The sequence below is a fragment of the Nonlabens ulvanivorans genome (genome assembly GCF_032922765.1).
Lineage (GTDB): Bacteria > Bacteroidota > Bacteroidia > Flavobacteriales > Flavobacteriaceae > Nonlabens > Nonlabens ulvanivorans.
Genome location: NZ_CP136694.1, coordinates 1,746,029 through 1,861,371 on the forward strand (window position 1 = coordinate 1,746,029; position 115,343 = coordinate 1,861,371).

At 34.6% G+C, this 115,343-nt stretch carries 94 protein-coding genes and 1 other RNA gene (1 of these 95 cut by a window edge); 41 read left to right on the top strand and 54 right to left on the bottom strand.

The genetic code is table 11. The features are described 5' to 3' along the window. The first annotated feature begins 115 nt into the window (after positions 1 to 115). Positions 116 to 1,444, top strand: coding sequence for a signal recognition particle protein (gene ffh, locus R1T42_RS07810; RefSeq protein WP_317289937.1), 1,329 nt, complete (start codon positions 116 to 118; stop codon positions 1,442 to 1,444). A 179-nt stretch (positions 1,445 to 1,623) separates the two neighbouring features. Beyond that, positions 1,624 to 2,511, top strand: a complete 888-nt coding sequence (locus tag R1T42_RS07815; RefSeq protein ID WP_317289938.1) for a bifunctional 5,10-methylenetetrahydrofolate dehydrogenase/5,10-methenyltetrahydrofolate cyclohydrolase — start codon at positions 1,624 to 1,626, stop codon at positions 2,509 to 2,511. 74 nt (positions 2,512 to 2,585) lie between these two features. Here R1T42_RS07815 and R1T42_RS07820 read toward each other — a convergent pair whose 3' ends face one another. Then, on the bottom strand, positions 2,586 to 3,365 hold the full coding sequence (locus tag R1T42_RS07820; RefSeq protein WP_317289939.1) for a membrane metalloprotease: 780 nt from the start codon (positions 3,363 to 3,365) through the stop codon (positions 2,586 to 2,588). Positions 3,366 to 3,399: 34 nt separating this feature from the next. On the opposite strand from R1T42_RS07820, the gene R1T42_RS07825 reads away from it, so the two are divergent. The 10 genes from R1T42_RS07825 to R1T42_RS07870 all read left to right on the top strand — a co-directional run bounded on the left by R1T42_RS07825 (position 3,400) and on the right by R1T42_RS07870 (position 10,762). After that, positions 3,400 to 3,963: a DUF2059 domain-containing protein gene (locus R1T42_RS07825; protein WP_317289940.1), complete on the top strand. Its 564-nt coding sequence runs from the start codon at positions 3,400 to 3,402 to the stop codon at positions 3,961 to 3,963. Then, entirely contained in the window at positions 3,963 to 4,460 is a 498-nt protein-coding gene (locus R1T42_RS07830; protein WP_042249429.1) for a YkgJ family cysteine cluster protein, read from the top strand. Before R1T42_RS07825 ends, R1T42_RS07830 begins: the two co-directional genes overlap by 1 nt. 106 nt (positions 4,461 to 4,566) lie before the next feature. After that, the gene (locus R1T42_RS07835; RefSeq protein WP_036579504.1) at positions 4,567 to 5,049 is read left to right on the top strand and encodes a TlpA disulfide reductase family protein; all 483 of its coding nucleotides are present in this window, start codon (positions 4,567 to 4,569) and stop codon (positions 5,047 to 5,049) included. 8 nt (positions 5,050 to 5,057) lie between these two features. After that, on the top strand, positions 5,058 to 5,750 hold the full coding sequence (locus R1T42_RS07840) for a thioredoxin family protein (protein WP_317289941.1): 693 nt from the start codon (positions 5,058 to 5,060) through the stop codon (positions 5,748 to 5,750). Positions 5,751 to 5,853: 103 nt separating this feature from the next. Next, positions 5,854 to 7,266 carry an MBL fold metallo-hydrolase gene (locus tag R1T42_RS07845; RefSeq protein WP_317289942.1) on the top strand — a complete coding sequence of 471 codons (1,413 nt, stop codon included), beginning with the start codon at positions 5,854 to 5,856 and terminating at the stop codon, positions 7,264 to 7,266. Between the two features lies 1 nt (position 7,267). Further along, complete coding sequence (locus R1T42_RS07850; protein WP_317289943.1) at positions 7,268 to 7,576, top strand: rhodanese-like domain-containing protein; 309 nt, start codon at positions 7,268 to 7,270, stop codon at positions 7,574 to 7,576. Positions 7,577 to 7,588: 12 nt separating this feature from the next. Further along, positions 7,589 to 7,996 (top strand): rhodanese-like domain-containing protein, encoded by a 408-nt coding sequence (locus R1T42_RS07855; protein ID WP_317289944.1) that lies wholly within the window; start codon positions 7,589 to 7,591, stop codon positions 7,994 to 7,996. 3 nt (positions 7,997 to 7,999) lie between these two features. Then, the gene (gene kdsA, locus R1T42_RS07860; RefSeq protein ID WP_317289945.1) at positions 8,000 to 8,818 is read left to right on the top strand and encodes a 3-deoxy-8-phosphooctulonate synthase; all 819 of its coding nucleotides are present in this window, start codon (positions 8,000 to 8,002) and stop codon (positions 8,816 to 8,818) included. Between the two features lie 167 nt (positions 8,819 to 8,985). Beyond that, positions 8,986 to 9,477, top strand: a complete 492-nt coding sequence (locus R1T42_RS07865; protein ID WP_317289946.1) for a GIN domain-containing protein — start codon at positions 8,986 to 8,988, stop codon at positions 9,475 to 9,477. A 115-nt stretch (positions 9,478 to 9,592) separates the two neighbouring features. Next, complete coding sequence (locus tag R1T42_RS07870; protein WP_317289947.1) at positions 9,593 to 10,762, top strand: cytochrome-c peroxidase; 1,170 nt, start codon at positions 9,593 to 9,595, stop codon at positions 10,760 to 10,762. A 3-nt stretch (positions 10,763 to 10,765) separates the two neighbouring features. Here the strand turns inward: R1T42_RS07870 and R1T42_RS07875 are convergent, their stop codons facing one another. Beyond that, the gene (locus tag R1T42_RS07875) at positions 10,766 to 11,527 is read right to left on the bottom strand and encodes a glycoside hydrolase family 25 protein (protein WP_317289948.1); all 762 of its coding nucleotides are present in this window, start codon (positions 11,525 to 11,527) and stop codon (positions 10,766 to 10,768) included. Next, positions 11,524 to 11,892 (bottom strand): DUF1801 domain-containing protein, encoded by a 369-nt coding sequence (locus tag R1T42_RS07880; RefSeq protein WP_317289949.1) that lies wholly within the window; start codon positions 11,890 to 11,892, stop codon positions 11,524 to 11,526. Before R1T42_RS07880 ends, R1T42_RS07875 begins: the two co-directional genes overlap by 4 nt. Before the next feature lie 84 nt (positions 11,893 to 11,976). Between R1T42_RS07880 and R1T42_RS07885 the strand changes: the two genes are divergently transcribed. The 7 genes from R1T42_RS07885 to R1T42_RS07915 all read left to right on the top strand — a co-directional run bounded on the left by R1T42_RS07885 (position 11,977) and on the right by R1T42_RS07915 (position 17,517). Further along, on the top strand, positions 11,977 to 12,663 hold the full coding sequence (locus R1T42_RS07885) for a hypothetical protein (RefSeq protein WP_081908479.1): 687 nt from the start codon (positions 11,977 to 11,979) through the stop codon (positions 12,661 to 12,663). Positions 12,664 to 12,762: 99 nt separating this feature from the next. After that, complete coding sequence (locus R1T42_RS07890) at positions 12,763 to 13,515, top strand: hypothetical protein (RefSeq protein WP_317289950.1); 753 nt, start codon at positions 12,763 to 12,765, stop codon at positions 13,513 to 13,515. A gap of 22 nt (positions 13,516 to 13,537) precedes the next feature. Continuing rightward, the gene (locus R1T42_RS07895) at positions 13,538 to 13,828 is read left to right on the top strand and encodes a winged helix-turn-helix domain-containing protein (protein WP_036579481.1); all 291 of its coding nucleotides are present in this window, start codon (positions 13,538 to 13,540) and stop codon (positions 13,826 to 13,828) included. A gap of 99 nt (positions 13,829 to 13,927) precedes the next feature. Then, the gene (locus tag R1T42_RS07900; protein ID WP_317289951.1) at positions 13,928 to 14,440 is read left to right on the top strand and encodes a Coq4 family protein; all 513 of its coding nucleotides are present in this window, start codon (positions 13,928 to 13,930) and stop codon (positions 14,438 to 14,440) included. Then, positions 14,437 to 15,852 (top strand): DUF4153 domain-containing protein, encoded by a 1,416-nt coding sequence (locus R1T42_RS07905; protein WP_036579474.1) that lies wholly within the window; start codon positions 14,437 to 14,439, stop codon positions 15,850 to 15,852. Before R1T42_RS07900 ends, R1T42_RS07905 begins: the two co-directional genes overlap by 4 nt. 617 nt (positions 15,853 to 16,469) lie before the next feature. Then, positions 16,470 to 17,147, top strand: a complete 678-nt coding sequence (locus R1T42_RS07910; protein WP_317289952.1) for a DUF1361 domain-containing protein — start codon at positions 16,470 to 16,472, stop codon at positions 17,145 to 17,147. Then, the gene (locus R1T42_RS07915; protein WP_317289953.1) at positions 17,131 to 17,517 is read left to right on the top strand and encodes a ribosomal maturation YjgA family protein; all 387 of its coding nucleotides are present in this window, start codon (positions 17,131 to 17,133) and stop codon (positions 17,515 to 17,517) included. The genes R1T42_RS07910 and R1T42_RS07915 overlap by 17 nt, the downstream gene beginning before the upstream one ends. Before the next feature lie 84 nt (positions 17,518 to 17,601). On the opposite strand, the gene R1T42_RS07920 is transcribed toward R1T42_RS07915, so the two are convergent. Together R1T42_RS07920 and R1T42_RS07925 are read right to left on the bottom strand one after the other, a co-directional pair. Then, positions 17,602 to 21,276 (bottom strand): lectin-like domain-containing protein, encoded by a 3,675-nt coding sequence (locus R1T42_RS07920; RefSeq protein WP_317289954.1) that lies wholly within the window; start codon positions 21,274 to 21,276, stop codon positions 17,602 to 17,604. A 14-nt stretch (positions 21,277 to 21,290) separates the two neighbouring features. Continuing rightward, entirely contained in the window at positions 21,291 to 22,514 is a 1,224-nt protein-coding gene (locus R1T42_RS07925) for an NAD(P)-dependent oxidoreductase (RefSeq protein WP_317289955.1), read from the bottom strand. A gap of 169 nt (positions 22,515 to 22,683) precedes the next feature. On the opposite strand from R1T42_RS07925, the gene R1T42_RS07930 reads away from it, so the two are divergent. Continuing rightward, complete coding sequence (locus tag R1T42_RS07930) at positions 22,684 to 23,088, top strand: plastocyanin/azurin family copper-binding protein (protein ID WP_036579730.1); 405 nt, start codon at positions 22,684 to 22,686, stop codon at positions 23,086 to 23,088. A 175-nt stretch (positions 23,089 to 23,263) separates the two neighbouring features. Beyond that, positions 23,264 to 23,662: a transfer-messenger RNA gene (gene ssrA, locus R1T42_RS07935) on the top strand. Positions 23,663 to 23,700: 38 nt separating this feature from the next. Here ssrA and R1T42_RS07940 read toward each other — a convergent pair. The 8 genes from R1T42_RS07940 to R1T42_RS07975 form a co-directional block, all read right to left on the bottom strand. Next, complete coding sequence (locus R1T42_RS07940; RefSeq protein ID WP_317289956.1) at positions 23,701 to 23,970, bottom strand: RHS repeat domain-containing protein; 270 nt, start codon at positions 23,968 to 23,970, stop codon at positions 23,701 to 23,703. 148 nt (positions 23,971 to 24,118) lie between these two features. Further along, the gene (locus tag R1T42_RS07945; protein ID WP_317289957.1) at positions 24,119 to 24,667 is read right to left on the bottom strand and encodes a hypothetical protein; all 549 of its coding nucleotides are present in this window, start codon (positions 24,665 to 24,667) and stop codon (positions 24,119 to 24,121) included. Further along, positions 24,664 to 25,569 (bottom strand): RHS repeat-associated core domain-containing protein, encoded by a 906-nt coding sequence (locus R1T42_RS07950; RefSeq protein ID WP_317289958.1) that lies wholly within the window; start codon positions 25,567 to 25,569, stop codon positions 24,664 to 24,666. Before R1T42_RS07950 ends, R1T42_RS07945 begins: the two co-directional genes overlap by 4 nt. 90 nt (positions 25,570 to 25,659) lie before the next feature. After that, positions 25,660 to 26,013: a hypothetical protein gene (locus tag R1T42_RS07955; RefSeq protein WP_317289959.1), complete on the bottom strand. Its 354-nt coding sequence runs from the start codon at positions 26,011 to 26,013 to the stop codon at positions 25,660 to 25,662. A 76-nt stretch (positions 26,014 to 26,089) separates the two neighbouring features. Further along, positions 26,090 to 26,872 (bottom strand): RHS repeat-associated core domain-containing protein, encoded by a 783-nt coding sequence (locus R1T42_RS07960; RefSeq protein ID WP_317289960.1) that lies wholly within the window; start codon positions 26,870 to 26,872, stop codon positions 26,090 to 26,092. Between the two features lie 214 nt (positions 26,873 to 27,086). After that, positions 27,087 to 27,506: a hypothetical protein gene (locus R1T42_RS07965; protein WP_317289961.1), complete on the bottom strand. Its 420-nt coding sequence runs from the start codon at positions 27,504 to 27,506 to the stop codon at positions 27,087 to 27,089. Beyond that, complete coding sequence (locus R1T42_RS07970) at positions 27,499 to 28,488, bottom strand: T6SS effector amidase Tae4 family protein (RefSeq protein WP_317289962.1); 990 nt, start codon at positions 28,486 to 28,488, stop codon at positions 27,499 to 27,501. The genes R1T42_RS07965 and R1T42_RS07970 overlap by 8 nt, the downstream gene beginning before the upstream one ends. 870 nt (positions 28,489 to 29,358) lie before the next feature. Further along, positions 29,359 to 29,832 carry a hypothetical protein gene (locus R1T42_RS07975; RefSeq protein ID WP_317289963.1) on the bottom strand — a complete coding sequence of 158 codons (474 nt, stop codon included), beginning with the start codon at positions 29,830 to 29,832 and terminating at the stop codon, positions 29,359 to 29,361. A 145-nt stretch (positions 29,833 to 29,977) separates the two neighbouring features. Between R1T42_RS07975 and R1T42_RS07980 the strand changes: the two genes are divergently transcribed. Next, positions 29,978 to 30,271: a helix-turn-helix domain-containing protein gene (locus R1T42_RS07980; RefSeq protein ID WP_317289964.1), complete on the top strand. Its 294-nt coding sequence runs from the start codon at positions 29,978 to 29,980 to the stop codon at positions 30,269 to 30,271. 108 nt (positions 30,272 to 30,379) lie between these two features. Here R1T42_RS07980 and R1T42_RS07985 read toward each other — a convergent pair whose 3' ends face one another. From R1T42_RS07985 to hsdR, 11 genes are all read right to left on the bottom strand, one after another. Beyond that, positions 30,380 to 30,847: a hypothetical protein gene (locus R1T42_RS07985; protein ID WP_317289965.1), complete on the bottom strand. Its 468-nt coding sequence runs from the start codon at positions 30,845 to 30,847 to the stop codon at positions 30,380 to 30,382. Beyond that, positions 30,837 to 41,228: a SpvB/TcaC N-terminal domain-containing protein gene (locus R1T42_RS07990; protein ID WP_317289966.1), complete on the bottom strand. Its 10,392-nt coding sequence runs from the start codon at positions 41,226 to 41,228 to the stop codon at positions 30,837 to 30,839. The genes R1T42_RS07985 and R1T42_RS07990 overlap by 11 nt, the downstream gene beginning before the upstream one ends. 12 nt (positions 41,229 to 41,240) lie before the next feature. Beyond that, positions 41,241 to 43,937, bottom strand: coding sequence for a T9SS type A sorting domain-containing protein (locus tag R1T42_RS07995; protein ID WP_317289967.1), 2,697 nt, complete (start codon positions 43,935 to 43,937; stop codon positions 41,241 to 41,243). Positions 43,938 to 44,450: 513 nt separating this feature from the next. After that, positions 44,451 to 45,722: a 5-methylcytosine restriction system specificity protein McrC gene (locus R1T42_RS08000; RefSeq protein ID WP_317289968.1), complete on the bottom strand. Its 1,272-nt coding sequence runs from the start codon at positions 45,720 to 45,722 to the stop codon at positions 44,451 to 44,453. Between the two features lie 3 nt (positions 45,723 to 45,725). After that, positions 45,726 to 47,387, bottom strand: coding sequence for an McrB family protein (locus tag R1T42_RS08005; protein ID WP_317289969.1), 1,662 nt, complete (start codon positions 47,385 to 47,387; stop codon positions 45,726 to 45,728). 230 nt (positions 47,388 to 47,617) lie between these two features. Beyond that, on the bottom strand, positions 47,618 to 48,463 hold the full coding sequence (locus tag R1T42_RS08010; protein ID WP_317289970.1) for a hypothetical protein: 846 nt from the start codon (positions 48,461 to 48,463) through the stop codon (positions 47,618 to 47,620). 3 nt (positions 48,464 to 48,466) lie between these two features. Beyond that, complete coding sequence (locus R1T42_RS08015) at positions 48,467 to 49,978, bottom strand: AAA family ATPase (protein ID WP_317289971.1); 1,512 nt, start codon at positions 49,976 to 49,978, stop codon at positions 48,467 to 48,469. Positions 49,979 to 50,106: 128 nt separating this feature from the next. Next, entirely contained in the window at positions 50,107 to 51,456 is a 1,350-nt protein-coding gene (locus R1T42_RS08020; RefSeq protein WP_317289972.1) for a restriction endonuclease subunit S, read from the bottom strand. Continuing rightward, positions 51,456 to 52,961 carry a class I SAM-dependent DNA methyltransferase gene (locus R1T42_RS08025; protein WP_317289973.1) on the bottom strand — a complete coding sequence of 502 codons (1,506 nt, stop codon included), beginning with the start codon at positions 52,959 to 52,961 and terminating at the stop codon, positions 51,456 to 51,458. The genes R1T42_RS08020 and R1T42_RS08025 overlap by 1 nt, the downstream gene beginning before the upstream one ends. A 104-nt stretch (positions 52,962 to 53,065) precedes the next feature. Beyond that, on the bottom strand, positions 53,066 to 54,340 hold the full coding sequence (locus R1T42_RS08030) for an AbiH family protein (RefSeq protein ID WP_317289974.1): 1,275 nt from the start codon (positions 54,338 to 54,340) through the stop codon (positions 53,066 to 53,068). A 4-nt stretch (positions 54,341 to 54,344) separates the two neighbouring features. Then, positions 54,345 to 57,557 (bottom strand): type I restriction-modification system endonuclease, encoded by a 3,213-nt coding sequence (gene hsdR / locus R1T42_RS08035; RefSeq protein ID WP_317289975.1) that lies wholly within the window; start codon positions 57,555 to 57,557, stop codon positions 54,345 to 54,347. 482 nt (positions 57,558 to 58,039) lie between these two features. On the opposite strand from hsdR, the gene R1T42_RS08040 reads away from it, so the two are divergent. Beyond that, positions 58,040 to 58,804 carry a hypothetical protein gene (locus R1T42_RS08040; protein ID WP_317289976.1) on the top strand — a complete coding sequence of 255 codons (765 nt, stop codon included), beginning with the start codon at positions 58,040 to 58,042 and terminating at the stop codon, positions 58,802 to 58,804. 409 nt (positions 58,805 to 59,213) lie between these two features. On the opposite strand, the gene R1T42_RS08045 is transcribed toward R1T42_RS08040, so the two are convergent. Then, positions 59,214 to 60,476 (bottom strand): DUF3987 domain-containing protein, encoded by a 1,263-nt coding sequence (locus tag R1T42_RS08045; protein WP_317289977.1) that lies wholly within the window; start codon positions 60,474 to 60,476, stop codon positions 59,214 to 59,216. Positions 60,477 to 60,683: 207 nt separating this feature from the next. Here R1T42_RS08045 and R1T42_RS08050 point away from each other — a divergent pair, with 207 nt between their 5' ends. Further along, positions 60,684 to 61,502 carry a universal stress protein gene (locus R1T42_RS08050; RefSeq protein ID WP_317289978.1) on the top strand — a complete coding sequence of 273 codons (819 nt, stop codon included), beginning with the start codon at positions 60,684 to 60,686 and terminating at the stop codon, positions 61,500 to 61,502. Positions 61,503 to 61,714: 212 nt separating this feature from the next. On the opposite strand, the gene R1T42_RS08055 is transcribed toward R1T42_RS08050, so the two are convergent. Beyond that, positions 61,715 to 61,975: a BLUF domain-containing protein gene (locus tag R1T42_RS08055; protein ID WP_317289979.1), complete on the bottom strand. Its 261-nt coding sequence runs from the start codon at positions 61,973 to 61,975 to the stop codon at positions 61,715 to 61,717. 186 nt (positions 61,976 to 62,161) lie between these two features. Between R1T42_RS08055 and R1T42_RS08060 the strand changes: the two genes are divergently transcribed. After that, positions 62,162 to 63,874: an FAD/NAD(P)-binding protein gene (locus R1T42_RS08060; protein WP_317289980.1), complete on the top strand. Its 1,713-nt coding sequence runs from the start codon at positions 62,162 to 62,164 to the stop codon at positions 63,872 to 63,874. 70 nt (positions 63,875 to 63,944) lie between these two features. Here R1T42_RS08060 and R1T42_RS08065 read toward each other — a convergent pair whose 3' ends face one another. From R1T42_RS08065 to R1T42_RS08110, 10 genes are all read right to left on the bottom strand, one after another. Continuing rightward, complete coding sequence (locus R1T42_RS08065) at positions 63,945 to 64,421, bottom strand: ferritin-like domain-containing protein (protein ID WP_317289981.1); 477 nt, start codon at positions 64,419 to 64,421, stop codon at positions 63,945 to 63,947. A 276-nt stretch (positions 64,422 to 64,697) separates the two neighbouring features. Continuing rightward, positions 64,698 to 65,975: an argininosuccinate lyase gene (gene argH, locus R1T42_RS08070; protein ID WP_317289982.1), complete on the bottom strand. Its 1,278-nt coding sequence runs from the start codon at positions 65,973 to 65,975 to the stop codon at positions 64,698 to 64,700. Positions 65,976 to 65,985: 10 nt separating this feature from the next. Further along, positions 65,986 to 67,050 carry a M20 family metallo-hydrolase gene (locus tag R1T42_RS08075; RefSeq protein ID WP_317289983.1) on the bottom strand — a complete coding sequence of 355 codons (1,065 nt, stop codon included), beginning with the start codon at positions 67,048 to 67,050 and terminating at the stop codon, positions 65,986 to 65,988. Further along, entirely contained in the window at positions 67,050 to 67,826 is a 777-nt protein-coding gene (gene argB, locus R1T42_RS08080; protein WP_317289984.1) for an acetylglutamate kinase, read from the bottom strand. The genes R1T42_RS08075 and argB overlap by 1 nt, the downstream gene beginning before the upstream one ends. Beyond that, the gene (locus R1T42_RS08085; RefSeq protein WP_317289985.1) at positions 67,826 to 68,764 is read right to left on the bottom strand and encodes an N-acetylornithine carbamoyltransferase; all 939 of its coding nucleotides are present in this window, start codon (positions 68,762 to 68,764) and stop codon (positions 67,826 to 67,828) included. Before R1T42_RS08085 ends, argB begins: the two co-directional genes overlap by 1 nt. Then, positions 68,761 to 69,885, bottom strand: coding sequence for an aspartate aminotransferase family protein (locus tag R1T42_RS08090; protein ID WP_317289986.1), 1,125 nt, complete (start codon positions 69,883 to 69,885; stop codon positions 68,761 to 68,763). Before R1T42_RS08090 ends, R1T42_RS08085 begins: the two co-directional genes overlap by 4 nt. Next, complete coding sequence (gene proC / locus R1T42_RS08095; RefSeq protein WP_317289987.1) at positions 69,882 to 70,682, bottom strand: pyrroline-5-carboxylate reductase; 801 nt, start codon at positions 70,680 to 70,682, stop codon at positions 69,882 to 69,884. Before proC ends, R1T42_RS08090 begins: the two co-directional genes overlap by 4 nt. Before the next feature lie 10 nt (positions 70,683 to 70,692). After that, positions 70,693 to 71,670, bottom strand: coding sequence for an N-acetyl-gamma-glutamyl-phosphate reductase (argC, locus tag R1T42_RS08100; RefSeq protein ID WP_317289988.1), 978 nt, complete (start codon positions 71,668 to 71,670; stop codon positions 70,693 to 70,695). Next, a complete protein-coding gene (locus R1T42_RS08105; protein WP_042247992.1) occupies positions 71,667 to 72,863 on the bottom strand; it encodes an argininosuccinate synthase in 1,197 nt (398 codons plus the stop codon). The genes argC and R1T42_RS08105 overlap by 4 nt, the downstream gene beginning before the upstream one ends. Beyond that, positions 72,853 to 73,476 carry a GNAT family N-acetyltransferase gene (locus tag R1T42_RS08110; RefSeq protein ID WP_036580426.1) on the bottom strand — a complete coding sequence of 208 codons (624 nt, stop codon included), beginning with the start codon at positions 73,474 to 73,476 and terminating at the stop codon, positions 72,853 to 72,855. The genes R1T42_RS08105 and R1T42_RS08110 overlap by 11 nt, the downstream gene beginning before the upstream one ends. A 518-nt stretch (positions 73,477 to 73,994) precedes the next feature. Between R1T42_RS08110 and R1T42_RS08115 the strand changes: the two genes are divergently transcribed. After that, positions 73,995 to 74,894 carry an EamA family transporter gene (locus R1T42_RS08115; RefSeq protein WP_317289989.1) on the top strand — a complete coding sequence of 300 codons (900 nt, stop codon included), beginning with the start codon at positions 73,995 to 73,997 and terminating at the stop codon, positions 74,892 to 74,894. Positions 74,895 to 74,900: 6 nt separating this feature from the next. Here R1T42_RS08115 and R1T42_RS08120 read toward each other — a convergent pair whose 3' ends face one another. Continuing rightward, positions 74,901 to 75,749 (bottom strand): phosphatase PAP2 family protein, encoded by an 849-nt coding sequence (locus tag R1T42_RS08120; RefSeq protein ID WP_317289990.1) that lies wholly within the window; start codon positions 75,747 to 75,749, stop codon positions 74,901 to 74,903. A 64-nt stretch (positions 75,750 to 75,813) separates the two neighbouring features. Between R1T42_RS08120 and R1T42_RS08125 the strand changes: the two genes are divergently transcribed. The 6 genes from R1T42_RS08125 to R1T42_RS08150 all read left to right on the top strand — a co-directional run bounded on the left by R1T42_RS08125 (position 75,814) and on the right by R1T42_RS08150 (position 80,078). After that, complete coding sequence (locus R1T42_RS08125; protein WP_449589543.1) at positions 75,814 to 76,230, top strand: HYC_CC_PP family protein; 417 nt, start codon at positions 75,814 to 75,816, stop codon at positions 76,228 to 76,230. A 65-nt stretch (positions 76,231 to 76,295) separates the two neighbouring features. Next, positions 76,296 to 77,060 (top strand): hypothetical protein, encoded by a 765-nt coding sequence (locus tag R1T42_RS08130; RefSeq protein ID WP_317289992.1) that lies wholly within the window; start codon positions 76,296 to 76,298, stop codon positions 77,058 to 77,060. A 73-nt stretch (positions 77,061 to 77,133) separates the two neighbouring features. Beyond that, complete coding sequence (locus R1T42_RS08135) at positions 77,134 to 77,763, top strand: heavy-metal-associated domain-containing protein (protein WP_317289993.1); 630 nt, start codon at positions 77,134 to 77,136, stop codon at positions 77,761 to 77,763. Then, complete coding sequence (locus R1T42_RS08140) at positions 77,763 to 78,641, top strand: NHL repeat-containing protein (protein ID WP_317289994.1); 879 nt, start codon at positions 77,763 to 77,765, stop codon at positions 78,639 to 78,641. Before R1T42_RS08135 ends, R1T42_RS08140 begins: the two co-directional genes overlap by 1 nt. Continuing rightward, positions 78,634 to 79,353: a decarboxylase gene (locus tag R1T42_RS08145; RefSeq protein WP_317289995.1), complete on the top strand. Its 720-nt coding sequence runs from the start codon at positions 78,634 to 78,636 to the stop codon at positions 79,351 to 79,353. Before R1T42_RS08140 ends, R1T42_RS08145 begins: the two co-directional genes overlap by 8 nt. Further along, positions 79,353 to 80,078 carry a heavy-metal-associated domain-containing protein gene (locus R1T42_RS08150; protein WP_317289996.1) on the top strand — a complete coding sequence of 242 codons (726 nt, stop codon included), beginning with the start codon at positions 79,353 to 79,355 and terminating at the stop codon, positions 80,076 to 80,078. The genes R1T42_RS08145 and R1T42_RS08150 overlap by 1 nt, the downstream gene beginning before the upstream one ends. Before the next feature lie 69 nt (positions 80,079 to 80,147). Here the strand turns inward: R1T42_RS08150 and hppD are convergent, their stop codons facing one another. The 3 genes from hppD to R1T42_RS08165 form a co-directional block, all read right to left on the bottom strand. Continuing rightward, positions 80,148 to 81,311, bottom strand: a complete 1,164-nt coding sequence (hppD, locus tag R1T42_RS08155) for a 4-hydroxyphenylpyruvate dioxygenase (RefSeq protein ID WP_036580409.1) — start codon at positions 81,309 to 81,311, stop codon at positions 80,148 to 80,150. A gap of 278 nt (positions 81,312 to 81,589) precedes the next feature. Beyond that, the gene (locus tag R1T42_RS08160; protein WP_317289997.1) at positions 81,590 to 82,078 is read right to left on the bottom strand and encodes an OmpH family outer membrane protein; all 489 of its coding nucleotides are present in this window, start codon (positions 82,076 to 82,078) and stop codon (positions 81,590 to 81,592) included. Positions 82,079 to 82,170: 92 nt separating this feature from the next. Further along, the gene (locus R1T42_RS08165) at positions 82,171 to 84,786 is read right to left on the bottom strand and encodes a T9SS type B sorting domain-containing protein (RefSeq protein WP_317289998.1); all 2,616 of its coding nucleotides are present in this window, start codon (positions 84,784 to 84,786) and stop codon (positions 82,171 to 82,173) included. 136 nt (positions 84,787 to 84,922) lie between these two features. Between R1T42_RS08165 and R1T42_RS08170 the strand changes: the two genes are divergently transcribed. Beyond that, the gene (locus tag R1T42_RS08170) at positions 84,923 to 85,819 is read left to right on the top strand and encodes a DUF6263 family protein (RefSeq protein WP_317289999.1); all 897 of its coding nucleotides are present in this window, start codon (positions 84,923 to 84,925) and stop codon (positions 85,817 to 85,819) included. A gap of 62 nt (positions 85,820 to 85,881) precedes the next feature. Here the strand turns inward: R1T42_RS08170 and R1T42_RS08175 are convergent, their stop codons facing one another. Further along, a complete protein-coding gene (locus R1T42_RS08175) occupies positions 85,882 to 87,231 on the bottom strand; it encodes a DEAD/DEAH box helicase (protein WP_036580403.1) in 1,350 nt (449 codons plus the stop codon). A gap of 179 nt (positions 87,232 to 87,410) precedes the next feature. Here R1T42_RS08175 and rlmF point away from each other — a divergent pair, with 179 nt between their 5' ends. Beyond that, positions 87,411 to 88,268 (top strand): 23S rRNA (adenine(1618)-N(6))-methyltransferase RlmF, encoded by an 858-nt coding sequence (rlmF, locus tag R1T42_RS08180; RefSeq protein ID WP_036580401.1) that lies wholly within the window; start codon positions 87,411 to 87,413, stop codon positions 88,266 to 88,268. 141 nt (positions 88,269 to 88,409) lie between these two features. On the opposite strand, the gene R1T42_RS08185 is transcribed toward rlmF, so the two are convergent. Both R1T42_RS08185 and R1T42_RS08190 read right to left on the bottom strand, forming a co-directional pair. Beyond that, on the bottom strand, positions 88,410 to 89,078 hold the full coding sequence (locus R1T42_RS08185; protein WP_317290000.1) for a rhodanese-like domain-containing protein: 669 nt from the start codon (positions 89,076 to 89,078) through the stop codon (positions 88,410 to 88,412). A 68-nt stretch (positions 89,079 to 89,146) separates the two neighbouring features. Then, on the bottom strand, positions 89,147 to 90,421 hold the full coding sequence (locus R1T42_RS08190; RefSeq protein WP_317290001.1) for a pyridoxal-dependent decarboxylase: 1,275 nt from the start codon (positions 90,419 to 90,421) through the stop codon (positions 89,147 to 89,149). A gap of 105 nt (positions 90,422 to 90,526) precedes the next feature. Here R1T42_RS08190 and R1T42_RS08195 point away from each other — a divergent pair, with 105 nt between their 5' ends. Next, on the top strand, positions 90,527 to 90,898 hold the full coding sequence (locus R1T42_RS08195) for a VOC family protein (RefSeq protein ID WP_317290002.1): 372 nt from the start codon (positions 90,527 to 90,529) through the stop codon (positions 90,896 to 90,898). Between the two features lie 38 nt (positions 90,899 to 90,936). Continuing rightward, entirely contained in the window at positions 90,937 to 91,101 is a 165-nt protein-coding gene (locus tag R1T42_RS08200) for a Lacal_2735 family protein (RefSeq protein ID WP_036580395.1), read from the top strand. Positions 91,102 to 91,334: 233 nt separating this feature from the next. On the opposite strand, the gene argS is transcribed toward R1T42_RS08200, so the two are convergent. Then, the gene (gene argS, locus R1T42_RS08205; protein ID WP_317290003.1) at positions 91,335 to 93,116 is read right to left on the bottom strand and encodes an arginine--tRNA ligase; all 1,782 of its coding nucleotides are present in this window, start codon (positions 93,114 to 93,116) and stop codon (positions 91,335 to 91,337) included. 69 nt (positions 93,117 to 93,185) lie between these two features. On the opposite strand from argS, the gene R1T42_RS08210 reads away from it, so the two are divergent. Beyond that, positions 93,186 to 93,611: a hypothetical protein gene (locus R1T42_RS08210; protein ID WP_317290004.1), complete on the top strand. Its 426-nt coding sequence runs from the start codon at positions 93,186 to 93,188 to the stop codon at positions 93,609 to 93,611. Positions 93,612 to 93,627: 16 nt separating this feature from the next. Continuing rightward, positions 93,628 to 94,749, top strand: a complete 1,122-nt coding sequence (locus tag R1T42_RS08215) for a glycoside hydrolase family 53 protein (protein WP_317290005.1) — start codon at positions 93,628 to 93,630, stop codon at positions 94,747 to 94,749. Here the strand turns inward: R1T42_RS08215 and R1T42_RS08220 are convergent. Together R1T42_RS08220 and R1T42_RS08225 are read right to left on the bottom strand one after the other, a co-directional pair. Next, positions 94,746 to 95,873 carry an LIC_10190 family membrane protein gene (locus R1T42_RS08220; RefSeq protein ID WP_394805704.1) on the bottom strand — a complete coding sequence of 376 codons (1,128 nt, stop codon included), beginning with the start codon at positions 95,871 to 95,873 and terminating at the stop codon, positions 94,746 to 94,748. The two genes, R1T42_RS08215 and R1T42_RS08220, sit on opposite strands and share 4 nt — an antisense overlap. Further along, positions 95,840 to 96,424 (bottom strand): LIC_10190 family membrane protein, encoded by a 585-nt coding sequence (locus R1T42_RS08225; RefSeq protein ID WP_394805705.1) that lies wholly within the window; start codon positions 96,422 to 96,424, stop codon positions 95,840 to 95,842. The genes R1T42_RS08220 and R1T42_RS08225 overlap by 34 nt, the downstream gene beginning before the upstream one ends. Before the next feature lie 135 nt (positions 96,425 to 96,559). Here R1T42_RS08225 and R1T42_RS08230 point away from each other — a divergent pair, with 135 nt between their 5' ends. From R1T42_RS08230 to R1T42_RS08240, 3 genes are all read left to right on the top strand, one after another. Further along, positions 96,560 to 97,459, top strand: a complete 900-nt coding sequence (locus tag R1T42_RS08230) for an ABC transporter ATP-binding protein (RefSeq protein WP_036580384.1) — start codon at positions 96,560 to 96,562, stop codon at positions 97,457 to 97,459. 2 nt (positions 97,460 to 97,461) lie between these two features. Next, entirely contained in the window at positions 97,462 to 101,151 is a 3,690-nt protein-coding gene (locus R1T42_RS08235; RefSeq protein ID WP_317290008.1) for an ABC transporter permease/M1 family aminopeptidase, read from the top strand. A 142-nt stretch (positions 101,152 to 101,293) separates the two neighbouring features. Beyond that, positions 101,294 to 102,718 carry an SDR family oxidoreductase gene (locus R1T42_RS08240; protein ID WP_317290009.1) on the top strand — a complete coding sequence of 475 codons (1,425 nt, stop codon included), beginning with the start codon at positions 101,294 to 101,296 and terminating at the stop codon, positions 102,716 to 102,718. A gap of 54 nt (positions 102,719 to 102,772) precedes the next feature. On the opposite strand, the gene ctlX is transcribed toward R1T42_RS08240, so the two are convergent. The 8 genes from ctlX to R1T42_RS08280 form a co-directional block, all read right to left on the bottom strand. Next, positions 102,773 to 103,714, bottom strand: a complete 942-nt coding sequence (gene ctlX / locus R1T42_RS08245; RefSeq protein WP_317290010.1) for a citrulline utilization hydrolase CtlX — start codon at positions 103,712 to 103,714, stop codon at positions 102,773 to 102,775. Continuing rightward, positions 103,714 to 104,634, bottom strand: a complete 921-nt coding sequence (locus R1T42_RS08250) for a dimethylarginine dimethylaminohydrolase family protein (RefSeq protein WP_036580372.1) — start codon at positions 104,632 to 104,634, stop codon at positions 103,714 to 103,716. Before R1T42_RS08250 ends, ctlX begins: the two co-directional genes overlap by 1 nt. Positions 104,635 to 104,763: 129 nt before the next feature. Continuing rightward, positions 104,764 to 106,050, bottom strand: coding sequence for a citrate synthase (locus tag R1T42_RS08255; RefSeq protein ID WP_036580371.1), 1,287 nt, complete (start codon positions 106,048 to 106,050; stop codon positions 104,764 to 104,766). A gap of 270 nt (positions 106,051 to 106,320) precedes the next feature. Continuing rightward, positions 106,321 to 111,546, bottom strand: coding sequence for a reprolysin-like metallopeptidase (locus R1T42_RS08260; RefSeq protein ID WP_317290011.1), 5,226 nt, complete (start codon positions 111,544 to 111,546; stop codon positions 106,321 to 106,323). Positions 111,547 to 111,725: 179 nt separating this feature from the next. Continuing rightward, positions 111,726 to 113,006, bottom strand: coding sequence for a phosphopyruvate hydratase (gene eno, locus R1T42_RS08265; RefSeq protein ID WP_036580366.1), 1,281 nt, complete (start codon positions 113,004 to 113,006; stop codon positions 111,726 to 111,728). After that, a complete protein-coding gene (gene carA / locus R1T42_RS08270; RefSeq protein ID WP_317290012.1) occupies positions 113,003 to 114,121 on the bottom strand; it encodes a glutamine-hydrolyzing carbamoyl-phosphate synthase small subunit in 1,119 nt (372 codons plus the stop codon). The genes eno and carA overlap by 4 nt, the downstream gene beginning before the upstream one ends. A gap of 86 nt (positions 114,122 to 114,207) precedes the next feature. Next, positions 114,208 to 114,681 carry a 50S ribosomal protein L17 gene (gene rplQ, locus R1T42_RS08275; RefSeq protein WP_036580362.1) on the bottom strand — a complete coding sequence of 158 codons (474 nt, stop codon included), beginning with the start codon at positions 114,679 to 114,681 and terminating at the stop codon, positions 114,208 to 114,210. Positions 114,682 to 114,709: 28 nt separating this feature from the next. After that, positions 114,710 to 115,343, bottom strand: partial view of a DNA-directed RNA polymerase subunit alpha gene (locus R1T42_RS08280; protein WP_006795793.1) — the 3' portion only. 359 nt of this gene lie beyond the right edge of the window; only the last 634 of its 993 coding nucleotides appear in the window; the start codon falls outside the window, past its right edge; it ends in the stop codon at positions 114,710 to 114,712.

Below are 115,343 nucleotides of genomic sequence, written 5' to 3' on the forward strand. Positions count from 1 at the left end.
AAATGAACAAATCTTATTTAATAAGGTAGAACATTGAGAACAAAAGCATTATAATAACTTGAACTTAAAGCGCCTAAATGGTATCTTTGCAAACTTCAAAAAATGAGTCAATAATATGTTTGATAATTTAACTGACAAACTCGATAAAGCCATGCACGTCCTTAAAGGACATGGAAGCATTACCGAAGTAAACGTTGCAGATACTCTCAAAGAAATACGTCGCGCCCTTGTGGATGCCGATGTAAACTATAAAATAGCCAAAGAATTTACCTCTCGCGCTAAAGAAAAAGCGTTAGGTCAAGGCGTACTTACAACTCTTAAACCAGGGCAACTTCTTACTAAAATTGTAAAAGATGAACTTACAGAGTTAATGGGTGGTGATGTTACTGGACTTAACTTAACCGGTAACCCTACTGTTATTTTAATGTCAGGTTTACAAGGTTCTGGTAAAACAACTTTTTCAGGTAAACTTGCCAACTTTTTAAAGAGTAAAAAGAGTAAAAAACCTCTTTTAGTGGCTTGTGATATTTATCGTCCGGCAGCAATTGACCAATTGCATGTTGTCGGTGAAAGTGTCGGTGTTGAAGTATACTCTAATCGAGAGGAAAAAGATCCTGTAAAGATTTCTGAAGCCGCTATTTCTCATGCCAAACAAAATGGCTTTAATGTGGTTATCATTGATACAGCAGGTCGTCTTGCGGTTGATGAACAAATGATGACTGAGATTGCAAATGTGCATGCTGCAGTTAAACCTCAAGAAACACTTTTTGTAGTTGACTCTATGACAGGTCAGGATGCTGTTAATACTGCCAAAGCATTTAATGAACGATTAAACTTTGATGGTGTTATACTTACTAAACTAGATGGTGACACACGTGGTGGTGCTGCATTATCTATTAAATCTGTTGTTGATAAACCTATTAAATTCATAGGTACTGGTGAGAAGATGGAAGCTATTGATGTTTTCTACCCATCTCGTATGGCAGATCGTATTCTGGGAATGGGTGATGTTGTTTCTCTTGTAGAGCGCGCTCAAGAACAGTTTGATGAAGAGCAAGCTCGTAAATTGAGTAAAAAAATTGCTAAAAATCAATTTGGCTTTGATGATTTCTTATCACAGATACAGCAAATCAAGAAGATGGGTAACATGAAAGATTTAATGGGTATGATTCCAGGTGCTGGAAAAATGCTTAAAGATGTTGATATAGATGATGATGCTTTTAAAGGTATAGAAGCTATAATTCATTCTATGACTATAGAAGAAAGAACACGTCCACAAGTGATTAACGGATCTCGTAAAAAAAGAATCGCAAAAGGTAGTGGTACTACCGTTACTGAAGTCAACCAACTGCTTAAGCAGTTTGACCAGATGAGCAAAATGATGAAAATGATGCAAGGCGGTAAAGGTAAAGCCATGATGAATGCTCTAGGAAAAATGAGATAACCATTTTATATTTTAGATATTTGAAAGTCCTAGGTTCACACTTAGGACTTTTTTTGTGACACAAATATTCCTACGCAATCCTTATCGTTAACAAGTAGATAATAAGTGTATCGATTAAAATTTTAAAATTCGATTCTTATGATTGAATTTTACAACATCATAAACCAGCACACATAACTATGATTATTCTCGACGGAAAAAAAACAAGTAATGATATCAAGAACGAGATTACAGAAATCGTTCAAGAAATGAAGAATAATGGCGAGAAAGTACCTCATCTAGCTGCAGTAATCGTAGGAAATGATGGAGCCAGTCTTACCTACGTAGGTTCTAAAGTACGTGCATGTGAACGAGTAGGATTTGAAAGCACAATGGTACGTATGCCTAATACAACTAGCGAAACCGAACTGCTTAAAGAAATAGAAAAACTTAATAGCAACCCAGATATTGATGGCTTTATAGTTCAGTTACCTCTTCCAAAACAAATTGATACTCAAAAAGTATTAATGGCTGTAGATCCTGATAAGGATGTAGATGGCTTCCACCCTACAAACTTTGGTAGAATGGCATTGGACATGAGCACCTTTATCCCAGCAACACCATTTGGAATTCTTGAATTACTAGACCGTTACAATGTAGATACACAAGGAAAACACACTGTTGTGATAGGCCGTTCTCATATCGTAGGTAGACCTATGAGTATACTAATGGGAAGAAAAGGTTTTCCTGGTAACTCAACTGTAACATTAACACACAGCCACACAAAAAATATTACTCAAATCACATCACAAGCTGATATCATCATTACCGCATTGGGCGTACCTGGATTTTTAAAAGCAGAAATGGTAAAAGATGATGTAGTCATAATTGATGTAGGTATTACACGTGTTCCCGATGAATCTCGTGAACGAGGTTACTACATAACTGGTGATGTGGACTATGAAAATGTCTCTAAAAAAGCAAGTCACATAACACCTGTACCTGGTGGTGTGGGACCCATGACTATTGCTATGCTACTTAAAAACACATTACTAGCAAGAGAAAGACACAGAGCTGCTAACAGGTAAGCTTCCAGCTCCAATTAAAAAGTCCTACATATGTAAATATGTAGGACTTTATTTTTAATAATTAATAATAGTTTTTATTTCCCGCCATTTGCTTGCAAGTCTGCGATACATTGAGCATCTAACTGCGCTATTCCCGATCCCATGATATTCATCATATCTAATGGATTAAAAGTTTCTAATTGTGCACTCATTAAACAACCATCGACATCACAATGTGCGCTATTTGATTGGTCTTCATGATCAGATTGTAATGGAGTACCTATGTTCACTAATCCCATAATGTGGGCAAACTCATGTTCATATACTGCTGTTTCTACATTGACTCTACTAGGCTCATTAAAGCCACCGCTCAACTCTTCAATAGTTTTTTGAAACATCACTAAGGATGTATTTCTGTATGCTGTACCTAAAATGACACTATTACCTGAGTCATTTTCACTTGATTGATCAGCAAATAAGACAAAAATAGTAAGAGTGTCATCTAAACTAAACTGTGTTCTTATATCATCTTCTAATTGACGAACTTCTGCCATCGAATAAGTCCCCAAACTTTGTGCAGGAATCTCTCTTTCTACAATAGAGATTCCACCAGGTTTATGTAAGCGATTATTTAAAAAAGACAATAAATTATTGAGAGACGCTTGTTCTGGTCTAAAACCATCAACATACACTGCTTCAATAACGATCTTTGTAAATCGAGTATCACTTAATAGTTCATTTGCACTTGCACCTGTATTAAGCGTGTAAGAAAATTGACTACTATCTCCATTATTATCCTGATCTTTGTCTGAACTACACGCATTTAAACCGGCAAGGATGATTAAAAGGCATAATAATTGAAATATCTTTTTCATATTGTATATTTTCACCTCAAATTAAAATTAAATAATGAAACATTCTATTAAATTGCTCCTAACACTTCTTGTTTTTTCCGCTTTCGCGAAAGCGCAATCTGGAGAATCCTACCAATCCTTAATGATGAAGTATTTTGAAGTAAGCGGTATAGATACTGAGTACAATGCAGCCTATGATGGTATGATGCAAATGTTTAAAGATGCTTATCAAACTCAAGATGTGCCTGCATCTGTTTGGCAAAAGTATGATGCAAACAAAACAGCTTCTGTAGCAAAGCTTAAAGGAATTCTAGCTAGTGAGTATCGCAGTATTTTTGATGACAAACAAGATTTAGTCAATTTGATTAACTTTTATACTTCTAAAGCTGGTAAGCAATTAAAGGCTAATCCTAACGCTATGAGTGAAGAGGACAAACTCGCATATGAGGCTTTTAGGGTATCTAATACAGGTACTAAACTATTCGGTCGCATGGACCGTATTAATAAAGCTAAAGAAACAGCAAGTGTTTACTGGTCTCGTGAGCTTTTTTGTCAGGTAACAGGCGAATTAAAGGAAATGGGATATTCTAGTTCAATGCCTATGGGAAGTTGTAATTAATGGAAGATTTTTTAAAATCGCTCCCACAACTTGCTGCTCAAAAGAAAAAGGAGAATCAAGCTTATTTCAAAAAGCTTAAAAAAAAGGCTCCCAAAAATTTAGATAATCGCATGCAAGAACTGCATGATGAAACTTTTGAAGAAGTCGATTGTCTATCATGCGCAAACTGCTGTAAAACAACCGGCCCTTTATTCACACATAAAGACATTGATAGAATAGCAAAGCATTTTAGAATGAAGCCTAGCGATTTTATCGACCAATTTTTGCGTATTGATGAAGATAAAGATTACGTATTGCAACAGGTGCCTTGCCATTTTCTAGGAGCAGATAATTACTGTTCTATCTATGATGTACGTCCTAAAGCATGTCGTGAATATCCACATACAGACCGACGTAAAATATACCAAATAGGTAATCTGACAGTAAAGAATACTGCTATATGTCCCGCCACATATAAAATAGTAGAAAAAATGAAAGCCTCAATTCCCATGAATTGAGGCTTTTATTTTCTATAGAACATTACGTTGGCAGATTTTAACAGGCAAATGCTAATCATAGTTAAAATAAATCGAGAATTCATACACCTTATATATATTTGAAATGATGAAAAAATATTTCCCATTTATATTATTGCTTATTATAACTGCATGCAGCAAGCCCGAACCACAGAAAGCCGCAGTAATTGGCATTGAAGATATTGCATCTTTAACAAGTAATTATCCTGATAAGATACAAGTCATTAATTTTTGGGCAACCTGGTGCAAGCCATGTGTTGATGAATTACCAGCTTTTGAAAAATTAAAAGCTACCTATGGTGATCAAATAGAAGTTATCTTAATATCACTAGATGATGTTGAAAATTTAGAATCTAAAGTAAATCCATTCCTAGAAAAGCATAATATACAATCTCAAGTAAGATTACTAGATTACCCATATGCGGCAGAATATATACCTATGGTAGATCCACACTGGGATGGAGCTATACCTGTAACATTAATAAAATATAAGAAAGAGCACAAATTTTATAACCAAAGTTTTGAATTCAAAGAATTAGATTTTGAAGTCGCTGCTCTATTAGAAAAATAATAAATAAAATGAAAACACTTAAAGTATTAACTGTTGTAGCCATCGTGGCACTAGTGGGCATTTTGGTTAGTGGCGTACTTAACTTTGGATCCACATCCATGGAAGATAATGAAATAGAAAGTGCTGTTAACAAATCTAATGTGATAGATCAGGCACCAGTTAGAAAAGGTTATGACATCGGTGATAAGGCGACTGATTTTAACCTGCAAAATATTGATGAAAAAATAGTCTCACTTAAAGACTTCAATGATGCAGAAGGTTTTATCGTGATTTTCACTTGCAATCACTGCCCATACTCAGTAGCTTATGAAGATAGAATTATAGCACTCGATAAAGAGTTTAAAGGACAAGGCTATCCTGTCATCGCTATTAACCCTAATAACCCAGAATCATACCCAGAGGACAGTTTTGACAACATGAAAATAAGAGCTAGAGAAAAAGGTTTCACATTCCCGTATCTTTTTGATGCTGGTCAAAAAATATATCCTCAATATGGGGCAACTAAAACACCTCATGTCTTTTTACTACAAAAGGAAGGTGCCGATAACATTGTAAAATACATAGGCGCAATCGACGATAATCACAAAGATGCAAAGGCTATTAAAAATGACTATTTGCGCAATGCCGTCACTGATTTAATCAATGGTCAAGAAATCAAAATGACTAAGACAGTGGCTATAGGCTGTTCTATTAAAAGTTAGTCACCATAAATTTTATTGATACAGAACCCGTGTTTATACATGGGTTTTCTTATTTGGTAAACTGTCAAAATTGTATTTTTGCAAAAAGAATAGATTACCCAACATGATTTTAGAACAACATTATACTAAATGTCTAGCTCAAGGTGCTTACTACATTGCATCAGCTGGCGAGGCTGTAATTATAGATCCATTAAGAGAAGTACAACAATACATCGATCGTGCGGCAAAAGATAACGTGACCATAAAATACGTGTTTCTTACTCACTTTCATGCAGACTTTGTTTCTGGTCATGTAGATTTAGCAGATAAAACTGGTGCAACGATTGTTTTAGGACCCAATGCCGAGACTAGTTACGCTTTCGCGAAAGCGGAACACGGAGAAGCCTTTAAAGTAGGTGATGTTACTTTTACTCTTCTACACACTCCTGGACATACCATGGAATCTTCTTGTTACTTATTAAAAGATGAAGAAGGAACGGCTAAAGCTATTTTTACTGGTGACACCTTATTTATAGGTGATGTAGGCCGACCAGATCTTGCTGCAAAATCAGATTTGAGCACAGAAGATCTAGCTGGTCATCTTTATGATTCTTTACGTACTGAAATCATGCCGCTACCTGATGATATTATTGTTTATCCGGCGCATGGTGCAGGAAGTGCTTGTGGTAAAAGTATGAGTAAAGAAACTTTTGATACGCTAGGTAATCAAAAGAAAACAAATTATGCCCTTGCTAAAGATTTAAGTAAAGACGATTTTATTAAAGAATTAACGACTGGTATTGCTCCACCACCAGCATATTTCCCAAAGAATGTATGGATGAATAAAGGAGTCAATTCTAGTATCGATGAGATTATTGCTAGAGGAAATACACCTATGAATGCCGTGTCGTTTAAGGCACTTGTCGATGATAATGAATACTTAGTTCTAGATGTAAGATCGCCACAAGAGTATACTGCATCTAGCATTCCAGGATCTTGGTTTATAGGTTTGGATGGACAGTTTGCCCCATGGATTGGTGCTTTAATTGAAGACATAGATCAGAAAATTATTTTTATTGCACCTAAAGGACGAGAAGAAGAAACTGTTACCAGACTTGCGCGCGTTGGTTATGATAATGCCCTAGGTTATTTAGATGGTGGTTTAGATGCATGGAAGGAAGCTGGATTTGAGACGCAGCAAATCGAAAATATTACAGCCCAGCAATTTATTGATGGCTTATCTAATAACATCTCAAATCCTATAGATGCTCGTAAGCAAGGAGAATATAATACTGCTCATGTAGAAGGTGTCCCACTATATACCTTAGACAATATTCATTCAGACGTTAATTTACTAGATACCAATAAAACATATCATGTATATTGTGGTGGTGGATATCGCTCTGTGATTTTTGCTAGCATTGCGGCCGCAAATGGCATAAAAAATGTGGTAAACGTGGAAGGTGGCTTTGGAGCCATAAAAAAGACTAATTTAGGAACTCAAAAAATTACTGAACCAACAAGTTGTTCACTTTAATATGAAAGACATTACAAAACAAGAATGGAAGGAACTTACTGCATCAGATGATAATGCGGTAATTATAGATGTACGAACTGCAGATGAAGTTGCAGAAGGTATGATTCCTAAGGCATTACACCACGATATTTTCCAACCACAAGAACTCATGGCAGCACTTGAAGAAATGGATAAGTCTAAAAATTACTATATCTACTGCCGTAGCGGTGGACGCAGTGGTCAGGCTTGTCAAATTATGAATCAAATGGGCTTTGAAACAACTTATAATCTTTTAGGCGGTTTTAGTGAGTGGGATGGCGATGTTGCTTAACCTATATTTGAAATGAAAAAATTAATTCTTTTATTAAGCTTAATCTGTATAATTGCTTTAACTCAAAGCTGCTTTGAAGCTAAAGCTGGTGCGGTTGAACTAGTAAGCTCTGAAGAGGCTGCAGATATCATAAAATCGCAATCAGCACAATTAGTTGATGTACGTAGTAAGGTTGAGTACGATGCTAGTCATATCGCTGGCGCTATTAACATTCCTGTAGACAGTGAAAATCTAAATGAAATCATCGCCGGACTTAATGACAAAGAACCTATTCTGGTTTATTGTAACGGTGGACGACAAAGTGCTCAATGTGCTAAGATTTTAGAAGATAAAGGATTTATTAAAATATTTGATCTCGATGGTGGTTTAAGTAAATGGACCACTAGCGGTAGAGAGATCGTTTTAAAAACTAACGAATAACAAATGCAATTATCTGACATTCCACAAATCAAGCATGTAGATGCTGACAATTTCTTTTTACTTGCTGGCCCATGTGCCATTGAAGGAGAAGACATGGCACTGCGCATCGCAGAAAAAGTGGTCAAAATCACTGATAAGCTCAATATCCCTTATGTATTTAAAGGAAGTTTTAAGAAAGCTAATCGCAGCCGTATAGATAGCTTTACTGGTATAGGTGATGAGAAAGCGCTTAAGATATTGCGCAAGGTTTCTGAGACTTTTAAAGTACCTACTGTTACAGATATCCATGAGGTTTCTGATGCTGCTATGGCTGCAGAATATGTAGACATTCTACAAATCCCGGCTTTTTTAGTAAGGCAAACAGATCTAGTAGTTGCTGCTGCACAAACTGGTAAAGTCGTGAATCTTAAGAAGGGACAATTTATGTCACCAGAAGCTATGAAACATGCCGTTCAAAAAGTGAAAGATTCTGGTAGCGATAAAGCTTGGATTACAGATCGTGGGACTATGTTTGGTTATCAAGATATGATTGTAGACTTTAGAGGTATACCGACCATGCGCGAGTTTGCGCCTACGGTATTAGATGTGACACATAGTTTACAACAGCCCAATCAAACGAGTGGTGTTACTGGTGGACGACCAGATATGATAGAAACTATTGCACGCGCAGGAATAGTAAACCATGTAGATGGTTTATTCATTGAAACTCATTTTGATCCTGCAAATGCTAAAAGTGACGGAGCCAACATGTTAGATCTTCAATATTTAGAAGGTCTATTAACTAGACTGGTAGCTATCAGAAAAATCGTTAATTCTTTTTAAAACAAAATTTTAAATAAAAAAAAAGCCTGCAAATTAATTATTTGCAGGCTTTTTTTTTATTTAATTATCATTTGTGAAGCAATAGTGTTAAACATTTCCCATTCTGTAACAATGCAAAAAATGTGGAGTCCTATTTTATATACATCTAACAACAAAAACTTTACATTATGAAAAATTACATTTTTATTGCAACGTTCTTTATGGCATTTATAGGATTTGCACAGACCAGTATGGAAGTAGAATCCTTTTCAAAAATTAAAATTGAAGCTGACGCACAAATTGAAATTGTTTACTCACCAAAAGATCAAGTGATGTTTAATGTGGATGAAGATCTACTCAAAGACTTTACAATCTCATCAGATAATGGTTCCTTAACCATTAAACAAAACGGAGCTTCTATAGCAGGATTAAAAATACGTATTTACACCAACCAACTTAAAGGTATAGCTGTAAATGGAAACGGTAATGTAACCTTAACAAAGTTTGCTTCTATGAATAATTTATACTTATCCATGAAAGGTTCTTATACGGTTGATACTGGCGATGCTAAGATTAAAAACTTTATAATATCAAGAGATGCTAACAGTAAAGCCATTCATGAAAATGCAGTAGAAGTTAAAGAAAGCGTCAACGGATCCTTACTTGTAGTAAATGGCTAACATTTATTTGCTCTAATTATTAACTAAAAGCCCTTTCTTTAAAAGAAAGGGCTTTTTATTTTCAATCGATTTATTTTAAACTTTGTAATACATTAGTAGTCATAAAGAAAAAATCATGAAGATCAAATTTTACTTACTACTCTCTGTTTTTGTAATCATGGTTTCTTGTCAAAACGAAAAAGATGATTATATTCCTACAGACCAGGTAATATTGTCTAACGTATTTGGAAGTAAAATTGATTTAAATAACCTGGAAAGCTATCAAAATAATAACATTCCATCTTATATAAGATTTTCTAATCGAGGAAATGCCATAGAGAATGATAAGGCAACATTAGGTAGAATTCTTTTCTATGATACAAAACTATCTACTAATAATAGTATCTCTTGTGCCAGCTGTCACCAGCAAGAACACGCGTTTAGCGATACTAATGTAGCTAGCACTGGTGTAAATGGGATGACATCGCGCCACAGTATGAGATTAGTTAATGTTGGATTCCAACCTGGAACTAACTTCTTCTGGAATGAAAGAGTTAACTCTCTAGAAAGCCAAGTTACAGAACCCATAAAAGACCATGCTGAAATGGGTTTTAGTGGTGAGAACGGCGCACCTACATTTAACGATTTATTACTTAAATTATCAGATACAGATTACTATCAAGTATTATTCAATCATATTTATGGAGATCCATTAATAACAGAAGGACGATTACAGGAGTGTTTATCCCAGTTTGTTTTGAGCATACAATCATTTGATTCTAGATATGATGATGGATTACTAGCAACGGGAAATCCAGGACCAGCTTTCCCTAATTATAACATGTCAGAGAATCGCGGTAAATTTCTATTCACGACGACACCAGTTAATGGTGGCGCTGGTTGTGTAAGTTGTCATGTGCCGCCAGAATTTGCAATAAAAAATAACATTCACAATAATGGTGTTATTGCGACTATTGCAGATCCTAACGTTTTTGATCACGATAATACCAGGTCGCCCAGTTTAAGAGATCTTGAAAATCCAGAAGGCTTTATCAATGGACCACTTATGCATAATGGATCCTTTAATACCTTACTAGAAATGGTGGAGCATTACAACTCAATAGATATGACTAATCAGCAATTGTTAGATCCTCTTTTATTTGATAGCGTTGGACCTAATGGCCCAATAGGTCAACAATTACAACTATCAGAAAGCGATAAAACAGCACTCATCAATTTTCTTAAAACGCTGACTGGAAATGATATTTATACTAATCCTAAATGGAGTGATCCTTTTGTAAATTAAATTTTAAGGAACAAGTAAGGCTTCAAAATCATGTTGTGAACCTTGAAATACATTTCCATCCACTAAGGTTTTAATGCCATCTACTGGAAAACGATCGCTGTACTGCCAGAAATCCCACGATATACGTGGTGCATTAACTCGATTGTAATTTGCAATCCACACTCTAGGATATTCTTCAAAATAAGAATCTGGTTTAAGGATATCCCTGTAGAAAGCCTCACCACTATATATAATGGGTTTCACACCATAATGATCCTCGATAATTGCAATCCAGTTCTTAAGACCTTTTCTTAAAGAAGCTTTATTCTGCACATTAGACATATCCTCGATATCTAATACAGGTGGTAAATCACCTTTATTTAACACCACTTGATTTTTAAAAACAGCAGCTTGCTTAGCACTATTTACATCACTCCAGTAATAATGATAAGCTCCTTTTTTAATTTGGGATTTTGTCGCACCAGTCCAGTTTTCTTTAAATCTTTTATCCTTTTCGGTTCCTACAACAGCTCTTATAAAAACAAAATCAATTTGCTTTGTACTATCTGGATGTTTAATATTATTCCATTTAATAGCACCTTGATGATGAGAAACATCTATACCATGTATTGCATATTTTTTGATGTGATCACTCTTATAAACCATTGAGGCATCGTACTTATTCAAATTATAATACCAGCGATATATAGGCCTTTTATATTGGAATAATAGAATAGATATAATGCCAATTATTAAGAATATGAACCACCATTTTTTATAATTCATTTCTTCTTTTTATGGTTAATACGTATCTCTTTGAGTTCTAATAATGTTTCAATAACCATCTGATCATCGATTTCTTCTAAGGTTTCAAATCGCAATGATCGCAACATTTTTCTTCCTTCACCGGCGATTAATTTACCATGTTGATTAGTCAATTCATTACCATAGGACATTCCTAGATCAACAAATATTTTCCTGAAATTAAAGAAACAAAACATCGTTTTATCGTCAAGATAATAAAATGGTAAATGCCATTTATATTTCAGTTGTACCTCAGGAATAGTCGACTCTACCAGTAATTGGAGATGCAGCATTATCGAGCGATAAGGCTCTGGAGAACGGTTAATATAATCGTGTGCGGGATTCATGCTATAAAGCTATTTCTTTTTACGCTTTCGCGAAAGCGTAATCAACACCACTTCTCTACTCTAATAAAATAATCAATAAAAAATATGATTAATTCAGTAAAATACATTTACTTTGTATTTCAAAGTACTTTTATTATGACTAAAGATAAAGTTCTAGACGACTTAAAAGAAATCAGATCCATCATGGACAAGTCGACACGTTTTATATCGCTTTCTGGTATGAGTGGTGTTATGGCTGGTATTTATGCGCTGATAGGTAGTATTGTCGGTTATTTTGTGATAGAAGATGCACGTGAACGTGGTTATACAGATACGTTAGACAGTTTATTAAGTACACCATGGGAACGTAACCCATCACTTCAAATACTAGTTATTGCCGGTATTGTTTTATTTATGGCTGTTGTAACGGCCTTTTTCTTAACTAAGATTAAAGCAGCCAAATACAAACAAAAAATATGGAATAAACAATCTATAAGACTGGTAGTTAACTTTCTAGCACCACTAACAATAGGTGGTTTATTTACTCTGGCGTTATTACAATATGGATTGTTATTTTTAGTAGCACCTGCCATGCTAGTCTTTTATGGAATAGCCTGTATGAATGCAGCAAAATATACTTTAGGAACTGTCAAATATCTAGGATTAAGTTGTGCTATTCTGGGTCTAATTAATACACAGTTTATAGGTTATGGATTGTACTTTTGGGCTGCTGGATTTGGATTGTGTCACATCATTTATGGCGCTGTGATGTATTATAAATATGATCGATAGGTTGAGTGGGCAGTAGGCAAAAAACGCAGTCTAATCCTGCACAATCGAGAACAGGTTACAAAACAAAAAAGTCATTAAAATATAATTCCATTTAGAATTATGAAAAAAGTTTTTAAAATTACATTACTAATAGTTACATTAACTCTAATAGCAACTTCATGTAATACCGAGAGCAAACCACAAGTTGTTATCGATGAGAATACCGTTGCAGAGGATTTTGTGATACAAGAAGATACCACGATGGTTAAAGTTTTAAGTCTTCCCGTTTATATCGATAGTACTCAATACATTTATCACCCTACAAAGTTATTAAGCAATCGAACCAAAAATGATAGCCGAAGATTTTCAATAAGTAAAAACTCTTACGAATCAGGGAATAGTAATAGTAAATACTCTCATTATAGATTCAATGGTCAGTATGCTGGTTTTGCAGTTGAAAATATAAAAACAGGTGAAATTATTAAAATTACTGATCAAGAAATTAACTTTTCTAACGTTAAGATATATAACAAGCTAGAATACAATCCTAGAGTAGAATTTGTACTCTACGAAGGTCACGATCTGGATACAAACAAAGATGAAAGATTAAATCACCGTGACGTTTCAGCTTTGTTCATTAGTAATTTAGATGGAAGTAAATTCAAGAAACTAAGTGTTGACTTTGAAGAATATTTATCCTATTCCTTTCTCGTCGCAAACGATAAACTTTATTTTCAAACTGTAAAAGATTTGAATGGAGATGGAAAGTATGAAAATGATGATGAATACCTTAATTACGTAGTGGACCTGATTAAAGAGGACAAACAAGCGATACGTTATGACACTGAACCAGCATTCAAACAGAACCAATAACTAAAAAACGATAACTCTCTCAATGAGTCTTATTAATAAATTAAATAAAGCATTTGATCATCGCATTAGACTAGGCATTATGTCTGTTCTAGTGGTGAACGATCATGCCGATTTTAAAGAGCTTAAAGAGTTGTTAGATGTTACAGATGGTAACCTTGCTAGTCATGCCAAAGCTCTTGAAAAAGAGGAATATATAAGAGTAGAAAAAAGTTTCATAGGCCGTAAGCCTAATACTAAATATATCGCTACAGATGTAGGCAAACTAGAGTTTAAAAAGCATATCGCTGCCCTAGAAAAATTATTAGGTGGATAACATACTTGCCTAAAATCCTATCAACGCTGTAACACAACTAAGAATGAAAAAAATGAAAATCACACTGTCAATTTATTGCTCGCTCTAAGCCTATATATTATGAAATCTATTTTTTTATCTTTTTACTTTGAAATACAAAGTACTTTAAAATACCTAAGAGAACTTTTAGTGAGTTTAGGATTTACCATATCTAGCAAAATGTATGTCTTTTTTAAAAAGGGAACATCATGGCATCTTCAGACAACTCAACTACTGTCCTACCCTAAGCATAGTTTAGGATTTCATCTAGGTTGCTTTTTATTAAAACACAAATTTGAACCTCAACCACGTTGTGAGGATCATGACGTTTTTCATGTTCTAACGGGTTATAAAGTAGACACTGCACAGGAAATCGCAATGCAGTTTTGGTTATGGGGCAACGGTAAGCGTAGTCCATTTGTAGCTCTTGCCATGCTTATTGGTCTACTACTTTATCTGGACTGTTATGACAGCTTTACTAGAGCATATTTAAAAGGTCAATATTCTAAAGCTATACATCATATTGATTTCAGCCAACATCTGTCATCACCTATATCAAATTTTAAAACTAACAATAATATTATCTCATCATGAAAAAGACCATCGTCATTATCTTAGGCGGCATCACATTTGCCACTCTATTTTACAACCACTTTCTAGGGTTAAATACAGCAGTTTATGCTCTATTTCTTATCATAGCGCTTGCTGTAATGAATACTAGATCACTTCTTAAGCCTACCATTATTGCCAGTGCGGCTGGAATGATTGCCTCTTCCATTGCTATTATAATGCATGGATCTGGCATGGCTGTAATGTGTTACTTCTTATCTGTGTTTTTATTTATAGGAATGGTTGCTAGCTCTCAAGCGAGTATTTACACGAGCTGGTTTAATGGATTATACAATCTGTTTTTTGGAATGTTCCATGACTTTATTTTCAATATCCAAAAAATTAAAGAAGAGCCTACATCTACTTATGCAGTAAGTCAGATTATTAAAATCACCGTCATTCCTATTCTATTGATTATTTTATTTTCTTACCTATATAGTCTTGCTAATCCAGTTTTTGCAGAGTGGCTCGCATTTATAGATCTCAGCTTTATAGATGGATTATGGTTTTTTACAGCTATACTAGGCGGTTTTATCATGGGGAATATTGCACAGCCTAATGCGATTGATCCTTTAACTGAGAATGATATCAAAACTGACAACTTTTTAAAATCTAAAGAACTAGAAAATCCAGAAATTGAAAAAGCTAAAAATGAATTACAACTAGGTACGTTCTCCATTAGTGCTCTTAATATCCTACTGGTCATTGTATTGATTACAGAGCTGATGTTTATTTTAAATATCAAGGATTTTGCAGCATCAGAATTAAGCGATGCGGTTCACTCTGGTGTTTATGCCAGCATTGTAAGCATCATTCTAGCCGTGGTGATTATTGCTATATTTTTTCGCGGAAGCATCAACTTTATAAGAGAAAACGGAACTCTTAAAACACTCACTTTTATATGGATAGGGCTTAATTCCCTATTAATCGCCAGCATATTTACAAAGACTTATTTATACATAGATCAATATGGGTTATCCATGAAGCGCATAGGTGTAGTGGTGTATCTTACCTTATGTTTAATAGGACTATTTACTACTTTTTTAAAGGTACAACACCAACTAAACTTTGTGTATTTATGGCGCCGTAATCTAGCGGTAAGCTTTGTGATTATCTCCATATTTTCATTATTCAATTGGTCTGCTATTGTTACAGATTACAATCTCAATAATGATTTTGTAGATCATAAACAGTTAGAAAGATTATTACCACAAAATGCTTTGATCCTTAAAAAGCATGGATTATATGACGATGCACAACAGCTCAATAATAGTTTAGGATATAGTTCTGCACGATACTGGGAAGAACATTTTACAAATCGTCAATGGCAAGATTTTAATTATATCGCTTATCAAATTAAGAAAGAAAATAATCAAGATGCTCAAAGCAATCCATAATAGGCTAGCCTTATGTGAAAGAATAAACTCTTATGGAATTAAGACTGCCTTACTAACCTTTATTTATATGATGGTAATAGGTACTGGTTATATCTTAACCCATTTGGACTTTTTTATCGCTTTTATTTTATTGGGAATATTTATTGGTATAATCATCAATGGAATCATGATGATAGCTGTTTTAATTCAACTATTAAGAAATGTGAATCGGACGGTTGAAACTCTATTTACCATTTACATTTTACTACTTAATATACCGATGGCGTTCCTTCTCATATTTCTCAACGACTTTTTAAACCAACATTTTTATTCATGAACTATTTAAAAGAATTAACTCCTGTCAATCGATTTGCACATTGGACAGCTATCGTCAGTTTTTGTTTAGGCACTCTATCATTCCTATCGTATTTAATATTTAAACAAAGTGATTTAATAGAGATAGGCCTAGGATACATCGTCATAGCTGTGGTATGCAATATCATTGTTCTCGTAATGATTATGATAGCAGCTTTAAGCCAGAAAACATCATTTAAAGAAACTGCTTATACGATAGGCGTATTGCTAGCTAATATACCTATAGCCTTTCTCTACTTTATAATAATAGTTGAATTTGCAATATGAAAACACTAATCATTAATCGCTTTAAAGAACTAAGCATTTTATTAATGCTTAGTTTAACTAGTATCGTACTTCTTGCCATGCGCATAAAAATCACACACGACTTTTATATGCTATTTCTAGTCTGGAATCTTTTTCTAGCAATACTACCCTATGTTATTAGTTTATGGTTAGAAACAAGCATAGCTAGTACGTACTATAAAAGAACTCATAAATGGTTGACCATACCTATTTTTACCATATGGCTTCTCATTTTGCCTAATGCTCCTTACATCATTACTGATTTAATACACATTAGAAACGCAAGCGGTGCTTTTCTTATATATGACAGTATTCTTATCGCTAGTTTTGCTATTACCGGTTGCTGGGCTGGCTTTACGAGTTTACACCAAATGATAAACAGCCTAAGCTCTATGCATATTATTAAAAGAGAGGCACACAAAACTGTACTGCCATATCTTATCCTATTTCTAAGCGCCATTGGCATATATTTAGGTCGTGATTTAAGGTGGAATAGTTGGGATATCATCCAGCAACCAGCTAAGCTTTTTATAGACACTTTATCTATTTTTATGCATCCGTTAACACACCAGACAGCTTGGTTACAAATCATACCTATGAGTCTATTTTTAATGGTCCTCTATAAACTATTTCTTCAACATGAGACGAAGTACTAAAAGACATTATGCTATTCTAGCGATAGTTATCTTTTTAATAGAAGTCTTTATAGCGCTTTATATTAATGATTCTTTCATACGACCATTTCTAGGAGATGTGCTAGTTGTTGGATTGATTTATTGCGCAGTAATGACCATTACATCATATCGAGTGGTAATAGTAGCTATCGGCACATTAATTTTTAGCTATATGGTAGAGTTAGCACAATATGCACAAGTAGTTGATCTACTAGGATTAAGTGACAACAAATGGGCTAGAATTATCATAGGCACTAGTTTCTCATGGTGGGATATGGTGTGTTATACTATAGGGTTTATAATCATTTTACTAATTGAGAAGAATAAAAGAATTATGAAAATTAGTCAATAACGCTTTCGCGAAAGCGTTATTAGAAATTAGACTCATAAAAAAAGCGAGCCTAAGCTCGCTTTTATATATATATAGATTATTGGGTTATCTCTTCAGGGCAAAGTGTCCTTTAAAGCTACGTCCATCGCTTAGTTCTACTAAATACCAGTAGTCACTAGATGGCATTGGGTTACCATTATATGTTCCATCCCAACCAATTCCTTGTGCATCGATTTGCTTGATCAGTTTTCCATAACGGTCAAAGATGTAAATATTTGCATCTGGAACGGTTTCTATGGCAATTACTTGCCATGTATCGTGGTAACCATCTTGGTTAGGAGTAAAGTATGGTGGTCCACCTATTATTACAGCATCCATAGATACGGTTCCACAACCGTTTTTATCTTTTACATAAATCGTGTAGTATCCAGGATACAGATTGTTGAATCTAGGACTGTCTTGGTATACAAAATCGTCTAGTGAATATTCATAATCACCGCTACCTGTTACGATAGCTGTAAGTTGATTTGTATTTACTTCAAACTGTCCGATGTCGATACGTTCTATCACGGCTACATCAGATTCGATTACCGTGATCGTTGCTGTAGAATCACAACCGTCTGCATTGAAAACAGTCACGTCATAATCACCACCTTGATTAACGGTTATGGTTTGTGTCATTTCTCCTGTAGACCATAAGTAGCTGCTGTATCCTGCACCTGCATCTAGCACTTCATCAATTCCTGCACATATAGTGATAGGTCCTTGATTTGCGATGACTGGTCTAGCAAATACTTCAATTCCAAAAGTAGAAGTATCATAACAATCGGTATTCACATTGTTCTCAATTCTTGCATAAATAGTTTGCGATTGAGATACATTAGTGTATGGGAAAGTAAGTGCATTTGCACCACTGTCTGCATTTGCTTGAGAGGTGTGATAAGTAACTGTAAAGTCTGCCGCAGACTGTCCATTTAAAATATCTACATCTACATTACTGAAATCAAATTCCTCAATTCCGTCATTGCTTACATCATCACAACCACGTTGATCTAATGCTACTCCAGCGGTAGGTTGCTCACTTACTGTAAGAGTAAAGCTAGTGGTATCATAACATTGCGTATTAGTATTACTTTCTATTCTTACATAAACAGTTTCTGGTGTCGTCGTACTACTTGGGTAAGAAGCAGGTAGTGCTGCTGTATTAGCATCAGCATCTGCTTGAGATGGGTGATAAGTAATATTAAAGCTAGCAGCATTTTGTCCGTTAAGTACTTGAGCATCTGCATTGGATAGGTCAAAAATTTCTGAACCATCGTTACCAGCATCATCACAGGCAATCATGTTTTGAACAGCATTTGCTGTAGGTGTAGGACTTACCACAAACTGGAATGTTGTTGTGGTATAACAATCGTTATTATCTCCATTATCTATTCTTGCAAACAGGTTAGGTGTCGTTGTACTCACTGTGAATGGACTTGCTAGTGGCGAAGCGTCATTATCAGCATCTGCTTGTGATGCGTGATAAGAAACAACAAAACTAGGATTAGTCTGTCCATTTAGAATTTCAGCATCAAATTGTGAAAGGTTTACATCTTCCACACCATCATTTGATGGATCATCACAAACTACCACATCTGCTGGAGTACCTGCAATAGGTAAGTCATCTACAAAGATGTCAAAGCTTGTGGTGTTATAACAGTCTGCATTTGCAATAGTTTCAATTCTTACAAAGATGGTATTGTCTCCACTGTTGTAAGGAATAGCTAATGGTGTCGCACCACCTACAGAACCTAAGTCAGCATCTGCTTGAGAGGTGAAGTATTCTATATTAAAGTTAGCTGCTGTTTGAGCTCCTAGAACTTCTACATCTTTAGTAGAAAGATCAAAGTCTTCTAACCCATCATTTGAAGCGTCATCACAGATTCTATATTCAGTTACTGTATTTGCAATCGCTTGTTCATTCAATATTATATCAAAGGACACTACTGATGCACAAGTCTCATTGTCTGAGTTGTCAATACGAGTATAAACGGTTGTAGTACCTAAGCTTACTTGATAAACAGCTGGTAGTGGACTCGCGTCATTATCAGCATCTGCTTGAGAAGCGTGATAGCTAATTACAAAAGTAGTTTGTGTCTGACCATTTAACACATCTGCATCAAATTGAGATAAGGTGATATCTTCTATTCCGTCATTGGTAGTATCGTCACATACGACTAAAGTCATCGGTGCTGCGGCAACTGGGATATCATCTACTACTAAATCAAAAGTTGTTGTTTCATAACAAGAAGCATTAGTTGCATTCTCAATACGTACATACATGGTTTGTCCTGCACTACTATAACTAGGCATTACCGGTGAAGCTCCACCAGCGATACCAGCATCAGCATCGGCTTGTGATACAAAATATAAGACATTAAAATCTGCTGGGTTTTGAGCACCTAATACTTCAATATCTTTTGTAGATAAATCAAATACCTCTGAACCATTATTGGAAACATCATCACATAAACGATATTCGGTTACCGGATTGGCAACTGGTTGAACACTTACACAAATTTCAAAATCTGTTGTATTGTAGCAAGTATTACTATTAATAGATTCTACACGAGCGTATATACGTTCACATATAGCTGTATTCATATAACTACTCGCTGTAAAGGCATTCATTCTAGCGTCAGCATCAACTTGCGTAGGATAATAGGATACAGCAAATAAAGTTGGATCTTGACTTCCCAATACAGTAAGATCTAGTTGACTTAAATCATAACTAATAACACCATCATTTGAGACATCATCACATACTTCGATATCTGTCACTGAGTTTGCTACAGGTGCAGATCCTACGGTAATGGTAAAATCTTCTTGAATAGCATTTCCACAACTATTTGTAATATTTACGGTATAGGTAGTGGTAGCAGTAGGAGTAAATGTAGGGTTTGCTACAGTTGGATTACTCACACCGGTAACTGGTGTCCAGCTGTATGCGGTTGCATTATTTACAGTAGCATCTACGCCAGTTACTGTATCACCTAAACAGATCGATGTATCATTAATATCTACAATTCCATCAACGAATGATATGTAATCAAAACAAACACGTTGTAAATTTGAGAATCCTCCAGTAGAGCTTGTAAACCCAAAATAATTCAAATTTCTTCCTTGGAAAACCTGATTAATTAAATCACCCGTATAAGTCAATCGCAACACACAGTCAAAAAACACACTCATCGTTTGAGTGGTCGCATTCCACTCAATACGTACATCATGTTCAAGTCCATCCTCTACATCTAATGCCGTTGGTGAGGCCATTATAGGACCAGCTAGATTTTGTGAAAAACCATGATTATTTACACCACCAGATACCATAGCGATATGGTCAAAGGTTGGGTCATTTAGATTTGGATTTTGCCATGTATCAAATTCTACCGCAAAAGAATTAGGGATTCCTTCATAACCCATTCCTTGTCCAACAGTTCCTATTAAAGGATCCACTCGATTTTTGAGAACAAAGGTTATTCCATCTGCTCCGTTTCCATTTTTAGTTCCTAGATAGATTCTAAATTCTATAATAAAATTATTAAGCATATCTATTTGATCAGACGACCATATAGCTCCAGATCGATTGGTTAAATCTGGTGTAATTTGAAAACAATCATTTCCTATAGCCGTAGCATCTCCCAATAGAGTAGGATTGAATTGCGCGTTAACATGGCTTGCTGTAAACAGCATTACAGCAATAAATAGCCACTTATAGGGCTTTAAACAATCCTTCATAATTAAGTATTTAGTTAATCATCGCCGTCCACAAAATCTTGTAAATAAGAAAATCTTTCTGTTAAAGTACCTTCGCTAGTGGTCATTTGTGCTCGTTCTAATATTCCATTCTTATCACCATTAAAAAATGCAGGAATCACGTGCTTCTCAAACATCTCACCAAAACCTTCACTCGCATCCTTAGGCAATTCACAAGGCAGGTTATCTACAGCCATAACGGTTATAGCGCCGGCTGTTTTAAATGGCACCTCTTTTTCGGTAGAAGCATCATAGGCATATATAGGATCTGCAATCGTGCTAGGTTTTATGGTACATGCAATAGGACCGTCAATATCACAACTCACGTCTGCAACAAGATTTATTTTAAAATCAGCAGCCCTCATATCTTCTCTCGTAAAAAAGTATGGCGCTTCATTACCATAAAAATGACCAGTAATCAACATATCTGTAACTTTGGCATATCTCATAAAGTCACTCTTCAACAACTCTGGATTATTATAGCACTCTGTTTTTGTAGGCTTATAACCATCTTTACGCGTGTAATAATCTATTACGTCTAACTGCGTATACACAGTTTGCACATTATTAAACTGCCCTAATTGTAAATATTCTTTAGGTTTTAAAGCATGTATATGTAATTCTTCCAGCACTTCTATAATACCACCGGCAACTTTTCCCACTCCAGTCATTGCGATGTTAATAGGTGGTAAATCACATTTAATGCGATGCAACTCTGCTTTAAGCGATTTATAATCTGGCAAGTTTTCTACCTTAGGTAATTCAAACAGTCCATCGCGCAAACCTAGTGCACGGAAACCATTATAAGCTCCTACAATACCGGCATATCTACCAAAACCTATTAATCTTGCTCCGTTCTTTTTTACAATCGTCTCATGATCATAAAGCTCAATTTTTTTATTTAAGATTGCTCTTAACAACTCTCTATTGTAGGGTTGCTTTTTAATGGTGTGCGAAAAGAAAAAATATTTTTTATTTGGAATCAAAGCATCCATAGGTACTTCTTTCACTCCTATCATTACATCGGCATTGCTCACATCTTCTTGAACTGTTATACCACTAGCCGCATATTGTGCGTCACTGAAAATTCTAATGGGAGAGGACTCTACTGTGAATTCCGCTTTCGCGAAAGCATGATTCAAACGACCTAACTGCTCTGGAGTAAACACTACTCTCCTATCTGGCGGACTCTTTCTCTCTCTAATTATGGCAAATTTCATAGCGGTATTTTAATGTAGCAATATAAGGAAATCAAGTAAAACCTTTCTATGGGGAATTATAGTCAATGAGTCGGGAAATATGATACAAATTTGAAGAGTAGCATCGATGCATCTTTGCCATGTAATTAAAGATAACCGCCTAGTAATAAGGCATAAAAAAAACAATATCATGAAAAAAGTAATCGCATTTTTAACCATCGCACTAGCATTAACAGCAACTTCTCAAGCGCAACACAGCATGAAGAAAGATAAGATGATGGATGCTCCTGTAAAAACAATTGCATTAGAACAAGTAGCTGGCGAATTTGTACAAAAAGAAATTAAAGTAAATCCTGGAACTTATGTATTTACAGTAACCAATAATGAGGTGGGACACGATGTAGGTTTTGTACTTGTGAAAAAAGGAGATGATATCTCTAACCCAAAGAATCATATTCAAACCGCATATGTAACGCAAGCTGTAGCCACTGGTCAGACGCAATCATCACAGGCAACAACATTGAGCGCAGGTTCTTACTATTACTTTTGCCCATTAAACCCTACGGCAACAGATAATTTATTAATTGTTGAGTAACTCTATGTAGTTCCCCATAGATATAGAGTATACTCTTGATCCCAACTCGCTGCTGAGTTGGGATTTTTTTTATTTCTTTTGGCATAGTTTTTACTACTGTTACAGTGGCTAATAATTATATTTGCAATCGCTTTGGTTTTGAGTCCTGGACTTAAAAAAGAAGTATAGACAATTTGGGGTCGACTGGTTTTGACAGCGAGACCGAGTTAATTGTAAGCATGTAGAGCGCTGGGAAACAGCTCTTAAATCTCATTTTTCATCTTTTTTAAACGGCGAGAATAACTACGCCCTAGCTGCATAATCCGAATTACAGTAGGATAGTGCCTCGGTCTACAAGGTAGACAAGCAGGAAATCTCTCAGCAGCCTTGATTTACGGCGACTGATTATGAGATTTCGTAAAAGTAAATCTATCCTCATCAGGGCTTTGATGTTGAGGAGAAACTCGATTGAAGACAAGCGTTACTTTGGTAGTTTCTAACCGGTGTAACGACTGAAATTAAATGGAAACTAAACATGTAGAAGGCCGTTAAATCGCTCGTTTGGACGAGAGTTCGATTCTCTCCGACTCCACAAAAAGCCTCTTAATCAATTGATTTTGAGGCTTTTATTTTTTAAGTTGACATTTTAGTTGACAATTTGTAAATCTTGTTGATATTTTTTTTGCAATGAGCCCCATAATAGTAATTCCCAGTCTCACCATCTAGCTCTTTACCATTGAATTTATAAGGTACATTGTAGCTGTTCTGATGTTCCTCTACTAGAGTTTCGCCAAAAGGAAGGTATTCCATATGTTGAGTCACTACTCCATTCATATTTGTAATATACGAAGAACTCCCCAAATGATCTGGATGGTACCAGTTAGTATCAAATCCCTGCAGCATTGTGTGTTTCACAACTGACAATCTTCGAAATTAAGCACCATCATAGAATAACACCATTTATAGTTACTTAGTGAATATATATAAGAATTATCTATTGAGTTTACAAAATTAAGCCTAAACCAATCTGAAAAATATGAGAAACATTATCTTAAGAATTAAATTTTTCAAAATGAATTACTAAGTCCTTTTGCTTTGAATTATTCCTTACAGTAGATAATACAATCCTTAGAAGCTCTTTTTGTTTATCAGTTGATTTATTTACCAAAGTTATTTCTTTATAAGTGTTGTTAGAAAAAAACAGAGTGTATTTTAACGCAAATCCATCCAAGGAAACATCATTGAAACTTTCGTAATCATCTGCTTTAAAATGGTCTAACAATTCTTTTAATTTTTCTGAAACGTTTTGATTTAATAATAAAATTTCAGAGGAATAGTAAAAATTACGACTATTATTCTCTTTCCATTCCCCTAATTTTTGATTTGGTGGCTTAACCGAAAGCACATTGATCTCAGAATAGTAAACAATAAGTTGATTTTTGTTCAAATCAAACATTAAATTTAGCGGAACTCCGTTAGATTTTGAACTATACAGAGTAATGTAAAGCTTATCTAATTCAGTTTCTCGAATATCTAATTTATTCTGACAAGAAATAAAAACAACAACTGCTGCTAGAAGGTAAAAAAATCTAAACATCATAATCCTCTATATGTTTTAACATTTCGCTCATTGAATTTAACTTGCCAAGGATTATAGTCAAATTTCTTATTAAGATCTGGTCTATAAATATGAAAAGTAGGGTGACGATTATAGTCTATCTTGGCATCTAGAAATTTATAAATAATATTGGTTGCGACTCCTTGGTCTCCGTATTCATTAGAGGCTACGTCGTCTGCTGTCGATGTCCCAGGATGACTGTGATAGAATCTTTTCAAGTGTAATATATTATAGCCACTGACACTATTAAATCTAGCAACCGTTTCTGAAAAGTGACTATTCCCTATGATGAATCTATTTCCCGAATACTCTTCTAATGCCCATTCGACACCACTATTATCAGCACCGAACTTAAAAACTTTGTACGCATCAGAACGATTTGATGTTTTTGCCCATACACCTGTTTTAATACCCCAAAGAGATTGACCTCCTGTATTATAGTTTATATCTTCCCACTGCAAATCAGATATTATAGTGCCGTCTGTAGATTTTGACTTATTAACTTGAACATAATTATCTTGATCTTTTATTTCACCACATTCATTTACAGCATACAATCGATCATACTTGTCGTCCGTCTTTTGTATCAATCTTACGTAGCCGTTATCATCTAGACCATAATCATCTTGAACACTTTCACCAGACATACCAGTAGGGTCAGTATAATTTAAAGGGTTGTTCCAAACATATCCATAAGAATCCATAGTCTGCTCCGCCAGCGGATCCACACTCAACCACTGACTAAACTTAGGATTATAATACCTCGCTCCGTAGTAGTAATTCCCAGTTTCTCCATCTAATTCCTTACCATTAAATTTATAAGGCACATTATAACTGTTCTGATGTTCCTCTACCAGAGTTTCACCAAAAGGAAGGTATTCCATGTGTTGATTAATTACCCCATTCATATTTGTAATGTACGAAGAACTGCCAAAAACTTGAAAGGAATATAGGTAACAAATTGAAGACTTTATCTAATTTCTATATTTGATTTGTAAAGTGTCAATATAGGGACTACGAAATTCATTCAACCTTATATTATTATTTTCTAAGAAGTAAGATGTCGAATACATTACGTTAAACGGTTCTCTTGTTTTATCATAACAACCTAATTGTATTCGAATTTTGCCATCGTTATTCCTATATTCTTCAATTCTTATATAACGTTTAGAAATTATTAACGTATCTAATAAAAGATTCTGATTATCAAGACAACTTTCAAATCTTAAAAATGTGGATTTATGATTAAATACAATGTGTAGTTTTTCATTTTCACGATAATTTTTAAAAAAATCATTTTCTAAAGTTTCACCAATAACTTTATTCATTATGTCACATTCATCAATCTTATTCTGATTTACACATGATAAACCAATAAAAAAAATAAAGGCGAAATATAATTCCTTATTTACCATTTTCAATTTGATTAATTAAATTAGTAGCCTCAATTCTATCAGCCTCTGTACTTTCTATATTCGTCATTTGACCGTAACCTCTAAAAGTATATGAATGATAATCTGCTTGCCATTCACCATTTTCTTGTTGAGTAAAAGTAAATTGTCTACTACCGTAACCTCCTTCAGAATCAGATTCCGAACTGATTGTTAAAGCCTTGAAATACATTGTGTTAACTTCTATTCCGTCTATCTCTGTGCAACCATAAACAACTTCACTTGCTAACAAAACTGCATGACCTTGCATGTCTCCAACTTCACCCATAAATACAATATCACCTAACTCACCTTTCGCTATATTGGATACAAATTGGCGATCAGTTCCATCTCCTTTTTTAAACCAGTTCATACCTCCTGTATCATGAGATCGTCCTTTAAATGCACCATTATTTGCTGAAAAACCTGATTTCAGAACATTCATCGTTGAGGAATTTGCTCCATTCATATATGAAGTCCAACAACTTTCGTAACATACGGTTTCAGTAGGAACCACACCTTTTTGATATTTCCAGCCTCCATTAAATCCATACCATTCGCTAAATGGTATGTTTTTATTTGCCATATTTCTTGCAGCCCATAATAAGGCAGGAATATTTTCTCTACCGTCAGGATCAACGTAGTTAATAGGATTATTTAATGTGTAGGTGTACGCACTAACATCATAATATTTCTCCGCTAGCGGATCAACAGAAAGCCATATTGAAAACTTAGGGTTGTAATAATACAATTTCATACCATCATAAATATAATTAAGCTATGACAATATTACACCCTACGACTATGATGAATATCAACAAAAAGTACAAGGACTTCTTTAATAAAAATGTCGCTGCGCTATAAAACAAAAAAGGAAAGCCGTTTCTGGCTTTCCTTATTATTAACTCTTAGCGTGTAGATCATTTGCATGACACTTAAGCCAGCTGGAAAAGATTTTAAAACAAACCTTTCTAAGTCTCAATAACAACTTTAATTGTCTTAAAATCTGATGATTCATTTATTTCAAGATGAACTTTAGACTTAATTAATTTCTCAGAATTGATAATTATTGACTCTTTAGATATTTCAATTTCATTTGGATATTCAATCAATATGTATTTCCCCTTTAAGTTTTCTTTATCTACGTTAATGTAATCAATTATAGCTTTTTTAAAAGAATCTAAGAACAGATCGGCAGAAAAATCCTCACAATTACCTGACGTTGAGATTTTAAATAGAATGTCTTCATCAGGTTTAAACTTCATTAAATAAACAGAACATTTATCATTCTTTTTCAATTCAATAATATCAAAAGAATTGACATAAGATTCTTTATCTGAACAATTAATAAAAATGAATGAAGTAATAAAAAGTATTAATAATCTAATCATCATCATCAGTTTTTACTGCCCAAATTCTTATGGACAAATTAGAACTCTTATTATATTGTAAGTAATCGTCTACGTCTGCTCCACCACCCATAACACCACTACTATATAAACTCATATCTCCCCAAAAATCTTCATAAAGAAGATCAACGTGACCCGTTGCACCGTACTCAGATCTATCTCCTGCTGATAAAACAATAATTCCTTTAAAGTCATCGCCTAAAGAATTTATTTGTTTCATTGCATCTTCTATTTTTTCGTCTGAATTTAGATTAGTCAAAGACAATGTTGGAGCTTCGATATCTTCAAGATAATTGCCCATACTAACAGCGTCTAATATAAAATTACCACTGTCATTATCGTTACCAGTTTGAATCCTAACATCAGCAGGCGTATCTTTTGAACTTGGTATAGAATATCCAGCACCATTAAGAGCATCAGACATTCTTATTGCACAAGTATTAGTATCCTTATTAGCGAGATACGATAAGGCAGAACCCTTTTTCTCTAATATACTTTGACCATCCTTGTTGTAATTATTTTTTATTGCTTCATAAAAGTAATTAGTTATTTTATCAGGTGGATCAACTATCTCTGGAGCCATCCCAGTAGGATCAGTATAACGTATGGGATTGTTAAAAGTGTAATTGTAAGGTGACCAACTGGGCATTTTCTCTGCCAGTGGATCCACACTCAACCACTGACTAAATTTAGGATTATAATACCTAGCCCCATAGTAGTAATTCCCAGTTTCACCATCAAGTTCCTTACCATTAAATTTATATGGCACGTTATAGCTGTTCTGATGTTCCTCTACTAAAGTTTCACCAAAAGGAAGGTATTCCATATGTTGAGTTACAACTCCATTCATATTTGTAATATACGAAGAACTTCCCAAATGATCTGGATGGTACCAGTAAGCATCTATCCACTCTGCATTATGAGAATATACGTTTACTTCTCCTTCTACTACTGGCGCAGACATCGTAAATGGTTGTTCTAAACTTGCATAGGTATCTGATAGTGCCGTATGTTGCTCTTGAGCAATAATATTAGCACCATTTGTATTTAATTTTTATTATTCCAAAATGTTCTAATTTGAAGGTCTATCCTTTCTTTTCAATCGAATTTATCCAAAATCTTCTTTTTAATCTTTTTCTTTTTGAATATTCCAATTCGTTACATATAAATAAATCAAAACACCTGTCTTTACAATCATCAAAAAATCGAACTGTATAAAATTCCCCTTTGTCAAAAAAATTATCGCCATACCATTCTGGACATGGAACTAATAAATTAATTGTTTTAGAATTGTAATTTGGAAGATTTAAACTAGTGATTTTAAACTCCATCATTACAGAGCTGACAATCAAAGATTGACATTCACAATGAGGATTTATTTCACTATTTAGAGTTGCTTCTAATTTAAAAAGTTCTTGATAGTTCTTTGCATCATTTGAAATAATTGCTGAAAAAATAATGATACAAATAAGATTATTTGAAAAGAGTTATTCATTATTTAAATTTTAGGGACTACATTTCCATTAACAACACGCCATCTTACATTCTTAGTTTCACCATTTTTGATATAAGGAGTTTTAAATGTTGCATTCATAACTGGGAAAGTTTTAGTCAGTTCAGAAGAAGTTTGTCTTTAATCAATGTATCCATAAACGATAAAAACCAGTAATCAAATTATATTTTGATTACTGGTTTTCAATGATTTAATTTCTCAAAATTGTTTATGACCTAGTTTACTACATTGCCAGCCATAGATAAATAGTAAAAACTTTAAAAGACATTTTTTAAAGAATTTTCAATCATTAGATGACTCGTAAAAATACTTAGAAACCAGTCAAATACAATTTTCTTTTGAACCTTTAAAATACAAGCTTTTATTAAACTCTGACTTGTTAAAAACTTTTATTGAATCTTTATCATATTCTATGAGAAAATTGCGGTATTCCCCATTCTGATTACGATATTCCACGAAAGGCTCTTTGATTTTCTTATCTCTACCAGTACCAGCATTCATTTTAATAAAAATAATCTTCTCAACACCTTCAATAAAATCAATTGAGTGAATAATCAATTTAGTTTGATTTACTTCATTTAAATAAATATTTTTTGTAAAAGTAAATTTTGTTTCATTTACTTTCCTATTCCTCAAATTATCAATATTGATGTTTGAATTCGCTATCTCATACTCTAAATGAAAATCATTGTTCCCAACAGTAGGGTTTTGATAAAGTATTATAAATAAAACTACCCCTGTTAATATCATTAGAGTTAATATAATTATAGATTTGAATTTGATAAAAGTTTTCATTATTAAATTTTTAATGGTCCTTGAAAATCTCTAAATGCATCATATCTGTCAAATTTAATTGGTGTGATGGTATGGGTTGGTCTTATCTCTGTAAGTATTGCCTTTTTACCATGAATCGCTTTATCATCTATAAATAAATTACTAGTTGAATCGTAATAAAACCTATTTGCCTGATTATCAGTTCCAGCGTTATGAAAATAAAGGCGTACAGCCACCAGCTGACACGCTTAAAAAGCTATCCGAAGTTTTTAATGTTTCTATTGATTTTCTAGTCTATGGTGGTACTGAAGAAAAGGCTAATCAACTCTTAGGCGATAATGAACTCCTAACACAGTTTAAAGCGGTATCTGAACTTGAACCTAAAGATCGTTCTACTATCAAAGAAGTTATCGATGCGATGATTAAAAGGGCTCGATTAAGGAATATAGCGGCGTTATAAATCAAAAAAAGGAAAGCCATTGCTGACTTTCCTTTTTCTTTACTCCGATGATATAGATCTAATTATTTGCGAGACGTTTTCACCACAGATATGGAAATTGTTTTCTATCTATGGACATAAACCTAAGCGATATTTATTTTTTGATTTGATAGAATAAATGAAAACCATGTTTTTATCTATTCTTTCTTTATGTCTTAATTCTATCGGTGTTAACCATTCTGGACATTGATCTAATTTAGTGTATTCAGTATTACTGAAAAGACCTTCAATTTCAAATTTTGATACAATCAGATCCTTTGTTTCAAGAGTTCTTTTTAAATCTTCTAATTTGTTAGAATCCATATTTAGACAATTCGTATCGTCAATAACGTCGCACAATGATTCTATCTGTTCATATTTCGTAATTAGCCTCGTAAATTTACTGCGATATGTTACGCCATTCAGCTCTTTCGCTAGATTTCCTGAAAAAGAAGATTTAGCCACAAAATCAAATTCGATTTCCTTTTCATTCACACAGCTTGTAATTAATAGTAATTGACATAAAATGAATAAAAAGTAAAATTTTCTAGTTGCCATAATAAATCCATTTTGATGAATCATTATTGAATGGATTCCAATCACCATCAGCAGGATAAGCCATTCTATTTCCAAATCTCTCAAAACTTACTTTTGTAGTAGAAGCTCTTACACTTCCTACTGGTGTATTCCAGAAAAATGATTCTGCAATATTTTGACCATTAGTGTCAAAATTTGAAGATGGTCTAGTAGAATTACAAGTATTCATCAATAAAGTCGAACAACTAATATCACCATTGGGTTTTGGTAAATCACTCACGCTTGTACCTTGGGTTCCACTAATATTTGTTTTACCAGTACTAGTACTTACAATGTATTGTCCGTCTAAGGTAGATGAATCTCCATCGGGATCAGTATCTAAATGTAAAGCCTGATCACTACCATGCATATTAAAAACAATCAAATTAGGCGCACCTTCCATATCACCCCAGTCTTCAGCGAAATCAGATTCTGTTTTGGCATCGCTTAATGCTACGCTTCCTTCACCATATTTTTTCACATATGCATCATATTGTGCTTTAGCTTGTTCATTAAAACCTCCATCATCACCGCCACTTGCATTTGAATCATAAAACATATAAACTTTGACGTTTTTACGTTGATCCTCCGTTAATAAATTTCCTTCTTTATCACGCCAATCTTCGACTTGACGTCCATCAGGATCAATATAATTTATTGGATTATTAAGCGTGTAGGCATACGACGAGTAGCTATAATATTTCTCCGCTAATGGATCAACACTCAACCACTGACTAAACTTAGGATTATAATACCTCGCTCCATAGTAGTAATTCCCAGTTTCTCCATCTAGTTCCTTACCATTAAATTTATAAGGCACATTATAGCTATTTTGATGTTCCTCTACTAAAGTTTCACCAAAAGGAAGGTATTCCATATGTTGAGTTACAACTCCATTCATATTTGTAATATACGAAGAACTTCCCAAATGATCTGGATGGTACCAGTAAGCATCTATCCACTCTGCATTATGAGCATAAGAATTAACAATTCCTTCCACAACTGGGCTTACCAAATTAAAAGGCTGTCCCAGTTCTGTATAAGTATTATTTAACGCTGTTTGTTGTTCTTGAACTGTTGCATCAGCCATATTTCTGACCACAGTACCATTACCTCCAAACCAGTCTCTCTCATCAGGATACAAGCCTAAATCTTTAGCTGTACCAATGGTACTATTAATACGCTGTGCATCGAGGTAATAATGTTTGGTATATCTCACAACGGTATTACCACTTTGCGGTCCACTACCTTCTTCATAATTAACCGTACGAGCCGTAAGTAATGCACTAGGATAAATTACATCTCTATGTGTTTCATTTTTAGAAAGACTCTCTGCATTATTAGTGACATCTAATCGCACTGGAATATGTCTTACTACACGTTCCCCACCAGCATCATAGGTATAAACAGAGAGTTGATTTGCACCACCTTCTTCTGGATTTAAGTTTACAGCTCTCAATCTATTCTCTTCATCCCAATGATATGTCCTTAGAGTTGTATTCTCTTGAGCTACTTCACCTTCTAAGGCATCTGGTTGATCGTCGTGATTAATAACTACATCTACGGTAGTTTGATTACCGTTAGCGTCATAATTAAATACCGTTTTCTTATATCTCGGATCCTCTTGAGTATAAGTATTATCATCTGGTGTTTCAATAATCTCTCTTACCGCATGTGGTTGTACATAACCTACATCTCCAGCAATCCCAGGAGTGATATTAGTAGCCTCAGCATACTTTTGATATTCCAAGTGATAACTAGTAGGTTGAACCACTTGTGGATTACTAAGTGGACTTGTATGATCTGGTGCTGTTCCTTGAGTATGCATTTGCGTTTTACTAGTAATATTATGAGCTACATCATAAGTCATATCAAGTTGATAAGTATTCCCCAAATAAGGAGTCGTCAAATCATTTGCTCCTGTATATCTACCAGATGCTGTTGTCAATCTATTAAAATTATCATAAGTATACGTATGTGAAATAGCGCCGCCTATCTCTCCTGTAGCTGGAAGTGAGGAGTTAGGACTTAAGGTGTTGATTCCTGTAACATTACTTAACACGTCATACTGATATTCATTTGTGATAGAACTATTGGCAAATGAATGAGATAGCGTTTCCATTCTGCGACGATTATCATAGGTATAAAGTGTGCTTGTTCCATTACCATAGGTGACTTCAGTACGTTCTCCGAGATCATTGTATTTAATACTGGTTAGTAAATCCTGATCTGTAGTATGAACTCCAGGTACTTGTCTTGTGATTCGGTTTAATTTACCACCTATGTTATATCTGTATTGCACCACTTCATCATCTGGGTATTTAATACTCTGCACTCTATTGAAATTATCATACTCCCATTCCGTATTGAACCAGTAGGTATGTCTTCCCGGTACACTTACCCCACGTAAATGTCTATCCATGTTACCGAGAGCATCATAATTAAACAATTGAACTCCACTGGCATCTTTTTGCATAAACAGCTTTCCAATGACATTCTCACCATCGGTGGTATTATCTCCATAAGTATAAGTCACATTATTTGAAGGGTTTTGCGGATATTCAATTTCAGTCAACCTATTAAAATCATAAGTGTATTTGATAGGCTGTGCTGCTTGCTCTATAAGATTTGAGGTAGTACGTTCTGTCATGTTACTCAACTCATCATAAGTGAACTGTTGAACTCCACGATCTGGATGACTTTGTTGGATGGTACGACCTGCAAGATCATACCAGTACTTCGTCTCATAACCTTGTTGATTCTTAACTCTCGTTTGTTGATTTAAGTGATCATAGAAAAACTCGGTAGCTATAGTGTTGTTTTGAACAATCTTGCGCTGTCTACCTCTTATATCTGTAAAGGTTTTCATAGTCTGCCCTTTCTCATTGATAGTCTCAACGGTAAACATGTTGTTTTCAATACCGAAGCTATTGGTAGCTGTTTGAGCTTCACCAGGCTGATTTGAAGTAATCACACGATCCCTTACATCATAGGAGCTTAAGGCAGCTGGAAAAGTCGTATTGGCTAGGTTATTATAAGTAAAACTAGCACTAGGAATGTTATTAGACTGCCCAGCTGAAGGATAACCAGTTTGAATAGTTGGCAAGTAACTTTCAATTACGCGTCCATAAGTATCCATTTTCTTTTTTCCATCGATGAGCCATACCAGTCCATTAGTACTCTCATTAGTATAATGAGATTTTTTTAATTGAATGGCACTTCCTAATCCATCGACTATACTCACGGTGAGCAGTTGATTGTCTTGAGCATCTGGCACTCTATGTCTTGTAACCGCCCAGTGAGAAGAATTATTACCAGACGTAGGAGGCACAAAACTATTAGATGCATCTATAATATAATTCTGACCAGAAAAATTTGATGGCAGACTCTCATTTTCATATTGCATGCGTAAGGTCCAAGTATCTTCTGGAGCAATTACTTCAAGGACACGACCACGATCATCATATCGAGTATGCATGGTGTTCCCATTCATATCAGTCATGGACAGTGGTAAACCATATCTATAGTTATAAGTCGTTGAAGACACCTCATTAAAGTGATTAGTCACTAATGTTGGATAGCTATGAACTACAGGGTCATATTCAACATTTGTGGTGTATTGGTTCCCATCGGCAATAAGTCTGAATTTAAGCATGTTTCCATAGGTATCATATAGAAAATTACTTACTAAGGCATCTGTATCATTAAGATGAGAAGTAAACCAGTTGGCTTTATTTAAGCTGTAGGATGCTTCACGCTTACGCGAAAGCGAATTATCACTTAATTTACGCACCTCTATTTTACTAGGAGCATTGAAGTGAAGATTAGAATCATAATGGTAAGTGATGAAGGTAATGAACCCATCTGCATTTGGTCCATGATTATAAGTATCTCCATAATCAACATACTGGGTTAAATTCCCATACTGGTCATAGGTTTTAAATTCAGTAATATGACTCAAACTTTGACCATTTTCAAAAACCGTATTAGTAGATTTCTTAAGTAGTGGTAAATATCTTTGATTAAACTTAGCTAAAAAGTCATCGCTTGGTATCGTTTGATTCACGCTTGGTGATGAAGCAACGCTTAAAACATATTCGTTTAGAGTTTCAGAAAGTATATTATCGTTGCCATCATAAGATGCCTGACGTTTCATTTTTCCTTGAATGTAAACATTTGAATTATGGTATTCCATAACGGTGTATCTGAATACACTGTTAGTTGTAGTAGGGTCTTCTTGATGTACGGTCACTTTTCCAAATCCTAAGAAACTACGTTCTCTACGATGATACATAGGGTCTTCATAAGAAACGGTTGTTTTAGTTTCGTTCAGTTTCCAAGTACTATCTCCATTAAATCCATCATTAGTTACAATTTCAGAAAGCGCCCACTTGTTAGATGAAAGATTAAATTCGTTTCCTGTTCTCGTATAGTCAACTGTCCAAGATCCTCCCATAGGAACTTTTACTTTTTTAAGTAAATGAGTTTTACCTACATTATTTAATCTTGCCGTAAGGTCATCATTAGCATCAGAACTTATAATATCTACATAACCATCTCCATTTATATCTTGAAATGTTCTCGCGGTTGTATTAATCCCACCGTTAGTAGATAATGAAGGTGTAGTTGTAACCTTAACCGGAACACCCAAAATATTGAATCCAAATCCAAAAGTTACAGAACCAAATAAGTTACCTGAAATCGTTTCATTTATTTGAATATCATTAGTTGCAAATCTTCTTGAAATATTCGAAAACTCATCACCTTGATTAACGTAGTAGTATGTATGATTTCCACTTTTTACTACCAAATCTGGTAGCCCGTCTCCATTAACATCAAGTAAAGTAGAGCCTAATAAAGATTCTCCCTCTGAGCCACCTAATCCTACTGCAAAAGAGGCAGTAGTCTTACCTGAAAGCGTGGAAGAACCTCCAGCGCTTGTGCTCATAGACGTTGAACTACGAGTAGAGGCTCTTAATGTGGATGAACTTGTAGCCCAAACTTGATCAGAATCAAATCGATATCCTAAATTCAAACGCACTTTAACTTCATCAGTCTTAATTAATACTTGATCTGCAAGGCCATCTGCATTGATGTCTATGTACAATTTTACATTTTCACTATTACCAGTTCCGCTATTTAGTCCTGAATTAATGTTGGTAGTAGGTTCATTTGCTCTCGGCGAAGCATCTCCATTGGCACTGTCTTTTGTTGTAGAATTTGGAAATATTCCAGAAATACTTGCCCCTACAGTATCATCATTACTATCTGATCCTGTCGGGAAAGGAACATTAAAACTCAATGGGTCAGTTAAAGCTCCTTTAGAATTAGTATACTGAGCTCTATTAGGAGTAACTAAATCTGGATAACGATCTCCATTGATATCTACATATTGTAGTAAGGTTGTAGATGAGGACTTACTGTCCGTTCCAGAAAAACTTGCTGCGCCAGCTCCAATATTGCCAGAGACAGCACTACCTTTAGATTTCGTTCTTACAGGAAGAGCCCGAAGAAAAGATGTACTTCCAGAAAGTAAATCTAGCGGATCAATCCAAACATCATGTAAATCTGGCTCTCCAAATCTTCCTATTTTGGCAGTTAATAGTTGATTCTGATTGAACCCATAACTGGCATGTTCTGTTAAAGCTGTTGTCTGTTTATTAAAAATTAGCTCGTTAAGATATCTTTGATTACTGTTATCTGCTCCATACGTAGTATATCTAATAGCAGTTTCATTAGGATCGTCCGGATTGTTATTTTGATTGTTGGTGTCAAAAGTAAATACATTAGGATCAATAGGTCCTGAAAAATCTATTGGACTATTTAGATTAGTGATTTCTCCATCATTGTCATATGTAAAAGTGATACCGCCATTATAAAGAAACTCTCCCCAACCTCTATACGCTGCGCCATAAAACGCAGGAGATTGAGCTAAGAATGGATCTTCAATAGTTCTAGTGATATAGGTGTAACTTCCTTGCTGGTTGGAGGCTAGTTCAAACTTAATATCTTTTGAGAAAGTACTCGTCGCATTACCTATACTAACATTGTCTACATAAAATGCACTTTGAATAAGATCCTGTGAAGACCTTAAAGAATATGCCTTTTCTTTACTGATCATAAAGGACTTGTAAATATCTGTACTTGCTTGAGAAAAATCTAGTTGATTATTTAAGTCTTCATCTGAAAAATAAGTTACGCAAGACATGCAATTTTCAACTTTAGCGTAAACCGTTTTTTTGTGTAATATTTCCGGTTGAGTAGAAGAACCAGCTTTTGTAACCCAAGAGAGTTTGAATACTTTAGGATGAGTAATGTTTAAGGTTCCATAAACACCTCTCAACCTATTTGTCAATGATGACCCAGAAAATAAATTATGACTTACCTTGATCATATCTGCTGATCCATCTTGAGGAATGTTAGGATCAACAGGAGCATTAGGAAATTCACTAGCATTAAAGAAAGTGTCTATTTCGTTTACATTATCACTAAAAGAAGTATGACTTACAGGTGGGTTTATAGTAACCGTGTTGCCATCAGTAAGATAGCTTACCTCAGGTATCCATTCTATTTCGTCCCATCTGATGTTTGAAGAACTAATTACCAAAAATTCAATATCATAGCTTTTATTTCCAGTATTTAAGTAGTGATTTGGGACAACAACGTTAAAATTTAAAGGTGTTGTAGAAAAACCAGTCAACTTATCATATGTGAGTTCTGCCGCGATTTCTTGTGTTGGTAAAACGGTTTCGTCAATTTCTCCCGTTGAAGTATGGTAATAAGTGTTTTTAATAACTCTAAAGGTGACATCATCACTTAAAATAGGATGATTTTGATCGAAAGAATTTAATTTCCAATCTACCATGACTTGAGAAGTTTCAGGATTTGGTGTCCAAGAACTACCATCTACAATGTAATCATTAACGGCTGAATATCGTAAAGTATTCTTACCGTTAAAGTCTAACCTGTCTATGATTGAAGCAGTATTACTCGTATACCTAATGAATGGATTCCATTCGGTCTCTGCGCCACATCCATAGTTTAGATTATGACTTCTAAAATATAAGATGTCTCCTTTATTAACTACTAATGTCTTACTCATAGATCCACTCGTACCCAAGGAATACTTTGTAGATGTTTTTTCGACACTAATAGTTTCAGTACCTGCATCATATTTCTCTAAGGTAAATTTCACTCCATTATTTCCAGCGCCTGCATCACATGTGTTCAAATCTCTTATAATAGCATTACCTGTAATACTCACGGTTCCATCATACTCTGCTCGCCATGCTTTCACATGATCAAATTGAGAATGTTGTGATTTTACTTCATCCAAGGTTGGAAGCTCTAAATCAGGAAGGATATCAAGGCTTACTGAACCAACTGAAATTTCATTCTGGCCTATAGCTCCAGGTGAGAAATCGACGGGTTGATTGGTATCATCATCTACTATATTTATTCTTGCCGAACCATAACGCATAAAATCTACGAGACCATCACCATTAAAATCCGTAAAATATCCATCTGTTTCACTACGAGTAGTACTCCAACTTTTCCCAGCACCAACTAATCCACCTACATTAGCATCAACACCGAAGCCGGTCGTTATAGACTTTGATTTTCCTAAATCATCTATAGTTAAAATGGGAATTATAGTAGAGTCAAAACCATTGTTTTCCCCTAAATTTTTATTGTAGGCAACGCTTTCTATTCCTGGCAATTGGAAATAATGAAATACCCTATCTGGTAAACCATCACCATCTATATCGATCAATCTAGAGGCTGTCTTTTCATTGTTAACAGAATAATTGGTACTTCCACCTATTGTAGTACTTACACTTTTAACATTATTCCCAATTCCAGCACCAACTCTGAGTCCTCCAGAAACACCACTAGAATAACCAGTACTTATCGCACTACCAGAAGAGTTGGTTATACTAGCTACTATATTTGTATTGGAAACTAAATCGACAGAATTTGCATTGTCCCAATCATTTTGAGAATTCGAATTAATCAAATCAACACCATTAGACTCTTCAAAGTATTCAAATTGATTCTCATAAAATAAATCAAGATTGCTATCATATTCCGAGATACTTGATAAAAGAGTTTTCTCAAATGGAGATTCATCATATTCTAGAGCATACGCCCTTACTAATTCGGATGAACCAGAATGATAAGTCACACTTATTTCTGTTAATAAATCTTTGGTTTCAATTAAAGTACCAGTGCTAGCATTTAGAACTGCATCTTTCCTTGCATTGTAGGTTCCTCCACCAGTAATCCCATAGGAGTTCCTGTTAAACAGAACTTTATAATAGTTATTGACTCCACTATGTTTTGTATATTCAATGTGACTAGGATAGAAATATTGTGATCCCGTATACGAAGCATTCATCATCCCTTTGGAATAGAAATACTCTATATAGTTTCCAAAAGGATCTATTTGTTTTTTAATAGCCCAATGAGTTTTGGGGTTACTAGAATTTCCATCTACATTAATAGAACTATTAGAGTCAACACCTGATTCAGTTCCACCGTAAAAAGTTGTCATACCAGATCTGTCCTTAACCTCCCAGTAGTAATTACTTGGATTAGAACCATGACGTGTAATTTTTTGATAACCGCCTTCAACTCTTAAAAAGAACTCACGATTTGTAGCTCTTGAAATATCAATTGAACTTCTATGAGGATTAGTATATGCACCTGTTCGATCTCTAAGCACTAGACTTTGGCCATTTAGTTGGTATAATTCAGTTTCATTGGTATTATCAAATATTGGAACTCCCCATCTGGTGTCCAAAGTAATGGCTGGTAACTGGACATTCCATCCTAGACCTGTCCAACTATTCCCACCTTCACTATTATAGGAAATAGCCACTTGCGGTGTCATACCATTTCTTCCTGCCGGTAATTTGATTGGAAAAGAAGTATTTAACGTACCTGATGAATTTGGGCTTGGCGGTGAAACAGAAACAACCTGAGAAGTAGGGTTTGCATATTCCATGTCTGTAATGGTCGTTGGAGCAAAACTATTGGTTTCTGCCATTTCAGGAACGGTCAAAACACCATTGATATAATCAGTATCTCCTTGATATGCTAAGAAAATCTTTGCATTTTCAACGTCTATAAAGCTAGGCTCAAGAGTAATCCATTCCTTTTTAGAAGTATCAAAATAAAAACCCTTTACACCTCTAACAGAATAACCATCAGGGATTTTATCACAATCAAAAGGTAAAACGATCTGAGCGAGTCCATGATCTTTTTCGTTGTAATTCTGGGATTTTATACGCACAGCTAACTGATTTGACAAACCTATATTTACCAAATCCGAATTAAGCGGAGCAATGTCTTTAAAGGCTAAAGAGTTAATGCTTAGTGCGCTTTTATTAATACTTGATACATGCAATGAATCAAATTGAATACGAGCCAGATCGGCATCAATCGTAATCGCATTGCTGCTGACGCTTTCATTGAATTGAATCTTATTTCCCTTCTTTAATTTACTAAGTTCTACTTTCTTTTTGTAGATGGTGCCGTTTGCAGATGAGTATTCTAGGGTAACAGTTTTGCCTTTATAATTATTTAAAACTGCTTCGAATAGATGATCAGAGATATCTATATTTTGGTTATTAATTTTTAAAGAAGCTATATCATCTTTTACAAAACCACTTAATAGTACTTGACTCTTTTTAGGTAAATATGTCTTTTCGGTAAAATGAATTGATTCGTTTGACTTTTTGCGGAAAGAAATAGAAACAGATTTTATTTCATAGTGATATTCTTTATCTACACGTCGATTAAAGAAAATTTCATTTTCTCCATTCTTAATCCAACTAATTGGCAGGTATTCTTCAACACGTTTCCAATCACTATTTTCAACTATAGACTGCCCACCATAAGCCTCGTGTTTATTAATACTTTTAGTAGTGTTTGTGGCATCTAATACTCCATTTAATTCATAAGATAAAAAAGCGTCATATTGATCTAAAGGCAACGATTCTGGGATAGTAACGCTAAAAAAGTTATCCTTTGGACTTTCCTTTACTCCATCTTTTTTAACTCCAATGAATCCATAATTTTCTACCGAATTGTAAGTGTTTGGTTTATCAGTAGAAATAATCACTTTATTTTTATTGGATGATTTTGATGTAATGGGACGATTTCCCTCAATACCTGAATCACTTTTAGATTCGTGAAAATCTAAATTTCCAAAAAAAGTATTTACCGTAAGATTTGAGTAGTCTGATAATGCTAAAGTCTGAGAAATAGGTTGAGCAAACACTAAGGTGTATGACATGAACAACATCATTGAAGTAGTAAACCAGTGATATTGCTTATTATTTTTGTTATTTGAATTCATCTTCTGAAAAGATTATTTAATTATTACTCTACCTACCTTAACCACACCTTCTTCGGTGGTAAGTTTTACAAAATAAACACCTGAGACGTTAAGTGAATAAGAGAGCTTATAAAAGCTGCTACCTTCAATGAATCTACTTGAAAGTATTTGTCCTGAAAGAGAAAAAACTTCAACCGTCCCTTTTACTTCAGTTAAATTTGAAATCTCAAAGCTGAAGTTACTATTTGCAGCTGCAGGATTTGGATAGATTTTAATATCTAAATCTGCTATAAGTGAAGATGTGTCCTCAACCGAGTTTATTGATGATCTTGCGTAAACAGGTTCAGAGTCGTCTGGACATAGATCATTGTTTTCTAATACAAAAGATTGTTCTTTAGTACATCCAGTAACTGGATCGGTAGCTGTAACAGTAAACACATAATTATCATCGTAAATATCAATTCCATCACATAACCCAAAACCAATTGTAATAATCGGATTTGTACTAAATATTGTTGTAGAATAAGACCAAGTATAAGAAGTGTTTGGTACTAAATTGCCCGTCTGGGCTTCAACTTGAAAGTCATCTATATTTATTCCAAAAAGCGGAACGATTTGTCCATTATACGTATTTTGATAATTAACATAACCTCCTTGACTACCTAGTGCATAGGCTTCTAGTTGAGGATATACATCTAAATGAAGAGCTTGGTAAATTTCTACCGTATCCACATAATTACTTCCAAGTTGGTCAGTAACTGTAACCGTATAGGTACCATTTTGAGGATCTAAAATAGATTCTGTAGAATTGCTGATATAGGATGTAGTAATTCCGTTGTATCCCACTTCTATCAGATAAGGAGCAGTACCTCCTGCTGCAGTAATATCTATCGTTCTACCGAATGCTTCACAAACATTTTGAACTATAATAGTTGCATTAACGGATTCTTTGCTTACAGTAATCGTATCAAAAACTGTACAAATATTCTCCCCATCTGTTACTTCAACGGTATAGGTTCCAATTTCGTCTACGGTTAATATTCCTGAAGTTTCAGTAAGTAGTATTCCATCCTTATACCATTTATAGGTGGCATCGGGATCGGTAATATTTATACTTGCGCCTAAATCAAAACTTGTATTGGAATTATTTAGCACTAAATCAGGCCCTAAATCTAACGGAAGATTAGGCATCGATATAGTTATCTGCTGTGTTTGAGTAATCCCATTCGCATCAATAACGGTGACTGTGTAAGTTACTCCATCTGCTCCAGTAAAAATGAAATCATCATTTACGGTATGTTCTTCGTAATAGCCGTCATCACCTTCAATCGCAATAGTGTATTCTCTTCGTCCTCCAGTTATATCAATTGTAACATCAACTTCAGGTTCACAACCTTGATAGGATAACTGTACAATGAGTTCAGGACCTACGCCGAAAGTAAATTGATCAAAAACACTATCATCCGTATCAAAATTGACATTGCTGAAATAAGCGTGTTCCATAGTAGCATCTACAGTTCCTGAATAATATTTCACATGACCACTTTGAAAATCAGACACCTCTGCATTGTCTTCTAATTCATCATGTATCATCCAAACCTTGAAATCAGGATTGTTTTCTAAAACCGATATAATGTCTGGTGGTAAATAAAACTTAAAATCGATATCATAATTGGGAGTTGAAAAACCAGTCCTTTGCGCCAGCCAAACCTTAAACAACTTTCTAACACCATTATCATTTTCATCATCTAAACCTAATGATCCGTTATTATCACCAAACAGTAAAAACTGTTGATCCAAGATTAATATTTCTGCTTGCTTTTCTGTATTTGTCTCCTTTATTTCACCAACAGCAGCTATTAAATGATTTTTAAGGTGAGTACTTTCACTTTGTAATTGATTTAATGTTGAAATATCGTCCCTTCCTAGTCCAAAGGTTCTATTTGGAAACTTTGTATTATTCTCTTTCTTCCATATTTCCCTATTACTGGAGCTCAAATAATCCTTACTTGAATGCAGATTCAATCCGTATTTGACTCCTAAATATGATTCAATTCGCAGTTGCTCATTTGATGTTAATTCTTTAGAATAATAAATAAACTCAGGAATTTTTCCTGAAAAGCTGTTATCCGAAATACTAATATTAGGATCAAATGAACTTTGTTTACCTACAAAAAACTGAGTTTCCCCTTGTTTACCATAACTTTTAAACACCTTATCCTTATCGTATTCATTGTTATAATATCTCTGTATGAAAGCATTTTTATCATTAGCATGGCTCGCTTTCTGTACCACATTCCAAGAAGTAAGACTATTAAAATCAAAAAAGTTTCTTTGAATGGAATCCGTAGAAGTTGTTTGAGCATTACTTGGATGCCAAAGAGTGGAAAAATGTGAGTAGTTTGTTTCTAGAGCGTTTGGTTCGTTCACCATAAAGAACGTCGAGGATTGTTTATTTTCAAGATTTGCTGTCCAGTTTAAACAAAAGTCTTCACTATAAGCACTAGGATTAAAATTAAAAAGTTGATGAGTAATCTCTCCACAGTCCTTTATATTAATATCATCCTCTGAATTATTAATAAAATCACTATTTACAATATTATCCTCGTTAGCGATATACCAGACATGACTGTGTGTTACACCTCCAGGTGCTTTTTGAGCAATTAAATTTATTGAAAAGCAAAGAGTAACAAGTATGGATAGTTTTTTAAAAATCAGATTCAAATGCATTATACCTTGGTTAATTAGTTTTGACAAATAATTCATTATTTTTTTGAATTTTCAATAATTCAAAATCTATGATTAATTTTCAGATAGACATAACTATCTAAAAAACTAAAAATGTATTGGAAAATAATTAAGGGAAAAATAAAGCCCATACATTTACTAGCTCAACAAAAGCTATTGAATTATAGACTACTAATTAAAAGGGGAATTCAAACATAAATCAAATGAGTGAAACTAAATAACTCCGAGGGATTTCTTAACATATAGTTAACAATGGAATTCTGTAACAATATAAAAATGAATGCAATAAATATCAGTACAGGCTATATGCTAAATTTTTGTATGTTATGATACTTAAGGCTAGGTTACTAGGAAGCCATCAAATCAACTTATATCAATTCCGTTGAAATCAAATGTTCCATAGTATTTGAACATAATCTCAAACAAGTATTTCATCCTTTAAAAGATATGCGTATTTATAAAGTAATCTGAATAATTTATGTTTTAAGCTTCAAGTTACCTCTCATAACCTATCTCAGGCAACTTAATCCCCAACTTCCAAAAACGAACATATCCTTCTTCTGCCACCTTTTTTTCCAACTCAACTTTCAAATCACTTTCGGCTTGATTAGAATAAATAATCAAACAATCAATTAAAGAATCTTTTGAAATTTCTAGTTCATCATAAACCTTAGTCATTCTAGCATAACCTAACACCTGTCTAAAGTCTGAAACGTCAATTTTATTAGTCTTGTACCGAGGTTTATACTTAGCATCAATAACTCCAGTAAATTCATTGGATTTAATTAAAAAGTCAGGTCTTAATCCATCAATAACTGGTTCATATAACAGCTTCTCTATTCCATTGGCTTTTTCAAGCTGTCGGTACACATACAGCTCAAAAATCTTTGACATATCAATCCAAAACGGTGGTGTAGCAACTTTTTCACTCGTGGCATTTTCCAACTTGAAACCATAGCGTTTCAAAATCAACTTGGCTAGTTTTAAAGCGGCTGCATATTCTTTGAAAAACGGATTGACCTTAAAGTTATTCACTTGATTTTCATTGACCGTTTCACTGACTTTAGTGAACGCAGGACGGCAAAAGGCGACTGTCTTTTTAAGTGATTTGAATGTTTTATGGGTATGTAAATTAGCCGACACAAATAGCAATGCTTTTTTAAGCAATCTATTCTCAAAATGATCCAATCCATATTCTTCAAAAGAACAGACTGAGCGATCCATACGACCGTGCACATGATTGTTTCTTATCGTTGCTCCTACTAGAATCTTCCCTTTTACCTTGGCAGTCATATTGTGTTCTACGCGGTAATAAGACTTTCTCAATCCTTTATGTACGATGCTCTTTAATAGATTTAAAAATTGAGCAAATAGCAATGGCGACAAGTAATCTTGTTCTTGATCTATTGGTATTAAAGGTTGATTGAATTTTATCTCAAACAAACCTTTAGTCTCACTTGGTTTTAAGTTACCAGAAAGCGCTTGTTCTAATACCGCGTAATAATCAATTTTACGCTCTTCATCATCTAGCTTTGGTTGTACATGAATCACTTTTCCCGAATCGCCTATATGGTCTATGCCTATATAATATGAGGTTTCTGCTCTATAACCTTGTTCCTTTTCCTGAAGGCTAAAACATAAGTTCTTACCACCTAAAAAAGAATGTTCATAATCTCCTACGACATCTAATACATGACTCGCATTATGCTTCTCAAGTAAGGGATTATGTTTATCACCATAATTATATTGTTCTGGTAGTCTAAGCATTAATTATAGACTATCTAATTCATCACGTAAACTATCGCTATTCTTTAAAACTCCATCCTTTATGTATTCTTCAAGAATAGGTTTGATTTCATACTTTACACGTTGAGAAATATCTTCACCTTCTTTATGAATAAAATAGCTATGACCTATACACACATCTTTGGGGTCAAATTCCTCAGATAAATGATCTGATCGTTTCCAGTCTGTTTCTGGTTTTACAAATAATGCTTTTACTTTATCAAATTCCGCTTTCGCGAAAGCGTAACCACTTTCCAACCGACCACTTAAATCTTGAGGCAATACCGACTCAAAAGCAAAACGCCTGCGTATCGCATAATCAATATGACCTACACTGCGGTCTGCGGTATTCATGGTACCTATGATGAATAGATTTTCTGGTAATATGATTTCTCTTCCTTTACCTTTTATCTCATAAATGCTCTCTACTGGTTCACCACGATATTCTAAAGCATAAATTAATTCTCCTAGAACAGATGACAAATTTGCACGATTTATCTCGTCGATGATGAGAACATAATTCTTCACATCTACTTTATGTTGTGGTTTCTTCTTTTCGTTCTCTACTAGATTTTCATCCCAATATTTCTGAAAGTCATTTAATACTCTTACGTAATAGCTAGAGTGCCAATTAGCTTGACTTGAAAGTGATTTATTTTTCTTAATGTCCTGTCTAGAGGTATTATTATCTATGAAAGCCTTTTTGATATCTAAGAATTTCATCCTAAGACCATGCTCATTCCATCCATTTTCACCTTTGTATCTAAATGCATCTTCATCTACATTGATTAAAGAAACTTTGTCTGTTAGTTGGTAATTACCTTGAGATTCTATTTTTTCAGCTATTTCTCCGATGAACTCATCAAAAGCCTCGTCTAGGAAAAGTTCTTGATAAGATGTTTCTAAATCTTCATTACTTTGTAGATAGTTCCTATTCGCCTTTGCAGCAATTTCTCCTAAAACTCGATTTTTGGTTTCATAAATAACTTTACCGTCTATATTCTCCACAGAAATACCTCTTACAAAATCTTCATAGCTATATGATGCATGAAATTGAACGATCTCAAATTGATCTGAACTGGACAAAGCAACTTTCTGCTCATCATCTGTTGGCGCTTGCTTATCAAAAATAAGTTGGTATGCTATTTCTTTAGCAAGACGTGTCTTACCAGTTCCTGGCGGACCTTGTAGGATGATTTGGTTTTTACTTTTTAAAATGTTTATCAAATCTTTCATTTCTAACTTCCTTTTGGTTTTGACATACCAATTCTTAATGAATTGATATGTAGGTGTACTTTTAGTTACAGCTCTATTCAATGTGCCTTGAGGTTGTGGAAAAGATTCATCTCCATCATAAAAATCTAATACCTTGACACGGCGGTAGTAAATATTATAAAACTCTTTAGTTAGTTCTGAATCCTTAAAACATTCAGAAATCACTTCACATAAAGCGATAGGTTTTCCACCATGTTTGACACAAACTATAGAACCCTTCGCAAGATTTTTTTTAAAGTAGCGACATTGATAATCATCCCATTCTCCAGTTCCTATAATAGGAGAATGTAAATTTAGCATTGACATAGGATCTACATAAGTCCTTCCATCTCTACCATGAGGTTTACTCATTTGTATGTGCCAATAATTCATAGCGTTAATTGCTTTTATTTTTAATTATAATATCAATCAATTTTCATTTTTAATTCTTCTAGTATATCTCTTTTCAGTCTACTTTACAGTGCCTTTATGTTTCTTGCATCTTATTTCTAGGAAACACAATGGTCTTTACTAATTAATTAACTCTACCTATGACATACTCTTGGAAGAACCATCTGCAAGGAAAAATTGTATTTTTTGGATCTGTTTATACTTTAATTTAATCATTCTGATTTAAAACCACCTTCTTGATACCAATTGGAATTAAATAGTGCTTGATAAGTGGCAGTCTGCCAAGAATTTAAATTGACATTCCTCATACTTAACCAACTACCTTCTAGAAAATTTCTTACTAATAATGCACCGCCAGTCTCAAACATCTCATTTATCCTATAATTATAATTAGTTAATTCTACTGCACTATGTGATCCGTATAATTTTTCTAACTCGAAAAGTTTAAAATGATTACGTATTCTTTCATACTTGATTTCATCCCAATTATCTGGTTTAACCGTGTAAAATCTTAATGAAGCAGGTTTTAATTCAATAACTTCTGCTTTTAACCATAACTCATCATCTACATCATCGAAATAGGGATGAATAGGTTCTCTTTCAGGGGAATTGACTACTAAATCTAATTTTATTTTATTACAAGCACTACAAGCTGGAAATATATTAATTGGTACTACGGAATATATTGGATAGTTTCCTTTTGGTAGATGGTGTTCTAAAGTATCTGTTGTTCTTTGAGCGCACAAAGGACATATGTTATTTGGAGCAGATGCCCTCCATTTATCATAGATATAACGTCCAGGAGATGTAGACCCAACCATCCTATCTGTATATACTTTTTTCATTTCTTCCGAAGAAACATTCCCATTAATTGAATTATGAGTTGCTATGGTATGAAGTTCAATTCTTGGAGCTTTAGTTGTATAATCAGTTACAGCAGTTATAAGGTTTGGTTTACAATGTTCTAGCCTAGCTTTTAAATCATTATTTTGAACCTTACTTATACATATATCAAATACATCTATAGCGTCCTCAACTGGTAGATTAAGTTTTCTCATAGACTAGTAGTTTCTTGTGTTCAATAATGCGCGAATAATAGATTGCGCTTCCAAACCCAATTCTCCATTAAATTTTTTGTGAACCTCGTTGTAAGTATAATTACCCTTTACAACTTCCGATATTAACTTATGAAAACCTGAATCTGTTACTTCAAATCCAAAAACTTCTCTTGTTAATGTACCTAAATTTTCTCCATAAGATTCAATAGATAATCTTTCAGCTTTAGAATAAGTTCCAACTCTACTAAATTTCCAAACACAACTTTTAGGTACCTCTTGTAAAACTACTGGTGAATGAGTAGCTATTATGGCAACCGCATTTCTTTGTCTAAGTAAGTTTGATAGTGCTTTCATAAACGCTGATAATAAAGGTGGATGCAAATGTGTTTCTGGCTCATCTAATAAAACTAAACTTCTTTCTTCAACTGTATCAACAAGCCTTACTAATGTCAACAACACTATTTTATGACCAGAACTTAAGGTTCTAAACAAATCTCCTATTTCCTTGTTTACATTAATTTCTATTTCTGAAAAATTGTAATCCTCAATTACTTTAATAAAATCAAATTGACTAAATACAGGGTCAGAAGACAAAATTAAAAGTGCCGATTTTAATCGTTTCCATTTTGCGCCTTTTAAAATAGACTCTAAACCTTTAACAAATTCATTTTTTAAAATAGTTGTGCTTTTTGGAGCTGAATTTTTATCAGACTTTACTCGTTTTAATCCTATATATGAATAATTAATACTATTTGACTTATCATTTCTTTCTTCAGGAGGATCCCTGTCGTCGAAAGCACTAAACGAGACAGAAACTAAATTTGCGAAAATTTCATCTGATTCTGTTTGAGAAGTAAAGTATCCGTATTTTGAACTAGATTTAGAATTGTTAAGTAACGAATCTATCATATTGTTAAAATGATAAGTTTTTCCAACACCATTACTACCGATTAAAACGTGTATATTAGTTGTAGGTAAATTATTAGGTATGACATGAAAGGTAATAGGAGGTCTAGGTGCAATACTAGATTTAGTACTTGGGAAATTATATTGAAATTTATATTCAGAGAGAACAGCATCTCCATTCGCTAAACTTCTAAAATCAACGATAATGTTATCAACCGAAACAGTTCTTAAAAGTGAAATTGCAGTAACACTTTCATTAATAACTTCATCGTAAATCTCTTCATTAAAGGCGATATCGTTTAGTGCATCTAATAAAAAACATCTAACTGATTCATCATAATTACTTAGATTTTCGTAATAAACTTTTTCTTCACCTAACGAAAAGTAATCATTATCTAATTTTTCAAAACTATCTGGAACAGATGTAGAACCAGATTTCATTCCTTTCATTGCTATTTTGACTGAACCAATATTATCAAATTCCTTATTTTCATTATAATAGTATAATTCAAATAATGTTTTATAACCCCAATCATCCCAACTATCCTTCGTCAAATAAAACTCGTTAACATTATAACTATCCTGATTTATATGTAAATTAATTTTCATGATTTCTAAGTTTATTTAAACTAATATTTACGTACATCTTTTCTAACCTCTAAGCACTTTACCTTTAATGCTCGCAATAATCTTGATTTTGCCCTACTTCTCATCAATTATATAACTCGTTCTCGACTTCAAATCATTCTCGACTGCTGAATCGTTCTCGACTGCGCTCGAACTGACACCTTAGACTTTGATTTAGACTTTGATTTCCCTTTTGTTTTTCCTTTTGTTTTTACTTTTGTTTTTACTTTTGTTTTTGTCACATCGAGCGCAGACGAGATGTCCTTCAACAACTCACTCGCACTACCATCACTATCCAGCTGCTCGACAAGTTCACCTTTAAAGGCTTTATGTAAAATGGCTTGTGGTAAACTGTCTATTTGTGATTTTAACTGCTCATAACGTTGCTCAATAGCCGTAGCTTTTTCAAACAGGCTAGCCAATTTAGAAATTGCATTATTTTGTTCTTCCTTGCTTACATTAGGAAACGGTAAAGAATTAATAATTTTCTGATTTAAATTAATCATTGTTGATCCAACAGAGTTAGTTTCCAAATAATTAATCACAAAATCACTTCTCAAATAAAGGTCAAGGAAAGCTGCACTAATATTTTTATTTTCTCTTAAAATTATAGAGCCAGTACCACATATCATTTTTCCGTAAGATGACTTGTATAATGCACATCTCCCCATTTCTCCACGTCTTCCCAAAATAACATCACCTTCTTTTAGCTCCCATCTTTTCAACTCTTGGAATTTAGTGTTAGAGATTGAAACATTACTTTTTGGTATTATTTCCCCATCTTTAATATGACTTGGGTTAATCACATAAATACCAGAATCAATATATTCTGACTTATGGAGAGCACTTCCAAAAGGACCTGTTTTTATTTCTATCTCAAAGTCTTTGATAGTTTTAAAACTTTGTTTTTTGGTAGTTTTAAATGTCACCGCTTGAGTCAACACTTGCTGCCTGAAATCTTTTAAGAGTTGTGGAATACGCTCCATCGCTTGCTGTATCGCAGCGTGTTGCGCCATTAAATCATCTACTTTTGCCACAATACGGTCTTGCTCTGCTCGTGGTGGTAGTGGGATTTGTAAATCCTTTAGTAATTGAATTGTGATTTGTGGTTGTGCTGTTCCAGTTATTACATCAGACTTATCAACCGCTTTCATAATGTAAAAGAGATATTTTTGATTTAGGACATCCACTTTTACTTCATCTAACACAATCGAATTACTAGTTATAAACGATTCTGGATTTGTAATATGAATTGCACCACTGGCAGCACCTCGACAAGAGATAATCACTCGTGGTTCTTTATAATGATAATCAGAATAGGCTCCTATAATCCCATTTGCACCATAAACATCGTAACCTGTTTCAGTCAAGTTTTTTACTGGTAAACCTTTTCCATATTTGAGATTAAATATTGAATCTAGGTCAGTCTCCACCCAACCTTTTGGCAATTGCTTTTCCATTAGCCTAATTCTTTTATCATCGCTTTCAGTTGTTTTTGAATGGCATTGAGTTCGTTAAGGGCTTCGATGGCAATTTCTACAGGTTCGCCTAGGTCTTCGGCTTTGCTCACGCTGTCGTCTGCGATCAGGCCTAGATCTAGGCTGTCGTTTTTGCTGGCGATTACTTCTCGAGTTATATAATTCCAGCGTTCGTCTTTGCTTGCATTGCCATCTTCTTTAGAAAGCACTTCGACAGGCTCAGTGTGACACACTTGTGGACGGTTTGAAATGGAACCGTCATAGTTTTTTTCTAGGTCTGCTATGGTTTTGCCGCCTGTGTAGGCTGTTACAAAATCTGCGAAAGCGGTTTGTGTAAACGGTGTGCGTTTTCCATAATTAGGGACATTGGTTCTCATGTCATAGAACCATATTCCTTTGGTATTATTTTTCTCGGTTTTACCTCTGGTAAAAAAGAGCACATTGGTCTTTACACCTGCGGCATAAAAGATTCCTGTGGGTAATCTTAAAATGGTATGTAAATCACATTTATCCATAAGGTCACGACGTATCTTCTGTCCGTCACCATCTTCAAAGAGTACATTATCGGGCAATACGACCGCTGCGCGTGCCTTCCCGTTTTTCTTTAAACTTCTATAAATGTGTTGTAAAAAGTTGAGTTGTTTGTTACTGGTAGGGAAGGTAAAGTCATCTCTGGTAGGTTTCTCGCCGCCTTTTTTAGTACCAAATGGTGGATTTGCCAGCACGCCATCAAAACCGTTTAGGTTTTTACCCATCTCCGTAAGTGTATCGCCTAGTATGATCTCGCTTTCCATACCGTGCAATCGGGCATTCATTAATGCCAGTCTGTGCGCATCGCCTACTAGTTCTACACCACTAAAAGCTTGTTCTTTCTGAAACTTGCGCTCTTTATCACTTAAAGCATAATAGTTCTCATACTTGCTACGCAAATACTCGTCTGCCGAGATCATAAAACCAAAAGTCCCAGCCGCAGGATCATTCCATCGCTCGCCCAGCTGTGGCGCGAGCAATTGCGTCATAATATTAATCAACGGTCTTGGCGTAAAATACTGTCCAGCACCACTCTTTTTCTCGCCCGCATTTTTCTCTAGCAGGCTCTCATAAATATCGCCCATCACATCGCGATCGTTCTCTTCATACCAGTCCAGTTTTTCTATGGACTGCACCAGCGTGTTAAAGTTGACCGGTTTGCGTAAACTCGTACTCGCATTATTATAAATCTCTTTAATACTAGGACTGGTCGTCTCATTAGAAATAGTCACTAGAAATTTCTTGTAACGCTCAAACGCCTCATTATTATCATGCTCTTCTACAAAACCACGCCAGCGGTATTCCTCAGGAATATGCTCTTCAAAATCCTTAACCTCAGTCAGTTTTAAGAACAATATGTAGGTCAACTCATTAAGATACTGGTGATACGTCACACCATCATCTCTCAAGACATTACATAGGTTCCATAATTTATTTGCAATTTCATCTGCACTCATATCTTTCCTTTGTCATGCTGAACTTGATTCAGCATCTTGATTGTTTTATCTATTGTTGTGTTCTCGCTTTCTTTTTGTCTCGCTTTCGCGAAAGCGTAATTAAATCAAAGTAGTGGTTCACAATATTGTTTGTTCACTACACGATCTCTCAGTTTCTGTTTATCATTAAAGTTTCTAGTAATGTTGCGTACAATATCGCTATAATTATCACTTCCATCTTCTTTCTGATGATAATAAGGTTTAATAGAAACGCAGTTATCATGTTCAAATAAGGTATTGAGTAAGGTCCTGTCAGAATTACCACAAGAATGCCCCATAATTACCACCTGATATTGATCACTATTCACAAATTCCAGCAATCTTTTATAACTATCGCGATCTAAGTATTTGACAGACTTAATATTTTCTAAATAGCGGTTATCATCTAGTTTTTCAATTTCTAAATAATCATCATCTAGCTCATCACCGTAACCGAAAATAATTGGGTTCTTATCTTCTTCACGAATAGAACCGTGGATGTGAATAGGTTTAATTACGATAGGGTGCATCCAATCAGACCTAATAAATTTAGTAGAATCAAAATAAAGTTCTTCTGTCAATGTATAATTAAACGAAAGCCTTAATACTTCATCTGGCATATTTATAAATAGCTTAAGACTTTCATTTTCAACCATTAGTTTCTTTAACTGTTTTACAGAAAAACCGTCGTGCGACCTCTTAAATATTTTCTCATAATATGTGTCAGTTTCATGTCCCGTTTTGAATCTTAAATAAGGCGTTTTTAATTGATCATATTTTAAAGCTACTTTATCATCTTTATAATCCTCAGAGCATTCTCTTAATTCAATATTCTTATACATTTTTGAACCAATAGATCTTGCAATTTTATCAAAATTTAATTCACCCTTTTTGAGGATATCATTGAATGCTAACTGCTCCTTAATTAAATATTGCTGTAGCTTACCTTTTATTTGTTTAAAATCTGTATTAAGTTGATCAATCTGTTTTTTACTAGCATTGGTTTTCTGCTGTTGATCGATCTTATAACATTCTGTCAATCTTTTATAAAATTCTTTTTCAATGTCCACCCAACCTTCTATGTATTGACATTCTATTAATCTTTTAAAAAAGTCATTATTAAAAGATCTAGTTTTAAATAACGTTTCTATCTTACGTTTTGCTGGAAAGTCTTTATCTAATTCTCCTTGCTTGCCTTGGTGTCCTGCAACCTTAAATAAATCATTATCAACCGAAAGTGTATCACTAGCTTTTACCTCTTCAAGAATATCTTCCCATAAAAATTCTATAAAATCATTATAGGACGTTTTCATCCCATGCGCTAGATCAAATCCATTCCCTATTAATACGATTCTATTCAATGGACTATGCCGTATATAAATGATTATTAATAGAGTCAATCACTTGCTCTACCTCTTCTTGAAACTGCTGGTTGATTCTTTTAAATCCACCATCACTTTTAAAAGGTTCTTTGTCTAAATCTTCTTTGGTAAGCACCGTTTCGGCTAGCATTTGGGCTTCAAAACGTGTCAACCATTTTAATTGTAAGGCATTAAAGTTTTTGGTTTCTTTCACTTTCGCGAAAGCGGACTTAATACGATCCTCGTGAGAAACCAACGCTTCTCCCAACGCAGCGGTTCTTATATAACTTACAATATCTGCTGCTATGTCTTCATTTTTAGACTGTCGCCAAGCGGCATTTAAATAACGCTCATTAAATCCATCTTGATCCAGCATCATCTTCAACTCCTTAAGCGATGTACGGTCTAGGGAATTAGGACTAGTCAATATGGTTTTAATAGCCAGCACCTTATTGCGATGTGTTGCGATATAATGATTGAAACTCTCAATATAATCTCCAGGCTTTTGCGCCTCACCAAATTTCTGCTCCATGGCGATGAACTCGTCTTCTTGATCTGCCACCATTTGCATGCCTGGTCTGGTAAACTTTTGATCTAGAAATTTCCATAAACTGCCGTACTCTTTAATGATATTTGCTACCTCGCTGCCTTGTGCATTCTTAAAAATATTCAATAGCTCATCTGCTGTTTTACCTTGAGCATTGTATTGCAGCTCTTCATTGCGATCTACTTTTTCAATCTGGCGTTTCTTTACTTGAAACTTGGCAATGATTTTTTGCATCTGGCGTTGTGCGCGATCGTCATTATCAATATGCTCCATCTCTTGTGCGAGCTGCTGGAACGATATACGTGGATCTGACACAGGACGTATTTGTATAAAATCTTCTAATGCCTCGTACAATCGTACGGCATCATAAATTTTAAATACTTCTTTATTGATCTCGTCACATTTTCTAGTCGCACGACCTACCATTTGTTCATACAAAATACGTGAGCGTACTCGTCTTAAGAAAACAAGATTCGTAATTTTAGGAACGTCTATTCCTGTAGTTAATAAATCTACCGTTACCGCAATAGTTGGAAATTTTTCGTTCTTGAATTGCGTAGTTAACTCCTGCGGATTATAAGATTTACCTGTAATTTTTTCAATAGTTCCTTGCTCTACTCTACATCCTATTGCGTCAAATTCTTCCTTGAATATTTTCACAATCAAATCTGCATGTTCATCTCTAGCTGCAAATATTAATGTCTTTTCTTCACTTTCAGGATCGATGATTTGCACCAGTTGTTTGATAACGGCACGGTTAAAAGGCTCGGTAATCACCAATTTATTAAACTGGTCTATTTCAAATTTCAACTCATCGTCTAGTGCTGCCAGTTCTTCAATCTTACCAGTTTCTGGATTATAGGCTTTAGGTCGTTCTCCTTTTTTCCATACTATTCCTTCTGAATTGAGTTTGGTTTTAATGTTATAAGGTGGCTCGTAATCTATCAAGTGACCATCAAGAACTGCCTGTCTATAGGAATAACTAAAGACTGGTTCTCCAAAAATTTGAGTGGTATGTAATGCTGGTGTTGCTGTTAAACCAATGATATAAGCATTAAAATACTCAATCACTTTTTTATATTGGCTTACATAATCGTCTTGATCTTTAAAACTAAGATCATCTTCATCTATTTCTTTATCTAGGTTATAACCTCTGTGTGCTTCATCAATGATGATACAGTCATAACTGTCTATAGGTAATGGATCTTCATTATAAAACAATCGCTTCACCATACTCTGTACCGTTGCAAAATGCAGTCGAGTCTCACCATCTGGTGTGGTGTCTTTTAATTCTTCTAGTTGATAAACATCTCCAAATGAATTTAGGTTTTCAATTTTATTTTCTTTGTAATTGCCCAGAGCTTGTGTAGCCAGCATAGTTCTATCTGTTAAGAATAGAATGCGTTTAAAACGATCGGACTTTATAAGTCTGTATGACAAACCTATTACTGTTCTGGTTTTACCTGTTCCAGTTGCCATTACTAATAAAGAACGTTGTTCTTCTGGTCTTTCTATAATTTTCTTTTCAACCTTTTTAATGGCGTCTATTTGATAATCGCGAAGTGAAAGTCCAGTTTTATCTGCTAGGTAGTCATAATCGCTTTTCTCTAATCTATCGTTAGATTCATCAATATCACGCTCATATAATTCCACAAGACCTTGAGGTGAAAACCAACCTTTTAAAGCAGCTGCATGGTTATCTTTTTTCCTAATATCTAAGTGCCAAATTCCGCTTTTAGTTTTGAGCTGTTCTAAAAACTCTCTACCGTTTGTACTGAATAGAAAAGGTACTTTATAGGTATTCCATTTGCCCAACAATTCTGTATCTTGAGCATCGGTAATCCGTTCTGCATATATTTTAGACTGTCTTAAATCAGTAGAAATATCACTACGATATCTTTTTGCTTCTACAATTCCGTAAAGTGTTGTGCCTATAAATAAAGCATAATCAGCCCATTTCCCATCACAATACCATTCGGCTATCGCCATATTGCGACCTTTTTCAGGAAGTGTTTTATGCGTTTTATAATTCAGTAAATCTGTATCTACTTCCCAACCTGCTTTTTTAAGCGCTGGATCAATTAAAAGTATTCTTGTGTCGTGCTCGTTAAGATCAATATTACGCGCACTTTTATTAGAGCGTGATTTACGCGTCTCTTGAACTTCTTTTGAGCTATTGAGTTCTTCAATTTTTGCTTTATAATCCTGTAATTGCTGTTCTAAGAAATCTAGTTGGCCTTGCAATTCATGAGCACGTTCATCAACTACTGCTGGCAATTCGTATGCTGCTAGTTCTAGAAAATCATTCTCATAGGTTTCATAAAACCATTTAGACAGTTTGAAGGCTTTCTTAAGAATAAACTTGGCTTGATCAAAAGAACCTGTCCCATCATGACTAGCTTGATTACCAGACTTTCGAATCGTATGAAAGATTCCTTCAATAACTTCAGGCAAGATATTAGAATAAGCCAATCTATTGAGCCTATCTAATTGAGTGCCATTAAAATCTCCCATTTGCTCAAAATCCCAAATTAATTGAGACATCTTTTCAGCCAGCAATCTAGTCTTAGACAACGATGAACTAGGATCTATATGAATGAGCTGTTCAGATAATTCGGCTATCACAAAAAGTTTGGGATAGTCATCTTTAAGAAAATTAAAATAGCTCATCTAGATTTTAATGTTTAATAATAAAAAACCCTAAAACGCACTTATCCAATGATGTAGGAAAATCTGTGTTTTAGGGGAATGTGAATATATGAAATCAAATTGTAATTATTCAAAATTAGAGGCAAATCGGTTGAGTAAAAGTCATCATATAATCTATAAAATTGAACTAGATTGATTATCGATTAAAATTTGACAAACGTAATCTTCTTTGCTTTTAACTTGCACTCGTAATGGTGAAGGAGCGACCAGTAAATGCTCATTTTAAAATCAATAATTTATGTCAGCTTTTAAAGAAGGTTATGAGCCTACACAAGATGATCTAGACAATAGATCTGACCAACTTAACCCTAATAACGATGAGTATAAAGGGAATGATGATTAAATTTTAATCACAATTTATTTAAATTTATCCCGCTGTAAAAGGCGGGATATTTATTATGAAAGCCATACTTCCACATTTTTTTGAATTTTTAAATTCCAAGATGCCTGAATATATAGGTGTACTTGAAGAATTGGCAATTCAAAAAAGTGGTTCCAAAGAAAAATTAAAAAAAGAACTTGCTGCACGTATCCAAAATGATGGAGAAACGAAGGCATTTCTAGACGTATTAATGCCTATTCGAGAATGGCAAGAGAATGATTTAGTTCATATCGAAAGCATCGAAGAAATGCAAGGCTTCAATGATTTCATTGATGGTATAGTTAGTACTGATTTAGGAAAGGTGATCATAGATTTTGAAGGAATTTCTAAAACCGTGAATCCATTAGGAATAGCTCTGACTACAATAGGTGTTTTTGAATGGTTGGACACAAAGGTGATGTCAATGGATTCCTTAGAGTATGATATAGACATGAGTAAAAATACACGTCGTACTTGGCTCAATTTCTTCTTTGAAAATCCTATTTACGATTCTAATAAATCTCAAAAAGAGTATCGCTATTACAATGTTCGTAAAATCACACCAAGAGATTATGTTGAAATATGGATAAAGTTTGTATTGGTTGATATTTCTAACTTTAAACCGAAGATAAAAAGAACTGTTAAAGCCCTAAGAAATGGTTGGGTAGTCTCTAAAGAAGATTTAAAAAAAGCTTATAACAAGAGACCTGAACATATCAAAGCGGCTTTATTAGATGCTGTTGATCAACCTGATTATCCAGATTCTTGGCCTAAAGTGATTCCTGATAAGGATAAATACCCTTACAGTGTTTCTTTGTTTATAGCCCGTGAACTAAGTATCAGTTAAGTGACTAATTAAGAACTGCTTCTATTACGCTTTCGCGAAAGCGAGAATAAATAAACTTCTATAATCAATAAGATATTAATAGGAAAGTGAAACTGTCATACAGTTGCAGGTTGCAAGGGTTTATAATTATCTATAACCACAAACACCTACATATCAATTATTTAAAAAATTGTAATACAGCTGTTTTACCGATTGTCACACAGATAATAAGATGTAATTAATATAATGTCACTCATCTTGTCACACATAAAAGACCCAGAAGAATAATCTATATTATGCTGTTGTCATACAAAATAGGCGAAGTCCTTTAAAAGCAACTGGCAACTAGCAACTTTGGCTATAAACACTTTAAGTACTTAAATAGCAGGTGTTTAAATATTAAATTGATACGGTTGCGAATTGTCGGTTGCTATGATACATATTTATTCCATTTTTTAGAAATTGTTCCTTTATGTAGACCTGTAATATCTGCAACGGCTTTTTGAGATGCATTGTTTTTGATTGCCATTCTTACAACATCATCAACATTCATTTTACTTTGTGAAGAATTAAAATGACTTCTTACGATGAGTTGAAAGTTCATAAAATAAAATTCGTTTAATTCAATGGCTAAGTTGACATCGGCCATGTCTAGTTGTGATTTAAAAGTGCTTTCCTGCGCACGACACATTATAAATACGAGTATGCATAGTTTATGAATTGAGATACTCATTTTTGAACAGTACTCTTCATAAAGTTTTACAGCGATAGATTGTCTGTTTAATAGTTGCTGTGTGTAATCAAATAAAGTTCTGTGAGCCTCATCTGTTAAGCTAATAGTTAATTCTTTTATACTTTCAGATGACTTTTCACTTTGTCTCTTATAAGCTAAAATATTTTCTATGGAATGATTATAATTTGAAATGACTTTTCCTTCAATACTACCAAAAGTCATCCTCTTATTTCTTTGAAAGATATTAGTAAACAGTATTCTATCAATAAAACCACTTTCTAGATTACCATTAGCAAACATCTTAGGTAAAAACTGGTGCTGTAGCCCACCTATTAACGTAAGATAGGTTTTCTTAATCCTAAAACTATCAGTTGTTTTTCTACCGATATCTACAAACTTGTTGGTATAACTTTCTAATAGAAAAGTTCTCCATTTCTGTCTATCGCGGCTATTTGAGTTAGACATATTTTGTATAAGGTCAAATATCTCATCTTTACATATTCCTATACCACTAGGATTATTTTCATGTGATAGCTTAGCCGATTCTATGGTTGCATCCTGTAATAGAATTTGTTTACGCTTTATTGGAGGATCTTCGTCTGTTTGATTAGACTTGTTTTCCCTGTACTTATCATAGTCTTTATCATCACCAATCTTAAGTGGAGCGGTCGCAATACTTATAGCTTCCGACTTTGTATCTCCTCTACTGCCTATAATTGTGAAGTAGGCATTTACATAATTTGAAAAACCCAAAGCATCTAATTTAAAAACTAATCCAACTGACGAACTAATTGTAAATAAAATAGAGCTAAGCATATATTCTTTTGGTACTCTTTTATAGATGTAAGATTGCTCAATAAGTTCCGAATAATTGTTGGGAAGTTGATTAAGGATTTTATCACGTTGCTCTATCAATTCTTTTGAGAGTAGCTGTATTACTGGTGAAGTTGTGTTTTCCATAACCGTTATTTTATATGTACCACACGTTCATCGTTTTCATCAAATCGTACCGTATGCATAAAATCATGTAGCTGCACATAATCAATGAACTACAATCGATCATCCTTTTACTTTATAAAAGATCAAATATATAAACTATGATAAAAGTCAGCTAGAAGAAATACTGTAAAACAGTGGAAAGCAGTAACTTTAAACAAACTTTATCACATGAAAAATATCATCATACCAGTAGACTTCTCAACGCATTCAGAATATGCTTTAAAGACAGGTGCCATCCTAGCCAAAAAGCATAATGCTACCTTGCATGTACTTCACATGTTGGAATTGTCTGATTCTTTGATATCACACTCGGCAAATGAAAACAAGAATGAGATGATGTTTTTACTGGCTCTTACAAAAAAGAAATTTGAACCTTTTCTGGATAAAGATTTTCTAGAAGATGTAAAAGTTGAGGCCCTAATAAAACATCATAAAGTTTACAAAGAAGTAGATGCCCTAGCGCAAAAAGTAAATGCAGATCTTATCATAATGGGTTCACATGGGTTAATGGCACATGAAGGGATTTTTGCAGGTTCTAATGCAGAAAAAATGGTGAGAAATAGTAATACACCAGTATTAACTGTTAAGTCAGACCCCAAAAATTTTAATCTTAAAAATGTAGTTCTAGCCACAGACCTAAGTGCACAAAGCGTTGCAGCTTATAAAAAGGCATTAGATATTTTTGATACTTTGGGCAGCTCTATCCAATTGGTTTATGTGAACAGACCACATCATAATTTTATAAGCACAAGAGAATTTAAGGAATTAACTCGCGAGTTTGCAAAAGCTGGCGGGACAGATCAAGTAGAATTTATAGCTGGTTATACAGTTGAAGATGGCCTTTTTGAATATGCACATGATGTAAAATCTGATTGTGTGGCTGTAGGCACGCATGCTAGAAAAGGAATCTCACACTTCTTTAAAGGCAGTATATCTGAAGATGTCGCAAATCACTCAAAACTACCAGTGATGAGCTTTAAAATTTAGTAAATAAAGACCTTTCATATTATGGCGGCTATCAATAGTATAATTGATAGCCGCTTTAAGCTTCTCTAAACATTAAAAAAGGAGCTAGCAATCTAGACAATTTATCACATCGACTGTCATACCTATTGGATTCTAGATAATTATTGATGTCATCAAGATCGTCAGTAGTTTTAACTATACTGAATTTGCTGTTATATTTTTTGAAAATGAGATTATCTGTTTTTTTTATTAAAAACCTCGTAGACATTTTTATGTCTACTATCCTCTACAATCCTAGCATATAATGGATCAATCACTGCTTTATTACCTTCTAATATTTGAAGATATTTACCTGTAATATGTAAAAAAATACCATAAATATTATTTGCATTGTTAAAGCTACTACTCTGATTAAAAAGCGCTTCCATATCGTTCTTATTTAAAGAAGTAGTCTCATCACTAAAATAACATATAGTATAATAATTACTCTCCATGTAAGTGGTTTTAAAAAATCCAAAATAGACAATTATAAAAATAATAAATTATTTAAATTATTTGGACAAAAATTACTTTTCTCGTAATTTAATTCTTAATTCTTAATTCTTAATTTTTTATGAATTAATCAAACCTTAGGATATAACCTATTTTGAAATTCTATCTTGTGTCTTTAAATTTCAACTATGTATTCACTAGCCATTGTAGGTTTAGGCCCGAGAGGATTATATGCACTTGAGAGTCTATTTGTAACGCTTTCGCGAAAGCGTCATAAAATCATTCCTAAAGTAGCTTTAATAGAATCCCAAACAGAGATAGGTTGCGGTAGCGCCTGGAGTATCCATCAACCTGATGCAAATACTATAAACATTTCTGACAGAGACCTCGTTGAGCTTCCTGAACGTGAAATAATAAACGGAGATGGATATCTTATCACTGCTTTTCCTTCTTTTATTAACTGGGTGCGCGATAATTACAATCATGAACTAGATAATAACAAAGACACCTATTTTGAGCGGAATGTCATGGGACGTTACTTGCATCAACGGGCTAGAACTATAATTGACCCTTTGATTCAACAAGACGTTGTAACGCTTATTAATGCTAGAGCAACAAGTTTAAAAATTGTAAATCAAATTACTGAAATCGATTTTGAAAACGATCAACACCAATCAATACATGTAAAACAAACCCTATTAACCACTGGCCATTTACCTGAAGAAAAATCCAAACAAGACGAAGAATTTAGTCATCATGCTAACCAATTCAACGACGTTTTTTTTATTCACAATCCTTATTCAAAAAAGGCCTATAACCAGTATAACCAATTACATCACGTTGCTATCAAAGGAATGGGATTAAGCATGATAGATATTATTCATTTATGTATTGCACGATTAAACGGTGAGTTTAAAACTTTAAATCAAGAACCATTTTTATCTTATGATCACCATTCTAAGTCAGATTTAAAGATATATCCGTTCTCGTTAGATGGGCTACCTGTAATTCCAAAACCTTTAGGAAAAAAAGTAGATCAACACTTTAATGTTGAAAAAGAAGTTATAGATAATTTAAAAAAGAAATTGCAAATATTGCAAGAAAGTCCGCAGCATCTCAAAATTGAGAATATACTAGCTCCTATTGCAGATATTATTCAGATAATTTATGAACGATTGGAGTATGATGATTCAAATACAGATATTCATTCTCTAATACTCGACTGGCTGATGGGTAAAAAGGTGGATAGCTCTATATGGCTGGATAAAGAGTTAAGTGCAGTTGATTATTTAAAACAAGCTTGTTTAATGGCTTGTGGCCATCAACCATTTACACTAGATTATACCATAGGCCAGGTATGGAGACAGCTACAACCAACACTTTATTCCATTTTCACTCATTCTAATTTGCCACCAGATTTACAAAGCGAGTTCATAAAGATCGATGAGTTTACTAAACGTTACTCCTATGGTCCACCAGTAGAACGAGTTTTACAATTAATCGCTTTATCAGAGTGTGGTATACTAGATTTCGGTTTAGCCTCTAACCCGACGATTATAGAAGATAAAAATGGGTGGATATTGAAAAATAAATCTACTAAAAAAAAGGTGCATGCCATGGTAAATGGTGTATTGGCCAGTCCAAACGTTAAAAAAATCAACGATCCATTAATCAATAGCTTGTTCTCTAGCAACTATCTAGAACCTTTTCATAAAGAACTTGGAATTAAAACAAATGAAAATGGATGCGCTCTTACTGAGACAGAATCTACAATAGATATAGCAGTACTAGGTAGAAATGCTAAAGGATCAGTTTATGGTGTAGATGCGATTCTTGAATGCTTTAGTACAGAGACGGAAAAATGGTCCAATCATTTTGTTAATACTCATTTATTGGAATAGCATGATTTCATTAAAAATCAAAAAGCCAGTAATCATATTACTGGCTTTTTGATTTAATCTGAAAATATTATTAATCTACTATATCTTCTAATCCTTTTATAGTTTGTAGTGTATTTTCTATTCCACTTAATTGATTGCGGACTACGTCCTTATACTCGTGCAAATAATCTTGGTTTTCTAACACATCCTTGTATTCTTGAACGGCAGCTTTATCTCCGCGTATGCATTCTTCTAAAATAGCTTCATCATTTTTACCAGTAAATGCTGTCTTGAAATCCATCCACATGCGATGTGCTGCTGCTGTGGCACTTCCTTTTTCTACTGGTGTAGCATTTAAAAGTCTTAATGATGCGTCTAATTCATTTGCATATTGACTACGATGTGCTGCTTGTCGCATAAAATAAGTTTTCAAATTATTACTCTTCACATCAGTGAGTGCATTTTTATAACCTTGTTCTGCATCATAATTTTTCTCAAGTAAAGCATTTAATGCATTTACAGTGGCATCATGTGATTTTCTGTGAGCTTCTTCTCTTGTAGTTTCCATAGTGGTTAATTTTATTTAGTTAGTGATTCGTTTAGTTGGCGTTTCATCTCTTTGACCTCTTTATTGCGCTTATGTTCCATATAGTAGTTGTAAGCTTGAAAAGCGAGCTGCGCGACGGTCAATACTTTAAAGAACTTTTTCATAGTTTTTATTTTAAAGATATTAACGAATTGTAATAAAATAAATGACTTTAGCACTATTTAACGACTTAATTATAATGGATTCACAAAAAAAGCTTGTTTACATTATTTTTTATGAATTAAATTAACAAATAAATCACTTTATAGGGAACTTTTCTCTAATATGACTCAATGATAAATTATGAATACTACCTATATGAGTATGGTGCTTTGATGTATCTGGAACATACGTTCCATTCTCAACCTGCTCACCTATCGTTTTATACGCTTCTCTGAAAGATGTTCCATCTACCACTAGGTTATTGATATTATCTACAGTAAATAGATATTGATATTTCTCATCATTAAGGTCGACTTCCTTTACTATAATCTTCTTTATAGAATAATTAAAGATTTCTAGAATATCATTTAATTCTATAAAAGAAGCGATCACATTCTCTTTGAGCAATTGAAAATCTCTGTGATAACCACTAGGTAAATTATTTGTTATCAATAACATTTCAGTTTGTAAAGCTTGTATTTTATTGCACTTACCACGTATCAATTCAAAGACATCTGGATTCTTTTTATGCGGCATGATGCTACTACCTGTCGTTAACTCATCTGGAAAACTTATAAACCCAAAATTCTGACTCATGTACAAACAGATGTCCATCGCAAATCTAGAAAGTGTATTTGCCACGTTTGATAAAGAAGCAGCTATACTTCGTTCATTTTTACCTCTAGTGAGTTGTGCAGCAACTACATTATATTTTAACGTTGCAAAACCCATTTCTTGGGTAGTAAATTCTCTATCGATAGGAAAAGAGCTTCCATAACCTGCAGCACTTCCTAACGGATTTTGATCTACAATACGCATCGTAGCGTCTAGAATGTACACATCATCCACCAGCAACTCTGCATAAGAAGAGAACCACAATCCAAATGATGATGGCATCGCCACTTGTAAATGAGTGTAACCTGGCAACAATTGATTTTTATGTGTCTCGGCTAAATCTAATAATGTATCAAACAATGTCTTTACACTAGTTCTCGTTTGCCCCAGTGCCTCTTTATAATACAATTGTAACGCCACTAGAACTTGATCATTTCTAGATCTAGCCGTGTGAATCTTCTTCCCTACTTCTCCCAGTTGTAGAGTCAGTTCGTGTTCTATTTTAGAATGTACATCTTCAAACTGATCATCAATCACAAAACTACCTTCTTCTATTTGTAGTGCAATGGCATCCAGTCCAGATTCTAATTGTTTTAATTCTTCGCTAGAAATGATGTTAATCTTTGCTAGCATTCTAGCATGTGCACGAGATGCTATTACATCATAAGGAGCAATATGTAGATCAATCTCGCGATCATTACCTACTGTAAATTGTTCCATTTTTTTATCTATCGCAATTCCTTTATCCCAAAGTTTCATAATTCTATCTTTAAAAAATACTCGTTAATAAATTGATGTATATATCGATGCCTTCTTCAATCTCTTCTAGATATATAAATTCATCTGCGCTGTGAGATCGTGTGCTATCGCCAGGACCTAATTTTAAAGAAGGACAGCTTAAACACGCCTGATCTGATAAGGTAGGTGATCCATAAGTGGTTCTTCCCATCGCTATTCCTGCTTGCACCAGTTCATGTTCTACAGGAATAGAAGAAGAATTTAATCGCAAACCTCGTGCAATAATCTCATCACAAGGCGACTGTTCTTTCAGCATTTCTGCAATCTCTTGATTGCTGTATTTATCATTGACTCTTACATCAATAACCAGTTCTACTTCTGATGGTACAGCATTATGTTGCACGCCAGCTTTAATTTGCGTTACCGTCATTTTTACATCACCTAATGCCTCAGATGATTTTTCAAACTTAAAATCTTGAAACCATTTTAAAACTTCTATAGAATTGTAAATCGAATTATTATCATTGGGGTGAGCCGCGTGTCCTGGCGTCCCTTTTATTTTAGCATCAAAAACGACCAATCCTTTTTCAGCGACTGCTAGATTCATTAAAGTAGGCTCGCCCACAATAGCAACATCTATATGTGGTATGATATCTAGCATACTATTTAAACCGTTTGGGCCGCTACTTTCCTCTTCGGCGCTAGCGACTATGACTAGGTTATATTTTAGATCTTTTTGCTTATAAAAATGAGTAAACGTAGCGATTAAAGAAACCAGACAACCACCTGCGTCATTACTGCCTAGACCGTATAATTTACCATCTTCAACTACTGCCTTAAATGGATCTTTTGTGTAGGCTTTATTAGGTTGTACCGTATCGTGATGTGAGTTTAATAATAACGTAGGTTTCCCTTTTTCAAAATATTTATTAGTCGCCCATATATTATGATGATCTCTATTAAATGGAATTTCATGATTATTAAACCATGATTCTATCAGTAGAGCAGTTCCTTCTTCTTCACTAGAAAACGATTGTGTTTCAATCATTTTTTTCAACAATTCTAGAGCCTCTTTTTTTAAATCTTGATGTTTCATTAGTTCGATATTGTAGTGAATAAACTGTTTGAATTTTGAAGCATATCTGGCAATCCTACACATACTTTTTTTACACCATTTTGAATAGCATGAAAACAATTTTGCATTTTAGGCAGCATTCCGTCGGCTATGACTCCTTGAGATTTTAAATCTTGATAATTTTCTAAATTGATATTCTTAATTACAGAATCTTCATCTGTAATATTTTGTAAAACTCCTTTTTTCTCAAAACAGTAATACAGTTCTGTTTCATAATTTTTGGCTAGTGCAATAGCTAGTTCTGCAGCGAGAGTATCTGCATTTGTATTTAATAATTGACCATGTCCGTCGTGCGTTATGGCGCAAAATACTGGAGTACACTTTCGCGAAAGCAACACCTCAACAATCTCTGTATCTACCTTTACAACATCTCCAACATAACCAAAATCTACCTCTTCTACATCTCGTTTTTTAGACAAAATAGTATTCCCATCAGCTCCTGTAAATCCTATAGCATTGCACTGCTTAGCTTGTAATTTTGCTACGATGGTTTTATTTACTTTACCAGCATAAACCATAGTAGCAATGTCTAGTGTTTCTAAATCGGTGATGCGACGACCATCGATCATTTTTACCTCAAGATTCATTTTATGAGCTAATTCTGTAGCTACTTTTCCACCTCCATGAATAAGAACTTTCAGCCCTTTTATTGCACTAAATGTGGTTAAGAAATCATCTAGTGCTTGCTGGTCATTGATAATGTGCCCACCTATTTTTATAACTTTAAGCTGTTCCATTATTCTATGTTTTCTAAAATATTTTTTAAAACTACTTGAGCTGCATAGGTTCTATTATTAGCCTGGTGGATGACGATGGAATTCTCACTATCTAGCACAGCATCTTCTACCACAACGTTTCTTCTTACAGGAAGACAGTGCATAAATTTTGCATTACCTAATTTTCCCTGAGTCATCATCCAACTCGCGTCTTGACTTAAAATCTTGCCATAATCGATATAACTGCTCCAGTTTTTCACATAGACAAAGTCGGCTTCTTTCAAAGCTTTTTCCTGATCGTAAATCACCGGTGTATCTTTTACAACCGCATCAGATAATTCATATCCCTGCGGATGTGTAATCGTAAGATCTACGTTTGCCATTTGCATCACTTCAATAAATGAGTTTGCAACCGCTTGTGGCAATGCTTTAGGATGTGGTGCCCAAGAAATGACCACTTTGGGTTTTTTCTTGGTTTTCAATTCTTCCAGAGTAATAACATCTGCAAGAGCTTGTAAAGGATGAGCTGTTGCACTTTCCATATTTACAATAGGTACAGACGCATATTTTATAAAACCATTTAGGACTACTTCTTGAGCATCCTTTTCTTTATCCACTAAAGAAGGAAAAGCTCTTACCGCAATCACATCTGCATATTGAGAGATGACCTGAGCAGCTTCTTTTACATGTTCAGAAGTGTCTGCATTCATCACCGTTCCATCATCAAATTCTAGTTTCCAAGAATCATTCACATTTAATATTTGCACTTCTAACCCTAGATTCTTTGCTGCTTTTTCTGTGCTTAATCGTGTTCTTAAACTCGCATTAAAAAACAACATCACTAGAGTTTTGTTCTTACCTAGATGTTGAAAATCATATGGTGTTTGTTTTATTGCAATTGCCTCATCTACTAGTTGAGCAAGGTCTTTTATATCTTTAAGTTCAGTGTATTTTTTCATAATTCAGCTTTTAAAGCGTCAAAGAATAAATCGATATGAGATTCTTTAATCGTTAATGGCGGCAAAATTCTTATCACGTTAGGACTCTTTGCACTACCAGTAAAAATGTGATGATTAAACAGAATGTTCTTTCTTATTGTCGCAATAGGAAAATCAAATTCTAGTCCTAACATTAATCCGCGTCCTTTTACATTTTTAACCTGTGGTAATTCTTGAGCTCTTTTTAAAAAGTGAGCAGATACTGCTTTTGCATTATCCATTAATTGCTCCTTTTCTATAACATCTAGCACCGTAGAAACTGCGGTACATGCTAGATGATTACCGCCAAAAGTTGTTCCTAACAATCCATAAGAAGCTTTAATTTGTGGATGGATCAAAATACCACCTACAGGAAATCCATTTCCCATACCTTTTGCAATAGAAATAATATCTGGTTCTAGTCCATGTTTTTGAAATGCAAAAAAGTCACCGGTTCTACCAAAACCAGATTGCACCTCATCTGCAATAAAAGAAGTATTGTACTGACGACACAAAGCTTGTAAACCTTGATAAAACAAAGTAGTATCTTCATCTAGACCACCTACTCCTTGAATACATTCTACAATTACCGCGCAAACATTATTCTTATCTAGTGCTTTTTCTACAGCTACCAGATCTCCTAATTCAATAATTTCTACTTCTTGTTGTGCATTTAATGGTGCGATAATTTTTGCATTATCTGTAGCCGCCACCGCTGCAGATGTACGACCATGAAAACCATTTTTAAAAGCGATTACTTTATGCTTTCCATTATGAAAAGAAGCTAGTTTTAATGCGTTTTCATTTGCCTCTGCACCAGAATTGCACATGAATAGCTGGTAGTCTTTACAACCAGAAAAATCAACTAGTCGCTGAGCAAGTGCTTCTTGCAATGGGTTTTGAACCGCATTACTATAAAAGCCTATTTTAGAAACTTGCTCGCTTATATTATTTACATATTCTGGATGAGAATGACCTATAGAAATAACAGCATGACCACCATATAAATCTAGATACTCGACATTATTATGATCATAAACATAAACATCTTGTGCACGCACTGGCGTCACATCAAAAAGTGGATAAACATCAAATAAACTCATATCTGTTTTTCTTTAATCGTATTAATTTTTTGAAAAGAAGCTATCATTCCTTGAATAAGCGAACTGCTCAATCCTTTATGTTCCATCTCGTTTAAACCTTCTATGGTGCAACCTTTAGGCGTGGTAACTTTATCGATCTCTTGTTCTGGGTGGTTGCCTGTTGTTATTAATAAACTTGCAGCACCTTCGGCAGTATGCATTGCTAATAATTGTGCCTCGCTAGCGTCAAAACCTAACTGAATCGCCGCCTGTGTACTCGCTCTTATTAATCGCATCCAGAAAGCTATTCCACTAGCACAAACTACTGTTGCAGCTTGCATTTGTGTTTCTGGAATAACTAGTGTGGTTCCCAAACGATTAAAAATAGCCTGAGCTACTTTTATTCTAAGAGTCCCTTTTTCATTATGACACAGACAGGTCATCGATTTACCAACCGCGATCGCTGTATTGGGCATTGCTCTAATCACATGCTGATCTGAACCTACAATTGCCTCTATTTTATCTACCGTAAAACCAGTTATCGTCGATATCAACACATGGTTCTCATTAAATAAATCTTTAGTTGTTTCTAGAATATCAGTAAAATGTGCTGGCTGTACCGCAAAAATGATAATGTCAGATTTCTTGATTGCTTCTTCATTATCTGCAGTTAAAAACACGCCAGAATAATCTTGAAGAAACTCTAGATCTTCTAGATTCCTTTTAGTTAAATACAATGTAGTTATTGCATTATTATGAATCAATCCCTTTGCAATGGAGCGGCCTAAATTACCAGTTCCTATAATGGCTATTTTCATGATTTTGAGTTTAAAAAAAGTTGGCTTTAAGTTGTAAACCTTGATCCTCTGGAAAATCATACATCAAGTTCATATTCTGTACTGCCTGTCCAGACGCTCCTTTCAATAAGTTATCGATGACACTCGTAATTAATAAAATGTCATTATGCTTATGTAGGTGAACAAGACACTTATTAGTATTAACTACTTGCTTTAAATGCACCTCTTTGTCAGACACAAATACAAATGGCGAGTCTTTATAGTAGTCCTTATAAAGGTCTTTTATTTTTTCTAGTGATAGGTCTATTTTAGTATAAGCTGTCGCAAAAATTCCTCTACTGAAATCACCACGATTAGGCACAAATAACACATTAGAATTAAAATCTTGTTGTGACTGTTTTAAATTCTGATTTATTTCTCCTAGATGCTGATGCGTAAAAGCTTTATAGTGTGAGAAATTATTATCTCTCCATGTAAAATGTGTTGTAGGTGACAGACTTGTGCCTGCACCAGTCGCACCAGTAACCGCATTTACATGCACATCTTCTTTTATCAATTGTTGTGCAGCTAGTGGTAAAATGGCAAGTTGTATCGCTGTTGCAAAACATCCTGGATTTGCCACATGAGTAGCTTTTTTAATCTCTTCTTTTTGATACTCGCACAGTCCATATGTGAACTCGCTTTCGCGAAAGCGTGCATATTCTATCAACCTAAAATCATTACTTAAATCGATGATTTTTGTGCTTTTTGAAAATTGATGCTTCTCTAAAAAAGATTTTGAATTGCCATGGCCTAGACATAAAAACAAAACATCTACATTGTTATTTAACTGGCTTGTAAACACCAAATCTGTAGTACCTAAAAGGTCTTGATGCACATCACTCACTGCATTACCAGCGTTTGAAGTCGAGTATATAAAATCTATAACTACCTCATCATGGTGAATTAAAAGTCTTATTAATTCTCCTGCTGTGTAACCTGCACCACCTATTATACCTGCTTTAATCATGATTCTTGATGTATCTGGTTATAAATCTTATTGCTGTTTCCTATGATCTTGATAAAACCTTTGGCCTCACTTGCTGTCCATGCTTTATTCTCTTCTCCATAAGTACCGAATTTTGCATTCATTAAATCGTTTGCCGATTCTATACCGTCCAGAGTAAAGTGATAAGGTTGTAAAGTGACATAAACATCTCCAGTAACTTTGGCCTGACTACTTTCTAAGAAAGCCTCCATGTCGCGCATTACAGGATCGAGGTACTGACCTTCATGCAGGTGCATACCGTAAAAACTAGACAGATAATCTTTGTGCTGTAACTGCCATTTAGTAAGTGTATGCTTTTCTAATAAATGATGTGCTTTGATAGTAATCAACGCTGCTGCGGCTTCAAAACCTACTCTACCTTTCATACCTACTATGGTATCGCCTACATGGATATCTCTACCTATAGCATATGAAGAAGCAAGATCATTGAGCTGTTGTATAGCCAGTTCTGAAGATTGCTCTTTCCCATTTACAGCAATTAACTCTCCTTTTTTAAAGGTCAATTTTACTTGTTCCTTTCCTTCTTTTTGAAGTTGTGATGGATAGGCTTCTTCTGGTAATGCTTTGAGCGAGGTCAGAGTTTCTGCTCCACCGACACTAGTTCCCCACAGTCCTTTATTGACAGAATATTGAGACTTTTCCCAAGACATGGCTATTCCATTTTCTATGAGATAATCTATCTCTTGTTTACGTGATAGTTTACCATCTCTTATAGGTGTAATAATTTCTATATGTGGTGCTAGAGTTTGAAAAATCATATCAAAACGCACTTGATCATTTCCGGCGCCAGTACTTCCATGAGCGATAAATTGTGCGTCTATGGTTTTTGCATATTCAATAATCTCAATGGCTTGCACAATACGCTCTGCACTTACCGATAGCGGATATGTATTGTTCTTCAACACGTTTCCATAAATCAAATACTTAACGACTTTATCATAAAAAGTGCTGACAGCATCTATTGCTTTAAAAGTGCTCACGCCCATTTTATAAGCGTTAGATTCTATAGTTTTAAGGTCTTCTTGAGTAAAACCACCTGTATTCACACACACGGCATGCACTTCATAACCTAGATCTTGTGAAAGATATACGGCACAATATGAGGTGTCAAGTCCGCCACTATAGGCTATTACTAATTTTTTATTATTGTTCATTTTGATCTTTTTTGAGGATAAGCGTTTGCTTAATTTGTTTTAATCTGTTGAAAACAGACTTTTTAATAGGTTTCTTTTCTTCAGTTGTTTTCTTAGAAGGATCATAGATCATTCCTGTACACAAGCACATTTTTTGTTCTGTACGTTGTAGGATGTCATAGTTCTTACAGGTCTGGCAACCGTTCCAGAATTGCTGGTCGTCTGTTAATTCAGAAAAAGTAACTGGCTTATAACCTAGATCGCTATTCATTTTCATAACAGCAAGTCCGGTGGTGATGCTGAATATCTTTGCATCAGGAAACTTTTCTTTAGATAGTAAAAAGATGCGTTCTTTAATTTGTTTGGCCAGTCCTAGATTTCTATAATCTGGATGCACAATAAGGCCTGAGTTTGCGACAAACTTGCCGTGTCCCCATTTCTCTATGTAACAAAAGCCTGCAAATTTTCCGTTATCCAGTGCGATAACCGCGTTGCCATTTTCCATTTTGGTAGTGACATATTCTGGTGTACGTTTTGCGATTCCTGTACCGCGCACTTTGGCAGCGTCGGCTATGGTATCACAAATGATTTGCGCATATTTTGAATGCGATTTATGAGCAATGACAATTTCCATTGTGATTGATTTTATAAATTAAAAAGTGTAAAGTGTAGTTGTGAAAAGAAGAACCGGACGCACCTAAATTCCCAAAAAGAAAGACCCCTTACGGGCGTCGGCGTCGTAAAGTAGGACGCACAGAAAAACCGTTCCTAGAAGGAGCAGTTAGAAAAGCAGTAAATGTTAATGGAAGTGAATTCAATGTAAAAAAAATAAAAATTATATCTAAATGCTAAGTGAGATTAAGCACAGCGGCGTCGCAATGTAAAGCGCACCGGTAAGGATATATTTTTATTTCTAGATAAATTCATGCGGTAAATGTAAGTATTTATTTGGACTAGTCATCAATAACCTACACAAACTTCTAAAATTTAGCATATTGCAATTTGATTGACAATTCCTTGTTTTAACCACAATTAAATAATGATTTAATAATAAATTCTCATTTGAAAATAGATTGCATCTTTTTACATCTCAAAACGTAGACTTATTTGAAATAATGTCACTCAATTTCTTCAAAAAACTATCTTCGCGGCATGTGGATGTATTTAGGCTTACTTGCCGCTTTATTTTTAGGATTACACAATCTATGTAAGAAGCATGCTGTGCGTGGTAATGAGGTGTTCCCTGTTTTATTAGGCACATTGATCGCAGGTTTTTTATTAATCTTACCTTTTTACATCGGTTCTATCTATGCGCCTGAAGCAACTAAAGAAATAGGTTTTTATGTAGAATCTATACCATGGACGACGCATGGTTACATTATCATTAAATCTATGATAATGGCTGCTTCCTGGATACTGGCCTATCAAGCACTTAAACATTTACCACTCACCATTGTAACACCGATAAGGTCTGCAGGTCCATTTTTCACATTTATAGGTGCTATTTTTATATATAAAGAAGCCCCAAATAATTATCAATGGATAGGCTTCTTCTTAATCATATTATCGGTATTATTATATTCTAGAATAGGTAAAAAAGAAGGCATCCATTTTAAAAGCAATAAATGGGTTTTTGCGATTATAGGCGCCACATTTTTAGGGGCATCCAGTGGATTATACGATAAGTTCTTAATACAAAGTTTAATGCTCAATCCGCAAACTCTACAATTTTGGTTCTGCTTTTACACTATTATAATCTTACTGATTATCTTATCCATTACATGGTTTCCATATCCACAAAAACGCAAAGATTTTAAATTTAGGTGGTCTATCCCTGCAGTTGGTATATTATTACAAACTGCAGACTATTTTTATTTCAAAGCACTGCAAGATCCCGACGCCATGATTATGCTACTGTCCGCAATAAAACGCAGTCAAATCATCATTGCGGTAATTATAGGCGGTTTAATTTTTAAGGAACAAAATAAACGTCAAAAACTCATACCACTAGCAGGCATCATGATAGGTGTTTTTTTAATTCTATATTCTTAAGAATTGCTAGAAAGAGTAAACGACACCTAACCTATTACCAGAAAAGGTGAAATTTAGAGAAGTTAGATTATCCTTAGAGTCAGAATTATATTTTTGATTATACTTTTTATCTAAGTATTTATCGATACTCTCTACTACAAAGTAGCTTAAAACCCAACTTAAAAAAACATCACTTGCCCAGTGCTGTTCTTCATAGATACGTGTTAATCCAGGAGTCACGCCGATGGCATATATAGGACCTTTAATCCACCAACTATCAAATTGCTTTGCAATAACGTGTGCATTTGTAAAAGTAAGTACTGCATGTCCAGACGGAAAAGATCGATAACCAGCAGATCCACCAAATGGTTTAAAGTGATTTTTACCTAGATTAGTCTGTGGTCTAGCTCTTCCTGTTACTGACTTAGTTAATTGTTGTAAAAAGCCTGTAGCCGTCGCTGATGATAATAGTAAAACTCCAGTTCTTCTTAATTTCTCATTGCGTGTAAACAAACCAGTGAGGTAAACTGCACCTGTAGCACCATAGTTATTTTGTGGACTACCAGCATACCATCCATAATCCAATATCAAATTAGGCACATTTTCTTTATGTTCTACAAAATAACGCCTTGATTGATCATCAATTGAATAAAGTCCCAACGTCACAGCTGTTGTCGCACCTAGTTTGTAAAAATCATCTTGTTGCCAGTAGATAGGTCTAGAGTACGCATATCCTACACCTTGAAAAACATTACCCATATCATAGGTAAAATCTCTCCATAAGGACTGATTTTCAGTGTTAAAACTATTACCATTAGATTGACCTTGAGAGACCCAAACACATAGAAAACACAAGCAATATATCATTTTTTTCATTTTGCAAAAATACTATAAAATCCACTTAACAACTTTTTAGGAACAACTATTGTATCTTTGTTATATGTTTTTAAAGATGGTTAAAAATATAGGTGTATTTATAATGGCGGTAATGGTATTATGCTCTACCCTATCATTCAGTGTGCATAAACATTTTTGCGGCCCATTTTTAAAAGATGTTTCAATGATTATTCCATCCCATGGTTGTGGTATGGAGACTAATAACACGACCGAATCTTGTGCCGTGGTACTAGAAAAAAGTTGTTGTAATGATGTTGTGGAATTAGTAAAAGGGCAAGATGATTTAAAATTATCATGGGATCATTTTAATTCAGACCAGCAACAGTTTATAATATTATTCACTCATTCCTTTATCTATTCGATCACTGGCGATGATCTTATGGACACACCTTTTACATCTTACTCGCCGCCTCTGGTCACAAGGGACATACCAGTGTTGCACCAGTCTTTTCTTATCTAAGTAAAGTTGTTCTCTCAATTGCCATTAGGCATTAATTAAGATTACTAACTTTATTTTATAACACTATGAAACATATTATTATGGTGGCTTTGGTGGTTTTCGCTTTCGCGAAAGCGTATGCTCAAGGTCCACCCATTACAGCAGATAAACCTATCATGCTAGGAGGCAATAGCTTCACCATGAAAACTCTAACTGAAATCAGAAACACCGAGCGTGGAACAGCCGTTTATGTTCCCGTGATGTTGCATTATTTACCTACTGCAAATTCATTAATTGCTTTACACGTACCTTATGTCAACTATGACTTGAGTGATACTAGTGGCAGTGGACTAGCGGACATGAAAATTATGGGGAAATATCAATTTTACCGTAATGATGGTACTGGAAGAACATTCCGTATGGTAGCAAAGACCTTACAAACTTTACCTACCGGTCAGGAAATCGATGTGATGGATATTTCTACAGGAAAGTACTCTGGATATTACGGTATTGTATCAGGTTTAGAAACTTTGAAATACGGTATTTCTACAGAGATAGGTTACAACTGGATGCCAGATGGCAGCTTAGATGAATTCAGAACTAAACTAGGTTTTGGCCTTCCATTATTAAAACCTCAGTATCCTAATAAGCAACTTAATCTATATTTTGAATACAACAGTGTATGGCTACATGAGCGCGATTGGTACCAGTTATTATATGCTCAAGGGATACAATATGCTCGTAAGAACATCACCTTTGATCTAGCGGTTCAATTACCTCTTATTCAAGATATAGCAGATGATCGCGCACTGAACTATTCTGTTTTTGTGGGAACGCGATATACTTTTTAATTACAAATAAACACAACAAATATTAACATGGATACTGCTATAACGGTCTCCTAAAGAATAACATTAAAACAAGATGAAACAAATAACAATTATATTAAGCATAATGATAAGCTTACTTGCTTTAACCCAAGTAGATGCACAATCTAATAAAGATAGAGATCAATTTGAGGTACAGGTAGACGGTTTAGGCTGTCCATTCTGTGCTTATGGCCTAGAGAAAAAGTTTAAAGAATTTAAAGGGATTAAAGACATTGCAATTGATATAGAAACAGGAGATTTCTCATTCACTTATCCAGCAGCAAAAGAGTTAACTATGGAAGCTGTTGTAGCTCAAGTAGTAAAAGCGGGATACACACCTAACGACGCAAAAATCACACGCGCAAGTGGTACAGTTGAAACTAACAAAGAAGCTGAAAAAGAAACAATCAATGAGGTAACTACATCTAAAATTTACGTCAATGGTATGTGCGGTATGTGCAAGGCACGTATAGAAAAGGCTACCGTAGCTGTAACTGGTGTAGCAAGTGCCGTGTGGGACGTAGATACCAAAATGCTAACTGTAAGTTATGACCAGAATCAGACTAGTGAAAAAAATATTGAGAGCGCTGCGGCTGGTGTAGGTCATGACACTAATGGGACTAGAGCTACAGATGCTAGTTATGATAACTTGCACCCATGTTGCAAATACGAAAGAGCAAACTAATGAGAACATTAATATATATTATCGTGGCTGCGGCCACGATAATCTCATGTACAGATAAAGCTGCTGTTCCACAAGACTGGCAATTTGAAAAAGTAATCGAACTGGACGGTATCAACCCTATAGGTATTGCTATGAATGGTAATGATATCTATCTAAGTGATGGAGACCATAATCGCGTGGTTAAGGTAGATGAAGATGGAAGTGTTTTATTTGAGATGGAAGGCTTTGAAAGACCGATGCATATAGATTTTGGAGAATCAGACTTTAAAATCACAGATAAAGTGACTACTTCATTACTTAAGGAAAGAGCTCTTTTCATACCAGAATATGGACGTGACTCCATCGCAGTAATGCGAGATAACAAAATGGATTACTTAGTACTACAAGATTCATTAGACGCACCAGCAGCGATAAGCGTTTTTGATGATGAAATCGCTATTGCAGATTTCTATCCTAATCGGGTACTTTATTATGATGGTAAAGAATGGATAAGTATAGGTACAGAAGGCAAAGAGCTAGGACAGCTCTACTACCCTACAGATGTGCAGATCACAGAAAACTACATCTACATAGCAGATGCTTATAATCATAGAGCACAGGTATTTGACAAAACAGGAAAAGCAATAGCCATAATAGGAGCTGATCAAAAAATAAATGCCGCAACAGGAATTTATGTAACTGATAATGAAGTATTGCTTACAGATTTTGAAAATGGACGTGTTCTCATTTTTGATATGAAACATCAATTAAAACAAATCATAGAAACTAACATCGATAAACCTACAGATATCTTTGTTCAAGACGATTTGATGTATATTACTAATTACCGTAAAGGTCAATTGATCAAATATATACTTAAAGATATAACCCATGAATAAGCTCTTTTTCTTATCTATAACATGTTTTTTAATACTATGTAGCTGTGAAAAGAAAAAGCAAACAGATTATACAGTAAAGAATACTGGTGCTTTAATGAACATCATGTCTGGGAATCTAGTGGCGACTGCGTCACTAGACTCCATTCACGAATTACCTCATCTCTATGCTCTAGGTGCTTTAGAAAATTTGAAAGGTGAAGTTCAAGTATTCGATAGTGAATCTTATGTAAGTAAAGAATCTGATGATAACCGTGTCACTATAGAATCTCATTTTAATCATCAGGCAGCCTTATTAGTTTATGCGCAAGTTGAAAAATGGACTACAGCAATTAATCTTGATGTATTCTTTGATAACAATCAATTAGAGCAGCAATTAGAAATACTCGCTATAAAGAATGCCATAGATACAGAAAAACCATTTCCTTTTCTTTTAAAAGGTACTGTTGACCTATTAAACTGGCATGTGATTAATTGGATAGATGGCGACCTAGTACACAATCATAAAAAACATAAAGAATCAGGTGCTTATGGTACGATTGAAAACCAAGAAGTAGAAATTATAGGTTTTTATTCAAAAAAGCACAAAGCTGTATTTACTCATCACACAACTTTTTTACACATGCACTTTAGAACTATAAGTCCAACCGTTATTGCTGGTCACATAGATGGATTAAAAGCTTCTAATTTATCACTCTATTTACCTAAAAAATGATGAAACATATTTACCACATAGAAGGCATGACCTGCAATGGTTGCCGTGCTGATGTTGAGAATAAATTAAATAACATTGATGATGTGGATCACGCAACTGTTACACTAGAAAATGAGCAGGCTGTGATAAACATGGCCTCTCATATAAGTTTAGACACATTCCAGCATGCACTTAGTCCTAAGTATCATATAAGTCTGATAGAGGAAAAAAATGTATTTGAGAATTCCGCTTTCGCGAAAGCGGAACCAAAACAATCAAAGTTACAGCAACTGAAGCCTCTATTTTTAATTCTAGGGTATATCACAATTGCTACACTTTTATTGAACTATAGCAGAGAGAACTGGAATGAAGCGATGCTTGATTTTATGGGATTATTCTTTATTGTCTTTAGTTTTTTTAAAATACTGGACTTAAAAGGTTTTCCAGTCAGTTTTAAAATGTACGATCCACTAGCCAAATTAATTCCTGGATATGCTTGGGCATACCCATTTATAGAAACAGCGCTAGGTTTAATGTTTCTAATAAGATTTCAAGTTGACCTTGCGTTACTTATCACCTTAGTAGTCTTAAGTATTACAACTGGTGGCGTAACTAAAACCTTACTAGATAAGAAGTCCATTCAATGTGCATGTTTAGGAACGGCTTTAAAATTACCGATGACTGAGGCTACGTTTATTGAAAATGCAATAATGATTATTATGGCTACAATAATGCTGATAAGCTAATATCATTCTAATTTAAAAAGCCCGAAATCAATAATGATTTCGGGCTTTTTTATTTGATTAAAATAATATTTATAAAGTACCTCTTCTTGCCTGTTGTCTTTCAATAGCCTCAAATAAGGCTTTAAAATTACCTACTCCAAAGGATTGGGCACCTTTACGCTGGATTACTTCAATAAACATGGTAGGTCTATCTAATACGTTATTAGTAAATAACTGTAACAGGTAACCTTCATCATCTCTATCGATAAGAATACCATGTTTTTTAAGTAATTCTATATCCTCATCGATCTCACCTACTCGTTCTAAAATATCGTCATAATAAGTATCTGGAACATAAAGAAACTCAACACCACGTTCTCTCATTGCGCTTACTGTCGCAACTATATCATCTGTGGCCACTGCAATATGTTGAACTCCAGGACCATTGTAGAAATCTAAATATTCTTCTATCTGAGATTTTTTCTTTCCTTCGGCAGGTTCATTGATAGGGAATTTAACACGACCATTACCGTTACTCATTACCTTACTCATAAGAGCAGTATACTCTGTAGCGATATCATCATCTGCAAAAGAAATGATTTGAGCAAATCCCATAACTTCACCATAGAACTTACACCATTTATTCATCTCATCCCATCCTACATTACCAACCATATGGTCGATAAATTTTAAACCTACAGGCTCAGGATTGTAATGAGATTCCCATTTTTCATATCCTGGTAAGAAGACTCCATTATAATTTTTGCGTTCTACAAATATGTGAACAGTTTCTCCGTAGGTATAAATACCCGAGCGCACTACTTCACCAAATTCATCTTTTTCAACGGTAGGCTCTAAGTAAGGTTTTGCACCACGTTTAGTTGTTTCTTCAAATGCGCTTCTAGCATCATCTACCCATAAAGCAACTACTTTAACGCCATCTCCATGAACATTGATATGCTCATTGAGCTCTCCACCTTTTTGTAATGGAGTGGTAAGGACAAGTTTAATTTTGCCTTGTGTTAATACGTAGGATACGCGATCCTTAAGACCAGTTTCTAGGCCAGCATAAGCAAATGATTGGAATCCAAACGCACTTTTATAATAATGTGCTGCTTGCTTTGCATTTCCTACATATAACTCTACGTAATCTGTACCTAGTAATGGAAGAAAATCTTCGGCTTCACTGAAAAGTTTTTTAAGTGAATATTCTGTATTTGCTAGGTTAGTTAAGTTTTTTATTTCTTTAGACATAATAATTTTTAATTGTAAATAATGTTATAATAATTAAGGTATAGAGAACTTATATTATTACCACATTGCCCTTACATGAGAAGCTATTTTATATGAATAATCGATCATTGTATCTAAGATTTAGAACTTAAAAAGTTGCCATTTAAGAAGACTAGGTAAATATACAGATTTGAATATAACTAAAGTATAGATGAAGACTGTTTATGCCTGTTTACTTACATCAATTCATAAAAAAAGCCGCTCTTTATGAGCGGCTTTTTTTTATGAATTGAGAAATTTTATAATCCCATTTCTGTTTTAACTGCTTCAGTAATATTTACAGAATCTTCTGCAAATAATACAGAACTAACAGATACGATAATTTTAAATCCTTTTGCCTTTGCTACCTTTTCTATAGCTGCATTCAGTTTATCATATATAGGTTGCATCAATTCATTTCGTCTAGTTGCTAATTTTAATTCGGCACCTTGCTTTTCTGTATTTAAAGAACCTTCTAGCTGTTGCGCCATTTTAATGATTTCTTGTCTTCTTTCTTCAGTTACTCCTTCTGATTGTGCTTCTTGTTGTAAAGCTTGAAATCTTGCATTAGCATTGGTTTCGGCTTTTGTAATATCTGCCTGAAGGTTACTGGTGTAATTTTTTAATTGTGTTTCTGCAGCGCTTACCTCTGGCATTTTAGACAATAAAAACTCTGCATCAACATAACCTGTTTGTGCAAATGAGAAAGATGAAGCTACAAAAGCTACTAGTAATAATAATTTTTTCATGATTGTATTTTAACGGGCACAAGATAATTAAAATGTTCCCTATTGTTTATATAATTTTCAAATTCCAATAACTAAGCCAAAGTTAGTCAAGGTTACCTTTTCACTGCAAAAAAACCTGTCGTCTCTGTAGGAACACCGTTAACTTCATATTTTAACTGATACCAGTAAGTGCTAGACGGCAATGGATTACCATTATAAGTGGCGTCCCATCCTATTCCATCTGGCGCTAGTTGTTTTAACAATTTACCATACCTATCAAAAATATAAATACCCGTGACTGTGACATCAGCACTATTGATATCTATTCTCCAGAAATCGTGATAACCGTCATTATTAGGTGTCATATAATCTGGTATCACAAATAAAGGCTCTTCAGGTTCTGGGATGACCACTACCGGATTGATGGTCAATTCAAAACTTATCTCATCGTCACAACCAGACGCATTAATATCATAAGCATATAGAGTTACTGGATAAGTTATAAAATCTGTAATGTCGATAACATCACCAGTAGCATACGAACTACCTAATCCATTAGGTTGAGTATAGAACAACTGATTACCACTTAAATTATTCCCGCCGATACTAGGAAAAGTATAAGATCCTGTGGCAATTTGAGAACCTATAGGATTTAATTCTGGTACTGGTATGACATTTATAGTTAATGTTTCTGTGATGGAATTATTTGTGGTTAGTCCAGTATCTGTAACCGTACATTCATAAACTGTAGTAACAACTGGCATTACTGTTAAAGACATCGCAGTAGACAGCACAGTGGTCGTTCCTTGTTCTCGCCATTCATAATTATAAGAACCTTGGGCAGTCGCAGGACTCACCGTTGCAGTTAATGTAGTAGACTCACCAGCGCAAAAATCATTTCCTGTAGCACTAATTGTTAAACTAAGCATAGGCGGATCCATTATACCTAGAATAAAACTCTCTTCATCACTACAACTACCGTTATCATCATAAATGTATAGAGCGATAGGCAATACTGCAAAATCTGCTGCGGTTACTACATCACCTGGGTTATACATGATTCCATTTCCATTGGGTTGTGTATAATACACCTCAGCTCCTGTTAAACCTGTTCCTGTTATGGCCGGAAATGTAAAACTACCTGTCACGTTTTGATCTACTAGATCATCTATATCAATAACTGGTAGTACATTAAAATCTGTCATATCAAATCCCATATCCGTTCCGTTCTCTACACCAGAGTCATTTACAGTTACAGAAACTGTAGTCGCAACATTAACAGTTACGGTAATAGATGACGTGTTAGGATAACTTGTTCCCTGTGTATCTGACCAGTTAAAGCTATAATTACCATAAGGAGTTGCAGGAACCGTTGTAGCAGTTAATGTGACCATATCACCGTCGCATACATCTTGAATTCCTCCAGGAGTAATGGTAACTTGAGCATCAACAAATTCTATATCAAACTGCTCAATGAGCTCACAACCATTTGCATCAATTCCATATACAAATATTGTTGCTGGATTAGTTGTAAATAATGATGGATCAACTACATCACCGGCATTCCAAGGCGTGCCCGTATGTGCTGGATTATCATAAAATGCAGCATTTGCAGGAATATTAGTTCCTGTTATTGCTGGTAATGTATAATTACCATGCGTGATAACATTTGCAATAGGATTCCACGATGGTATTGGGTTTACAGTAACTGTAATACTAGAGGTCGCTATATTATCTGGCGCCACACGTCCCGAGTCTGTAATAGTACATTCGTAAGTGGTTGTGGCCGTGATATTAATAGGTAAAATAGCACTAGTACCTACTACACCTGCCTGACCTTGTATACGCCATTCATAAGAGTACACGCCTAATGGAGTTAAAGGGTTTGCAGTAGTGTTAAGAATTGTATTGGCATTTTGACAATATTCTGGATCAGTATTCCCGTTTGAATCTTCTATATCTAAACTAATCGAACAAATAACATCAGACGCGACCTCAGCAGCGCCAAATATATCTGAACTCACCAAGTTAGGGCAGTTTGCGGTAGTTTGAGCTGTATTAATATCAATAAAACGCGTATCATTTCCACCTGTCGCTACTAATTCAAAAGTTGGATTTATCGCACAAGGATTTGCGGTAATTATAGTTACTACCCCAAAAACATTATTAAATCCAGACACTCCAGGAATTGTCCCTACCAGACTAGAATTACTCGGATTTACGACATCTATAAGAGCGAGATCATTACCGTCTGCACTTAGATAAAGATTACCATTGAAATAAGTCAAATCTCCAGCACTAGGAAAACCCGTATCACCTATATATGTAGCAGTCATACTTGCAATATCAAACCTAAAAAGTCCACCAGGCGAATTAGTATGGACACCTAATAAAGTGCCTGGTCCTTCCTTAACTAGAGAATCAACTCTGAAGTTACCCGTAAAACCTACAACGTTTAAAATCCCTAATGAAGTCACTGCCCCATTGGATACATTGATTAAAAATAATTCGTCATTACGTATACCGTACAAAGTATCATCAGTATCACCTTGTGCTATATCAAAGAAAGAAGAAGAATAACTAGCCACTACTGTGGAACTACAGTTACCTAAATCTGCCAGTACGATGTCACCATTTGCTAGACATAAATAAGAAGTATTTACTGATTGCGCTTTCGCGAAAGCGAAAATAAACAAACATAACAAGCTTAAAATCAGTTGCTTTTTCAAGAAAATATAATTTTGCCGCAAAAATATAATAATTATTGACCAAGAACTGACTTATCTTTAGATTATCGTTATGTAATCGTTAAAAAACCAATATTCTACCTTCCCTATATTATATTGCCGAACAAAATAATTCAACATGAAAAAATATCTATTTTTTATTGCTATCCTTTTTAGTATTGTAGCTACCGCTCAGCATGAAATTGTATACAACCTTGAAAAAGGAAAGTCATATCCACAAAATCAAATGGTGACTAGTGAGCAACAGCAAGTTGTTAATGGGATGCCTCAAGAAATCACAACCATTATCACAACAGAAACTGACTATATGGTAACAGATATCAAGGACGGTATTTATTATATAGATATTGTAATTAAAAAAATGTCAAGCGAAACCAAATCACCTATGGGGACTGAATTAATATCATCTGATGGTCCTGCGTCTAACTCGATGAATACTATTTTTAAAAATATGATTAAACAACCTATCAAAATAACCATGAATAAGCATGGTGAGATTTTGAGCTTTGATAATAGTAGTCAAATGGAAGGTTTAACTGATGATGTAGAAATGCCTCAAATGCAATTATTACAAGTAGAAGCAGCTTTAAAAAAAGAAATGGATGCAGAAAAACAGAGCTCTAACTACCAGCAATTAACCGCTATTTTACCTAAAGAAAAAGTCGCTGTAGGTGATTCTTGGTTTCAAACCATAACGGTGAACTCTATAGCTTCTTTTGAGGCTACTAGCAGCTTTCAATTAGAAAGCGTATCCGAGGATTCTTATATGATAAGCTCTACGGCTATTTTAAAAACTCCAGATAATTCAAGTACTAATCTTAATGGTATGGAAGCTAACTACAGTCTTTCTGGTCCTAGTTCTGGAACTTACACGATAGACAAAGAAACAGGTTGGATTACTAATGCATCTATAAAACAAGAATTAGATGGTAACATTGTCATTAAGAAATCGGATACGATGCCACAAGAAATGAAAATGACTATGAAAACACAAACAATTACAATTATTGAATAATCGTAATATCTCTAATAAAAAAAGCCCCTTAAGCATATTTTCTTAAGGGGCATTTTTATGATTTATTTTTTTCTACGGCGATTTGCGATTTTATCACCACGTGTTTTGGGTTTCTTATATTTTTTTGCAATTTCCCTACGATAGCTACCACCTAAATTCACTTTTTTATTCTTCTCGCTTTTCTCATGAAAAGATGCTCCACGTTCTTCTTCAATGATTTTATGAGGATTGAAAATCTCACGCACGACTGGTTTCTCTTCAGGTGTTTTTTGAGTTGAAATTTCAACTTCTTCTGGGAAAGGAATTTCTGGAATTTTATAATCCATTAATGCCTCGATAGCTTCTTTATCTTCTCTTTCTTTCTCTGTGTAGAATAAGATAGTTTTACCTTTTTCCTCTGCACGTCCACTACGACCTATACGATGCATATAATTTTCTGGAAATGAAGGAACATCTATATTGATTACGTGTGATATTTTATCTAAATCTAATCCACGCGCCATAACGTCTGTCGCTATCAATATACGACGTTCTCCAGTATCAAAAAGTTCAATAGAGCGCAATCTGTAATTCTGCGTTTTATTAGAATGTATAACTGCAATTTCATCACCATATCGTTCTAGCATGTACTCTTGTAGACGATCTGCACTTTTTTTATTACCAGCAAAAACCAGTACTTTTCTAAATTCCTCCTCATCTGTAAGAAGGTCCATCAAAAGATTAGCTTTAGTATAAAAGTTCTCTACTGGATAACAAGTTTGCTCTATATTCTCTAATCTCGTACCACTTACTGCTACAGATACTTTTTCTGGATTAAAGAAATAAGATTTTATAAAATCCTCTATTTGATCCGTCATAGTAGCACTGAACATAATGTTCTGACGCTTTACAGGTAAATGATCAAAGATATTAGTTAACTGAAATCTAAAACCTAGATCTAGCATCACATCAACCTCATCAATAACTACCTTCTTACAATTCTTTAATCGCACCGTTTGTGCAACAATTAAATCATATAAACGTCCAGGAGTTGCTACAATAATATCCACTCCATCTGTTACCGCTTTCTTTTGTGTATTGATGTTAGTACCACCATAAACACCTAATACTCTTACATTGATATAAGCAGCATAGGCTTCAATTTGCTCAACAACTTGAACAACTAGTTCTCTAGTAGGAACTAGAATAAGCATTCTAGGATCTAATGTGTCTGCATATTTTAATTCATGAAGCAATGGCAACATATAGCCCAGTGTTTTACCAGTACCAGTTTGTGCAATACCTATCATATCTCTACCCGATAAAATAACGGGAAAAGCCTGCTCTTGAATAGGTGTCATTGTAGTAAAACCTAAATCGTTAATACCATTGCGCAATGGTGTTCCCAGATTTAGTTCCTCAAAATTCTTCATGAAAATGATTTTTGCAAAGGTAATGGAAATGACTCAGGTAACGTGCTGTTAAACAATTGGTTTTTCAGGGCTAGCAACAATCTTAAACTTACTTATTTACCCAGTCATTAATCAAACTAATCTACCAGAAACACAGCTCTTTAATATTTAAGAGCATCTACTATCTTATCTTTGCAGACATGCATGATAATAATTTACACAAACATGGATATGATCTCGACTTGCTGTCAGAATCATATCCAGATCTGAAGTCTCATTTCATTACAAAAGAAGATGGCTATATAAGTATAGACTTCACTAATCCAGCCTCTGTACTTGCTTTAAACAGCGCATTACTCAAGGAGCATTATGGTGTTAATCACTGGGAATTACCAGTCGATTATTTAAGTCCGCCGATACCTAGCCGTGTAGATTACATACTGCATCTAGCAGATTTAGTAGGAGAAAAAAACATCACAGGTTTAGACATCGGTACTGGAGCTAATATGATTTACCCTATTCTAGGAACTGCTATTTTCAATTGGAAAATGGTAGGTAGTGAAGTTGATCCAGAAAGCTATGATTTTGCAACGTCCTTGCAAGAGAAAATTACCATGCCTAAATCACGTAAAATTTCTAACATCAAATTGAGATTTCAAGAAGACCGTGGTTCTATATTAAAGAATATCATTAAGCCTCAAGAGCTTTATGACTTTACTATGTGTAATCCACCTTTTTACGGTAGCGAAGATGAAGCTATTAAGGCCAACCAGCGCAAAAATAAAAACCTAGGTAACGACGTGAGTGATCGCAATTTTGCCGGTAAATCTCACGAATTATGGTGTAATGGTGGCGAGGCATTATTTGTAAAAAGACTGATCAAAGAAAGTGTTGCTTTCAAAGCACAAGTGGGCTGGTTTACCAGTTTAATATCTCGTAAAGAAAACTTACCGAAACTTGAAAAACAACTTACCAAATTAAAGGCTACTTATAAGATAGTGCCTATGAATAGCGGGAATAAAAAGAGTCGCTTTATTGCTTGGAAGTTTGAGAAGTAGATTCTTCTTGTTTTAATTGAGCTTCTTTTTCAGTATTATTTTTAAAGTTATCACAGCCGGTACATACACAGCTTAAACATTTTGAAGTCTTGTTTTCATTATTCATGTCACTAATGGTTTTAAGGTTTATAAAATCAATATTTAAGCTGCTTTAGGATCTTTAAGCGCATTTATTCCACCTATTAAATCACGTACATCAATAAGATTGTGACCTTTTAAAATACTAGCCGCAATCATACTGCGATATCCATTTACACAATATAAAATATATCTTGCCTCCTTATCCATGGCTTTGGCTTCAGTACTTAATTCATGTAGGGATAGATGTTTAGCTCCTTTTATATGATTTAATTGATAATCTCTCTTATGACGTACATCTATTAAAACAGTGTCTTGTTCTTTAATAATTTTCAAAAACTCGTCATTAACAATGCGCGAAGTTTTAGTTATAGGCCTTCCAGAATCTAACCATGTATTGAAACCTCCGAGAAGAACACCTATACAATTATTAAATCCTGCTCGAGATAATTTCATTAAAACATCTATCGCCGTGCCATCATCACAAACTAATAAAATAGGTTGATTCAAATTAGGGATTACAACAGTTAAGCAACTAGTGAAAGTACCATTCAACCCTATATTTATACTACCAGGTATGGCTGCGTCTGCATAATGATCTGCACGACGAGTATCTATGATAATCGCCTGATTTTTAACCGCACTAATCACAAAGTCTTTAACGTCTATTTGTAATTCATCTAAAGGGTTAAATTTTCCATCTAGACCTGATGATTTATGATATTCCTCCATTTATTTACAATTTGTTAGGTTGATAAGATGACGCTTTCGCGAAAGCGTAATTCTAAAATTAATCGTCGCTACACATCATTTACCGTAATACTTTCTTTAAAATCAATAAGAAACTGTGTGATTTTATCACCCTTTACATGATCCATTACAACAATTTTAAACCACTCTGGATGGTTATGATTATCTGGTACAAGTCCGTATTTAACAGCAATCATAGGTGTAACAAAATCACGATGGATGGTAATAATATTGCTATCCTCAAAATGAATGAGTTTTACATCAAGCTCTAACAAATGATTTTTTAATCGCGTCGTGCGAGCAGCTAGCGCCAGCATGCGCTCTGCCCAATCATACGGCCCATAATTCATTAAAATTTTATAAATACTTATGGCGTTTGCGCCACTGCGACTACCTACAAGTGTACAATCCATACCTGCTACATACTGTGCACTATCGGTAAGACTATATTTGAGTAATCCTTTTCTGATTACAAAAATTCCAGTACCATAAGGCGCCTGTAACATCTTATGTGCATCTAGTGTAAATGAATCTATACGATCATCATTAAAGGTCAATGATTGATCTGGATTTGTAAATGGCAAGAAAAAGCCACCATATGCTCCGTCTACATGAACTTTAACCGTCATGGAAGGATACTGTGCGATAACAGCCATATAGTCATCCAATGAATCTACAGAACCGAACATAGTCGTCATCATGTTACAAACCAGTATCAGCTTATCAACACCTTGTGATTGTAATACCTCTAATCGGTTTTTAAGATCTGTTGAATCGATGGCTCTAGTTTCTGAATCAACCTTAATTTTAGCAAGTTTAATATTTAACAGATTGCTTGCTTTATCCATACTATAATGAGCATCTTCACTACATAAAATAGCTATAGAACTATAGTCTTTTTCTAGTGCATAAGTTTCATTAAATAAGTTGCGATATACCCATATGGCTTGAATATTACCTTCTGTACCACCTGAGGAGACATAGCCATCAATAGTATCTGACTGTGCTTTGAGAATATCTTCGGCAATAATTTTAATAACCTCAGCTTCTAATCGCTGCGTCCCAGAAAAATAAGGCTCTGATAAATCTGTATCCGTATGTACACCTATATGATTGGGATTATTAATAAGTGTTTTAAGAAATGTAGAGCCATCGAGCACTTGAGAATCTGGTGCAAATTCTTGCTTATCTAGATGCGATGCTGGCACACCCATTTTTAAACTATCATAATAATTAATATTTTGAGATAATGCCTCTAAAATGTGCTGATCAATAGTTTCTTTAGAAAGACGCTTCCAATTATTATAAACCTGATTATAAGTCACTTATATTGTATTTAATAGATGAGCCGCTAAATTATTTAAATTTAGGATCACAAGTAATGATAATTATCATTTTGTTCAGGTAAAACATATATTTTTAAATATTCTATGCAACAAAATCTGGCAACTAAGTCCATACGACCTTTTATAGGCTGCAATGATTATTCAGAATCTATTGCTTTTTATAAAGCCATAGGATTTCACGTGACTTCCATAGCGACTAACATGAGTGTTTGTCAACTAGGAAATTGTAGTTTCTATCTTCAAGATTCTCAGGTTAAAGATTGGATAGACAACACGATGTTATTTCTTGAGGTTAATAATCCAGCAGGCTTTTTAAGTTACTTGAAATCTCTAGATTTAAAGAAACAATTCCCTACCATTAAACTGAAAGGAATGGTGGATTATGATTGGGGACAAGAGTTCTTTCTTCATGACCCTAGTAATATATTGTGGCATATAGGCGCTTTCAAAGAGTAATGAAATAAAACTTTTCCGACTTTATTAAAAAGACTGTTATGTTTGGATTATTTAAAAAGAAAAGTGAGTTAGAGAAATTACAGGATGAGTATAAAAAACTCATGGGAGATTTTCACAGGCTATCAACTTCAGATCGATCTGCTGCGGATGCTGCTTTTGCCAAAGCTGAAGAAATTGGCAAAAAAATGGATGCTTTGAAGTAAGTCCTGAGTTTTGTAGTCCTCATCAGGAAGTCTCTTTTTGAAATCCGTCATACTAAATTTTTTCAGCGTCTGGTTTAACTAAGACGTTGGGTAATACTATCTACTGTCTTTTGTTTCTATCATGGGCAGATTCTGAAACGAGTTCAGAATGATAGGTTAAATACTTATAATTTTATTTTCAAATTGAGTTCTGAAATTTAAAAATTCACAGCTTACGAATTCAAAGACTACATCTACATCTGTTTAGGAACTTCTATTCCTAATAATCCACAAGCAGATTTTATTACCGCTGCCGTTTTAAAACATAATAGTAAACGGAATTGCTTCATCTCTACATTTGATTCCTCTACGATTTTAGGAACGTTCTGGTAGAATGAATTAAATTCTTTAACCAATTCGTATACATAATTTGCTACTAGCGCAGGACTATAATTTCTGGCTGCAGCTTCAATAGTTTCTGGATATTGTTGTAATAACTTAATGACTGCAGCATCTTTATCTGTTAATGCTAAATGTGTTGCTACTTTTAAATCGCCTTGTTCAAATCCAGATTTCTTTAAGATAGACTTAATACGTGCATGTGTGTATTGAATAAAAGGTCCCGTGTTTCCTTGAAAATCTACCGATTCTTTAGGATCAAACATCATGTTTTTCTTAGGATCAACTTTAAGCATGAAATACTTTAATGCTCCTAGTCCAATCATTTTATAAAGATCTTCCTTATTGGCATCGCTCATTCCTTCTAGCTTGCCTTGTTCTTGTGCAATCTCTCTAGCAGTATCTGTCATTTCTTCCATGAGCTCGTCTGCATCTACCACAGTTCCTTCACGAGATTTCATTTTACCAGACGGCAACTCTACCATTCCGTAACTTAAATGGTATAGATTCTCTGCCCAATCGTATCCTAGTTTCTTAAGAATTAAGAAAAGCACCTTAAAGTGATAATCTTGCTCATTACCTACAGTATACACCATAGAGTTGATATCGTGATCTTTTACACGTTGTATAGCTGTTCCTATATCTTGAGTCATGTAAACCGCTGTTCCATCAGAACGTAATACAATTTTACGATCCAGTCCTTCATCAGTCAAATCAATCCATACAGAACCATCTGGATCTTTTTCAAATACGCCTTTATCTAGACCTATTTGAACTACATCTTTACCAAGTAAATAGGTATTACTTTCATAGTATAAACTATCAAAATCAACACCTAGGTTTTTATAAGTAGTTTCAAAACCATCATATACCCAACCGTTCATTTTTTTCCATAAAGCAACTACAGCTTCATCATCTTGCTCCCATTTGCGGAGCATTTCTTGAGCTGCAATAAGTAATGGCGCTTCTTTTTTAGCTTCTTCTTCGGTTTTGCCGGCAGCTATTAAGTCTGCAATTTCCTTTTTATATTCTTGATCAAATTTTACATAGTAATTCCCAACTAGTTTATCTCCTTTCAATCCTGTAGATTCTGGAGTTTCTCCATTACCATATTGTTCCCAAGCCAGCATGGATTTACAAATGTGGATACCACGATCATTGATGATTTGGGTTTTATTCACTTTACGTCCTGTAGCCTCTACTATTTGAGCTACAGAGTAACCTAATAAATTATTACGCACGTGTCCTAAATGCAGTGGCTTATTAGTATTAGGTGAACTGTACTCTACCATCACACCTGACATTGTTTTATCTACTGGTGATTTACCATAATCAGATTGAGATAAGATATCATTAAAGTCTTTAAGATATACTTCATGAGCTACGGTAATATTTAAAAACCCTTTAATCACTTCGTAAGATGTAATCAAGTCTGTTTTTGCTAGCTCTGCGCCTATTTGTTCACCTATGACAGCTGGATTACCTTTGATATGTCTTAACATAGGAAATACCATTACCGTAAGGTCTCCGTTTTGATCTTTTCGCGTAAGCGTAATCTCCACATTTTCTAATCTTACAGAAAATAATTGTTCAACAGTGTTTTTTACAGCAGTTTCCAGTTGATTGTTAAGCGTCATGGTTACAAATTTAAGCTTGCAAAGATAAGGATTATGAAAGGCTTAAGGAACTTTTGAGACTATTAGAATATGCTGTATAATGTATCTTATAACGACCCAGAAACAAGACGCCTTATTGAAAATGACGTAGGCAAAGTTTTAAGCTTGCGCCAAAGGTGGAAACTCAACGGCAGTGGTTCTCCTAAATTACATATTACATCTTCTAGCATACAGATTCATAACTTGCTAGTCGTTGATAATAGTCTTAAGGTGTGCAATATCGAATTAAGAGAAAAAGGAATCATAGTCAGATTTCGTTCTAGATTGCAGACCTATGCCCTACCTATTCCCTATTATAAGCTTAATGTATATAAAGGTCGTGCCGAAGAATATAGTATTTACAGAGATAATTATTTTGTTAAGGTAAAAGCAAACCGCAAACCTATTCATGATTTTTTCAAAAAAGTAAGTCAGCAAAAAGGTGATACTGGATTTGAATATGTAGATGATTTGTAATCCCTATATTTCACTTATGAAAAAATGCTTTTATCCATTTCTGGTTTTTCTATTATTGATCTCTTGTACGACTAATGATAATGACAGGCAAGCAGAACCAGAATCTATTGAATTCTATAAAGGAATGGACCTTTCATTTTTACCTGAAATAGAGTCAGATGGAGTAGTTTTTAAAGATGAGAATAGTCAAGATATCGTTGATAATTATGCTTACCTAAAAAGTCGTGGTGTTAATTTAGTACGTATACGTTTATGGATTAATAATACAAGCGGACTTTACAACCTCAATTTTGTAAAAAATCAAGCCTTAAAGGCTAAAGCGCAAGACATGGATTTTTTACTGGACTTTCATTACTCAGACACATGGGCAGATCCAGGATCACAGGATATACCTATCGTATGGGCAACACAGAACATTACCTCAATGACCGAAAGTATTAAAAATTATTCGCAAAATGTTTTACAAGAGCTAGTTCTTCAAGACACTCCACCAGCGATAGTACAAATAGGTAATGAAACTAATAATGGGATGTTATGGCCATTGGGCCAAATATATTCTTCTGGTGGTGAAAATTGGGATAACTATATTCAACTCACTAAAGCTGCTATTGAAGGAGTATTACTAGCTTCTCCAGAATCTCAAATCATGATTCATCATGCAGGTATAGAAGGCGCTGATTATTTTTACGAGCAATTAGTATTTCATAATGTAAATTTTGACATTGCTGGTTTAAGTTATTATCCTTGGTGGCATAATAATGATATCGATTTTATTGAGAATCAACTACAATCATTTGCTATCGGTATTTCTCAAAAGATTATGATTGTTGAAACAGCCTATCCATTTACTCTGAACTGGGATGACAATACTAATAATATTGTAGGGTTACAAGATCAACTCATCGCTTCATATCCTGCAACACAAGTTGGGCAAAGAACCTTTATGTTACGCATTCATAATATGATGAAAAATTTACCTAACGATAAGGGTTTAGGTTACTGCTACTGGGCACCAGATTGGGTAGCACATCATACTGGCAGTTCTTCTCAGACAAGCGGTAGTAGTTGGGAAAATCTTGCTTTATTCAACTTTAATTATGAAGCTAATACGGCTTTAGAAATTTATGAATTAAATTAATTTTTAATTTTTACATATTTAAACCCTTCACTTATTGAATCTCCTAATTTCTGAATAGAAATTTGATACTTATTCTCCATAAACTCTACATATCTTCCATTTACCGCCGGAAGTGGTAAGTCATAGGTTCCGTATAAGAAACTATTATTTAAGGGTGAGTGATATTGCAACTCATCTTTTGTAACTTTTTTAAAATCATTAGGATAAATAGACTTAGGCGCTGGCTGAATCAATAAATTCAATGCATGTAAATTATAATTTCTTATCATTAAATCGTTATCTGTAAGTCTATTTTGCAGTCCCGTAAAAGTTGCGATTATTAACCCGACAAACAAAAAGGTTAAGATTAAGAAATTAACTGTTTTGTGACTCAGTTTAAACATTAACAATCCCGACAGAACCGCGGAAGGAACCAGTAAAGGAATAAAAAACCTAAATTGTGGAGAAGTGACAAACAATACAACTACGTGAAATAGAAAAACTATAATAACGCATTTAATAGCCGGCTTTACTTTTTTAGTGAATAGAAATATAAATGAAATTAATATACTCAATAGTAAAATTTTATTGAGCAAACCTTCCAATCCTGAATGAAATAACCAAGATTGGCTAAGTTCAAAAGCGTTCATTTCAGTAATCACTGTTGGAGAGACACCAAAAGCTTGTGCTTTAGTTATACCATTGTAAAAATTACTTACGCTTAGAGGCAACTCCCATACTGTCTCTGTAACAATTCCGTAATCTAAGGGAAATAACGAAAGACCGGTGACAACTAAATTTTTTCCTATAAATAAACTTAGAAAAAGTAATCCAACAAGCATCCAGCTTACGTTCTTTTTAACCTGATAATATTTTAACCATATCATAATTACTAAAATAAATAGTAACACCATGATGACTTTAAAATAAATAATCTGACAACAAAAGAACGTCAAAATGATAAATTCTTTTTCATCCCAATGATGCCATAATTTCAAGAATTTATAAATAAGTATATAAGTTAAAACATAAACAGCTGTATCTGGACTAGGAGCACTTATAAACGTAAAGCAAATCAGGGATAAAACAACCAGTCCCTTACGATAGTATTTCAAAATATAGTTATCATTAATGTCACTCTCCAAACTACACCTATCAATAAATAGAAAGCACTTAAATCATTAAATCTATCATATACACTATCAAAATTAAGAGCCGCTTCTAATATGTGGAAACCACTTTGTTGGGCTAGGTAGACATGCAAATTAGCTAGCCCCTTTACAAGACCATATTTATCTAACCACTTTATCGTTTGAATATAATAACTTTCGTTGTCAATCACGTAAGCTGGCAACGATGTGCAATAAACAATTGCCAATATTGTAAAAAGCAAGGTTAACTTATTGAGAAAAGAAAGCTTGAGAATATTATTTTTAGATATTTTCAATTGCTCGTAAACTTCAGCTCTATTATAAAAAAACACAACAGTTGATAAAAAAATCAATGAAAATGACCATAAACCAGCTAATGGTAGAAAAAACATCCAGAGGCTAGAAAAAATGGTGATTGTAACCAATCCTAATAGAACTATATCTAAAGGTAACTTAACCTTTATTGACAATAGTTTACTAGTCCCTATTCCAAGAGGAAATAAAATTATTATCAAAAGAAAAAAATATAGAAGTATTATTATCACTGTTGGATCAATTTATTAATCTTCTAAACTAAACCTTATTAAAGAAATCAGAAAGAGAAAAGTTTCATACAACTGTAACAAATCTCTTTTTCAAAGTACTAACACTTAAAACCAATTATTCAAGAACTGTTTATTATGATACTAAGCCTTAAAAATGTTTCTAAAACTTACCCTAATGGCGTAAAAGCGTTAGATAATGTAACTATTAATATTAACGCAGGAATGTTCGGCCTACTAGGACCTAATGGTGCTGGTAAATCCTCTATGATGCGTACCATTGCTACATTGCAATCACCAGATTCTGGAAGCATACACCTAGACGGATTAGATATCTTAAATAATAAAATTGAATTCAGGAAGACACTGGGATATTTACCTCAAGAATTTGGTGTATACCCTAAAATGAGCGCTCATGATTTACTTCATTATTTTGCAAGTCTTAAAGGTATCACTAGCAAGGCTGAACGTAATGCTATCGTTGACAAAGCACTTGAAGTAACTAATTTAAGTGACGTACGCAATAAACATGTAGCAGGTTATTCTGGTGGGATGAAACAACGTTTTGGTATCGCACAATTACTATTAAACGATCCTAAATTAATTATTGTTGATGAGCCTACCGCAGGGCTTGACCCAGCAGAAAGACATCGTTTTCTTAATGTTTTAAGAGAAATAGGAACTAATCACATTGTTATATTCTCTACACACATTGTTGATGATGTAAAAGAACTTTGTACTGATATGGCAATTCTCAATGGCGGTAAAATACTAGCACAAGCAACACCTAAACAAATGACTGCTGCACTTGCTGGTAAAATATGGACCACTACTGTAGAACGAGATGGAATCGAACAAATGCAACAAGATTTTAATGTGATTTCTTCTAACTATAATGAAGATAATAAACTTAATGTACGTGTTTACGGAGAGGTTTCTCCTGGTGACGCTTTCGCGAAAGCTGACCCTACACTAGAAGACGTATACTTTACGACTTTGAGTAATGACAAGTTTATTGCTGCAACTGAAATCGCTTAATCATGTTCTCAACGATATATACACACGAAGTAAAAACCTGGTTTAAGAAACCTCTTTTTTACATATACGCAGGCGTTCTATTTCTATTATCATTATTAATATCTGCACTTGCAGTAGGTGTCTTTGATAGCGATAATGTGACTGTAACAAGTGCCATTAAATTAAATGGAGCGGTAGGTATCTATAGTCTTTTAGGCTTTTTTGCTATACTTACTTATCTATTAATTCCTTCAATTATAGGAGGAACAATACAGCGTGACTTTAAGAATAACATGCACAATGTGCTTTATTCTTACCCATTAACTAAATGGAATTATTTACTAGCAAAGTTTAGTGCTGGTATGACGATGACCTTATTAATCATCATTGCTAGTTTAATAGGAATCACCTTAGGTTTTTATTTACCAGGTGCCAATGAAGAGTTAGTTGGTCCTTTTAAAATCATGAACTATCTACAGCCGTTTTTAGTTTATATTATTCCTAATGTGTTCTTTTATGGTGCTATTGTATTTGCTATTACTGCATTTTTAAGAAATGTCAATATTGGGTTTATGTTTGTTTTAGTCATGATCATTCTGCAATTTGCAGCAGGATCTAGTGTCCCTACTATGGATGACTCTTACTGGGTAGAATTACTAGAGCCTACTGGTGATAGTGCCACTTATAGTCAGATTAAATATTGGACTCCAGAAGAACAAAGCACTCAATTAATACCTATTACCGGAACCTTACTTTACAACAGGTTAATCTGGTTAGGCATATCGTTACTCGTTTTTATCGGTGTTTTATTTGCGTTTAACTTTTCACAAAACCCCACGAGTCTATCACTGGCAAAAACCAAAGCACAGCGTGTCACTAAAAAGAACTTTGGAACAATAACTAAAGTTGTTATGCCACCAGCTACTCAAGATTTATCTTTCTTTGGACAACTTAAAACGGCATGGATTATTGCAAAATCTGATATCGCATACATTGTTAAAGGATGGCCTTTTATAATTATAGCTTCAGTTGCATTTGCGTTCTCATTATTGACTATGTTAATTACCGGACAGCAGTACGGAACTGATATTTTGCCTAAAACTTGGGTAATGCTTCAATTTGCAGGTGGTATCTTCAGTACGTTTGCTTACCTATTAATATACTTATATACTGGATTAATAATGGATCGAGCAAAAGCAGCTCATATTAATCAATTAGTAGATGCTACACCTACCAGAAATTGGACCATGTTATTATCAAAGTTTATAGCTATGGTAGTCATGGTAGCAACCATTTTATTGATCGTGATCTTGAGTGGTATTATCATTCAGGCTTATAACGGTTTCTTTGAGTTTGAGTTACCATTATACCTTTTTGACCTTTATGTAATTAATATCTGGGATTTCATTCCTTGGATTATGATGTCTTTATTAATTCACACACTGATTAAAAATAAATGGGTTGGTTTAATAGTATTATTAGTTCTTGCCATAGGTATTCCTCCACTATTAGGAGCTATAGGTGTAGAACAAGGACAGTTTATATTTAATCAAGGTGCTGGTTCACCTAGTCCTAGTGACATGAACGGATATGGAAGTGGATTAGGGAAATACTTTACTTATAGAGTTTATTGGATGCTATTAGGTATTGCATTATTTGCTCTTGCGGTATTATTCTACCGTCGTGGTATGGGAACTTCTATGAAAGAACGTATTGCATTTGCAAAAGCACGATTGTCAAAATCAATCATCGCTGTAATGGCCGTTTCATTACTAGGATTCTTTGCAATAGGTGGTTATATGTGGAAAGTTAATAATATTGATAACGAGCAAATCTCTGGTAAAGAACAAGAGGAACTACAGGTAAATTATGAAAAGGACTTAAGTAAATATGCTAAAACACCTCAACCTCGATTAGTAGCTGTCAATACTTTTATGGACATCTTCCCTAGCACACGTGATTTTAAAGCTGGGGCTACCTACACTCTAGTAAATCAAACTGATGTTGCTATTGACACCTTACATGTTAATTATCCAGATAGACCTACAGAAATTACTCTAGATCTAGAAAGTGATATCGTCAAAGATTTTGAGGATTACAATTACCGCATGTATCAATTTAAAAAGGCGCTACAACCAGGTGATACTTTAATCATGAAGTTTGAGACTGAGAATAAGCCGAATACATTCTTTGACAATAACTCGCCGGTGGTGGATAATGGTACTTTTATTAATAACAGTATTTTCCCATCCATTGGATATAGTGATCAATTTGAAATACGTAACACTCAAGTACGTAAAAAGTATGATCTAGAACCTAAAGATCGTCTTCCAGCACCAGATGCTCCAGGCGCAAGAGATAATAATTACATAGGTGGTAATAGTGACTGGATAGATTTTGAAGCAACGGTTAGTACTTCAAGTGATCAAATCGCCATTGCACCAGGATATCTCATTAAAGAATGGGAAGAAGATGGACGTAAATATTATAACTATAAAATGGATTCTAAAATCCTCAATTTCTATGCTTTCTTAAGCGGCCGTTATGATGTTAAGAGAGACGAGCATGATGGTGTGAAATTAGAAATATATTACCATCCAGATCATGACTATAATGTCGACCGTATGATGAGTGGTTTAAAAGAAGGACTAGATTATTATAACGATAATTATACACCATATCAGCATAGACAGGCTCGTATTATCGAGTTCCCAAGAACTGGTGGTGGTTTTGCACAAGCATTCCCAAATACGATTCCTTTTAGTGAGGCGATAGGTTTTATAGCAGATGTTGATGATGAGGATAATGACGCCGTTGATTACCCATTTAGTATAACTGCTCACGAACTCGCACACCAGTGGTGGGCACATCAAGTGATAGGTGCAAATGCAAAAGGAGCAACGTTACTCTCTGAAAGTTTATCTGAGTATAGCTCTCTTAAAGTCCTTGAGAAAGCAAACGGTAAAGAGCAAATGCGCAAATTCCTTAAAGATGCGATGGATGGTTACCTACTAGGTAGAACTGTGGAGCAAATTAAAGAGAATCCATTGATGTATAATGAAAATCAGCAGTATATCCATTATCAAAAAGGATCACTTGTATTATATGCCATGAGTGACTATCTAGGTGATGAGAAATTTAATGCGGTCATAAAAAGATTTGCAGAAAAGCATCAATTTAAAGGAGCTCCTTATCCAGTTGCAACAGAGTTTGTAAATGATATTAAAGCAGTAACGCCAGACTCATTACAATATCTAGTAACTGATATGTTTGAAACCATTACCTTATATAATAACAAGGTAAAAGACGCTACCTATCAAGAATTACCAGATGGTAAATATCTTGTAACCCTAGATGCTCAAGTAATCAAGTATCGTTCTAATGAGAAAGGTAAATCTGTTTATAAAAATATCGCTGGTGACAGCCTAACTTTCACACCTGAAGGTAAAACCAAAGCACTACAGTCATTACCACTTGCAGACTATATTGAGGTAGGAGTTTTTGGTGAAGTAGACGAGGACACTGGAGTAGAAAAAGTTCTTTACTTGAAAAAGTTAAAAGTGACTGAGATCTCCAACAATTTTGACATCATCGTTGATGCTAAACCTGTGGAAGCTGGTATCGATCCTTATAATAAGCTGATTGATAGAAATAGCGACGACAACAGGTCAAAACTATCAGAAAAAAAATCTAGCACTACTGCAAAAGAATAAAGTTTTTATTGATTAGAGTAGGTTACCACTTACCATTTTAGAATTGTGTTGCAGCAATTTTAAGATGGTAAGTTTTTTTGTGCCAAACGCTTTTAACAAATCCATATAGAATTACCATACAATTGCTCCTTATCTTTAAGAAATGAAAGTTCTACTCACAGGTGCAAATGGTTACATAGGTATAAGATTACTATATGAATTACTCAAACAAGATCATGAAGTAATCTGTGCGGTGCGCAGTGCAGCACGACTATCGGTTCCACAAGAGATTAAAGATCAAATTAAAATAATAGAAATTGATTTTTTAAACTTAAAACCTCATCAAGAGCTTCCGCAAAATATTGATGCTGCTTACTATCTTATTCATTCAATGAGCAGTAGTACAGAAAGTTTTGACACGATGGAAGCAGAAAGTGCGATGAATTTTGTGCAACTTATTAATAGTACCAGCTGTAAGCAAATCATTTATTTATCAGGTATAGTTAATGAAGATAAACTTAGTAAACACTTGCTTTCGCGAAAGCGTGTTGAAGATCTTCTCTACACAGCAACAGCTGCAGTGACAGTACTAAGAGCAGGAATTATAGTAGGTAGTGGAAGTTCGTCTTTTGAGATCGTGCGTGACTTATGCGAAAAACTGCCTTTAATGATTACGCCTAAATGGGTCAACACAAAAACACATCCTATTGCTATACGTAATGTGATGAGCTATTTAACAGGCGTTTTAGGACGTGAAGACTGCTATAATCACAGTTATGACATAGGTGGTAAAGATGTCCTGACATACAAGGAAATGATGACTCGTTATGCCAAGATGCGTAAAATTAAACTATACATCATCACCGTTCCAATCATGACTCCTAAGCTTAGTTCTTATTGGTTATATTTTGTTACCAGCACTTCTTATAAACTAGCACAAAACCTGGTTAACAGCATGGCAATTGAGGTAGTTGCGCAACCTAATGATTTGAGAGAAAAACTAGGCATTCAACTTTACAGTTATGAGGAAGCACTAGATATGGCATTTGCTAAAATCGAGCAAAATCAAGTAGCTAGTAGTTGGAAAGACTCTATGGTAAGTGGTCGATTTAAACTTAACCTCAATAAATACAAACAAGTCCCTAGCTATGGTTGTTTAAAAGACGCTCAACAGTTAAAAACTGATGATCCAGATGCTGCGCTCGAACGCATATGGTCTATAGGTGGTAAGAACGGATATTACTATGCTACTTTTTTATGGAAAATAAGAGGCTATGTAGATAAACTTATGGGTGGTGTAGGTTTACGTCGTGGTCGTACAAATGCAAATACCATCTATGCAGGAGATTCTTTAGACTTTTGGAGAGTCCTAGTAGCAGATAAGAAAGAGAAAAGATTACTTCTATTTGCAGAAATGCGCGTTCCTGGAGAAGCCTGGCTTGAGTTTGAAATAGATGAAGATGATATGATACATCAAACAGCAACTTTCAGACCTCGAGGTATATGGGGACGATTATACTGGTATTCTATGCTACCGTTTCACTACTTTATTTTTGCAGGAATGATCAGGCGTATTGCAAAAGGATAAAATAAAAAGGGCAGAATTTGCTTCTACCCTTTTTCTATACCGATTGAGTCTTAATTACGATTTTGGTAAAAATACCTCTGCCATCATACATCTCACGGATCCACCACCTAAGGTTTCAATAGTTTCAATAGATGGATGCAATATCTCATTATATTTTTCTAGTTTTTTGATCTGGTCTGCAGTTAACGATTGGTAAGCTTGATCACTCATAATCAGTAACCTATCACCTACCTCATTATGGACTTGCATCATATTACCAGCAAATGCGTTTACTTGATTTTCAGTTATCGCTATGACTTCTTTTCCATCTTCTTTAAGATGTTTTAATACACTCTTACGCTCAGATTTATCATCTATACTGTCTAAACAAATGACCGCATAATTCTCTCCCAGCGCCATCATCACATTAGTATGATAGATGGGTAGTCGTTTATCTGCAACTGTTTGGTAAGCTGTAAAGACTACAGGTGTATATTCAAAATCTTCACAAAACTCTATAAATAATTCCTCGTCTGCACGTGGAGATATACTACAATAAGCCTTTTTATTTACTCGATCAAGTAATAAACTACCTGTTCCTTCTAGAAAAAAGCCTTCATCCTCTGCACTAGTATAGTCTATGATGTTTGTAATACTAAATCCTTCTTTCTCTAGCGTGTCTAAAACTTCTGGTCTGCGTTCCAGACGTCGGTTTTCTGCAAACATGGGATAAAGGGCTATATCACCATTTTGATGTGTAGAAATCCAATTATTAGGAAAAATTGAATCTGGCGTATCATTCTTTTCATCGTCTGAAATAATGATCACATGGATCCCTTTGTTTCTTAACGCAGTTGTAAAAGCATCAAACTCTCCTTGAGCTTGGTTATTTGCAATATCATTTTTAATACGTTGGTGCGCCTCTTGATCTTGGTAATAATTATTTACAGCTGTTTGCTCATTTAAACGGAACTGTACCGGTCTTACCATAAAAACCGTATCTGTAATTTGTTTCATTAATCTCTTATTAGTGGTAAAGTAGAACATCTTAACAAGCCTTCTTGTTTAGAAATTTCGGCATATGGAACTTCTTCTACAGTTATTCCATGACTGCGCAACCATGTGTTTAATCGTGTAAAATTCTTTTCAGAAATAACGACATCTGGTGCTATAGAAAAAATATTAGAATTCATGTAATACATTTCTTCTTGTGTAATCTCAAAACAGTTTTCTTTACCAAAAAAATCGACTAAATATTGATATTCTTCTTCTTGTAAAAAACCATTCTTATGAATAATGCATTTTCCGTTACCTACCGGCTGGAAACAGCAATCCAAATGTAATGCGTTGTTATAAGGGTCTAGGTTGTCTTTTCTCAAATTGAAGGAAACGACTTTTTTATTAGGAAAGGTTTTTTTCAACCAGTCTATAGCTTCAACGTTGGTGCGCGCAATGATATAATCTGCATAGTCCTCACCACGATAAGTCCCTACAAAGATATATTCACCATGCAGCATGACATCACCACCTTCAATATGTACTTCTTCTGGTGGTCTAATAACCTTATCAGGATTTATTTGATCAATGATATACTGTATTGCTTCTATTTCTTCCTCACGGTCTGGTAATATATTTGCCTTAACAAAAACATCATTTATTACAAAGCCTATATCTCTTGTAAATATCTGGTTACAATCCTCAATGTGTGTTGGTCTATAGACTTTAACATCATACTTTTGAAAAACGGCATTTACCGCTTCCATCTCGATCACCATGTCTTCATTTGTAGGATAGGTTCCTGCTAGGATGTGCTCGCGTGATTTAGGGTCATAAGCATCCTCTAATGCAGGCACAGGACCGTTGCTTGCAGCTGTTCCTAGTATAACGGCACGCAATCGTGACGTCTCATCAATTACATTAAGATTTAATTTATTCATATTGCGAATTTAATAATATAACAACCACTTTTTTACGAGATCGACAATGAGTTTATCAACTTTATTATCCAATAAAAAACTCCCTAACACAACGCGCTAGAGAGTTTATAAATATTATGATTTAAGATATTATCTTTCAGATACTTCTTTAAATGATCTAGAGTTCTCACCCGTATACACCTGACGTGGACGACCGATAGGCTCTTTATTTTCACGCATTTCTTTCCATTGCGCAATCCAACCTGGTAAGCGACCTAATGCAAACATCACTGTAAACATTTCTACAGGAATACCCATAGCACGATAGATAATCCCAGAATAGAAGTCAACGTTAGGGTACAGCTTACGATCTACAAAGTAAGGATCTTCTAGAGCTTCTTTTTCTAGACCTTTTGCGATATCTAATATAGGGTCATCTACACCTAATGAATTAAGAACCTCATCTGCAGCAACTTTTATAATTTTTGCTCGCGGATCAAAATTCTTATATACTCTGTGTCCGAATCCCATTAAACGGAATGGATCATTTTTATCTTTTGCTTTGGCCATGTACTTTTTAGTATCACCACCATCTTCTTTAATTCCTTCTAGCATCTCAAGAACTGCCTGATTTGCTCCTCCATGAAGTGGACCCCATAAGGCGTTAATTCCAGCACTTAAACTTGCAAAAAGTCCTGCATGTGAAGAACCAACGATACGCACTGTACTTGTAGAACAGTTTTGCTCATGGTCTGCATGAAGGATTAATAATTTATCTAACGCTTGAGAAACGATAGGATCAACAACATACTCAGAATTAGGTTTCTTAAACATCATTTTAAGAATGTTATCTACATAACCCAAACTATCATCGCCATAATCAAGCGGTTGTCCAGTACGTTTTCTTAATGCCCATGCCACAAGAACAGGGAATTTACCCATAATCTTAACAATCGCATTATACATATCTTCTTCACTATCTACATTCACAGATGTAGGGTTAAATGCTATTAACGCACTTGTAAGTGAAGAAAGCACACCCATAGGATGAGCAGACTTAGGAAAACCATCTAGAATTTTCTTTACGTCCTCATCAACATGAGAATTTGCCTTTATGTCTGTATGAAATTTATCTAATTGCTCTTGTGTAGGCAATTGTCCAAAAATCAATAGATATGCTACTTCTAAGAAATCTGCTTTATCAGCTAGTTCTTCAATGGAATACCCACGGTATCTAAGAATACCTTCTTCTCCATTAAGAAAAGTTATAGCACTCTCACAACTTCCTGTGTTCTTATATCCAGGATCTATTGTGGTAATACCACCTGTTGCACCTCTTAAAGCCTTAATATCTATGGCTTTTTCATTTTCTGTTCCAGTGATTATTGGGAATTCATATTTATTCCCATCGATTTCTAAGATAGCTTTTTCTGACATTATTATATTTTGGATTTAACTCCTTCAAAAATAATACATAGACCGTTAAGTTGTCGTTAATCGAGACTAGATATTTAACAGATTTAAGAAAATATTTTACTTTTCTATATCGATTTCGACAATTAACTATGATTTGGCAGATATTTATTTGTTAGTGGGATGATTTCAATACGCTTTCGCGAAAGCGTAATTACAATCACAAAACAAAACGACGACCAATAATGATCGCCGTTTCAACTGTCTGATAGTTCCCAAAAACTTATTCAAACATTATTTTACAATGATTTGCAGAGTAGCGCTCTCATCTAAAGTTGAGACTTTAACTAAATACATTCCACTACTTAAATTTGATTGAGGTTTAATGGTAAGGCTGTTATTAAATGTAGCCTCTTGATCGTGTATCAATTGCCCAAGTGTATTATATAAACTTACCTGAACTTCTTTACCATTTAATAAATCGCTTTGAATAGTAAACTGACCGCTACTAACTGGATTAGGAAATAATCTAAGGTCAGCCTGTAGATTTATATCGTTACTACTTAATGTAACATTTTCAAAAACGATTTCAAATCTGTTGATATCATTACTTGCTGCATCACCTGGCAAAACATCAAAATCAATAGAGTTAGCACCTTCTACAAGATCTGTACGGTTTGTGGTGTAGTGATCTATTAGTACTGGTTTTACTCCTACTAATCCGTCGATTAACACTTGCATGGTGTACTGAGTTGCTCTAAATCGATCAGTTAGTAAGGTCATATGATCTCCTACAACGGGCATTATATTTTTATCAATACTCAATAGATTTCCATTATTGACTATCGCAAGAGTTTCATCTTGATTATAAAACTTTACAGCATCGCTTTGATCTATTTGAGGATTATTTGCACTATTTATTCTTCTTACAGTTTGGTCAACAATAGTTTGGGTACTGCGATTCACCAGACTTATAAGAACACTTGAATTGTTTTGTGGCTGATTGAAAATATTATTTAAATCTTCACTCACTTTTTTATGAGATTCTTTAAAAGTAATATTTGCTGCACCAGTCGCTTGAATAAAAATAGACTGTCCAGGTTGTAAATACTTATTTGCATTACTAGCAAAAGGTATAGGATCACCGTTAAGTGTACTCATGTCAATAGTAGCGTATGCTCCTCTTGTGTTTAAATTAGGATCCCAATAGTATGCAAAATTCACATTAACACCAGAAGTTGATACATCATTAAGAACAGTTTTAAAGTCAACATTTGCTTGGTATGGATTTGCTATCATTATAAAATCTCCATTACTGGTAGCTAGTGAACTATTAAAGTCACCTAGATGCAAATCACCTTTTGCTCTTAGTGTTGTATTGGTAGCTGCAGGAGCATTTTGAGTAATATCAACCGTCCTATCTCCTCTTACCATTAAACGATATGCAGTACCTACTTGTAACTTATCTACATCTGTGTTGGCTTGAGATGCCCAAACAGAATTTACGGCATCATAAGTAAACATAGATGGATTACCTGATGCTGTCATATCAAATCCATTTGCACCAGTAAGTGATCCTGTTATATGTGTACCTAATCCAGCTATCGCTGATCCATTTTCTTGCCAGTTTTCATAAATTGAATTAGTTGAATTAACAGAAGAAGCTACTAACCTAAAAGCTCTTTTTGCAGGAATATATCGCTCTACCTGTACAACTCCATTAATAGTAGCACTACTGGCATCATCTAATTGAGCAGTTCTATTGACATCACTACGGAAAACGATGTTCCCATTAGTATTTATAGTAGTACTAGCAGGCGTAAATACATCATGTATATTCATTACTGCAGTTATTGATATTGTATTTGAACCTGTCATCGTTACTTGACCTATGTCGATAATTCCATCACCTGATATAGACTGTGCACCAGAACCTGAAAAAATAAGCTGCCCATCAGTTGCACCTATATATCCATCAGTTGAAATATCACCTAAGACAGTGAGGCTATTATTAAGGAATAAACTATTTGCATTCCCTATAACTTGAAAATTATTAATTTGAGAATCCGTACCAATAATAGCTAAGCCATTTATTACTTGGGCGTTTAGAGAGCCGGTATCTGCGTTAGGTGCAAAAGGTGTCCATCCATTATCATAAATTAAAGTAGGCTCTTCAATAGCTATATTAAACGTTTGAGCATTCATTAATGTATTAGCATTACCTAACACAGTAAAGTCAAAGCTATCTGTAAGCACCATTTCAGTTGAATCATGATTATAGACTATTCTATCATTATTAAGATCTGATTGTGTAAAAGTATCTCCTAAATTAAGAGCAACACTACTTAATTCTAGACCACCTTGTTTAGGTAATCGCATAACTACGTAAATCATATTTGCGTTAGTCGTACCTGCTTGTTGAGTTCTAAGTAGAGTCTGGTCGATTATTGAAGTTGCTCCATATGCCGTAGTCAATAGATTGTTTCTATTATTATCGATATCATTTACATATTGCAGTCTCCCACAAACAGTAACACTGAATTCATTAAAAGTACCACCTGTACCAGAAGTTCTATCTGTTGCCAACAAAACCCATTCTCCTTGAGCACTTAGTCCGTTAAATCTTGAAAAAGCCTGTCCAGGTCTTAAATTCCCGGTTAAAGCACCTGTATAACCAGGATTACAAGCAAAAGCTGCAGTACCTTGATCACTAACAATCAAATCAAAATCTCTACCGGCAGCACATTCTCTATTATATACCTCTGAAAAACGGCCTGACGGTGAGCTTAACTGCATTTTAATATGTCCAGTATCATTATGATCTGCACGCATGTAAAAGCTTAAATTAGTAATCTCAATATCGTCGGGAACATTTACACGTGCACTTACTGCGTTAACATCTGTCTCCCAGATATTATCATTGTTTTCAAAGTATTCATTATCATAGACATTACAGACATCTTGAGCTGTCTGGAATGCAGCTATTGATGCTATTGATCCGGTAGCACAACCATTTGAAGGTGTTATCCTCCAATAATATATTTGAGAAGGATTAAGTGATGTAGTCTGTAATGATGTCTCATTAATAACAGTTGAACTTTCTATAATTGAAGAGAAATCAGACGTTGATGAAACCTCTACTAAGTAGCTTGAAGCACTAGGTAAGTCTTGCCATTCTAATACAGGATTTGCGACCTGATTACCAGCACCATTTAATGGAGATAGGATTACAACCTCGCCTACACCATTATCAAATACTTTTAAGTTAAACTCTTCATCAATGGTAGCAGAGTTTGCAGTCGCAACTACTCTAAAGTTGTATAAATCTGCGTATACTTGATCTGTTCCTGTTACTACTACATTTACCGCTGTAGAGATTGATGCAGAAGAAGGACTAAAAGACGCTGTAAGTCCAGATGGTAATTGTAAAGCACTAAATGTCACTACTTCATTAAATCCAGGTGCTGCATTATAATTAAAACTAAAACTTGCGTCCGAAGGCTGACATGTAGAAATATCAACCGATGGAGCTGATAATTCAAATGTACCTTCTTTAATTTCAAAATCGTTCTCTGAAATATTGAAGAAGTAGTTACCAACTGCTTCTACCATTACACGAGCTTGACTCGTTTTAATTCCAATAGGTAAATTAAGTGTATGACTTCCATCATTTGGAGTACTGTTAACAAGAACTATTGGGTACGTATATCCACCATCTAAAGAAAGAGATAATTTAACTTGTGTTGCATAAGTTGAAGAATTAGTACCATTTACATCCCATAATATCGTTCTACTTTCACCTTCATACCATGTCTCGCCTCCACTAGGCGCATTAACCTCTACCGGTCCATTTGCTCCTACAGTTATAGTAAGACCAGCAAAATCAGTTTGTCCACCATTAGGGTTATTATCTCTAATCGTACAAAAGAATCTCATATCTCTCTCAACACTAGGTAAAGTTTCCCAAGTTGGATTTACACCATTTACCAAGTCATCAAGATTAGGAAAATATCTAGTAGGACTAGTCGTCGCAAACTTAGACCTAAACATAGGACCAGTTGAGTTAGTAGGCAATGGAGGCTGTGTTGCACCAGTATTTGCTGCCGTACCTGTATCCAATTGTTCCCAATTATAAGTATAAATTTCTCCAGTGTCTGGAGTTGTTGATGAGCTAGCTGTCAATTTAAACGGTGTCGATTTAGGAATAGTTTTAGGCCCATCATTTACCGCTGCTGGAGCTGTAAGATTACCGTTTAACGTCAAATCAATTTCAGTATCACACGTGTCCCCATCAGAATTACCTTGCATCTGAAATAGACTAATTAAATGAAAATAAGCATCACTATTCTCTTGAACATTAGGCGCACATATACCAGCATATCCCATGATAGTACTAGCGCTACCAGATTCATATGGTGAAGACGATGGTGAACCACCAAAACAACCGTTATAGAAAGTGTGTGCTGCACTAAACTGGTGACCTATTTCATGACATACATAATCGATATCAAAAGGATCAAACTCTGGTGTCACAATTCCAGTAACTCCTTGTCCTTTAGTACTTGCACAAGGACTTTGACCTGCAATTCCACCTCCACCGGTAGAAAAGACATGACCTATGTCATAACTAGCAGTCCCGATCCTATTATTGATGTTACTAGTATTTGTCCCTAACATCTGAGAACCACTATAATTATCATAAGGATCTGCAAAACCTTGATTGTTTTGATCATTGAAATAAATCAACCTATCATTATTTGCAACTAGTGTAAATCTAATTGACATTTCTTGCTCATAAACACTATTAACACGTGCTAGAGTAACTATAATAGCCGCAAGAGCATCTGCCCTAGCATCTCCATTGGCCGCATTACCATCATCGTGATACGAAGTATACTCTGATGTTGTAGCAATTGCAATTTGATAAGTTTTAAAAGTCAAGTCTCTAAAGGCCTTTGTTTGAAATTCACTTATTTCTGGCATATTAGCATTATTAACTAATTCATCAGTATGACATTCAAAACTTAAATCCGTTCGCACTAAGTCACGACGGTTGTACACCATGATATCATCTGGCGTCACTTTAGAAAAAGGATCCATATATAGAATACTTTCTCCCGTAATTACACCTCTAAATCCTTGAGGCGTTATCGTAAAATATATTTTATTTAATGATGTACTAGAGTAACCGTAGTATGAATGGATATCAGGAAAATCAGTCATTAACTGTGATTCCATCGCTCCAGCATCATATACATTAAATGTTTCGAATTGGTCATTACCTATCGGAAAATCTACTGCGATTGAAGCGCCACCTGAAAATCGATCTACAGCGCCTTCCAATTTTAAAACTAACGCATCTGGATTGATATGGTATAAATCATAACTAGCAGGTTTTATCGGCCTTTGAGCATCTGTTAAAGACGGTAATCCGTCTTTAGAAAAGTTTCCCCATATCACGCCTTGACTATAAGACAATGATACAGAAAGAAATACAAGAATAAGTACTATTTTTTTCATGTTTAATCGTTTTTGGGAAGCACAAGTATGCAACACCAAAACAACAAAAACAACATTTAGACGATTAAAATGAATTTTAACGGGTTTTTATTGCATTTCATCGATGTAAAAAAGCCACTTATAATAAGTGGCTTTAAAATATTGGCTTTCGCGAAAGCGAACTAGTATTCAGTCTATAACTAAAAAGCGTTACGTGCAGGATAATATGCACTTTCCTGTAGTTCTTCCTCTATACGCAATAACTGATTGTATTTTGCCATGCGATCAGAACGAGAGGCGCTACCTGTTTTAATCTGACCAGTGGACAATGCTACCGCTAAATCAGCAATAGTATTATCTTCAGTTTCTCCACTACGGTGAGACATTACCGATGTGTAGCCAGCTTTATGAGCCATTGTCACTGCAGCGATAGTTTCAGTAAGCGTTCCTATTTGATTCACTTTAATAAGAATAGAATTAGCAATTCCTTCTTTAATTCCTCTAGAAAGTCGCTCTACATTAGTAACAAATAAATCGTCACCAACTAGTTGAACTTTATCGCCTGCAAGATCTGTAAGGATTTTCCAGCCTTCCCAATCGTTTTCATCCATTCCATCTTCTATAGAAATAATTGGGTATTTTGTAGCCAGAGAAGCAAGATATTCTGCCTGCTCTTTACTAGACCTTATAACACCTTTATCTCCTTCAAATTTTGTATAATCATATTTACCATCGACAAAAAATTCTGCAGCAGCACAATCTAATGCAATCATAACATCTTTACCTGCAGTGTAACCGGCATTATCAATAGCTTTAATAATAGTATCTAAAGCATCTTCAGTTCCATCTAAAGTTGGAGCAAATCCACCTTCATCACCTACCGCTGTACTTAGACCTCTTTCATGTAAAACTTTTTTCAAGTGATGAAATATCTCAGTTCCCATTTGTAGAGCATGGCTAAAACTCTCAGCCTCTACTGGCATTACCATAAATTCTTGAAAAGCTATCGGTGCATCACTATGAGAACCACCATTGATAATATTCATCATAGGCACAGGCAATGTACATGCACTCATACCACCAATATATTTATATAAAGGCTGATTTAATTCAGCTGCAGCAGCTTTAGCACATGCGAGAGATACTCCTAATATGGCATTTGCACCAAGTTTTGCTTTGTTAGGCGTACCATCAAGGTCAATCATTAATTGATCAATATGCTGTTGATCAAAAACAGAAGTACCCATTAATTCAAGCGAAATTACTGTGTTTACGTTATTTACAGCATTACCAACACCTTTACCCATATAAGATTTACCGCCATCTCTTAATTCTACAGCCTCATGCTCACCCGTAGAAGCACCTGAAGGTACCGCAGCTCTTCCCATAATACCGTTAGAAGTAATTACATCAACCTCTACCGTAGGGTTTCCTCTTGAATCAAAAATTTGTCTTGCGTGTACGTCAATTATTGTGCTCATGCTATATGTTTTTTAGTTGTTTTAATTAAATCAATGAATTGGTCAAATAAATACGTTGCATCATTAGGGCCTGGACCAGCTTCTGGATGATATTGAACGGAGAAACAAGGTTTATTTTTAATTTGTATACCTGCAACAGTATCGTCATTTAAATGCAGGTGTGTTATCTCAATGTCGCTATTTGCAATTGCTTGAGACTTATTAATGGCAAAACCATGATTTTGAGATGTGATCTCGCCTTTTCCTGTAATTAAATTTTTAATTGGGTGATTGATTCCTCTATGACCGTTATGCATTTTATAAGTAGACACACCCATCGCGAGTGCAATCACTTGATGACCCAGACAAATTCCAAACAGTGGATTATTAGATTCTATAATTTGTTTTGCAGTTTCTATAGCCTTAACTAAAGGTTCCGGATCACCAGGACCATTAGATATAAAATAACCATCTGGATTAAATGCAGCCATCTCTTCATAAGAAGAATTGTATGGAAACACTTTTATATAAACATCTCTCGATGCTAAATTGCGAAGGATATTACTTTTTATTCCTAGATCAAGTGCTGCAACCTTAAATCTTGAATTTTTATCACCATAAAAGTAAGGCTCTTTACAAGATACTTTTGAAGCTAGCTCCAACCCTTTCATGGAAGGAACATTATTTAATTTAGATTTTAAAGCCTCTAAATCATCCACATCAGTAGAGATAATGGCATTTTGTGCACCATGATCTCTAATATAACGAACCAAAGCTCTTGTATCAACATCAGATAGTATTACAAGCTTCTTTTCCTCTAAATATTTAAATAAATCTGATTGAGCAGCAGGCCTTGAAAACTCTTCAGAAAAATTCTTACATATCAAACCTGCTATTTTAACAGAATTAGATTCAGCATCATCATTAGTAACGCCATAGTTACCGATATGCGCATTAGTTGTCACCATAATCTGACCAGTATATGATGGATCAGTAAAAACTTCTTGATAGCCAGACATACCAGTATTAAAACAAATCTCTCCAGTAGCAGTACCACCTTCACCAATTGCTTTACCATGGAATATTGTACCATCTGCTAAAAGTATAACAGCGTCTTTTTTATTCAAATAACTCATAATAGAAATTGTTTTTCAAAAATAATTTAAAAAAAAAGGACCAATGCGAAAGCATTGATCCTTTTATCTACATATTATCAAAGATATTACTCTTCTTCATTAGTATTGTCTGTTGAAGTTTCAACTGGGGCAGCAGTAGAAGATTTACTTCGACGACTACGTCTAGTATTTTTCTTCTTACCTTCGTTAGGGCTGTAAATTTCATTAAAATCTACAAGCTCAATCATTGCCATATCAGCATTATCTCCTAAACGATTACCCAACTTAATAATACGAGTATATCCACCTGGACGATCAGCTACCTTAGAAGAAACGTCTCTGAATAATTCAGTTACAGCTTCTTTACTTCTAAGCTTAGCAAATACTAAACGACGATTATGAGTTGTATCTTCTTTAGATTTAGTAATTAACGGCTCTACAAACTGCTTTACAGCTTTAGCCTTTGCTACAGTAGTATTAATACGCTTGTGTTCAATTAATGAACAAGCCATATTTGCCAGCATTGCCTTACGGTGTGCTGTCTTTCTACCTAAATGATTAAATTTCTTTCCGTGTCTCATCTTATTTTGTTTCTTTAACTAGCCTAAACTAGTCACGGTCAAGTTTATATTTTGATAAATCCATACCGAAGTTAAGTCCTTTAACGTTCACAAGTTCTTCAAGCTCAGTTAAAGATTTCTTACCGAAGTTTCTGAATTTCATCAAATCATTCTTATTGTAAGAAACTAAATCACCTAGTGTTTCAACTTCAGCAGCTTTAAGACAATTTAATGCACGTACAGAAAGTTCCATATCTACAAGTTTAGTCTTAAGCAATTGTCTCATGTGAAGGCTTTCTTCATCATAAGTCTCTGTTTGTGCAATCTCATCAGCTTCAAGAGTGATTCGCTCATCAGAGAACAACATGAAGTGATGGATAAGTGTTTTAGCAGCCTCAGTTAAAGCCTGCTTTGGGTGTATACTACCATCAGTAGATATTTCAAAAACTAGTTTTTCATAATCAGTTTTTTGTTCTACACGATAGTTTTCAATACTATATTTGACATTCTTTATAGGAGTAAAGATAGAATCAATAGCTATTGTACCAATAGCTGCGTTAGGATTCTTATTCTCTTCAGCTGGAACATATCCTCTACCCTTCTCAATAGTTAATTCTAAATTAAGACTAACAGATGATTCTGTATTACAGATAACCATTTCAGGATTCAAAACCTGAAAACCT

Coding starts and splice junctions, on each gene's coding strand:
- R1T42_RS08160 (WP_317289997.1), bottom strand. CDS start 82,078: ATGAAAAAATTATTATTACTAGTAGCTTTTGTAGCTTCATCTTTCTCA.
- ctlX (WP_317290010.1), bottom strand. CDS start 103,714: ATGAAACAAATTACAGATACGGTTTTTATGGTAAGACCGGTACAGTTC.
- hppD (WP_036580409.1), bottom strand. CDS start 81,311: ATGTCTAAAGAAATAAAAAACTTAACTAACCTAGCAAATACAGAATAT.
- R1T42_RS07885 (WP_081908479.1), top strand. CDS start 11,977: ATGATTAATTCAGTAAAATACATTTACTTTGTATTTCAAAGTACTTTT.
- R1T42_RS08105 (WP_042247992.1), bottom strand. CDS start 72,863: ATGAACAATAATAAAAAATTAGTAATAGCCTATAGTGGCGGACTTGAC.
- R1T42_RS07835 (WP_036579504.1), top strand. CDS start 4,567: ATGAAAAAATATTTCCCATTTATATTATTGCTTATTATAACTGCATGC.
- argC (WP_317289988.1), bottom strand. CDS start 71,670: ATGATTAAAGCAGGTATAATAGGTGGTGCAGGTTACACAGCAGGAGAA.
- R1T42_RS08260 (WP_317290011.1), bottom strand. CDS start 111,546: ATGAAAAAAATAGTACTTATTCTTGTATTTCTTTCTGTATCATTGTCT.
- R1T42_RS07850 (WP_317289943.1), top strand. CDS start 7,268: ATGAAAGACATTACAAAACAAGAATGGAAGGAACTTACTGCATCAGAT.
- rlmF (WP_036580401.1), top strand. CDS start 87,411: ATGCATGATAATAATTTACACAAACATGGATATGATCTCGACTTGCTG.
- R1T42_RS07945 (WP_317289957.1), bottom strand. CDS start 24,667: ATGATGTTTAGATTTTTTTACCTTCTAGCAGCAGTTGTTGTTTTTATT.
- R1T42_RS08185 (WP_317290000.1), bottom strand. CDS start 89,078: ATGGAGGAATATCATAAATCATCAGGTCTAGATGGAAAATTTAACCCT.
- R1T42_RS08215 (WP_317290005.1), top strand. CDS start 93,628: ATGAAAAAATGCTTTTATCCATTTCTGGTTTTTCTATTATTGATCTCT.
- R1T42_RS08140 (WP_317289994.1), top strand. CDS start 77,763: ATGAGAACATTAATATATATTATCGTGGCTGCGGCCACGATAATCTCA.
- R1T42_RS07940 (WP_317289956.1), bottom strand. CDS start 23,970: ATGCTGCAGGGATTTGATACTAACTGGTACCATCCAGATCATTTGGGG.
- R1T42_RS08135 (WP_317289993.1), top strand. CDS start 77,134: ATGAAACAAATAACAATTATATTAAGCATAATGATAAGCTTACTTGCT.
- R1T42_RS08250 (WP_036580372.1), bottom strand. CDS start 104,634: ATGAATAAATTAAATCTTAATGTAATTGATGAGACGTCACGATTGCGT.
- R1T42_RS08125 (WP_449589543.1), top strand. CDS start 75,814: ATGTTTTTAAAGATGGTTAAAAATATAGGTGTATTTATAATGGCGGTA.
- R1T42_RS08255 (WP_036580371.1), bottom strand. CDS start 106,050: ATGTCAGAAAAAGCTATCTTAGAAATCGATGGGAATAAATATGAATTC.
- R1T42_RS07965 (WP_317289961.1), bottom strand. CDS start 27,506: ATGATTAGATTATTAATACTTTTTATTACTTCATTCATTTTTATTAAT.
- R1T42_RS07975 (WP_317289963.1), bottom strand. CDS start 29,832: ATGAAAACTTTTATCAAATTCAAATCTATAATTATATTAACTCTAATG.
- kdsA (WP_317289945.1), top strand. CDS start 8,000: ATGCAATTATCTGACATTCCACAAATCAAGCATGTAGATGCTGACAAT.
- R1T42_RS08120 (WP_317289990.1), bottom strand. CDS start 75,749: ATGAAAAAAATGATATATTGCTTGTGTTTTCTATGTGTTTGGGTCTCT.
- R1T42_RS08055 (WP_317289979.1), bottom strand. CDS start 61,975: ATGGAGAGTAATTATTATACTATATGTTATTTTAGTGATGAGACTACT.
- R1T42_RS08010 (WP_317289970.1), bottom strand. CDS start 48,463: ATGAGAAAACTTAATCTACCAGTTGAGGACGCTATAGATGTATTTGAT.
- R1T42_RS08060 (WP_317289980.1), top strand. CDS start 62,162: ATGTATTCACTAGCCATTGTAGGTTTAGGCCCGAGAGGATTATATGCA.
- R1T42_RS07840 (WP_317289941.1), top strand. CDS start 5,058: ATGAAAACACTTAAAGTATTAACTGTTGTAGCCATCGTGGCACTAGTG.
- R1T42_RS08045 (WP_317289977.1), bottom strand. CDS start 60,476: ATGGAAAACACAACTTCACCAGTAATACAGCTACTCTCAAAAGAATTG.
- R1T42_RS08230 (WP_036580384.1), top strand. CDS start 96,560: ATGATACTAAGCCTTAAAAATGTTTCTAAAACTTACCCTAATGGCGTA.
- R1T42_RS07985 (WP_317289965.1), bottom strand. CDS start 30,847: ATGGCAACTAGAAAATTTTACTTTTTATTCATTTTATGTCAATTACTA.
- R1T42_RS07950 (WP_317289958.1), bottom strand. CDS start 25,569: ATGGAATACCTTCCTTTTGGTGAAACTCTGGTAGAGGAACATCAGAAC.
- argS (WP_317290003.1), bottom strand. CDS start 93,116: ATGACGCTTAACAATCAACTGGAAACTGCTGTAAAAAACACTGTTGAA.
- R1T42_RS07895 (WP_036579481.1), top strand. CDS start 13,538: ATGAGTCTTATTAATAAATTAAATAAAGCATTTGATCATCGCATTAGA.
- R1T42_RS08015 (WP_317289971.1), bottom strand. CDS start 49,978: ATGAAAATTAATTTACATATAAATCAGGATAGTTATAATGTTAACGAG.
- R1T42_RS08025 (WP_317289973.1), bottom strand. CDS start 52,961: ATGAGTGCAGATGAAATTGCAAATAAATTATGGAACCTATGTAATGTC.
- R1T42_RS07815 (WP_317289938.1), top strand. CDS start 1,624: ATGATTATTCTCGACGGAAAAAAAACAAGTAATGATATCAAGAACGAG.
- R1T42_RS07855 (WP_317289944.1), top strand. CDS start 7,589: ATGAAAAAATTAATTCTTTTATTAAGCTTAATCTGTATAATTGCTTTA.
- R1T42_RS07890 (WP_317289950.1), top strand. CDS start 12,763: ATGAAAAAAGTTTTTAAAATTACATTACTAATAGTTACATTAACTCTA.
- argH (WP_317289982.1), bottom strand. CDS start 65,975: ATGAAACTTTGGGATAAAGGAATTGCGATAGATAAAAAAATGGAACAA.
- R1T42_RS08150 (WP_317289996.1), top strand. CDS start 79,353: ATGAAACATATTTACCACATAGAAGGCATGACCTGCAATGGTTGCCGT.
- argB (WP_317289984.1), bottom strand. CDS start 67,826: ATGGAACAGCTTAAAGTTATAAAAATAGGTGGGCACATTATCAATGAC.
- R1T42_RS08195 (WP_317290002.1), top strand. CDS start 90,527: ATGCAACAAAATCTGGCAACTAAGTCCATACGACCTTTTATAGGCTGC.
- proC (WP_317289987.1), bottom strand. CDS start 70,682: ATGAAAATAGCCATTATAGGAACTGGTAATTTAGGCCGCTCCATTGCA.
- hsdR (WP_317289975.1), bottom strand. CDS start 57,557: ATGAGCTATTTTAATTTTCTTAAAGATGACTATCCCAAACTTTTTGTG.
- R1T42_RS08040 (WP_317289976.1), top strand. CDS start 58,040: ATGCCTGAATATATAGGTGTACTTGAAGAATTGGCAATTCAAAAAAGT.
- R1T42_RS08085 (WP_317289985.1), bottom strand. CDS start 68,764: ATGAAAAAATACACTGAACTTAAAGATATAAAAGACCTTGCTCAACTA.
- R1T42_RS08145 (WP_317289995.1), top strand. CDS start 78,634: ATGAATAAGCTCTTTTTCTTATCTATAACATGTTTTTTAATACTATGT.
- R1T42_RS07930 (WP_036579730.1), top strand. CDS start 22,684: ATGAAAAAAGTAATCGCATTTTTAACCATCGCACTAGCATTAACAGCA.
- R1T42_RS07960 (WP_317289960.1), bottom strand. CDS start 26,872: ATGAAATTGTATTATTACAACCCTAAGTTTTCAATATGGCTTTCTGTT.
- R1T42_RS08020 (WP_317289972.1), bottom strand. CDS start 51,456: ATGGAAAAGCAATTGCCAAAAGGTTGGGTGGAGACTGACCTAGATTCA.
- R1T42_RS07910 (WP_317289952.1), top strand. CDS start 16,470: ATGAAAACACTAATCATTAATCGCTTTAAAGAACTAAGCATTTTATTA.
- R1T42_RS07900 (WP_317289951.1), top strand. CDS start 13,928: ATGAAATCTATTTTTTTATCTTTTTACTTTGAAATACAAAGTACTTTA.
- R1T42_RS07915 (WP_317289953.1), top strand. CDS start 17,131: ATGAGACGAAGTACTAAAAGACATTATGCTATTCTAGCGATAGTTATC.
- R1T42_RS07830 (WP_042249429.1), top strand. CDS start 3,963: ATGGAAGATTTTTTAAAATCGCTCCCACAACTTGCTGCTCAAAAGAAA.
- R1T42_RS07825 (WP_317289940.1), top strand. CDS start 3,400: ATGAAACATTCTATTAAATTGCTCCTAACACTTCTTGTTTTTTCCGCT.
- R1T42_RS08175 (WP_036580403.1), bottom strand. CDS start 87,231: ATGAAGAATTTTGAGGAACTAAATCTGGGAACACCATTGCGCAATGGT.
- R1T42_RS07875 (WP_317289948.1), bottom strand. CDS start 11,527: ATGAATTATAAAAAATGGTGGTTCATATTCTTAATAATTGGCATTATA.
- R1T42_RS08110 (WP_036580426.1), bottom strand. CDS start 73,476: ATGGAAATTGTCATTGCTCATAAATCGCATTCAAAATATGCGCAAATC.
- R1T42_RS07925 (WP_317289955.1), bottom strand. CDS start 22,514: ATGAAATTTGCCATAATTAGAGAGAGAAAGAGTCCGCCAGATAGGAGA.
- ffh (WP_317289937.1), top strand. CDS start 116: ATGTTTGATAATTTAACTGACAAACTCGATAAAGCCATGCACGTCCTT.
- R1T42_RS08065 (WP_317289981.1), bottom strand. CDS start 64,421: ATGGAAACTACAAGAGAAGAAGCTCACAGAAAATCACATGATGCCACT.
- R1T42_RS07820 (WP_317289939.1), bottom strand. CDS start 3,365: ATGAAAAAGATATTTCAATTATTATGCCTTTTAATCATCCTTGCCGGT.
- R1T42_RS07920 (WP_317289954.1), bottom strand. CDS start 21,276: ATGAAGGATTGTTTAAAGCCCTATAAGTGGCTATTTATTGCTGTAATG.
- R1T42_RS08170 (WP_317289999.1), top strand. CDS start 84,923: ATGAAAAAATATCTATTTTTTATTGCTATCCTTTTTAGTATTGTAGCT.
- R1T42_RS08210 (WP_317290004.1), top strand. CDS start 93,186: ATGCTGTATAATGTATCTTATAACGACCCAGAAACAAGACGCCTTATT.
- carA (WP_317290012.1), bottom strand. CDS start 114,121: ATGAGTTATTTGAATAAAAAAGACGCTGTTATACTTTTAGCAGATGGT.
- R1T42_RS08050 (WP_317289978.1), top strand. CDS start 60,684: ATGAAAAATATCATCATACCAGTAGACTTCTCAACGCATTCAGAATAT.
- R1T42_RS07905 (WP_036579474.1), top strand. CDS start 14,437: ATGAAAAAGACCATCGTCATTATCTTAGGCGGCATCACATTTGCCACT.
- R1T42_RS08005 (WP_317289969.1), bottom strand. CDS start 47,387: ATGAATTATTGGCACATACAAATGAGTAAACCTCATGGTAGAGATGGA.
- R1T42_RS07955 (WP_317289959.1), bottom strand. CDS start 26,013: ATGAATAAAGTTATTGGTGAAACTTTAGAAAATGATTTTTTTAAAAAT.
- eno (WP_036580366.1), bottom strand. CDS start 113,006: ATGAGCACAATAATTGACGTACACGCAAGACAAATTTTTGATTCAAGA.
- R1T42_RS08075 (WP_317289983.1), bottom strand. CDS start 67,050: ATGAAACATCAAGATTTAAAAAAAGAGGCTCTAGAATTGTTGAAAAAA.
- R1T42_RS07870 (WP_317289947.1), top strand. CDS start 9,593: ATGAAGATCAAATTTTACTTACTACTCTCTGTTTTTGTAATCATGGTT.
- R1T42_RS07845 (WP_317289942.1), top strand. CDS start 5,854: ATGATTTTAGAACAACATTATACTAAATGTCTAGCTCAAGGTGCTTAC.
- R1T42_RS08115 (WP_317289989.1), top strand. CDS start 73,995: ATGTGGATGTATTTAGGCTTACTTGCCGCTTTATTTTTAGGATTACAC.
- R1T42_RS07990 (WP_317289966.1), bottom strand. CDS start 41,228: ATGAATTCAAATAACAAAAATAATAAGCAATATCACTGGTTTACTACT.
- R1T42_RS07880 (WP_317289949.1), bottom strand. CDS start 11,892: ATGAATCCCGCACACGATTATATTAACCGTTCTCCAGAGCCTTATCGC.
- R1T42_RS07865 (WP_317289946.1), top strand. CDS start 8,986: ATGAAAAATTACATTTTTATTGCAACGTTCTTTATGGCATTTATAGGA.
- R1T42_RS08235 (WP_317290008.1), top strand. CDS start 97,462: ATGTTCTCAACGATATATACACACGAAGTAAAAACCTGGTTTAAGAAA.
- R1T42_RS07970 (WP_317289962.1), bottom strand. CDS start 28,488: ATGTCTGCGCCAGTAGTAGAAGGAGAAGTAAACGTATATTCTCATAAT.
- R1T42_RS08000 (WP_317289968.1), bottom strand. CDS start 45,722: ATGCTTAGACTACCAGAACAATATAATTATGGTGATAAACATAATCCC.
- R1T42_RS08090 (WP_317289986.1), bottom strand. CDS start 69,885: ATGAGTTTATTTGATGTTTATCCACTTTTTGATGTGACGCCAGTGCGT.
- R1T42_RS08200 (WP_036580395.1), top strand. CDS start 90,937: ATGTTTGGATTATTTAAAAAGAAAAGTGAGTTAGAGAAATTACAGGAT.
- R1T42_RS08240 (WP_317290009.1), top strand. CDS start 101,294: ATGAAAGTTCTACTCACAGGTGCAAATGGTTACATAGGTATAAGATTA.
- R1T42_RS07995 (WP_317289967.1), bottom strand. CDS start 43,937: ATGCATTTGAATCTGATTTTTAAAAAACTATCCATACTTGTTACTCTT.
- rplQ (WP_036580362.1), bottom strand. CDS start 114,681: ATGAGACACGGAAAGAAATTTAATCATTTAGGTAGAAAGACAGCACAC.
- R1T42_RS08130 (WP_317289992.1), top strand. CDS start 76,296: ATGAAACATATTATTATGGTGGCTTTGGTGGTTTTCGCTTTCGCGAAA.